Source organism: Gracilibacillus sp. D59 (assembly GCF_052246695.1).
Lineage (GTDB): Bacteria > Bacillota > Bacilli > Bacillales > Amphibacillaceae > Gracilibacillus.
This window is the reverse complement of record NZ_JBQQCK010000006.1, coordinates 1-115,343: the sequence shown is the minus strand read 5'-3', so window position 1 is coordinate 115,343 and position 115,343 is coordinate 1. Positions and strand designations below refer to the sequence as shown.

The 115,343-nt window shown below is 36.1% G+C and carries 115 protein-coding genes, 2 pseudogenes and 1 riboswitch (1 of these 118 running past the window's edge); of the genes and pseudogenes, 87 read left to right on the top strand and 30 right to left on the bottom strand.

What is annotated here, in order from left to right:
* Positions 1-711 carry the 5' portion of a metal ABC transporter ATP-binding protein gene (locus tag ACTWP4_RS12075; protein ID WP_443129022.1) on the bottom strand. 42 nt of this gene lie to the left of the window's left edge, so the window shows 711 of its 753 coding nt (coding positions 1-711); it begins with the start codon at positions 709-711; its stop codon lies off the left edge, out of view.
* Between the two features lie 271 nt (positions 712-982).
* Between ACTWP4_RS12075 and ACTWP4_RS12070 the strand changes: the two genes are divergently transcribed.
* The 17 genes from ACTWP4_RS12070 to ACTWP4_RS11990 all read left to right on the top strand — a co-directional run bounded on the left by ACTWP4_RS12070 (position 983) and on the right by ACTWP4_RS11990 (position 15,364).
* Entirely contained in the window at positions 983-1,339 is a 357-nt protein-coding gene (locus tag ACTWP4_RS12070) for an arsenate reductase family protein (protein WP_443129021.1), read from the top strand.
* Between the two features lie 136 nt (positions 1,340-1,475).
* Entirely contained in the window at positions 1,476-1,859 is a 384-nt protein-coding gene (gene gcvH, locus ACTWP4_RS12065; RefSeq protein ID WP_443129020.1) for a glycine cleavage system protein GcvH, read from the top strand.
* 142 nt (positions 1,860-2,001) lie between these two features.
* Positions 2,002-2,352 (top strand): toprim domain-containing protein, encoded by a 351-nt coding sequence (locus tag ACTWP4_RS12060; RefSeq protein ID WP_443129019.1) that lies wholly within the window; start codon positions 2,002-2,004, stop codon positions 2,350-2,352.
* A 16-nt stretch (positions 2,353-2,368) separates the two neighbouring features.
* The gene (locus ACTWP4_RS12055; protein ID WP_443129018.1) at positions 2,369-2,698 is read left to right on the top strand and encodes a thioredoxin family protein; all 330 of its coding nucleotides are present in this window, start codon (positions 2,369-2,371) and stop codon (positions 2,696-2,698) included.
* Between the two features lie 209 nt (positions 2,699-2,907).
* Positions 2,908-3,048 carry a hypothetical protein gene (locus ACTWP4_RS12050; RefSeq protein ID WP_443129017.1) on the top strand — a complete coding sequence of 47 codons (141 nt, stop codon included), beginning with the start codon at positions 2,908-2,910 and terminating at the stop codon, positions 3,046-3,048.
* A 371-nt stretch (positions 3,049-3,419) separates the two neighbouring features.
* Positions 3,420-4,205, top strand: a complete 786-nt coding sequence (gene sufC / locus ACTWP4_RS12045) for a Fe-S cluster assembly ATPase SufC (protein WP_443129016.1) — start codon at positions 3,420-3,422, stop codon at positions 4,203-4,205.
* A gap of 15 nt (positions 4,206-4,220) precedes the next feature.
* Complete coding sequence (sufD, locus tag ACTWP4_RS12040) at positions 4,221-5,528, top strand: Fe-S cluster assembly protein SufD (RefSeq protein ID WP_443129015.1); 1,308 nt, start codon at positions 4,221-4,223, stop codon at positions 5,526-5,528.
* Positions 5,528-6,748, top strand: coding sequence for a cysteine desulfurase (locus tag ACTWP4_RS12035; protein WP_443129014.1), 1,221 nt, complete (start codon positions 5,528-5,530; stop codon positions 6,746-6,748). Before sufD ends, ACTWP4_RS12035 begins: the two co-directional genes overlap by 1 nt.
* On the top strand, positions 6,738-7,181 hold the full coding sequence (gene sufU / locus ACTWP4_RS12030; protein ID WP_443129013.1) for a Fe-S cluster assembly sulfur transfer protein SufU: 444 nt from the start codon (positions 6,738-6,740) through the stop codon (positions 7,179-7,181). The genes ACTWP4_RS12035 and sufU overlap by 11 nt, the downstream gene beginning before the upstream one ends.
* Before the next feature lie 33 nt (positions 7,182-7,214).
* A complete protein-coding gene (gene sufB / locus ACTWP4_RS12025; RefSeq protein WP_443129012.1) occupies positions 7,215-8,612 on the top strand; it encodes a Fe-S cluster assembly protein SufB in 1,398 nt (465 codons plus the stop codon).
* Between the two features lie 266 nt (positions 8,613-8,878).
* On the top strand, positions 8,879-9,709 hold the full coding sequence (locus ACTWP4_RS12020) for a sulfite exporter TauE/SafE family protein (RefSeq protein WP_443129011.1): 831 nt from the start codon (positions 8,879-8,881) through the stop codon (positions 9,707-9,709).
* A gap of 15 nt (positions 9,710-9,724) precedes the next feature.
* Entirely contained in the window at positions 9,725-11,110 is a 1,386-nt protein-coding gene (locus ACTWP4_RS12015) for a bifunctional metallophosphatase/5'-nucleotidase (RefSeq protein WP_443129010.1), read from the top strand.
* 155 nt (positions 11,111-11,265) lie between these two features.
* The gene (locus ACTWP4_RS12010; protein ID WP_443129009.1) at positions 11,266-11,574 is read left to right on the top strand and encodes a YunC family protein; all 309 of its coding nucleotides are present in this window, start codon (positions 11,266-11,268) and stop codon (positions 11,572-11,574) included.
* 112 nt (positions 11,575-11,686) lie between these two features.
* Positions 11,687-12,778, top strand: coding sequence for an HD-GYP domain-containing protein (locus tag ACTWP4_RS12005; protein WP_443129008.1), 1,092 nt, complete (start codon positions 11,687-11,689; stop codon positions 12,776-12,778).
* Between the two features lie 67 nt (positions 12,779-12,845).
* Positions 12,846-13,637, top strand: a complete 792-nt coding sequence (gene yunB / locus ACTWP4_RS12000) for a sporulation protein YunB (RefSeq protein WP_443129007.1) — start codon at positions 12,846-12,848, stop codon at positions 13,635-13,637.
* Between the two features lie 117 nt (positions 13,638-13,754).
* Positions 13,755-15,236, top strand: a complete 1,482-nt coding sequence (locus ACTWP4_RS11995) for a sodium-dependent transporter (RefSeq protein ID WP_443129006.1) — start codon at positions 13,755-13,757, stop codon at positions 15,234-15,236.
* Between the two features lie 26 nt (positions 15,237-15,262).
* Positions 15,263-15,364 (top strand): methionine/alanine import family NSS transporter small subunit, encoded by a 102-nt coding sequence (locus tag ACTWP4_RS11990; protein ID WP_443129005.1) that lies wholly within the window; start codon positions 15,263-15,265, stop codon positions 15,362-15,364.
* A 25-nt stretch (positions 15,365-15,389) separates the two neighbouring features.
* Here ACTWP4_RS11990 and ACTWP4_RS11985 read toward each other — a convergent pair whose 3' ends face one another.
* Positions 15,390-16,346, bottom strand: coding sequence for a M23 family metallopeptidase (locus tag ACTWP4_RS11985; RefSeq protein ID WP_443129004.1), 957 nt, complete (start codon positions 16,344-16,346; stop codon positions 15,390-15,392).
* A 117-nt stretch (positions 16,347-16,463) separates the two neighbouring features.
* Here ACTWP4_RS11985 and ACTWP4_RS11980 point away from each other — a divergent pair, with 117 nt between their 5' ends.
* The gene (locus ACTWP4_RS11980) at positions 16,464-16,739 is read left to right on the top strand and encodes a YutD family protein (protein WP_443129003.1); all 276 of its coding nucleotides are present in this window, start codon (positions 16,464-16,466) and stop codon (positions 16,737-16,739) included.
* Between the two features lie 14 nt (positions 16,740-16,753).
* On the opposite strand, the gene ACTWP4_RS11975 is transcribed toward ACTWP4_RS11980, so the two are convergent.
* Positions 16,754-17,035: an SAV0927 family protein gene (locus ACTWP4_RS11975; RefSeq protein WP_443129002.1), complete on the bottom strand. Its 282-nt coding sequence runs from the start codon at positions 17,033-17,035 to the stop codon at positions 16,754-16,756.
* Between the two features lie 259 nt (positions 17,036-17,294).
* Here ACTWP4_RS11975 and ACTWP4_RS11970 point away from each other — a divergent pair, with 259 nt between their 5' ends.
* The 9 genes from ACTWP4_RS11970 (at position 17,295) to ACTWP4_RS11930 (ending at position 23,700) form a co-directional block, all read left to right on the top strand.
* The gene (locus ACTWP4_RS11970; protein WP_443129001.1) at positions 17,295-17,735 is read left to right on the top strand and encodes a DUF86 domain-containing protein; all 441 of its coding nucleotides are present in this window, start codon (positions 17,295-17,297) and stop codon (positions 17,733-17,735) included.
* Between the two features lie 300 nt (positions 17,736-18,035).
* Positions 18,036-19,052, top strand: coding sequence for a GTP 3',8-cyclase MoaA (gene moaA / locus ACTWP4_RS11965; RefSeq protein WP_443129000.1), 1,017 nt, complete (start codon positions 18,036-18,038; stop codon positions 19,050-19,052).
* Between the two features lie 17 nt (positions 19,053-19,069).
* Positions 19,070-20,083, top strand: a complete 1,014-nt coding sequence (locus ACTWP4_RS11960; protein ID WP_443128999.1) for a ThiF family adenylyltransferase — start codon at positions 19,070-19,072, stop codon at positions 20,081-20,083.
* Positions 20,084-20,095: 12 nt separating this feature from the next.
* Complete coding sequence (locus tag ACTWP4_RS11955) at positions 20,096-21,337, top strand: molybdopterin molybdotransferase MoeA (protein WP_443128998.1); 1,242 nt, start codon at positions 20,096-20,098, stop codon at positions 21,335-21,337.
* A 2-nt stretch (positions 21,338-21,339) separates the two neighbouring features.
* Positions 21,340-21,816 carry a molybdenum cofactor biosynthesis protein MoaE gene (locus ACTWP4_RS11950; protein ID WP_443128997.1) on the top strand — a complete coding sequence of 159 codons (477 nt, stop codon included), beginning with the start codon at positions 21,340-21,342 and terminating at the stop codon, positions 21,814-21,816.
* A complete protein-coding gene (moaD, locus tag ACTWP4_RS11945) occupies positions 21,809-22,042 on the top strand; it encodes a molybdopterin converting factor subunit 1 (RefSeq protein ID WP_443128996.1) in 234 nt (77 codons plus the stop codon). The genes ACTWP4_RS11950 and moaD overlap by 8 nt, the downstream gene beginning before the upstream one ends.
* A 1-nt stretch (position 22,043) precedes the next feature.
* Positions 22,044-22,520 (top strand): molybdopterin-guanine dinucleotide biosynthesis protein B, encoded by a 477-nt coding sequence (gene mobB / locus ACTWP4_RS11940; RefSeq protein ID WP_443128995.1) that lies wholly within the window; start codon positions 22,044-22,046, stop codon positions 22,518-22,520.
* A 176-nt stretch (positions 22,521-22,696) separates the two neighbouring features.
* Positions 22,697-23,293 (top strand): molybdenum cofactor guanylyltransferase, encoded by a 597-nt coding sequence (locus ACTWP4_RS11935; protein ID WP_443128994.1) that lies wholly within the window; start codon positions 22,697-22,699, stop codon positions 23,291-23,293.
* 5 nt (positions 23,294-23,298) lie between these two features.
* Positions 23,299-23,700: a YbaN family protein gene (locus ACTWP4_RS11930; RefSeq protein ID WP_443128993.1), complete on the top strand. Its 402-nt coding sequence runs from the start codon at positions 23,299-23,301 to the stop codon at positions 23,698-23,700.
* Positions 23,701-23,754: 54 nt separating this feature from the next.
* On the opposite strand, the gene ACTWP4_RS11925 is transcribed toward ACTWP4_RS11930, so the two are convergent.
* Positions 23,755-24,267: a phosphatidylglycerophosphatase A family protein gene (locus ACTWP4_RS11925; protein ID WP_443128992.1), complete on the bottom strand. Its 513-nt coding sequence runs from the start codon at positions 24,265-24,267 to the stop codon at positions 23,755-23,757.
* A gap of 80 nt (positions 24,268-24,347) precedes the next feature.
* Between ACTWP4_RS11925 and ACTWP4_RS11920 the strand changes: the two genes are divergently transcribed.
* From ACTWP4_RS11920 to thrB, 4 genes are all read left to right on the top strand, one after another.
* Positions 24,348-25,319 (top strand): hypothetical protein, encoded by a 972-nt coding sequence (locus ACTWP4_RS11920; protein ID WP_443128991.1) that lies wholly within the window; start codon positions 24,348-24,350, stop codon positions 25,317-25,319.
* A gap of 151 nt (positions 25,320-25,470) precedes the next feature.
* A complete protein-coding gene (locus ACTWP4_RS11915) occupies positions 25,471-26,763 on the top strand; it encodes a homoserine dehydrogenase (protein WP_443128990.1) in 1,293 nt (430 codons plus the stop codon).
* Positions 26,764-26,768: 5 nt separating this feature from the next.
* Entirely contained in the window at positions 26,769-27,830 is a 1,062-nt protein-coding gene (thrC, locus tag ACTWP4_RS11910) for a threonine synthase (RefSeq protein ID WP_443128989.1), read from the top strand.
* Positions 27,827-28,732, top strand: a complete 906-nt coding sequence (gene thrB, locus ACTWP4_RS11905; RefSeq protein WP_443128988.1) for a homoserine kinase — start codon at positions 27,827-27,829, stop codon at positions 28,730-28,732. The genes thrC and thrB overlap by 4 nt, the downstream gene beginning before the upstream one ends.
* 230 nt (positions 28,733-28,962) lie before the next feature.
* Here the strand turns inward: thrB and ACTWP4_RS11900 are convergent.
* Positions 28,963-29,187, bottom strand: a pseudogene (locus ACTWP4_RS11900) (NifU family protein); the annotation flags it as partial.
* Positions 29,188-29,384: 197 nt separating this feature from the next.
* Between ACTWP4_RS11900 and ACTWP4_RS11895 the strand changes: the two are divergent.
* From ACTWP4_RS11895 to ACTWP4_RS11885, 3 genes are all read left to right on the top strand, one after another.
* On the top strand, positions 29,385-29,633 hold the full coding sequence (locus tag ACTWP4_RS11895) for a DUF1450 domain-containing protein (protein WP_443128987.1): 249 nt from the start codon (positions 29,385-29,387) through the stop codon (positions 29,631-29,633).
* Between the two features lie 17 nt (positions 29,634-29,650).
* Entirely contained in the window at positions 29,651-30,505 is an 855-nt protein-coding gene (gene dapF / locus ACTWP4_RS11890) for a diaminopimelate epimerase (protein WP_443128986.1), read from the top strand.
* A gap of 94 nt (positions 30,506-30,599) precedes the next feature.
* Positions 30,600-30,959 (top strand): HesB/IscA family protein, encoded by a 360-nt coding sequence (locus tag ACTWP4_RS11885; protein WP_443128985.1) that lies wholly within the window; start codon positions 30,600-30,602, stop codon positions 30,957-30,959.
* Positions 30,960-31,285: 326 nt separating this feature from the next.
* Here the strand turns inward: ACTWP4_RS11885 and ACTWP4_RS11880 are convergent, their stop codons facing one another.
* Complete coding sequence (locus ACTWP4_RS11880) at positions 31,286-32,005, bottom strand: hypothetical protein (protein WP_443128984.1); 720 nt, start codon at positions 32,003-32,005, stop codon at positions 31,286-31,288.
* Positions 32,006-32,111: 106 nt separating this feature from the next.
* The gene (locus ACTWP4_RS11875) at positions 32,112-33,095 is read right to left on the bottom strand and encodes an NAD(P)/FAD-dependent oxidoreductase (protein ID WP_443128983.1); all 984 of its coding nucleotides are present in this window, start codon (positions 33,093-33,095) and stop codon (positions 32,112-32,114) included.
* Between the two features lie 287 nt (positions 33,096-33,382).
* Here ACTWP4_RS11875 and ACTWP4_RS11870 point away from each other — a divergent pair, with 287 nt between their 5' ends.
* The 3 genes from ACTWP4_RS11870 (at position 33,383) to ACTWP4_RS11860 (ending at position 36,231) form a co-directional block, all read left to right on the top strand.
* Positions 33,383-34,603 carry an NAD(P)/FAD-dependent oxidoreductase gene (locus ACTWP4_RS11870; protein WP_443128982.1) on the top strand — a complete coding sequence of 407 codons (1,221 nt, stop codon included), beginning with the start codon at positions 33,383-33,385 and terminating at the stop codon, positions 34,601-34,603.
* 563 nt (positions 34,604-35,166) lie between these two features.
* A complete protein-coding gene (locus ACTWP4_RS11865) occupies positions 35,167-35,478 on the top strand; it encodes a YuiB family protein (RefSeq protein WP_443128981.1) in 312 nt (103 codons plus the stop codon).
* Positions 35,479-35,544: 66 nt separating this feature from the next.
* The gene (locus ACTWP4_RS11860; protein ID WP_443128980.1) at positions 35,545-36,231 is read left to right on the top strand and encodes a 3D domain-containing protein; all 687 of its coding nucleotides are present in this window, start codon (positions 35,545-35,547) and stop codon (positions 36,229-36,231) included.
* A 164-nt stretch (positions 36,232-36,395) separates the two neighbouring features.
* On the opposite strand, the gene ACTWP4_RS11855 is transcribed toward ACTWP4_RS11860, so the two are convergent.
* Both ACTWP4_RS11855 and deoD read right to left on the bottom strand, forming a co-directional pair.
* Positions 36,396-36,869, bottom strand: coding sequence for a divergent PAP2 family protein (locus ACTWP4_RS11855; protein WP_443128979.1), 474 nt, complete (start codon positions 36,867-36,869; stop codon positions 36,396-36,398).
* A 202-nt stretch (positions 36,870-37,071) separates the two neighbouring features.
* Entirely contained in the window at positions 37,072-37,779 is a 708-nt protein-coding gene (gene deoD, locus ACTWP4_RS11850; RefSeq protein WP_443128978.1) for a purine-nucleoside phosphorylase, read from the bottom strand.
* A 241-nt stretch (positions 37,780-38,020) separates the two neighbouring features.
* On the opposite strand from deoD, the gene ACTWP4_RS11845 reads away from it, so the two are divergent.
* From ACTWP4_RS11845 to ACTWP4_RS11835, 3 genes are all read left to right on the top strand, one after another.
* The gene (locus tag ACTWP4_RS11845) at positions 38,021-38,284 is read left to right on the top strand and encodes a phosphocarrier protein HPr (protein WP_443128977.1); all 264 of its coding nucleotides are present in this window, start codon (positions 38,021-38,023) and stop codon (positions 38,282-38,284) included.
* A gap of 87 nt (positions 38,285-38,371) precedes the next feature.
* A complete protein-coding gene (locus tag ACTWP4_RS11840; RefSeq protein ID WP_443129160.1) occupies positions 38,372-38,542 on the top strand; it encodes a hypothetical protein in 171 nt (56 codons plus the stop codon).
* Positions 38,543-38,601: 59 nt separating this feature from the next.
* On the top strand, positions 38,602-39,186 hold the full coding sequence (locus ACTWP4_RS11835; RefSeq protein ID WP_443128976.1) for a superoxide dismutase family protein: 585 nt from the start codon (positions 38,602-38,604) through the stop codon (positions 39,184-39,186).
* Positions 39,187-39,325: 139 nt separating this feature from the next.
* Here ACTWP4_RS11835 and ACTWP4_RS11830 read toward each other — a convergent pair whose 3' ends face one another.
* Positions 39,326-40,492 (bottom strand): MalY/PatB family protein, encoded by a 1,167-nt coding sequence (locus ACTWP4_RS11830; RefSeq protein ID WP_443128975.1) that lies wholly within the window; start codon positions 40,490-40,492, stop codon positions 39,326-39,328.
* A gap of 112 nt (positions 40,493-40,604) precedes the next feature.
* Positions 40,605-41,402, bottom strand: coding sequence for an alpha/beta fold hydrolase (locus tag ACTWP4_RS11825; protein WP_443128974.1), 798 nt, complete (start codon positions 41,400-41,402; stop codon positions 40,605-40,607).
* A 296-nt stretch (positions 41,403-41,698) separates the two neighbouring features.
* On the opposite strand from ACTWP4_RS11825, the gene yugI reads away from it, so the two are divergent.
* From yugI to ACTWP4_RS11810, 3 genes are all read left to right on the top strand, one after another.
* Entirely contained in the window at positions 41,699-42,049 is a 351-nt protein-coding gene (gene yugI / locus ACTWP4_RS11820) for a S1 domain-containing post-transcriptional regulator GSP13 (RefSeq protein WP_443128973.1), read from the top strand.
* Positions 42,050-42,534: 485 nt separating this feature from the next.
* A complete protein-coding gene (locus ACTWP4_RS11815) occupies positions 42,535-43,881 on the top strand; it encodes a glucose-6-phosphate isomerase (RefSeq protein WP_443128972.1) in 1,347 nt (448 codons plus the stop codon).
* A gap of 158 nt (positions 43,882-44,039) precedes the next feature.
* Complete coding sequence (locus tag ACTWP4_RS11810; protein WP_443128971.1) at positions 44,040-44,453, top strand: YugN family protein; 414 nt, start codon at positions 44,040-44,042, stop codon at positions 44,451-44,453.
* 69 nt (positions 44,454-44,522) lie between these two features.
* Here the strand turns inward: ACTWP4_RS11810 and ACTWP4_RS11805 are convergent, their stop codons facing one another.
* On the bottom strand, positions 44,523-45,536 hold the full coding sequence (locus ACTWP4_RS11805; RefSeq protein ID WP_443128970.1) for a potassium channel family protein: 1,014 nt from the start codon (positions 45,534-45,536) through the stop codon (positions 44,523-44,525).
* 70 nt (positions 45,537-45,606) lie between these two features.
* Here ACTWP4_RS11805 and ACTWP4_RS11800 point away from each other — a divergent pair, with 70 nt between their 5' ends.
* Both ACTWP4_RS11800 and ACTWP4_RS11795 read left to right on the top strand, forming a co-directional pair.
* Positions 45,607-46,665, top strand: a complete 1,059-nt coding sequence (locus tag ACTWP4_RS11800) for a M20/M25/M40 family metallo-hydrolase (protein ID WP_443128969.1) — start codon at positions 45,607-45,609, stop codon at positions 46,663-46,665.
* 65 nt (positions 46,666-46,730) lie between these two features.
* Positions 46,731-47,309 (top strand): ECF transporter S component, encoded by a 579-nt coding sequence (locus ACTWP4_RS11795; RefSeq protein WP_443128968.1) that lies wholly within the window; start codon positions 46,731-46,733, stop codon positions 47,307-47,309.
* A 31-nt stretch (positions 47,310-47,340) separates the two neighbouring features.
* On the opposite strand, the gene ACTWP4_RS11790 is transcribed toward ACTWP4_RS11795, so the two are convergent.
* Positions 47,341-47,715, bottom strand: a complete 375-nt coding sequence (locus ACTWP4_RS11790) for a PaaI family thioesterase (protein WP_443128967.1) — start codon at positions 47,713-47,715, stop codon at positions 47,341-47,343.
* 15 nt (positions 47,716-47,730) lie between these two features.
* A complete protein-coding gene (locus ACTWP4_RS11785; RefSeq protein ID WP_443128966.1) occupies positions 47,731-48,663 on the bottom strand; it encodes a 1,4-dihydroxy-2-naphthoate polyprenyltransferase in 933 nt (310 codons plus the stop codon).
* 358 nt (positions 48,664-49,021) lie between these two features.
* On the opposite strand from ACTWP4_RS11785, the gene ACTWP4_RS11780 reads away from it, so the two are divergent.
* The 5 genes from ACTWP4_RS11780 (at position 49,022) to ACTWP4_RS11760 (ending at position 55,516) form a co-directional block, all read left to right on the top strand.
* The gene (locus ACTWP4_RS11780; RefSeq protein WP_443128965.1) at positions 49,022-50,407 is read left to right on the top strand and encodes an isochorismate synthase; all 1,386 of its coding nucleotides are present in this window, start codon (positions 49,022-49,024) and stop codon (positions 50,405-50,407) included.
* Positions 50,408-50,409: 2 nt separating this feature from the next.
* Positions 50,410-52,152: a 2-succinyl-5-enolpyruvyl-6-hydroxy-3-cyclohexene-1-carboxylic-acid synthase gene (menD, locus tag ACTWP4_RS11775; protein WP_443128964.1), complete on the top strand. Its 1,743-nt coding sequence runs from the start codon at positions 50,410-50,412 to the stop codon at positions 52,150-52,152.
* Positions 52,142-52,918, top strand: coding sequence for a 2-succinyl-6-hydroxy-2,4-cyclohexadiene-1-carboxylate synthase (menH, locus tag ACTWP4_RS11770; RefSeq protein WP_443128963.1), 777 nt, complete (start codon positions 52,142-52,144; stop codon positions 52,916-52,918). Before menD ends, menH begins: the two co-directional genes overlap by 11 nt.
* A 13-nt stretch (positions 52,919-52,931) precedes the next feature.
* Entirely contained in the window at positions 52,932-53,750 is an 819-nt protein-coding gene (gene menB / locus ACTWP4_RS11765) for a 1,4-dihydroxy-2-naphthoyl-CoA synthase (RefSeq protein WP_443128962.1), read from the top strand.
* 323 nt (positions 53,751-54,073) lie between these two features.
* Entirely contained in the window at positions 54,074-55,516 is a 1,443-nt protein-coding gene (locus tag ACTWP4_RS11760) for an o-succinylbenzoate--CoA ligase (RefSeq protein WP_443128961.1), read from the top strand.
* 53 nt (positions 55,517-55,569) lie between these two features.
* On the opposite strand, the gene ACTWP4_RS11755 is transcribed toward ACTWP4_RS11760, so the two are convergent.
* Positions 55,570-56,820 carry a DNA polymerase IV gene (locus tag ACTWP4_RS11755; protein WP_443128960.1) on the bottom strand — a complete coding sequence of 417 codons (1,251 nt, stop codon included), beginning with the start codon at positions 56,818-56,820 and terminating at the stop codon, positions 55,570-55,572.
* A 155-nt stretch (positions 56,821-56,975) separates the two neighbouring features.
* Between ACTWP4_RS11755 and ACTWP4_RS11750 the strand changes: the two genes are divergently transcribed.
* Positions 56,976-57,536 carry a DUF1541 domain-containing protein gene (locus ACTWP4_RS11750; RefSeq protein WP_443128959.1) on the top strand — a complete coding sequence of 187 codons (561 nt, stop codon included), beginning with the start codon at positions 56,976-56,978 and terminating at the stop codon, positions 57,534-57,536.
* A 164-nt stretch (positions 57,537-57,700) separates the two neighbouring features.
* Here ACTWP4_RS11750 and ACTWP4_RS11745 read toward each other — a convergent pair whose 3' ends face one another.
* Positions 57,701-58,153, bottom strand: a complete 453-nt coding sequence (locus tag ACTWP4_RS11745) for a ferritin-like domain-containing protein (RefSeq protein ID WP_443128958.1) — start codon at positions 58,151-58,153, stop codon at positions 57,701-57,703.
* A 371-nt stretch (positions 58,154-58,524) separates the two neighbouring features.
* On the opposite strand from ACTWP4_RS11745, the gene ACTWP4_RS11740 reads away from it, so the two are divergent.
* The 6 genes from ACTWP4_RS11740 to asnB all read left to right on the top strand — a co-directional run bounded on the left by ACTWP4_RS11740 (position 58,525) and on the right by asnB (position 64,677).
* Positions 58,525-59,370 carry an ABC transporter ATP-binding protein gene (locus ACTWP4_RS11740; RefSeq protein ID WP_443128957.1) on the top strand — a complete coding sequence of 282 codons (846 nt, stop codon included), beginning with the start codon at positions 58,525-58,527 and terminating at the stop codon, positions 59,368-59,370.
* 208 nt (positions 59,371-59,578) lie between these two features.
* Positions 59,579-59,899 (top strand): hydrolase, encoded by a 321-nt coding sequence (locus ACTWP4_RS11735; RefSeq protein ID WP_443128956.1) that lies wholly within the window; start codon positions 59,579-59,581, stop codon positions 59,897-59,899.
* 103 nt (positions 59,900-60,002) lie between these two features.
* Positions 60,003-60,560 carry a hypothetical protein gene (locus tag ACTWP4_RS11730; RefSeq protein ID WP_443128955.1) on the top strand — a complete coding sequence of 186 codons (558 nt, stop codon included), beginning with the start codon at positions 60,003-60,005 and terminating at the stop codon, positions 60,558-60,560.
* A gap of 22 nt (positions 60,561-60,582) precedes the next feature.
* On the top strand, positions 60,583-61,065 hold the full coding sequence (ytkD, locus tag ACTWP4_RS11725) for an RNA deprotection pyrophosphohydrolase (RefSeq protein WP_443128954.1): 483 nt from the start codon (positions 60,583-60,585) through the stop codon (positions 61,063-61,065).
* 330 nt (positions 61,066-61,395) lie between these two features.
* Positions 61,396-62,598 (top strand): methionine adenosyltransferase, encoded by a 1,203-nt coding sequence (metK, locus tag ACTWP4_RS11720; RefSeq protein ID WP_443128953.1) that lies wholly within the window; start codon positions 61,396-61,398, stop codon positions 62,596-62,598.
* A gap of 177 nt (positions 62,599-62,775) precedes the next feature.
* Complete coding sequence (gene asnB, locus ACTWP4_RS11715) at positions 62,776-64,677, top strand: asparagine synthase (glutamine-hydrolyzing) (RefSeq protein ID WP_443128952.1); 1,902 nt, start codon at positions 62,776-62,778, stop codon at positions 64,675-64,677.
* Between the two features lie 204 nt (positions 64,678-64,881).
* Here asnB and ACTWP4_RS11710 read toward each other — a convergent pair whose 3' ends face one another.
* Entirely contained in the window at positions 64,882-65,388 is a 507-nt protein-coding gene (locus ACTWP4_RS11710) for a gamma carbonic anhydrase (RefSeq protein WP_443128951.1), read from the bottom strand.
* 82 nt (positions 65,389-65,470) lie between these two features.
* On the opposite strand from ACTWP4_RS11710, the gene ACTWP4_RS11705 reads away from it, so the two are divergent.
* Entirely contained in the window at positions 65,471-66,541 is a 1,071-nt protein-coding gene (locus ACTWP4_RS11705) for a tetraprenyl-beta-curcumene synthase family protein (protein WP_443128950.1), read from the top strand.
* An 809-nt stretch (positions 66,542-67,350) separates the two neighbouring features.
* Here ACTWP4_RS11705 and ACTWP4_RS11700 read toward each other — a convergent pair.
* Positions 67,351-68,721: an aldehyde dehydrogenase gene (locus ACTWP4_RS11700; RefSeq protein ID WP_443128949.1), complete on the bottom strand. Its 1,371-nt coding sequence runs from the start codon at positions 68,719-68,721 to the stop codon at positions 67,351-67,353.
* Positions 68,722-68,906: 185 nt separating this feature from the next.
* On the opposite strand from ACTWP4_RS11700, the gene ACTWP4_RS11695 reads away from it, so the two are divergent.
* Entirely contained in the window at positions 68,907-69,326 is a 420-nt protein-coding gene (locus ACTWP4_RS11695) for a hypothetical protein (RefSeq protein WP_443128948.1), read from the top strand.
* Positions 69,327-69,361: 35 nt separating this feature from the next.
* On the opposite strand, the gene ACTWP4_RS11690 is transcribed toward ACTWP4_RS11695, so the two are convergent.
* On the bottom strand, positions 69,362-70,090 hold the full coding sequence (locus ACTWP4_RS11690) for a class I SAM-dependent methyltransferase (protein ID WP_443128947.1): 729 nt from the start codon (positions 70,088-70,090) through the stop codon (positions 69,362-69,364).
* Between the two features lie 12 nt (positions 70,091-70,102).
* Entirely contained in the window at positions 70,103-70,651 is a 549-nt protein-coding gene (locus ACTWP4_RS11685) for a class I SAM-dependent methyltransferase (protein WP_443128946.1), read from the bottom strand.
* Positions 70,652-70,803: 152 nt separating this feature from the next.
* Here ACTWP4_RS11685 and ACTWP4_RS11680 point away from each other — a divergent pair, with 152 nt between their 5' ends.
* The 7 genes and pseudogenes from ACTWP4_RS11680 (at position 70,804) to ACTWP4_RS11650 (ending at position 76,225) form a co-directional block, all read left to right on the top strand.
* The gene (locus ACTWP4_RS11680) at positions 70,804-71,085 is read left to right on the top strand and encodes a DUF2524 family protein (RefSeq protein ID WP_443128945.1); all 282 of its coding nucleotides are present in this window, start codon (positions 70,804-70,806) and stop codon (positions 71,083-71,085) included.
* Between the two features lie 66 nt (positions 71,086-71,151).
* A pseudogene (locus tag ACTWP4_RS11675) lies at positions 71,152-71,289 on the top strand (ATP-binding cassette domain-containing protein); the annotation flags it as partial.
* Positions 71,290-71,488: 199 nt separating this feature from the next.
* On the top strand, positions 71,489-71,767 hold the full coding sequence (locus tag ACTWP4_RS11670; RefSeq protein WP_443128944.1) for a hypothetical protein: 279 nt from the start codon (positions 71,489-71,491) through the stop codon (positions 71,765-71,767).
* Positions 71,768-71,856: 89 nt separating this feature from the next.
* Positions 71,857-73,002 (top strand): PstS family phosphate ABC transporter substrate-binding protein, encoded by a 1,146-nt coding sequence (locus ACTWP4_RS11665; RefSeq protein WP_443128943.1) that lies wholly within the window; start codon positions 71,857-71,859, stop codon positions 73,000-73,002.
* A gap of 19 nt (positions 73,003-73,021) precedes the next feature.
* A complete protein-coding gene (locus tag ACTWP4_RS11660) occupies positions 73,022-73,708 on the top strand; it encodes a hypothetical protein (protein WP_443128942.1) in 687 nt (228 codons plus the stop codon).
* A gap of 7 nt (positions 73,709-73,715) precedes the next feature.
* Positions 73,716-74,453, top strand: a complete 738-nt coding sequence (locus tag ACTWP4_RS11655) for a hypothetical protein (protein ID WP_443128941.1) — start codon at positions 73,716-73,718, stop codon at positions 74,451-74,453.
* Between the two features lie 59 nt (positions 74,454-74,512).
* Positions 74,513-76,225 (top strand): DNA-binding protein, encoded by a 1,713-nt coding sequence (locus tag ACTWP4_RS11650; protein ID WP_443128940.1) that lies wholly within the window; start codon positions 74,513-74,515, stop codon positions 76,223-76,225.
* A gap of 309 nt (positions 76,226-76,534) precedes the next feature.
* On the opposite strand, the gene ACTWP4_RS11645 is transcribed toward ACTWP4_RS11650, so the two are convergent.
* The gene (locus ACTWP4_RS11645) at positions 76,535-77,770 is read right to left on the bottom strand and encodes an MFS transporter (RefSeq protein WP_443128939.1); all 1,236 of its coding nucleotides are present in this window, start codon (positions 77,768-77,770) and stop codon (positions 76,535-76,537) included.
* Between the two features lie 145 nt (positions 77,771-77,915).
* Here ACTWP4_RS11645 and ACTWP4_RS11640 point away from each other — a divergent pair, with 145 nt between their 5' ends.
* The 5 genes from ACTWP4_RS11640 (at position 77,916) to ACTWP4_RS11620 (ending at position 83,658) form a co-directional block, all read left to right on the top strand.
* A complete protein-coding gene (locus ACTWP4_RS11640; protein WP_443128938.1) occupies positions 77,916-79,844 on the top strand; it encodes a glycoside hydrolase family 127 protein in 1,929 nt (642 codons plus the stop codon).
* 143 nt (positions 79,845-79,987) lie between these two features.
* Positions 79,988-80,638, top strand: coding sequence for a helix-turn-helix transcriptional regulator (locus ACTWP4_RS11635; RefSeq protein ID WP_443128937.1), 651 nt, complete (start codon positions 79,988-79,990; stop codon positions 80,636-80,638).
* A gap of 1 nt (position 80,639) precedes the next feature.
* Positions 80,640-81,449 carry a pyruvate, water dikinase regulatory protein gene (locus ACTWP4_RS11630; protein ID WP_443128936.1) on the top strand — a complete coding sequence of 270 codons (810 nt, stop codon included), beginning with the start codon at positions 80,640-80,642 and terminating at the stop codon, positions 81,447-81,449.
* A 276-nt stretch (positions 81,450-81,725) separates the two neighbouring features.
* Positions 81,726-82,694: a 2-hydroxyacid dehydrogenase gene (locus tag ACTWP4_RS11625; protein ID WP_443128935.1), complete on the top strand. Its 969-nt coding sequence runs from the start codon at positions 81,726-81,728 to the stop codon at positions 82,692-82,694.
* A 16-nt stretch (positions 82,695-82,710) separates the two neighbouring features.
* On the top strand, positions 82,711-83,658 hold the full coding sequence (locus tag ACTWP4_RS11620) for an aldo/keto reductase (RefSeq protein WP_443128934.1): 948 nt from the start codon (positions 82,711-82,713) through the stop codon (positions 83,656-83,658).
* Between the two features lie 203 nt (positions 83,659-83,861).
* Here ACTWP4_RS11620 and ACTWP4_RS11615 read toward each other — a convergent pair whose 3' ends face one another.
* From ACTWP4_RS11615 to ACTWP4_RS11600, 4 genes are read right to left on the bottom strand one after another with little or no spacing between them, the layout of a single operon-like run.
* Positions 83,862-85,268: an ABC transporter substrate-binding protein gene (locus tag ACTWP4_RS11615; protein ID WP_443128933.1), complete on the bottom strand. Its 1,407-nt coding sequence runs from the start codon at positions 85,266-85,268 to the stop codon at positions 83,862-83,864.
* A 16-nt stretch (positions 85,269-85,284) separates the two neighbouring features.
* Positions 85,285-86,097 carry a carbohydrate ABC transporter permease gene (locus ACTWP4_RS11610; protein ID WP_443128932.1) on the bottom strand — a complete coding sequence of 271 codons (813 nt, stop codon included), beginning with the start codon at positions 86,095-86,097 and terminating at the stop codon, positions 85,285-85,287.
* Positions 86,094-87,020 carry a carbohydrate ABC transporter permease gene (locus ACTWP4_RS11605; RefSeq protein WP_443128931.1) on the bottom strand — a complete coding sequence of 309 codons (927 nt, stop codon included), beginning with the start codon at positions 87,018-87,020 and terminating at the stop codon, positions 86,094-86,096. The genes ACTWP4_RS11610 and ACTWP4_RS11605 overlap by 4 nt, the downstream gene beginning before the upstream one ends.
* On the bottom strand, positions 87,017-88,150 hold the full coding sequence (locus tag ACTWP4_RS11600) for an ABC transporter ATP-binding protein (protein ID WP_443128930.1): 1,134 nt from the start codon (positions 88,148-88,150) through the stop codon (positions 87,017-87,019). Before ACTWP4_RS11600 ends, ACTWP4_RS11605 begins: the two co-directional genes overlap by 4 nt.
* Positions 88,151-88,376: 226 nt before the next feature.
* On the opposite strand from ACTWP4_RS11600, the gene ACTWP4_RS11595 reads away from it, so the two are divergent.
* The 4 genes from ACTWP4_RS11595 to ACTWP4_RS11580 all read left to right on the top strand — a co-directional run bounded on the left by ACTWP4_RS11595 (position 88,377) and on the right by ACTWP4_RS11580 (position 92,848).
* Complete coding sequence (locus ACTWP4_RS11595; RefSeq protein ID WP_443128929.1) at positions 88,377-88,604, top strand: hypothetical protein; 228 nt, start codon at positions 88,377-88,379, stop codon at positions 88,602-88,604.
* A gap of 781 nt (positions 88,605-89,385) precedes the next feature.
* Positions 89,386-89,471: riboswitch (cyclic di-GMP riboswitch) on the top strand.
* A gap of 164 nt (positions 89,472-89,635) precedes the next feature.
* A complete protein-coding gene (locus ACTWP4_RS11590) occupies positions 89,636-90,469 on the top strand; it encodes a PP2C family protein-serine/threonine phosphatase (protein ID WP_443128928.1) in 834 nt (277 codons plus the stop codon).
* A gap of 2 nt (positions 90,470-90,471) precedes the next feature.
* On the top strand, positions 90,472-92,517 hold the full coding sequence (locus tag ACTWP4_RS11585) for a flagellar assembly protein A (RefSeq protein WP_443128927.1): 2,046 nt from the start codon (positions 90,472-90,474) through the stop codon (positions 92,515-92,517).
* A gap of 16 nt (positions 92,518-92,533) precedes the next feature.
* Complete coding sequence (locus ACTWP4_RS11580) at positions 92,534-92,848, top strand: STAS domain-containing protein (protein ID WP_443128926.1); 315 nt, start codon at positions 92,534-92,536, stop codon at positions 92,846-92,848.
* Between the two features lie 215 nt (positions 92,849-93,063).
* On the opposite strand, the gene ACTWP4_RS11575 is transcribed toward ACTWP4_RS11580, so the two are convergent.
* The 4 genes from ACTWP4_RS11575 to nirB (ACTWP4_RS11560) all read right to left on the bottom strand — a co-directional run bounded on the left by ACTWP4_RS11575 (position 93,064) and on the right by nirB (ACTWP4_RS11560) (position 101,186).
* A complete protein-coding gene (locus ACTWP4_RS11575; RefSeq protein ID WP_443128925.1) occupies positions 93,064-94,509 on the bottom strand; it encodes a nitrate/nitrite transporter in 1,446 nt (481 codons plus the stop codon).
* 132 nt (positions 94,510-94,641) lie between these two features.
* Positions 94,642-96,084: an MFS transporter gene (locus ACTWP4_RS11570; protein WP_443128924.1), complete on the bottom strand. Its 1,443-nt coding sequence runs from the start codon at positions 96,082-96,084 to the stop codon at positions 94,642-94,644.
* A gap of 612 nt (positions 96,085-96,696) precedes the next feature.
* The gene (gene nasC, locus ACTWP4_RS11565; RefSeq protein ID WP_443128923.1) at positions 96,697-98,832 is read right to left on the bottom strand and encodes an assimilatory nitrate reductase catalytic subunit NasC; all 2,136 of its coding nucleotides are present in this window, start codon (positions 98,830-98,832) and stop codon (positions 96,697-96,699) included.
* A 32-nt stretch (positions 98,833-98,864) separates the two neighbouring features.
* Positions 98,865-101,186 carry a nitrite reductase large subunit NirB gene (gene nirB / locus ACTWP4_RS11560; RefSeq protein WP_443128922.1) on the bottom strand — a complete coding sequence of 774 codons (2,322 nt, stop codon included), beginning with the start codon at positions 101,184-101,186 and terminating at the stop codon, positions 98,865-98,867.
* 235 nt (positions 101,187-101,421) lie between these two features.
* On the opposite strand from nirB (ACTWP4_RS11560), the gene nirB (ACTWP4_RS11555) reads away from it, so the two are divergent.
* From nirB (ACTWP4_RS11555) to ACTWP4_RS11535, 5 genes are all read left to right on the top strand, one after another.
* A complete protein-coding gene (nirB, locus tag ACTWP4_RS11555; protein WP_443128921.1) occupies positions 101,422-103,821 on the top strand; it encodes a nitrite reductase large subunit NirB in 2,400 nt (799 codons plus the stop codon).
* 17 nt (positions 103,822-103,838) lie between these two features.
* Positions 103,839-104,165, top strand: a complete 327-nt coding sequence (nirD, locus tag ACTWP4_RS11550) for a nitrite reductase small subunit NirD (RefSeq protein WP_443128920.1) — start codon at positions 103,839-103,841, stop codon at positions 104,163-104,165.
* Between the two features lie 325 nt (positions 104,166-104,490).
* Positions 104,491-105,273 carry a uroporphyrinogen-III C-methyltransferase gene (gene cobA / locus ACTWP4_RS11545; protein WP_443128919.1) on the top strand — a complete coding sequence of 261 codons (783 nt, stop codon included), beginning with the start codon at positions 104,491-104,493 and terminating at the stop codon, positions 105,271-105,273.
* 13 nt (positions 105,274-105,286) lie between these two features.
* Positions 105,287-106,054, top strand: coding sequence for a sirohydrochlorin chelatase (locus ACTWP4_RS11540; protein WP_443128918.1), 768 nt, complete (start codon positions 105,287-105,289; stop codon positions 106,052-106,054).
* Positions 106,026-107,075: an anthranilate phosphoribosyltransferase gene (locus ACTWP4_RS11535; protein WP_443128917.1), complete on the top strand. Its 1,050-nt coding sequence runs from the start codon at positions 106,026-106,028 to the stop codon at positions 107,073-107,075. Before ACTWP4_RS11540 ends, ACTWP4_RS11535 begins: the two co-directional genes overlap by 29 nt.
* Positions 107,076-107,079: 4 nt before the next feature.
* On the opposite strand, the gene ACTWP4_RS11530 is transcribed toward ACTWP4_RS11535, so the two are convergent.
* Positions 107,080-107,691, bottom strand: a complete 612-nt coding sequence (locus tag ACTWP4_RS11530; RefSeq protein WP_443128916.1) for an NAD(P)-binding protein — start codon at positions 107,689-107,691, stop codon at positions 107,080-107,082.
* Positions 107,692-107,837: 146 nt separating this feature from the next.
* Between ACTWP4_RS11530 and ACTWP4_RS11525 the strand changes: the two genes are divergently transcribed.
* From ACTWP4_RS11525 to ACTWP4_RS11495, 7 genes are all read left to right on the top strand, one after another.
* A complete protein-coding gene (locus ACTWP4_RS11525; protein WP_443128915.1) occupies positions 107,838-108,446 on the top strand; it encodes an alpha/beta hydrolase in 609 nt (202 codons plus the stop codon).
* 660 nt (positions 108,447-109,106) lie between these two features.
* Positions 109,107-109,514: a GntR family transcriptional regulator gene (locus ACTWP4_RS11520; RefSeq protein ID WP_443128914.1), complete on the top strand. Its 408-nt coding sequence runs from the start codon at positions 109,107-109,109 to the stop codon at positions 109,512-109,514.
* On the top strand, positions 109,489-110,388 hold the full coding sequence (locus ACTWP4_RS11515; RefSeq protein WP_443128913.1) for an ABC transporter ATP-binding protein: 900 nt from the start codon (positions 109,489-109,491) through the stop codon (positions 110,386-110,388). The genes ACTWP4_RS11520 and ACTWP4_RS11515 overlap by 26 nt, the downstream gene beginning before the upstream one ends.
* On the top strand, positions 110,363-112,342 hold the full coding sequence (locus tag ACTWP4_RS11510; RefSeq protein ID WP_443128912.1) for a DUF6449 domain-containing protein: 1,980 nt from the start codon (positions 110,363-110,365) through the stop codon (positions 112,340-112,342). The genes ACTWP4_RS11515 and ACTWP4_RS11510 overlap by 26 nt, the downstream gene beginning before the upstream one ends.
* Positions 112,343-112,362: 20 nt before the next feature.
* A complete protein-coding gene (locus tag ACTWP4_RS11505; RefSeq protein WP_443128911.1) occupies positions 112,363-112,899 on the top strand; it encodes an RNA polymerase sigma factor in 537 nt (178 codons plus the stop codon).
* 230 nt (positions 112,900-113,129) lie between these two features.
* Positions 113,130-113,387, top strand: a complete 258-nt coding sequence (locus tag ACTWP4_RS11500; protein WP_443128910.1) for a hypothetical protein — start codon at positions 113,130-113,132, stop codon at positions 113,385-113,387.
* 267 nt (positions 113,388-113,654) lie between these two features.
* The gene (locus ACTWP4_RS11495; RefSeq protein WP_443128909.1) at positions 113,655-114,695 is read left to right on the top strand and encodes a lactonase family protein; all 1,041 of its coding nucleotides are present in this window, start codon (positions 113,655-113,657) and stop codon (positions 114,693-114,695) included.
* Positions 114,696-115,343: the final 648 nt, after the last annotated feature.

Sequence of the window (115,343 nt, the reverse complement as noted above, 5' to 3'; positions counted from 1 at the left end):
ATCCGATAGTTGATCTTTGGAAAGGGTTTGAAATTCATTAGGATTGCCGTGAAAATGTAGTGTTTTGTTTAAACAGGCAACTCTGGAAGCGTGATGTGTCATGGTTCCAATATCATGAGTTACCAACAATAAGGTAATATTTTGTTGATTTAATTCATGTAATAAGTCAAAAAACTTATCAACATTTTCGGCATCAACACCTACAGTAGGTTCATCTAGGATCAATAATTTCGGATCACTGACAAGTGCCCTTGCGATAAAAATCCGCTGCTGTTGTCCTCCAGAAAGGTTTCCGATATTTTCGAAAAGATAATCAGCCATACCTACCTTTTCTACTGCTTCATAAATACGTTTTTTATCCTGACGTGATATCCGTTTAAAATAACCTAGCTTGGAAGTCAGTCCCATTGTTACGACTTCCTCCACAGTAGCAGGGAAGCCGCGATTAAAGGTGTTAGCTTTTTGCGAAACGTAACCTAATTTACTTTTTTCCTTAAATTTACGAATTGGTTTACCGAAAAGGTCGATGGTCCCGGAAGTTGGCTTTTCCATCCTCAATAATAGTTTGATAAGCGTTGTCTTACCACCACCATTCGGTCCGACCAGTCCGATGAAATCACCTTCATCTATTATAAAATTGACATCTGCTAAAGCTTGTCGCTCGTTATAATAAAAGCTGACACTTTTCATTTCTACAATTGGTTTTGACATAATTATCACCTTCGTTTTTCAATCTATAATCATTTTATCGTAATCATTACGGTTTGTAAAATATCGAAATGGAGAAAAGTGAACTCATGTAGGCAAAAAATGCACAGATAACACCCATCGAAATAAATAAAAAGGATATTGGTAAAATGAGTGATTAGGTATTTGTTGTTATAAATTTTTCGATATTGTCATGAAATTCCAACGTGATCATTTGATTTTTATCCAATCTTTTCGTTAAAATAATAGCAACGACGACGAGGAGGAGTTATGGATGACAGTTCAGTTTTATTGGTATCCTAAATGTGGGACATGCCGAAAAGCGAAGAAATGGTTAGATGAACATCAAGTTGATTACGAAGCTATACATATTGTAGACAACCCACCAAGTAATGCAGAATTGAAAAATATAATTGATAAAAGTGGTTTACCATATAAAAAATTCTTTAATACCAGTGGTAAGAAATACCGTGAATTGGGTTTGAAGGATAAATTAACTGATGCTACAGAGGACGAAATGCTTGAGTATTTAGCTTCAGATGGTATGTTATTGAAACGACCGCTGACAGTTGGTGAAGACAAAGTGACCGTGGGTTTTCAAGAGGAAACTTTCGAGCAAAACTGGAATTAATTGAACTATTTATCACGGTGCTAACCGTCTGTAAGACCCCACTTCAAGTAATATAAGGATACGTTTAGGGATAACAGGCGATAACACACTGATCATAGTCTCACTTTATAAAAGTAACTATTTAGGAGGATTTTCCATGAGTTTACCAGAAAATTATTTATATTCAAAAGAGCATGAATGGGTGAATCAAGAAGACGGCAAAGTAAGAATCGGTGTTACAGATCATGCACAATCAGAATTAGGGGATATTGTGTTTATCGAACTGCCAGAAGTGGGAGATGAAGTGAAAACAGATGAACCATTTGGAAGTGCCGAATCAGTAAAAACTGTTTCAGAATTATATGCACCTGTGTCTGGTAAGGTAGTAGAAGTAAACAGCGAATTAGAGGATAATCCAGAATTAGTAAATGATTCTCCATATGAAAAAGCGTGGATGATTGTGGTTGAACCTAGTAATCAAGAAGAACTGGATCAATTATTATCTGCTGAAGATTATGATAAAATGATCAATGAAGCGTAACAAACAGGTAGCATTCGCAAGTAGCGAATGCTATATTTTTTAATCAACTATCAATCGTCTGTCATAACTTGATCAAGTGTATCCATACAATAAAATAATAGCTTTTGGTTTTATTTGAACTTTGATGAAGTAGGTGAGCCAATTGTCAAAACAAGAAATAAAAGTGATCATAGTGGAAGGTAGATCTGATAAAGAAAAAGTAGCAAAATTAGTGGATGAAGAAGTAGAAATTGTATGTACAAATGGAACAATTAATGTTGAACGTTTGGAAAATTTAATTGAAATGTTTAATATGGATTATCGGGATGTTTTTATACTAGTTGACGAAGATAATGCTGGTAAGAAATTAAGAAAACAATTATCCAAAGAGTTACCACATGCGATTCATATTTTCATTGACAAATCGTATCGTGAAGTGGCTGCTACACCCGAATCTGAATTAGCAGTAGCACTTGTTTCATCCCATATTATGATAAACCCAAATTACTTATAAAATAAGGAGACAAGAAATGATTGATATAAAAAAGGAAAGTTGGAATGACCTGTTACATCATGAGGAAGTTCTGATCATCTTCGTACACACACCTTTTTGTGCGACATGTCAATTAGCTGAACGAATGTTAACGATATTGGAAGAATCAGATCATACACAGTCCTTTTACCGGATGAATGCCTCCTTTTTTCCGGAATTCATGAAGCATAATAAAATTCAGAGTGTACCTGCATTAATATTAGTGAAAGAAGGCTTAGTAGTCGATCTGTTGTATGCTTTTGAATCGGTGACTAAATTACACAATGTTTTGGAAAGTTGGAAGCAAAAACAGAGCATTCAGCAATAAAATCAAGCAATTTGTAAGAATTTATACCAAACATTTTTCTCATGGATATATATGATTGCAAGTGGTTGTGTATCTTTACAAATGTTCTTTCATCAAGTTTGGTCACTATGTAAGAAGATGTTACAATAATAATTGTCAAATAAAGAAAGGATTGATTTATTATTAGTGACCAATTAAATCTACAGTACACAACGGAAATGGAAAAAGCGATGCATCAATCGCACGGAGTAGGTTATGCGGAATATAGCCGTAAACTTTCCCAACGATTAGATGTAGAAAAAGAAAGAGAAACTAGCTACCAAAAAAGCCAGGATGTTGTGAAAGAAGTAGAACGTTTAGTTCACAGATAATAATAAACGGTTGAGGAATTGGAATATAAATAAAAATGATATGAAAATAGACATTATAATCAGCAGTTACTTTTCCACAAGTAACTGCTATTTTATTTTTAACAACAACAGTGTAGAATGGAGGATTCAAGAACAGAAACTGCGGTATGGTTAATTAATTGTAAAATCTTAGTTCTGAATATCGCATAAATCGATAAATGCCGATTAATTGTGGTATAATAACAAACGGAATAATTGAAATCAGTCGTTTCCAATAGCGGTAAAATGGTTGATTATAGATTCGAAATAGTATAAGATTATAATGAGAATAAAGTGAGAATGGATTTAATTCCACTTCAAATCACATTTAAAAGCTTTGGAGGTATGTAGATATGGCAAGTTCTACTTTAGAAATTAAGGATCTTCATGTTGAAATAGAAGGTCAGGAAATATTAAAAGGTGTTAATCTAACCATTAAAGGTGGCGAATTTCACGCAGTAATGGGACCAAATGGTACAGGGAAATCAACATTAGCTTCTGCAATCATGGGCCATCCTAAATATGAAGTAACACAAGGTGAAATACTACTTGATGGAGAAGATGTATTGGAAATGGAAGTAGATGAGCGTGCACAAGCTGGTCTATTTTTAGCAATGCAATATCCAAGTGAAATTAGTGGTGTAACAACATCTGATTTCTTACGTTCTTCTATTAACGCACACCGTGAAGAAGGTGACGAAATTTCTTTAATGAAATTCATTAAAGAAATGGACGAAGCAATGGATTATCTTGAAATGGATAAAAACATGGCACAACGTTACCTGAATGAAGGTTTCTCTGGTGGTGAGAAAAAACGTAACGAAATTCTTCAATTAATGATGTTGAAGCCAGCTATCGGTATCCTTGATGAAATTGACTCTGGTCTTGATATTGATGCATTAAAAGTAGTATCAAAAGGTATCAATAAACTACGTGATGAGTCATTCGGTTGCTTGATCATTACGCACTATCAACGTTTGTTAGATTACATCACACCAGACAAAGTACATGTGATGATGAACGGCCGTGTTGTAAAATCTGGTGGACCAGAATTAGCTCAACGCTTAGAAGCGGAAGGTTATGACTGGATCAAGCAAGAACTTGGAATTGAAGATGAAACTGTAGAACAAAAAGCGTAAGGTAGGAGGTATCGTATGACTGTGGAAACTAAACTGCCATATGATCAGGACTATGTCCGATCATTTTCAGAAAATAGAAATGAACCGGAATGGATGAAAGAGTTGCGTTTGCAAGCTCTTGATTTGGCAGAAGGACTTGAAATGCCAAAACCGGATAAAACTAGTATCAAGCGTTGGAAATTTGATGATTATAAGCATGACGTCAATGGTGAGTCAATTAACTCACTAAATGAATTACCTGAAGATATTCAGGTGTTCTTGGATATGGAAAATCATAATGAAAATCTTGTTATCCAACGTAATCAATCTGTTGCGTATAAATCACTTGCTTCTGGCTTAGCAGAAAAAGGTGTGATATTGACAGATATTCAGACGGCATTACATGAACATAGTGATCTTATAAGACGCTATTATATGAAAGATGCTGTACAAATTGATGAACACAAACTAACTGCATTACACACAGCTTTAATGAACGGTGGCGTATTTGTATATGTACCGAAAAACGTACAAGTTGAAGAGCCATTGCAAGCTATTTTCTGGCAAGAAGATCCGGAAGCAGCTTCTTTCAATCATGTGATTGTAGTAGCAGAAGCGAACAGTTCTTTAACGTATGTGGAGAACTATATTTCACAAAATAAAGAAGAACATGCAGTAGCAAATATTGTGACGGAAGTAATTGCGCATGATAATGCCAACATTAACTTTGGATCTGTAGATAACTTTGCAGCAGGTACAACGGTTTATGTAAATCGTCGTGGAGTTGCTTACCGTGATGCAAGTATTGAGTGGAACCTTGGACAGATGAATGATGGTAACACGGTATCTGAGAATGTTACACACCTAATTGGTGATAATTCAAATTCATATGCAAAAACTGTATCTGTGGGCCGTGGTAATCAGTCTCAAAACTATACAGCTAAAATTGTACATTTTGGTAAACAAAGTGAAGGCTTCATTCTTCAACATGGTGTTATGAAAGATAGTGCATCAACGATTTTTAATGGAATTGGAAAAATCGAACATGGTGCATCAAAATCAGATGCTGAGCAAGAGTCTCGAGTTTTAATGTTAAACAAGGATGCTCGAGGTGATGCGAATCCGATCTTGTTAATCGATGAGGACGACGTAACAGCAGGACACGCAGCATCTGTAGGCCGTGTTGATCCGGTTCAATTATACTATTTAATGAGTCGCGGTATTTCTCAAAAAGAAGCTGAGCGTTTAATTATTCATGGTTTCTTAGCACCAGTTGTTAAGGAAATTCCGATTAAAGCAGTACGTGAACAATTGACTGAGGTTATCGAAAGGAAAGTCTACTAATGACTATTAAAGCTATTCGTGAGCAATTTCCTATTTTGAATCAAGAAGTAAACGGTCATCCACTTGTTTACCTTGATTCAGCAGCAACATCACAAAAACCAATTTCTGTTATCGAGTCTATGGAAGCTTATTACAAACAACATAACTCCAATGTACATCGTGGTGTTCATACACTAGGTACTAGAGCAACCGATCAATACGAAGGGGCACGTGATAAGGTAAAAACCTTTATCAATGCAAGTTCAACGGAAGAAGTTATCTTTACCCGCGGAACGACAACCTCACTTAATACGGTTGCTTATGGATATGCTCGTCACGTTTTACAAGAAGGTGATGAGATTGTCCTTACTGAAATGGAGCACCATAGTAATATTATTCCTTGGCAGCAGGCAGCGAAATATACAGGCGCAACACTAAAGTATATTCCAATGGAAGCAGATGGAACGATTACATTGGATGCAGTCCGTTCCACTGTTTCGGATAAAACGAAAATGGTTGCTGTAACACATGTTTCTAATGTATTAGGAACAATTAATCCGATTAAGGAAATTGCCCAGATTGCTCACGAAAATGGAGCAGTTATTGTTGTAGATGGTGCACAAAGTGTTCCTCACATGCAAGTAGATATGCAAGACTTGGATTGTGATTTCTATGCTTTTTCTGGTCATAAAATGTGCGGTCCAACCGGTGTTGGTGTACTTTATGGTAAAAAAGCATTGTTGGAAGAGATGGAACCAGTTGAATTTGGTGGCGAAATGATTGATTTCGTTGGTCTTTACGATTCCACATGGAAAGAACTTCCCTGGAAGTTTGAAGGTGGAACACCGATCATCGCTGGTGCAATTGGTTTAGGAGCAGCGATTGATTTCCTAACTGATTTTGGTATGGATAACATTTTGGAACACGAACAGCAAATTGCGAAATATGCACAGGAAAAACTTACTGAAATCGATGGTCTGACTATTTATGGACCAAAAGAACGCGGTGGTTTGGTAACCTTCAACATTGAGGGTGTACATCCGCATGATTCAGCGACAGTTCTTGATGCGGAAGGTATTGCGGTAAGAGCTGGTCATCACTGTGCACAGCCTTTAATGAAATGGTTAGATGTAACAGCTACAGCTAGGGCAAGCTTTTATCTATATAATGATGAAAGTGATGTTGACCGATTAGTTGAAGGAATACAGCGAGCGAAGGAGTATTTCGGCGATGTCATTTAATAATTTAGATACATTGTACAGACAGGTTATTATGGATCATTATAAAAATCCTCGTAACCGTGGAACTATGGCGGAAGAATCTGTTACAATAGATATGAACAACCCAACATGCGGTGATCGCATTGAATTGCACCTTCAAATTGAAGATGACATAGTTAAAGATGCTAAGTTTGAAGGAGATGGGTGTTCGATCAGTATGTCATCGGCTTCTATGATGACACAAGCAGTAAAAGGGAAAAATGTAAATGATGCATTAAAAATGTCATCCGTTTTTTCTCAAATGATGTTAGGTGAAGACGTAGAAGATGTGGATTTCGATCTTGGGGATATTGAAGCATTACAAGGTGTTTCAAAATTTCCTGCAAGAATCAAATGTGCAACATTGGCGTGGAAGGCAATGGAAAAAGCAGTCGCAGCTGACGAAGAACAATAGGCACAATGAAATCCTAATATAGGAGGTAATAGTATGGCTAAAAAAGCACCTGAAATAGGCGAATATAAATATGGCTTTCATGACAGAGATGTTTCGATTTTTCGTACTGAAAAAGGTCTAACACGTGCAGTAGTAGAAGAAATTTCTCGCATGAAAGAAGAACCACAGTGGATGTTAGATTTCCGCTTAAAAGCATTAGAGCAGTTTTATAAAAAACCAATGCCACAATGGGGTGGCGATCTTTCAGAATTAGACTTTGATGAAATTACGTATTACGTAAAACCGTCTGAGCGTTCTGAACGTTCTTGGGATGAAGTACCTGATGAAATTAAACAAACATTTGATAAATTAGGTATCCCTGAAGCAGAGCAAAAATACCTTGCTGGTGTATCTGCACAATACGAATCAGAAGTTGTATATCACAATTTAAAAGAAGATCTAGAAGACTTAGGTATTGTCTTTAAAGATACTGATACGGCGTTAAAAGAAAATGAAGATCTGTTTAAAGAGTATTTCGGAAAAGTAATTCCATCGTCTGATAATAAATTTGCAGCATTAAACACTGCAGTATGGTCTGGTGGATCATTTATTTACGTACCAAAAGGCGTAAAAACGGAGACACCTCTACAGGCGTATTTCCGAATTAACTCTGAAAACATGGGTCAATTTGAACGTACGTTAATCATTGTTGACGAAGGTGCTTCTGTACACTATGTAGAAGGTTGTACAGCACCAACTTATACAACAAACTCTCTACACAGTGCGGTTGTTGAAATCTTTGTTAAGAAAGACGCATATTGCCGTTACACAACCATTCAAAACTGGGCTAACAACGTATATAACTTGGTTACAAAACGTGCAACATGTGATGCAAATGCAACGATGGAATGGATCGATGGTAACATTGGTTCTAAGTTAACCATGAAATATCCTGCCATTATTCTAAAAGGTGAGGGTGCTCGTGGAAATACTCTTTCCATTGCATTAGCAGGTAAAGGACAGCACCAACACGCAGGTGCTAAAATGCATCACTTAGCGCCTAATACGTCTTCAACGATCGTATCTAAGTCGATCTCTAAACAAGGTGGTAAAGTAACTTATCTTGGTATGGTACACTTTGGACGTAAGGCAGAGGGTGCTCGTTCTAACATTGAATGTGACACATTAATTATGGATAATAAATCAACTTCAGATACGATTCCTTACAATGAAATTTTAAATGATAACATCTCATTAGAGCACGAAGCAAAAGTTTCTAAAGTATCGGAAGAACAATTATTCTATCTAATGAGCCGTGGTCTTTCGGAAGAAGAAGCTACTGAAATGATTGTAATGGGCTTCATCGAGCCATTTACTAAAGAACTACCAATGGAATATGCGGTAGAAATGAACCGTCTTATCAAGTTCGAGATGGAAGGATCTATCGGTTAAGAAAGAAAAAAAACCCTTGTCACAACTTTGATTGTGCAAGGGTTTTTTGCGTGGGAAACTTAATTAATATTGTTTGTCAACCCACAAAGAAGGCAGTATCATGATGGACTGAAGCAATCTAATAAACTTTAGTTCAACAGTTAAACGAATTATCACTGGATATCCCATAAGCAAATTCCTCAATTGGATAATTTACTCCGTTACGTTTATAATTGAGAGGAGTAATTTATTTAAACAACTAAGATATGAGATAGTAGGGATAGCATTTGGTTATTATTATTTGTTTATTAATTGGCTTATTGTCAGCTATGTTAGGGAGTATAGTAGGATTTGGTGGAGGGGTAATCCTTGTGCCAATTCTACTAATTCTTCACTCAACAACCCCTTTGTTTGATTGGGCGGATGCCAGTACGATTGTAGGTATATCTTTGATTATAATGATATTTACTGCTTTGTCATCCACTTACACTTATGCAAAAAGCAAACGAATAGATTATAAAAGCGGGTTATATTTTATTGCAGGCAGTCTGCCGGGTGGTGTATTGGGGGCATGGTTAAATCAGTTTGTTGAAACAGATATGTTTTCGTTGTTTTTAGGATTATTTATGCTATTGATCTTTTCTATGTTCTTAATAAAAAAGACACCTAAACAAGAGATAGAAGACATAAATATAAACACTTCACATAAAGTGGTTCGTGAGGTGAGAATAGGGGATACCACTTACCGCTATACTTTTTCACCGCTTATTGCAATAGCTATTGCTTTTACTGTTGGAATGCTGTCCGGTTTTTTCGGAATAGGTGGAGGCTCTTTGATGGTTCCGACTATGATCATATTGTTCCATTTTCCACCTCATATAGCAACTGCAACTTCGATGTTTATGATTTTAGCACTTAGTATCGTAAGCTCTGGTACCCACATTGCATTGGGGCATATAGAGTGGATGTATGTATGGGCATTTATACCAGGTGCGTGGTTTGGTGGAATATTAGGTGCGAAAATTAATCAGCATCTGTCCGGTAAAGCCGTTGAGTATTTATTAAGAACTGTCGTATTATTGATTGGTGTACGCTTAATTTGGCAAGGTTTGTTTTAGGGAGGGCTTGTCTTCATGATCGAACATATCCATTTTTATTACTGTAATGATTTACATAGTCACTTTGAGCAATGGCCGAATATTGTCCATTATTTTAATGAGAAGAAAAAACAACATAACCAAGCAAATGAACAAAGCTGGATGGTTGATATAGGAGACCATGTAGATCGATTCCATCCAATTGCTGAAGCATACAACGGAAAAGCTAATGTTGAATTATTAAACGATGCAGGCTTTGATTTTGCAACTATCGGTAATAATGAAGGGATTACGCTGGAACATGAACATTTATATCATTTATATGATCAAGCTAATTTTCAAGTTACTTGCGGTAATTTAAAACCAGTAAATAAAGCAAAACCGTTTTGGTTGCAAAATAGTATCTCGATAGAAACGAAGGAGAATTTAAAGATCAAAATATTTGGACTGACAGCTCCTTTTAATGCTTTTTATCATCCTTTAGGCTGGCAAGTAGAATCACCATACGATTATTTAATCCGCGAAATTAATCATTTGAAAAAAGATGCCGATATTCTCATCTTACTTTCTCATTTGGGATTGTCTGAAGACCAATTAATCGCAGAAAAATATCCGGAGATTGACCTTATTATTGGTGGTCATACCCACCATTTATTGAAAAATGGGGAAGAGGTTAATAATACACTATTAACCGCTGCTGGAAAATATGGTAAATATGTGGGAGAAGTACATATTGAATGGGACCATCACTTAGATAAAATAGTGAATAAACACGCCTATACAGTGGAGACTGAACATCTTAGCCAAGATAAAAATACCGTGGATAAACTTAAAAAAATAAGTCAGTCAGCTCAAGCATTATTAAATAAGCCAGTAACTTTCTTAGAAAGCAGTTTAACTGTTGATTGGTTTGAACAGACTCCTATTATTGAATCGCTAACAAATAAATTAAAAGACTGGACAAATGCAGATATTGGGATGCTCAATGCAGGGATATTATTAGAAAACATAGAAGAAGGTTATGTTACCTATGGAGATATACACCGGATTTGTCCGCACCCAATCAATCCATGTACTGTAAAACTTAGAGGCATTGAAATACTAGAAGTTGTACGTGGTGCTTACGATGAGTCTCTTATGCACTTTGAATTAAAGGGCTTTGGCTTTCGTGGCAAAGTATTGGGGAAGTTTATATTTAGTGGTATTGATATTGATACGGAGATAGACGAAGCGGGAATAGAGCATGTTCAACATGTGACCTTTAACGGGCAAGAAATGGAACATGATAAAATCTATACTTTTGCGACTGCTGATATGTTCACGTTTGGAAAAATGTTCCCAGAAATTGCAAGGTCTACAACAAAGGAATTTTATTTACCGGAATTTATGAGAGATTTACTGGCGGATGCTTTAAGGTCGTAAGAGTCCTATAAACACATGTTATACACTCTCTTCATATTTTACAGTATAAGAATTTATAAAATTTTTATGGTGTATGGAATAAGAAAAACGAAGTAAACACCAAAGGCTTAGGTGATAAGTTAAGTTTTTCTAATATGGAGAGGAGTGTGTTTTTTATGATGGAAATGAGACCAGTATTTATAAAGAATCATCCTTTTACAGCTATTACGGTAAAGATACCACATACGAACCTATTAATAATTGCGAATGATGTGGGCTATGTAATGTGTGGAGCTTTAGATGTAGATTTATTAAATGACCGTTTGACAGATCGTCCGATTGTTGCAGGTAGAGCTATCGGTGTCAAAACGATAGAGGAATTACAACAAGCTAGGCTGGATAAAATAACCAACCACTCCAAGAAATATGGTTGGAAAGAAGGAATGCTTATTGAAGAAGCATTAATAAAAATAACGAACGAATAAGGGTCATTTTAACTAGTTCATCTAATTAATGAAGAAAACGAACAAAAAAATAGTAGATTATATCGACATTATCTGATAAAATTTTACCAAAATGGCCAATGGGTGTGTGAAAATGAGATTAGTTCCAACAAAATTTATTCGAGCAGGAATTGAATTAGCAAAACCGATTTATGATGCCCGGGGTCGGGTTTTACTACAAAAAAATATCCGATTAACCGAATCAATGGTTAATCGTTTGAAAAGTTCAGGGATAACCTATGTATTTACTCGTGAAGAGGATACAGATGATATCATTGTTCACCCTCCGATTCCTGATCAACAGAGGATCGAAGCGGTTCAAAAAATCAAAGAGACATTCCGATCTTTTGAATCAGAAGATCTCACAAAAAATAATTATTTGTTAGAAAAAGCTGCTTTGAAATTAGAGCAATTAGTAAAAGAAATCGCAAATGAATTAAGTAAAAATGATGATGTTATTCATTATTTATCTGACTTATTAATTATTGATGACTATGTATTTTCTCATTCATTAAACGTAAGCATGTATACTCTTGCATTAGCACAGGAATTGAAATTGAAGGATAAAGATCTGGAGCAATTAGGGTTAGGAGCAGTATTACATGATATAGGAAAAATAATTATCCCTGATGAAATCTTAAATAAGTCAGGAAAACTTAGTGATATGGAATTTAAGCTTGTTAAAGCACATACAGAATATGGATTTGATTTACTAAGAAAAGCTCATAATATTCCACTACTTGTTGCGCACTGTGCTTATCAGCATCATGAACGCTTAGATGGATCTGGTTACCCAAGAGGTATAAAAGCTGATGACATTCACCCATTTGCGAGAATTATTGGTGTTGCAGATGTTTTTGATGCAGTGACAAGTAATCGAGTATATCGAGATGCAATGTTACCCCATGAAGGGTTAGAAATATTATATACTGGAGCGGGGACTCAATTCGATATGCATCTTGTTGAAACCTTTAAAAAGACCGTTGCACTTTATCCTAACGGGTTAACGGTGTATTTAAGTGATGGCAGTGAAGGCGTAGTTGCCCAACAAAATTATCAAATGTTTGAACGTCCTATTATTCGAGTACTGAAAGAAAATGGTCTTAAAGTTAAGCCGTATGATTTAGATTTGTCAAAGGTATTGGATGTTATGATTGTGAATACAGATCAATTAATTACAAGCTAATAAAAATTTCTATAAATATATCTAAATAAATCTCTCCAATCATATGAATGAAATGGGGGGATTTATTATGCGAAAAAACAAGTGGAATAGACGAAAAATAGGCTCACCTCCAGCTAACCAATTAGTTTTCATATCTTTTTTCTTTTTTGTCCTCGTAATGATTGCCAGTATTTTAATTGTAAACGAAGGCATCAAACCTGTTCTAATGGATTATGCAAAAGTCCGAGTAGAAGCAATTGCCAATCAAGCAATGGGAATTGCTGTTAGCAAAAAGATTTCAGAAGATTTGGAAGCAGGAGATTTAATAGAAGTACAGCTGGATGAAGAAGGAAGAGTAGAAAATTATATTTTTAATGCTATAGTAGAAAACCGTGTGCAAAGAAATGTCCAATACCGTGTAGAAAACTTTCTTAAGTTATTGGAGCAAGGTGAACGGCCGGAAACAGGTGTGCCTCTTGAAGTAGAAATGGAACTTGAACCGTCAGAACAAGAATTACTTAATGATGTAAGAGAAAAAGGTTTATTAGTGGAAGTCCCTATAGGCCAAGCATTAGGGATCCCGATACTTGCTAATCTTGGTCCAAAAGTACCGGTTAATATGGAAGTGATCGGTAGTGTTGGGACAGAAATTACGAGTGACATCGTTGAAACAGGTATTAATGGCGCATATATCCATGTTAATGTGCATATTGAAGTAGAAATGATGGTTGTTATCCCATTTGCGTCAGAGCCGGCTAAAGTGGTTCAAGATATTCCTGTAACAAAAGTATTTCATCCTGGTGATGTTCCTAACTATTATAACGAAGGAGGAGAAGGATCATCTGATCTTTCTATTCCGATAGATCCAGAAATAGAATAATAAAATAATAGAATATTCCTATTTTTTCCTTTGACAGAATATTCGGAAGTTCGATATAATTTCAAAGATTAAAACTATTATTAATATAGAAATTTTTTTAAGAAAGGGGTTAGGTTAATGGAAAATAGATCACAATGGGGCACGCGTATGGGTTTCCTTCTTGCAGCAATCGGGTCTGCAGTAGGTTTAGGTAATATTTGGCGTTTCCCTGCAACAGCTTTTGAAAACGGTGGAGGTGCATTTTTTGTTCCGTACTTATTTGCCTTGTTAACGGCAGGTATTCCATTACTTATTATGGAATATACAATCGGACATAAGTATCGGAGCTCGTCACCAAGAAGTTTTTCGAAAATTAGTAAAGGAATGGAATGGATAGGTTGGTGGCAAATCTTTATTTCGTTTGTCATTTCTACTTACTATCCAGTTATTATTGCTTGGTCTATTATGTATGCATATTATTCTTTTGGAACTCAGTGGGGTGATGACCCAACAACATTCTTTGTTGGAGACTATTTAAACCTAGTTGATGCAGGAACATTCGGTTCGATCGTACCTACTGTTTTGATTCCTTTACTTGTTGTCTGGGTTCTTGTTTTATTATTCTTAGGGCGCGGTGTTAAGAAAGGTATTGAGTTAGCAAATAGAATCTTTATCCCAACATTATTCATCGTATTTATCATTATTGTTATTCGTGCTGTTACGTTACCAGGAGCTATGGAAGGTTTAGATGCATTCTTTAAACCTAATTGGGATCGTATTTTTGATGGTTCGGTTTGGGTTGCAGCATATGGCCAAATCTTCTTTAGTTTGTCGATCGCATTTGCCATCATGATTACTTATTCATCTTATTTACCAAAAAAATCTGATATTACCAATAATGCATTTATCACAGGTTTTGCGAATTCATCTTTTGAATTATTAGCTGGTATTGGTGTATTTGCAGTATTAGGATTTATGGCAGTTCAAACGAATACAGAAGTATCGGAAGTAGTTGATGGTGGTGTTGGACTTGCCTTTATGGTTTTCCCTAAAATTATCAGTCAAATGCCTGCATCCGGATTCTTTGGATTCCTATTCTTTGCATCCTTATTCTTAGCAGGTTTATCATCAATGATTTCAATTTCAGAAACATATATTGCAGGTTTACAAGAGAAATTCTCAATTTCACGTGGAAAAGCGGTATTATTCGGTGGCGGACTTGCACTTATCGTTTCGTTATTCTATGCAACCCAGGGTGGACTTAACCTATTGGATACGGTAGATCACTTTATTAATAACTATGGTGTTGCCTTAGCAGGTCTATTTGAAGTAGTGGCGATAGCATGGTTTGCTCGTTCATTAAAAGATTTACAAAACCACGCAGATTCTGTTTCAGATATTAAACTTGGTATTTGGTGGAGAATTTGTTTAGGTATTATTACACCGGTTGTATTAGGATTTATGATGTTACAAAACTTAAAAACAGAAGTAACACAAGCATATGGAGACTATCCAATTGAATTTTTATTCAATTTTGGTTGGGTAGTAGCAATTGGTGCCATGTTCGCAGGTGCATTATTAACCACTAAAAAATGGCCTAGTAAAGATAAAGAAGCATAAATTGAACGTAAAAGGAGGTTTGCTTCATGTCTGGTAGTGCAATTGTTATGGCAGTAATCGGTATTGTAATTATATGGGGCGGCTTAATCGCAAGTATAGTAAGAGCAAAAAGTGCATCGAACAAATAATATAAAAATCCGTAAAGTGATCACTTTACGGATTTTTTCTTTCCCATCGTTTTAAATGTGGATAGGGGTCAAAGGACCATTCTGTTTTACCATTATCTTTATACATACCATAATGTAAATGTGGCGGGAATTTTCCAGATGTTCCTGGAGGGCCATAACCAGATGAGCCTACAGACCCGATTTGTTGCCCGGCTTCCACGATGTCTCCAATTTCTAACCCATCAGCAAACCCATTTAAATGTGCGTAGTAATGATATCTGTTGTATATATCACGAATACCAATGCGCCAGCCACCAAATCTATTCCATCCTTTAAGTTCTACAACCCCATAAGTAGTAGCCCTTACGGGTGTACCATAATCAGCGAATATGTCGGTACCTTCATGAATTCTTCTTCCACCGAATCCTCTAGCGTCACCCCACGTGTTATGATAGGTATAATTATAGCCTTTTGGTATTGGGAAAGATGTTTCGTCAAGACTGATTTTTTGATAAGTTTTAAACAAACGGGCATAGTTCATAATAGATAAAACAGTTAATTCACGATGATAAAAATTCCAAAGTGCCGTCCGAATATCTTGATCTGAATGTCCATATTGTTGGAGATAATTAGCCATCGAATATAAAACATCATGTTCATTAGTGGGATCAGCTATCCCATCACCATTGCCATCTTTTCCAATACCATTAAAAAATTCGATTAGACTCTCCTCGGTTGGCTCGTTGAAAGGTGAAAGACCGTACCATTTTTGTTCAGGTATCTTTATCATAATTAATGAATTGTCATCTGATTCATCTGAATTAATATTGGATTCATAACGATTGATTGCTGCTAAATAATACCAAGGAATTAAAGTGACAGCTTCCATTTGTTTATATAGACTGATTTTTTCTTGATCGATATCCACATTTTCTTCTGCATGTGCTATAGTAGTAAGAAGAAAAAAACTTGTAAATGTTAATAATAAAAAACGCTGAATCAAAGGAAATAGCCTCCCTAGTTAATTTTCAATGTATAACGTTAGTGTAGGTTATATACTTTGATTTCATGCTAGTAACTTTTGTTAAATTTGACTATTGCAAAAAAGGTGTGAAATATATTGGTTGAAGTACAAGGTCATCATTATGAGATTATTAAGGATTATCGTGACGCTTTTGAAGAAAGAGCGTTCAAGGAAAGATTTACAGATGTTTTAAGTAAATATGATTTTATTGTAGGGGATTGGGGATATGAACAGCTTCGGCTTAAAGGATTTTATGATGATCAAAATCCTAAAGCGTCTTTTGATACAAAAATAAGTACCTGTGAAGATTATTTATACGAATATTGTAATTTTGGATGTAAATTTTTTATTGTTAAACAAATTGAAAACTAACACAACGGAATGTGTTAGTTTTCGTCCAATAAAGGTTTGATGAATGACCTGAAATCCTCTGCTTCCATTTCATTGAATTGAAAAGCATGTTCCACATAATTACTTTCAATAATCGTGTCTGTATTAATACGTGAGTACTTATTCGTATTAAGGTCTACTACAAGAAAGTCTTTGCAGAATGACTTAGCGGAGATAATCGCAAGGTCAAACCGTTCCGTGTCCCCTTTAAAGCTGACAAAGCGTGTAGTGCTTTGTTCCTTTTCATTTTTGATAAATGAACGTTTTCCATCACTCATCTAATCACTCCCTATTCAGATTATAGTCATTTCTTCCTTTTCTGTAAATTATTCAAAGTCACTATCCATTTCGGTGCACCTCAAAGGAACTCAAGATAAAATAACTTCTACACTGCCAAGAGACTATAGTTTGACTAAACTTTTAAAATTTTATTTGTATTTAAGTACAACAAAATTAGTCGGGATTTATCTCTAACGACATCTTTTATAATATGGTATTATATAGTTAGACGTGTTTTGAATTGTAGGGGGATTAGTGGTGTATTTTGTTGATATGAGAAAAATGAATGAAACATTAGAATATTTTGATCAAACCTTAACGTTAGTGAAAGAAAATAAATTTCAATCATCTATCGAACACATGGCGTTAGAACGAATAACACATCTATTAATCGAATGTATCTTAGATGTTGGAAATATGATGATTGATGGTTTTATTATGCGTGACCCAGGAGGTTATTTGGATATTATCCATATTTTGATTGATGAAAATGTATTTCCAAAAAACGAAAATGATGCATATGAAGCAATTATTGGATTGCGAAAAACACTTGTTCAAGATTACAAACAAATTGATCACAAACAATTACTAGCTGTTTTAAATGAAAATATGGACACACTTACAAAATTCAGTACTCATATCCGTACTTATTTGGCATCTGAAATGGGTGTAGCCAATACTTTTACTAATAAGGAGTAATTCAGAAATAGAGGGTTTGCGGTGGCAAAGCAATCCGTAAAGGAAAAAATAATTACATTATTTAAAAGAGAACAAGCACTCACCGTAACCCAATTACTAAGTCATTTTTCTATTTCTGATATTGCACTAGAAGACATCTGAAAACGTTAGAATGAGAAGGTCCTGTAATTTATATAGAGAGAAATAAGCTACCTTTACCTTTTCTTATGTGAGCAGTTGTGATGTTCCTCACAATGATTTTCAATCCCATATGTTTTACGAAAAATAGATAAATTAATTATGAAAAGGGTGCGATTACTTATGCAACAGTCAGTCATAACAGATAAATTTGGTCGAGCGCTACAAGATTTGCGGATCTCTGTGACAGATCGTTGCAATTTTCGTTGTCGCTACTGTATGCCACGAGAGATCTTCGGAAAGGATTTCGCTTTTTTACCAAAAGAACACTTATTAAGCTTTGAGGAAATTGAGCGGCTAACAAAAGTATTTTTAAACTTAGGTGTTCGTAAGATTCGCTTAACTGGTGGAGAACCATTATTAAGACGTGATATTACCACTTTAATTGGACGTTTATCCAAATTGGATGGTCTAGAGGATATTGGCTTGACAACAAATGCTGTCTTGCTTGGAAAGATGGCAGAAGATCTCAAAAAAGCCGGATTGAAACGAGTCAATGTCAGTTTAGATGCGATTGATGATGATACTTTTATGAAGATCAATGACAGCAAAATACGTACTCAGCCTGTGATAAACAGTATTATCATGGCGAAAGAAACAGGCTTAGGTGTAAAAGTAAATATGGTTGTAAAAAAAGGGATGAATGACCATCAAGTGCTTCCGATGGCTAAGTTTTTTAAAGAACTTGGTGTAACGTTACGCTTTATTGAATTCATGGATGTTGGTCAAACAAATGGCTGGGATTTTGAGCATGTAATGACAAAAAAAGAAATGTATGACATGATTTCAGAGCAATTCGAACTAGAACCAGTTGATCCTGCCTATTTTGGTGAGGTGGCAAAACGTTACCGCTATAAGGGAACAAATACAGAATTAGGATTTATTACTTCTGTGTCGGAATCATTTTGTTCTTCCTGTACAAGAGCAAGAATCGCAGCAGACGGACACTTTTTTACTTGTTTATTTGCAGGTGAAGGCTTGAATTTAAAAGATATTTTACGAGATGGAGCAACAGATAATGAAGTAACGGATACGATTGTTTCTCGTTGGAAATATCGTGATGACCGATATTCGGATGAACGTACAGAAGAAACTGCCAGAAACCGTAAAAAGATTGAAATGTCATATATTGGCGGTTAAAGAAAGGGTTGTATCGGATGTCAGAAATGAACAGGTATCATCGGCAAATGCTTTTTCAAGGAATTGGTCAAGAAGGACAAGCACAATTGCTATCGAAACATGTTCTGATCATTGGCTGTGGCGCTCTTGGTTCCTCATCAGCTGAGATGCTATCGCGTGCAGGTATAGGCGATATTACTATCATCGATCGTGATTATGTGGAATGGACCAATCTTCAGCGTCAACATTTGTTTACAGAAGACGATGTCCATGAACAAACCCCAAAGGCTATTGCTGCAGCAAGAAAACTAAAAAAAATCAATAGTGAGATCCAGATTCATCCTGTTGTCATGGATGCTACGGCTGAGAACCTCGCCAGTTATGTTCAGAATGTAGATGTTGTGGTCGATGCAACAGACAATTTTGATACTCGATTTTTAATAAATGACCTTGCACAGAAGTATAAGAAACCATGGATTTTTGGGGCCTGTGTAGGAAGTTCGGGAATGACATTTACAATTGTCCCAGGGCAGACACCTTGCCTTGATTGTTTATTGAAAGTCACTCCTATGTTTGGTGCAACCTGTGATGCAGTCGGAGTGATTGGACCTGCAGTGCAAATGGTAGTGACTCACCAAACTACGGAAGCATTAAAGCTGTTAATGGATGTTGAGCAAAAAATAAATAGTAAATTGGTTATTTTTGATTTATGGAATAATCATTATCAAACAATTGATGTAAGTCGAGCAAAACGAGCAAATTGCGCCAGTTGTGGTGAAGAACCAACCTATCCTAGTTTATCTTATCAAGGCAGAACCAAGACAGAGGTTCTTTGCGGCAGAGATACAGTACAAATTCGAGGTAAACAATATTCTTTGGAAATGCTAGAATCAAAGCTTTCACAATATGGTGTTGTCCAAGTAAATCCTTTTTTAGTTTCTGTTGATATCGATGAAAAACGTCTGGTGTTTTTTCAAGATGGTCGTACGTTTGTACATGGTACCAGTTCAGTGGAAGATGCAAAAAAACTATATTATCAAATTGTTGGTTAGGGGCATGATCTTATGTTAAATGAACGTAAGCCTATTCCGGTTTCAGAAGCAATCGAACGAATTTCTCAGTATTACAAAAAAGGAAAAATTGAAAATATCGAATTAATGAAGGCACATAATCGTGTGTTAGCAGAAGATTTAATTGCGGATCACGATGTGCCATCTTTTGACCGATCCCCATATGATGGATATGCGCTTCGTTCAAAGGATACTGTAAACGTAACGGAAAATAATCCCCGAAAAATCGAGGTTGTCGGCCACATTGGTGCGGGTAGTGTCTATCATAACAAGTTAGAATTAAATCAAGCTGTTCGTATTATGACAGGTGCTCCGATTCCAAATGGAGCCGATGCAGTTATTATGTTAGAAGATACGACACCTTTTGTAGAAGAAGGAAAATCCTTTGTTTCGATAAGTAAACAACTTCAGCATCATCAGAATATTTCGTTTCAGGGAGAAGATGTTAAAAAAGGGACAGCACTAGTGAATAAAGGAACGGTGATAAATCCTGGAATCATTGCTTTGTTAGCAACATTTGGTTATGCTCATGTACCTGTAGCAAAAAAACCGGTGATCGGTGTGATTGCTACGGGAAGTGAATTATTGGAAGTAGATCAACCATTAGAGCCAGGAAAAATCCGTAATAGTAATGCATTTATGATAATCGGCCAAATACAAAGAGCAGGAGCAATACCTAAATATTTCGGTCAATTAACAGATAATCTCGAGGAAAGCCTTGAAAAGATTACAAAAGTAATGAAGGATGTTGACTTTTTAATTACAACTGGTGGTGTATCCGTAGGTGATTTTGATTTACTGCCAGAGATATATCAGGAATTAAGTGCTAATGTTTTATTTAACAAAGTGGCGATGCGTCCTGGAAGTGTCACAACAGTTGCGGCTGTTAACAATACATTACTTTTTGGTTTATCTGGTAATCCTTCGGCATGTTATGTTGGGTTTGAACTTTTTACAAGACCTATTATTGATTCTTTTTTAGGAAAAGAAATAATGGGAATGCAGCAAGAACAAGCAACATTAACTGTTGATTTTTCAAAAGCAAATCCATTTGACCGATTTATTAGAGGGCGTTATGAAATAAAAAATGGTCAGCTATATACAGAGCCAGCAGGTAAGGACAAATCAAATATGGTGCACAGCTTAGCAAATGCTAACTGTTTAATCCAATTACCCGGTGGTACAGAAGGATATCAAAAGGGTGATCAAGTAACGATTCATTTGTTAGGAGAATGAGTATGACAGACAAATTGTTTGAAATTGTAGAGGATCCAATTTCCGTCGAATTACTAATAAAAAAGGTTGAAGATCGTAATGCTGGTGCTATCACAACTTTTATCGGTACTGTTCGTGAAATCACGGGTGATAAAAAGACGATATATTTGGAATATCAGGCATACAAACCGATGGCAGAGAAAATGCTTGCTCAGATTGGTAAAGAAATTAATGAAAAATGGCCAAATACAAAGGTGGCTATTACTCACCGGGTTGGTTCTCTTGAAATATCAGAAATAGCTGTAGTAATCGCCATTTCCTCACCTCACCGTAAACCAGCATATCAGGCAAATGAATATGCAATTGAACGAATTAAACAAATCGTACCAATATGGAAGAAAGAACAATGGCAAGATGGAGCGGCATGGATAGGAGACCAGTTGGAAAATGTTCCATATCCAAAAGGGAAACCATATATAAAGGATGAGGACAATGATTGAAATATTATTATTTGCCCAATTACAAGAAGAAGCTGGAAAAGATAAAATACAGTTAGATATAAAACAAATCACGGTCCAAGAAATAAAGCAGAAACTGCAATCTCAATTTAAATTGAGTCAAATAGAAGAATCTATGGTCGCAGTTAATGAAGCTTATGCGTTAGATGATGACCTGGTTCAAATGGGGGATACAGTGGCAATCATTCCTCCTGTTAGCGGTGGATAATATGTATGTGGTTCAAGTTGTTGGTTATAAAAATAGTGGCAAGACAACATTTATTACGCAATGGATTGAATACTTAACGGGTAAAGGTTATCAGGTTGCTACCATTAAGCATCATGGTCATGGTGGTGAACCAGATCAAATCAAAGAAACAGATAGTTATCAGCATTTTGCCCATGGTGCAAAGTTGGCTACGGTTGAAGGGGATAGCCAGATTTTAATCACTGCCGACAAAAAGAAAATTCCACTAAAATCACTATTGTTATTCTATCAATCGCTGAATATCGATATTGTAATTATCGAAGGATACAAGCAGATTCCTTTGCCTAAAATCGTTTTATTGTATAACGAAGAAGATACACTATTAGAAAAAGTAGAAAATGTGCAATATGTGTACAAGGGAAATGTTGAACAATTCTTTCATGAAGTGGAAGCTAACATACATGAGTTTGAATACGAAAAAATAAAAGCATTCCTTTAACACAAAGAAATACAAACATTCAGTCTATATTACAAACTTCAATGGGGAAGTTTTCACAACCTATTTCATCACGTAAAAATTGAATATCTTTGACTTTAATATGTCCGGTTTCTCTACGTAGTGATGATGCTAAATATTTATTGAGTTTGTGAAAAAGTGAACGAGAGGTGGCAGCAGTGGAGGAAATTTCAGGAATCGTGTTAACTGGAGGGAAGTCATCTAGGTTTAAGAAAGATAAAGCTTTTGCTTCTTATAAGGGAGATTCATTTTATCAAAATGTGCTAAAAGTAATGTTAACTTGTGTAAATAACACTTATATAGTGATACGCGATAATCATTCAATACAACAGGTTTCCGCTAATATTAAGGTTATAACAGATCATGAACCATATAAAGGACAGGGGCCGTTAGCAGGGATTTATTCTGCGATGATTGATGGTACAGCTAATTGGTATCTCGTCTTACCAGTTGATACACCATTAATGGAGCCAGTTATTTTAAAGAAACTAATCACCTATATGGATAATAACGAGAATGATGCGATTGTCCCTCGAATAAATGGTAGAATCCAACCATTAGTTGCCCTTTATAAACGTGATACAATACAATTGATGGAACAACAATTACTAGATAAAAAGCGATCGATGCATCAATTGTTGGAAAAATTAACCGTCACATTTGTAGATTTCCCATGTGAAGATGAGAAATATTTTATCAATATTAATACCCAGGAAGAGTATCAACGGTATGTAAGAGATAAAAATGGAGAGTGAGCAAAATGTCGAACGTCAAAAGGACACTATGGATACTAGGGGGTAGCCTTAGTCTTGTTATTGGCTTAATAGGTATGATCGTACCAATCCTACCAACAACACCATTAATTATATTAGCAGGTTTTTGCTATGGTAAATCATCCGCTCGATTACATAATTGGCTGGTGACGAATAAGTACTTTGGTCATTATATTAAAGATTATACCGATGGAAAAGGCGTACCGATCCGAATAAAGATTCTGGCCGTACTAATTGTTTGGACAAGTGTTTTATTTACTGTAACGGTTATACCGTTATTTCCCATAAGAATTTTTATGCTTGGGATCGCTGTATTTGTGACATTATTTATTTTTACTTCTCCACTGTTAAAAGTAAAAAATAAAATTCCAGAAATAATGAATGAATAAACGTAAAAAAGGTAGACCTCCTTTCGATCAAACGTTGAAAAGAGGTATACCTTTTTAGTCATCATCTATCGATTGATCGTTTGCTGCACTATGTGCTAATCGTGATGATGCAGCTGCTGCGATTGCACCAACGATATCATCTAAAAAAGTGTGGCAACCTTGAGATTTATCATTTAATTTCTCTAGGATACCTGGTTTTTGCTTGTCGATATATCCATAATTCGTAAATCCGATTGAACCATACACATTCACGATCGACAATGCAATGACTTCATCAATGCCATATAGACTTTCATCTGTTTCCAATATTTCCTGAAGAGGGGACTCTAATTTATTTTCCTCAGCTAAAACATCAAGTTGAATACCAGTTATAATCGCATTCTGTACTTCACGCTTCCTTAATACTCGGTCTACATTTTCATAACAATATTCTAAAGTTAATTCATCCTGATATTTATTTTGTAAAAAATAGACTAACTCAGCGATATCGTCTAATTGCACACCTCGATCTGTTAACATTTGTCTTGCCTTTTGTTCTAATTCGGATTGTTTTCTTTCGTTTGTCATTTGATCACATCCTATATTCATCATTTTCATTTCACAGTATACATATAGTTTAATATATAAACACTAAGGGGGAAAATGCATTGCATCCTATATTCTTACATTACCCAATTCAGGTGCCCACTAAACAAGTCTCTGACCAACCATACTTAACATTTGCTGACCAAGCCTATTACTACTTTATCATCCCTACTTCGACAACTGAAAGGTTTGCCCTAGAATTATATACGATTGCCACTCATTATCATCAACAAGGCTGGACGAATGTTACGTGTCCGATACCAAATGTACACAATCAATTCCTTACGTCAATTGGTAAAGAAAAATATTTACTATGTTACGCGATACACTCGCAAGATCAACGAGATGAAGCAGTTAAACTATCTGGCTTTCACCAAATTGGTTCTGGTTATCCATATCAACCAAGCTCGATGAATAGTTATGGAAAATGGAAAGAGTTATGGATTTCCAAGATAGATCAGTATGAGGCTTTATATAAGCAATTATATCAACAACGACCAGCATCTCCCTTTATTCGAGAATTTGTTAATCTGTTTCCCTATATTATGGGGTTGGCAGAAAATGCAATTCAATACATGCATATTGTGGAACAAGAATCACAATTTAATGAAAGTGATCAGCCATCGATTACTTTTGGACGTTATCAACATGATATGAATGAAGTATTTATTTGGAGTAATCGATTTGTATATGATCATCCGGTACGTGATATCGCAGAGAAATTGAGACAATACATGCTAATACCAGATGGGTTATCTTCCCGTGAATGCCAACAATTTTTACAAGGATATGTAGCTAATATGTCGATATCAACATTTGGATGGAAACTATTATATGCACGATTGATTTTTCCTATTCATTTATTGGATTTCATGGAGCAAATTCGGCAAACATCCAATCATTATTCAGACATGGAAGAGCTAGTCGAAAATCAATCTGTGTATGAAGAAAATTTGCGAACATTTTTTTATCAAATAGGTATTGATGAGAGAGAAATTAATAATATACAATTAGATTGGCTATTAGATGTGTAGTAAAAATTATCGATGCATCTCCATTTGATAGATGGGGTGCATTTTTTTAATTTTTAGACGATTGTGTCTTGATAAAGATAGCATTCACATGTATAATGTCCACTATATATAAACAAATGTACACGTAACGTAAACAGAGGGAGGCATCTATATGAATCAAGTTAATGTTGGTTTATGTGGTCTAGGTACAGTTGGAACAGGCGTTGTTAAACTGTTACAAAACCACGCTGATGAAATTAAATATAAAGTGGGTAGTGAAATTCAAATAAAAAAAATTCTGGTTAATGATATTGATAAGAAACGTGATGTCGTCATTCAACCTGAATGGTTAACAGATAACCCAGAAGAATTAGTAGGCAACCCGGAACTCGATATTATTATCGAAGTGATGGGTGGTATCGAGGATACTAACCTTTTATTAGAAAAAGCAATCCGGAATAAAAAACATATTGTCACAGCTAATAAAGATTTAATGGCTGTTCACGGTCAGAAGCTATTACGATTAGCTAAAGAAAATAATTGTGATATTTTATATGATGCCAGTGTTGCTGGTGGTATTCCGATTATTCGTTCTTTAACAGAAGGACTTGCATCTGATCGTATTCAAAAAATTATGGGGATCGTAAACGGTACCACGAACTATATTCTCACTAAAATGACGGATGAGGAACTAGCATTTGAGCCAGTTTTAAAAGAAGCACAGGAGCTTGGATTTGCTGAGGCAGATCCCACGTCTGATGTTGATGGATTGGATGCTGCACGAAAAATGACCTTGCTTGCGAATCTGGCTTTTAAAATGGAAATTGGATTAGATGATGTTGAAGTGTCAGGAATTCGAACAATTTCCCAAGAAGATATTACTTTTGCGACAAGTTTAGGGTATACTATTAAATTAATAGGGATTGCATCGATTCATAATGGAAAAGTAGAAGTGAGCGTTGAGCCTACCCTTTTACCGAAAGATCATCCGTTGGCATTAGTAAAAAATGAATTTAATGCTGTATATGTCTATGGTGAGGCTGTAGGGGAAACGATGTTCTATGGCCCAGGGGCAGGAAGCATGCCAACTGCAACAGCAGTTGTTTCCGATTTAATGGATGTAGTGAAAAATATCCGCCTTGGTATTACAGGGAATGAATATATCGTTCCGCAATATGAAAAACAATTAAAAGAAAATGATGAAAAGTATATGCAATATTTCATTCGGATGGAAGTGGACGATGAAGCTGGCACATTCCAAAACATAACGAACGTGTTTACGAATGAAAAAGTAAGTTTCCAAAAGATCTTGCAATTACCTTCTGACAATGAAAAAATGGCGGAAATTGTAATGGTTACACACAAAATTAGTAAACAGCAATTATTGAACAGTAGAGAAAATCTAAAAGGATTAGACGTTGTTAATGAAATAATCAGTTGTTATCGCGTCGACGGGGAGGACTAATTGATATGGCATGGCAAGGACTGTTGAAAGAATATCAAGAATTATTACCGATTAATGAAAAAACACCAATGCTAACTTTATATGAAGGGAATACTCCTTTGTATAAATTGGAAAAATTATCCGAGAAATATGAGATAAATGCATATGCTAAATTTGATGGTTTAAATCCAACAGGTTCATTCAAAGACCGTGGTATGGTTATGGCTATGGCAAAAGCAGTAGAAGATGGTGCAAAAGCAGTTATCTGTGCTTCAACAGGTAATACATCAGCTTCTGCGGCTGCCTTTGCTGCGAGAGCTGGATTAAAATGTATTGTTGTTATTCCGGATGGCAAAATTGCACAAGGTAAACTAGCACAAGCTGTTATGTATGGCGCAGAAATTTATGCTATTGAGGGTAATTTTGATGACGCATTGCGCTATGTACGTAAATTAGCAGAATCAGGTGAAGTGGCATTAGTGAACTCTGTTAACCCTTACCGTATCGAAGGCCAAAAAACAGCAGCATTCGAAGTTTGTGATGAACTAGGTAAAGCACCTGAGTATTTATTTATTCCGGTAGGTAATGCAGGAAACATCACGGCATACTGGAAAGGATTTAAAGAATATAATGAAACGAAACAAACAGGTTTACCGAAAATGATGGGATTTGAAGCAAGTGGTGCGGCTGCGATTGTACATGATCGTGTCTTCGAAAATCCGGAAACAGTGGGTACTGCTATTCGTATTGGTAATCCGGCTAGCTGGCAAGGTGCGGTGAACGCTCGTGATGAATCTAATGGTGAAATTGATGAAATTACCGATGAAGAAATGATTGAAGCCTACCAATGGATTGCTCAAAATGAAGGAGTATTTGCTGAACCAGCATCATGTGCGTCGGTTGCAGGCTTATTAAAAAAATTAAAAGCAGGAAAAGTGGAAAAAGGATCAACAGTAGTGACAGTTTTGACTGGAAATGGCTTAAAAGATCCAGATACAGCAATCAATTATAGTGAAGTTAAACCTACCGTATTACCAAATGAAGAAGAAGTCATCATGAATGAAATTTTAGGTAGTGTCAAGGCATGAGTTGGTCAATTAAAGTACCATCGAGTACATCCAATTTAGGAGCCGGTTTTGACTCGGTTGGTTTGGCATTGAACTTATATTTAGAATTACAGGTATCGGTAGCAAATCAATGGGAGTTTATAGCTGCTTCAGAATGTCTAGAAGGAATTCCAACTGGTAAAGACAATTTAGTTTATGAGATTGCAGAACAAGTGGCAGCAAAATTTGGGCAAGCAGAACGAATGCCTTCTTGCCACGTATTGATGAAGAGTGAGATCCCGCTTGCGAGAGGGTTAGGGAGTAGTGCAACTGCTATTATTGCGGGAATTGAATTAGCAAATGTTTTATTAGAATTGAATTTATCTAATGATGACAAACTTCAAATTGCGACTGACATTGAAGGACATCCGGATAATGTAGCACCTTCTCTTTTAGGAGGATGTGTGGTTGGTCATTATGATGGCAAAGTTTCATACACGCAGATTCCAGTAAAAGGTGTTACCTTTGTAGCGGTTATTCCAAGTTTTGAATTAAAAACAAAAGATGCTCGTGCTGTATTACCAAAAGAATTTACATTTAAAGAGAGTGTACAAGCGAGCAGTGTAGCAAATGTGAGTGTGGCAGCTATTTGCACAGGTGATTGGGAAACATTAGGTGAAATGATGGAAAAAGATCATTTTCACCAGCCATACCGTAAAGCGCTTATTTCCCATTATGATGAACTTTATAGCTATTTAAATGAAGGTGCTTATGGTGTCTTTTTAAGTGGTGCAGGGCCGACAATGATCGCAGTTGTTGATGATAAAAAAGTATTTTCGATGGTCAAAAAATGGAAAGCAGAATACCCAAACTATCAATGGCTCCCACTGCAAGTAGAAAATTCTGGATCAAAAGTCGAAAAGGTCCGTGAAGAAATAACATAACAATGCTATTAGGTAATTAAAAAGATAAACCCTCATATTAGGGGTTTATCTTTTTTCTGATTTAACAATTTCTGTCATCTGATTTGTATCTAAATCAAGATAAACGACAAATCTTTAAGGATCAAGAAAAGATTTGTCATTTTTATCTAAAGGATAAAAGAAAAGAATATTTTTTATAAAAGAGGGAAACGTTCTTCATCAAAGAATCGTTTCCCTCTGGCAATTTGTTATTAAAATACTTGTTCAATTTCTGTAACGCCAGGTACTTCTGCCATTAATGCACGTTCAATACCTGCTTTTAGAGTGATTGTGGAGCTTGGGCAGTTACCACAAGCGCCCATTAAACGTAAACGAACGATACCATCTTCAACATCTACTAATTCGACATCGCCACCATCACGTAATAAAAATGGGCGTAATTTATTTAATACTTCCTGAACTTGAGCTGATTGTTCTTCCATGAATGGAGACTCTCCTTTCCTCATCACTACTCTATTATAAAGGTTGTTTGCTTAAAAATCTATGTTATTTGTCACACAAATGATAAACATTTTCAACACTATTTTATCTTTAATTCATTTATTTGTAAATGAAAGTGTGTTAAAAATATAATAGGTAGCTAAACCGTAAGTTAAACTGAAGGTGTGATATAATGAGGATAAAAATTAGAGTAGGCTTCTGTGTAAAAAACTTAGCAAAAGGTACAGAGCAAGTCCGTCAAAAATTATTAACAGATCCTGATATGGATGTAGCGGAATATGGATGTACCAGCTATTGTGGTATTTGTCGTAATTATCATGTTGCAATCGTAAATGGCAAGCCGATCAAAGCAGATACACCAGAAGAACTATTTGATAATATTAATGATTATATCGATAATGAATTAATCGATCAGTTATAAAAAGGGGAAATATAGAGATGAAAATACCTTTTACTAAAATGCATGGATTAGGAAATAGTTATATTTTTATAAACGTATTTGAATTTCCAATAGAAGAAAATATTCTGTCTGATTTGGCAAAAGCTGTTGCTGATAAAGATACTGGAATTGGCTCAGATGGTCTGATTTTGATCCATCCTACGGAAAGCGCAGATGTAGGGATGCGTATTTTTAATAAAGATGGCTCAGAAGGAAAAAACTGTGGAAATGGCTTACGATGTGTTGCTAAGTATTCCTATGAACATCAATTAGTAGATTCAAAACAGTTTACTATTGCTACAAAAGCAGGAAATGTCAGCGCAGAAATACATGGAGACCGAGAAGTAGTTGATGAAGTTACAATTGATATGGGCGTGCCGATATTAAAACGATCTGAAATCCCGATGCTAGGCGAGGATCAGGAGCAAGTAGTAGCTGAACCGTTTGAAGTCCAGGAGGAAAAACTCGAAGTTACGACAGTATCAATGGGGAATCCGCATGCTGTTTTCTTCGTTGATGATATTAATGAAGCACCATTAACGACATTGGGACCAGTCATTGAAAAAGATCAACGCTTCCCAGAGAGTGTGAATGTTGAATTTATTGAACAAGTGAATGACCAGGAAATTCATTTTCGAGTGTGGGAGCGGGGATCAGGTGTGACTCAAGCATGTGGTACAGGAGCATGTGCATCTGTTGTGGCATCCATTTTGAATGGCAAATTAGCTAAAGGAAAAGAAATTACCGTTCATTTAGCCGGTGGAGATTTATATATTACTTGGGCAGAGGATGAGCATGTCTGGATGCGTGGTAAGGCAGAAACAACCATTGAAGGAACATTTTTTATGGAGTAATTAACAAGCAGAAATATTGAATTACCATGATTGAGTTTGTATACTTGATCATACAATAAGTATAAAAAATACTTAGAAAAAGGAGTTTTTTTCTATGGTTATTAATATTACCGATAATGCAAAGGATCAAATAGAAGAAATGATGAAAGAAGAGGACGCAGAAAACGTAAGACTTCGTTTTGGTGTCAAAGGTGGCGGATGCAGTGGACTTTCTTATTCACTTGGATTTGATTATGATGTGAATGAAGAATTAGATCATACCGAAGAGTCAAATGGTATTCCGTTAACGATCAAGAAGTTTGATATTGATGTGATTGAAGGAACAACCGTCGATTTCAAACAAAACATGATGGGTGGCGGTTTTACGATCGATAACCCTAACGCCATTGTTTCTTGTGGTTGTGGATCTTCCTTTAAAGCAAAGGAAAGAGAAGGAACGCCGGAAAATTGTTAATATCAGTTGTAATTTGAACAAAAAAAGTTTGGATTGGCATGTAAACAATCTTAAATAAGAAAATAATAGTCGATAACAATGCCTCTCTTAGTAACTGATTATTAAAATTTACTGAGGGAGGTTTTTGTGTGTCAAAATGAACAAATTGGTAAATTTGTTATTCCTGAAACCAAGTTATGATCATGTAATAAATGTTATTTAACTTTGGCAAAAAAAAAGCATTCCTCAAAGAGAACGCTCTTCTAAAAGTTTTGTATTGACGAACAAAGAACTTAACAACAACTAACAGTGGGGAAACGGTAATGAATCCGCTCTTGTAACCCACATTATTTATTGACCTTTTCTTTTTCCTCCTTATTTTTCCCCGGCATCATAAAAGATAAGGGTTTCCAACTGTTTTCTATTTTTTCTACAATATGATAGGTTCGCTCAAATAAAATCGAACGAAGATTATCTAGCTGTCTGAATGTTTTTTCCATCAATGCTTCTTGATTTTCAAAACTGTCTAGAACTTTTTCTTGTTTTTCATCCTGTTTAGAAATTTGCTCTGCCATTTGTTGATGTAACGTATGCATTTCACTCATCTGAGAAGTAAGCTGCTCCGAAAATGATTTATATTCTGAAAGTTGGCTTATGATTTCTTGATTTGACTGACTAACTTGATTTAATTTGTTTTCTATATACTCCTGCTTTACATCTTTTTCATCTTCCATTAAACGTTTAAGTTCCTGATTTTTATTATCTAGCACTTGTAACCACTTCCTTACATCCTGTTCAAAATTCTCATGTTTTACAGTTTCTTTATATAACTGTTCTAATCTACTACTCAGGTCTCTCCATTTTTTCGCTCCTGTAAATTCATTTTGCTGATGCCTTATTTTGATGTTTTTCACTTCTTTAGTTAAGGATTCATTGAAATTTTTCTGTTCTTGAATTAATTCAGCAAAATAATCCGTTTTAAAATAATTTTGATTTGGGATATTTTCAATCTCTCCTTTATGTTGAAATACACCTGGATGTTCGGATTTATTAATAAATATTCCCATAAAATTTCATCACCTTTAGCATTTTTTATCATTGTATGCATCTACCTTAAAAATAGATAATTGACCTAAATAAAAAGCATCGAGCTAATTTGCTCGATGCTTTTTATTAAAACATGCTTGTTGAGTGTTTAGGTTGAATTCTCGCTTTTGGATCCATATATGCTTTAGCATTGTTAACTGCAGTTGGTCCTTCACCAAATCCGGCAGCAATTAAGTTTACTTTACCAGGATACGTACAAATATCACCCGCAGCATAGATGCCTGGGACATTTGTTTCCATTTTTGAGTTAACTACAATACTATTCTTATCAATTTCCAATCCCCAATTTTTTATTGGTCCTAAAGAAGAAATGAACCCATAATTAACTAACACATGATCCACATCTAATACGACTCCTTTGTCACCCTTGACTTCTTTTAATCGAACTTGATCTATTTGATCTTGCCCAATCAGACTTTCTGGTACATACGGTGTTAAAATATTCACATTAGAATTCATTAAATTCTCCACACTTGCCTCATGTGCACGGAACGAATCTCTTCTGTGTACTAATGTCACTTCTTTTGCAATTGGTTCCAGCATTAATGCCCAATCGACGGCTGAGTCGCCTCCACCGAATAATACAACACGTTGGTCTCGGAATTTATCCATATTATCCACGAAATAGTGAAGGTTTTTATCCTCAAAATGTTCTGCATTAGTTATATTTAATTTTCTCGGTTGAAAAGCACCATTTCCACCAGTAATAATCATTACTTTAGAAAAATGTTCTTCTGTCGGTGTTGTAATTCTGAGTGTTTCTTCATCTACTCGTTCTACACGTTCGACGGATTGATTTAAGACAATTTCAGGTTTAAATAAATCCGTTTGTTCTTTTAAGTTATCAACGAGCTCTTGTGCACGAACTTTGGGAAAGCCAGCAACATCATAAATATATTTTTCTGGATACAATGCGCTGAGCTGACCACCAATCTGTGGTAAACTCTCGATTATTTTAACTGAGGATTGTCTTAAGCCACCATAAAAAGCTGTAAACAATCCGACAGGTCCTGCTCCGATTATCGTTATATCATAAACTTCTTTAGACATATTTAGATTCCCCCTAATGCTTACATCAATGCCTTATATTTTAACATAATAGTGTCTATTATGTCATTTTTACAAGGCTGGAATTGAATTTTCGTAAATTCTGCCAAATCTAGAAAAGAGGTTAAAAAAATTACGAAATTTAAAAATCAAGGGTTGAAAAATGTCGTAAAAAGGTCTAACATATACTATGGACTAATTATTTAGACATATGTATTATTATGTGATTGTACGTGAAATACATCACGAATAGTTGCAACAAAAAAAATACTTAAATGGATGTGAGAAAGATGAATAAACCGAAAATTGTCATTTTGGGAGCAGGCTATGGTGGGCTTACGACAGTAGCCAAGCTACAAAAAAAATTAGGTGTCAATGATGCACACATTACTCTTGTAAACAAGAATGATTACCACTATGAATCAACTTGGTTACATGAAGCTGCAGCAGGTACATTACATCATGACCGTAGCCGTGTCAGAATATCTGACCTTATTAACTCAGCGAAGATTAACTTTGTGCAAGATACGGTAACAGCGATTAAACCAGATGAGAAAAAAGTTGAATTGCAAGATGGTAACATATTGGAGTATGACTATCTAGTAGTTGCTTTAGGTTTTGAAGCTGCTACATTTGGTATTCCTGGTTTATTAGAAAACGCACTTACGATTGGAAGCATTAATAAAGCGCGTCAAATTCGTGAACATATTGATTATCAATTTGCGATGTATAATAATGAAGCTGAACCAAAGCAAGAACGATTAAATATTGTTGTCGGCGGTGGTGGCTTCACTGGAATTGAGTTTGTTGGAGAATTAGCAAATCGTATTCCAGAACTTTGCGAAGAATATGACATCGATCGCAGTAAAGTAAGAGTCATCGTAGTAGAAGCGATGAATACAATTATGCCAGGATTTGATCCAGAGTTAATTGAATATGCAATGAACTCACTGGAAGCTCGTGGAGTGGAATTTAAACTTGGTGCATTCTTAAAAGAGGTTCGAGCTGATGGAATCACTATAGAACAAAATGATGAAAGAGAAGATATTCCAACTATGACTACAGTATGGGCTGCTGGTGTACGTGCCAACCATTTAGTAGAGGAATCCACATTAGAAGATAATCGTGGTAAAGTGCAGGTTACACCAGAATTGCGTGCTCCATCACATGAAGATGTGTTCGTTGTTGGTGATTGTGCATTAATCTGGAATAAAGAAATTGATCGTCCATATCCACCAACTGCTCAAATTGCTATGCAAGAAGCAGAAGTATGTGCACACAATTTAGTCGCACTTGTAAAAGGCGGCGAATTAGAGCCTTTCGAATTTATTAACCGAGGAACTGTATGTTCACTTGGGCATAAAGATGCAATGGGATCGATTTTTGGAGGCAAGAAAATCTTTGGATGGACTGCTTCTTTCATGAAGAAAGTCATTGATAATCGTGCGCTATTAAAAATCGGTGGTGTAGGACTATTATTGAAAAAAGGTAAATTTAACTTCTTTTCATAATCACTAGTAAAAAGCAGAGGATAACTCCTCTGCTTTTTAAATGTTTGTCCTTTAAAACAGTGGTTAAAAACTGAGAAATAATGAAAATTTTGTTTAGAGTAGCTTTCTTCCATTCTTTTATTGCTGAGTGCTGGAATACCGATTCGGCAGAATACTGCGCTATTTTTAGTGTTTTGATTATTGATAGAGCAGAACTTATGGAACTAAATTCATTGGCTTTCCTGTCGATTTTTTAGAAAACCCATTCTAAGCTGCGGAAAGATACTCACTTTCCGTGGGCATGGCTTCAGCTAACTTGAGCAGATGTTGACTTATGTCCTTTGGGTAAAAGCGGAGCATTCTGCCGGAGCGAATGGCAGCACTCATCGACATTCAGAATAGAAGAAAGCAAATCTAAAAAGTATAACTTCGCAGTTTATGTATACTGTGGTTATAGCTGTTATAAAGTTTGTGAATGGAATTAATTTTTATTACAAAAAAATGAACTTTATTGCACAAGTCTACATAGCAGTATAAAATAAGAAGAGTTATTGATTTTGATATGATCGAAGAGGAGTATTCGAATGATTCAACTTTTTATCTCTGTTCTTTTATTTTTTGTTTTATTTTTTGGCATTAGCTTTATTCTTAACATGATCTTACGCCAAACATGGTTAATGGCGTTTGTTTTTCCGGTTATTGTTATGTTTATTGTTGATACGTTTCCGTTTTCTACATATTTTACTGATCCAGGATATGCATTTTCGACACTGTGGAATGAATTGATCACCTTAGGTGTGCAAGATGCAATTATTTTATCATCTGGCTTTATCGGTACGATAGTTTCGGGGATTGTCATTAAGTTTCTAAGAAAAAACGGTTATCAAATGTTCTAAAACGAGACAAATGTATATTTCCTGTTGTTAGTGGAAAAGATTACACCTAGAGAGGTGTGATCTTTTATGTTTTTATGGAAAATTTCAAAAACTCTATTGATGATTACTCTACTGTTAGGGGCATTAATGTCTAGTTTCACCATGGTATCTAATGTATCAGCGCAAGAAGTGTTTAATAGCTTAGCAGACGACAGCAATGATTCACTTGATATAAGTTATCAGCAAGACCGAGAAATTCTAGCCAAGAAAAAGAAATTTGTCAAGCACATAAATAAACCTGTCACTTATATTTCAAGTGAAGAAATAACAGCACCATCAACCCTGGAAGAAACTTTAGATTTAAGTCAATATGAGAAACATAAGGTTGTAGCTACAGGTTATACAGCTGGTGTGGAATCGACTGGGAAAACTCCGGATCATCCTGCTTATGGCGTGACGTATTCTGGAGTCAAAGTTACCCGTGATTTATATTCCACAATTGCGGCAGATTTAAGTGTTTATCCTATTGGCACGATTTTATATGTACCTGATTATGGATATGGTATAGTAGCAGATAAGGGTGGTGCCATTAAAGGTAATAAGATTGATTTATACTACCCAACAGTAAAAGATGTGTATGAAAAATGGGGGAAAAAAACAGTAGATGTGTATGTGATTGAATATGGAACTGGACATTTAACCGAAGAAGTATTGGCATCGTTGAATAATACAGAATCATTACAGGTATTCCGACATCGGTATAAAGCAGAATGAAAAAATGGAGGAGTGAGCCAAGTATTAGCTCACTCCTTTTGTTTAGTTTGATAGTATAACTATATAAGTTGTAAGATGACTTATGATTGAACAGGACTAATTGTTTATCCAAAATAGTGTAGAATAAAAATCAGCCGTTTGGCTGTTTTTATTTTAAGCAGGATTTAAAAAAGCGGGTAAATTAAGAAGGCTAAAAGGACTCCTGTTAATCCACCGAAGAACACCTCAATTGGCTGATGTCCGAGGAGTTCTTTTAATTCTTTCTGTTTCTCGTATTCTCCTTTTTTAGACCAGCCTTTTGCTTCGGTAACAAAATGGTGGAAGTCTTTCACTAGCGTGTTTAACAAAATAGCTTGTTCTCCAGCTTGTCTACGAATGCCAGTTGCATCAAACATAATAATAATAGCTAGCACACAAGATACGGCAAATAGTCCTGATGATACACCGTGTTCCATTCCAATTCCTGTGGCAACAGCTGTAACGGCAGCAGAATGACTACTCGGCATCCCACCTGTACTAAATGTTAAGCCAGGTTTAAATTCTTTCGTTGCGATAAAATGTAAGGGAACTTTAATGGTTTGGGCAAAAGTAATCGCAAGCAAAGCTGCCCAAAGTGGGAAATTATCGAAAAGCTCCAATTAGAACATCCTTTCTGTCTCTTAGGTGGATATCTTGGTATCCTTGATGGAATGATAAATGAGTAGTACACGAATTTAGATATGTATGCATTTTCTTTACTATTATAGCATAGCTTTTACGTCTTTAGTATCGATTAATCATCAATTAACATAGTTTTAATAGTAAAAAGATGAGAACAAAGATAGCTCTCATCTTTTATTGCTATTTAATTGCCGCATCTAGTGATACTTCAATCATGTCATTAAAAGTCGTTTGACGTTCTTCTGCAGTAGTTTCTTCACCTGTAATAATATGATCAGAAACTGTTAGAACGGATAATGCATTACGGTTGTATTTAGCTGCCAATGTATATAATGCAGTTGACTCCATTTCAATTGCTAACACATTATATTGATCGAGCAATTCTAACAATTCTTTCATGTTATCACGATAAAAGCTATCGCTAGTGAATACATTCCCAACTCTTAGAGAAAGTCCTTTTTCTACACCTGTGTCATATGCTTTTTTCAGCAAATCAAAATTAGCGGTTGGTGCGTAATCAATACCACCAAATACCATTCTGTTCATTTGCGAGTCTGTAGAAGAGGTGCTCGCAAGTATAACATCTCGTACTTGCACATCTTTCTGGATTGCGCCGCATGTTCCGACACGTATTAAATTTTGTACATCATAACTTTGAATTAACTCGTTTACATAGATGGAAATAGAAGGAACACCCATACCTGTACCTTGAACAGAAATGTCCTTTCCTTTGTATGTTCCTGTAAAACCATACATCCCGCGTACTTCATTATAGCAACTTACATTTTCTAAGAAATTTTCCGCTATATATTTAGCTCGTAATGGATCTCCTGGAAGTAAGACAGTATCTGCAATGTCTCCTTTATTTGCTCCAATATGTACACTCATGTTGTAGGCCTCCTTTTAGGCAAAATGTTTATAATTAGAAAATATCATACTGAAAATCGAAATACAAATAGTATCCTTTTCATATAAATTGTAATCCATTTCAACGATTGCGGAATTTTTTCTTTTTTTAGTTTCTTAATTCGTTGTTATCGTATATAATAGTGTTAGTTAGTCATTTCACAATTTAGGGCAATTAGTTAACTGTTGAATGATGATCGATCGATGAGGAGGAGTTGTTGTTATGAAAGAACAATCTTTTACTATTCAAAGTGACACGGGAATCCATGCAAGACCAGCTACTTTATTAGTAAATAAAGCTGGACAATATGAATCGCATGTGGAATTACATTATAATGGTAAAACAGTAAATTTAAAATCCATCATGGGTGTTATGTCACTAGGAGTTCCTAAAGGAGCGGAAATTCGTATTACTGTTGATGGTAATGATGAGGATCAAGCTCTTGAAGGAATTGCTGAAACAATTGCAGAACATCTAGGAGAATAAAGTGAAAAAAGCTAGTTTTTAATACTAGCTTTTTTTTATGTTATAATAAGAACTTATAAATCATTTTTTATAAAAGGTAAGTGATGCATGATGATGGAATTTCTCTATTTTCCAGAAGATAAATCGTTATATATCCCAGCTGTAATTAGCTTAATGATCTTTGTAATCGGTGCTTTTGTTGCCATGCATTTTATTAAGAAAGCATCCAAAAAAGAAGAAGAGAAATGGAAACAAAAATACGACGATTTGAAAGACTGATTAAGATTACTTCTCCTTGTCCATAATAGTAAATGGATACGTAAAGAGGAGTAGATAATATGAAATGGTATGTATTATTTTGTTTCTGTTTAACAATGCTTATAATCCTTACAAGTTGCCAAGCGGAGGATCGCTCTCCATTAGATGTCCGTTTATATAATGCGGATAAAGATGCTGTAGGAACTGCTACATTCAAGGAACAAGAAGGCAAGGTGACAGTTAAAGTTAAGGTGGAAGGCCTAGAGCAAGGAATGCATGGTGTGCACATTCATGAATATGCTAAATGTGAAGGGCCGGATTTTCAATCTGCCGGCAATCATTTTAATCCTGAAGGAAACGAACATGGTCTCATGCATCCGGATGGTTCTCATCTAGGTGATATGCCTAACTTAGAAATAGAGGCGGATGGCACGGCAGATGTAGAGTTTGAACTTCCGGGTGCGACCTTAATGGATGGGAATAAGTCATTGTTGAGAGAAGATGGTACCTCGATTATAATTCATGAAGGACAGGATGATGGGGTTTCACAACCTGCAGGTAATGCAGGGGATCGAGTCGTTTGTGGGGTCATATCTTTAGATGAAGCAACAGAGGAAGAAAAACCAACTGATCCAACTGAAACTAATAAAGAAAAAGAAGAGTAAGCATTCAATCGCTTACTCTTCTTTGTGAGCTAAAAATGACAGAGATATCTTGCTTCCATGCGCCAAAACAAGACAACTTTAACCCTTTAGATGATGAAAGGTCTTCATCGAGTCACGCGTGTACCACAAACCTTTTTTCTTATTTTTTCAACGCATTTATAATTCGGGTTGTACCTTCTTGGACAATTTCAAAAGGACAAGCAATATTCATCCGCATAAAACCTGTCCCTTCTTCGCCGAATGAGGCACCGTCATTTAACCCAACTTTAGCTTCTTTTTGTAGAAATTCTTTTAATTCTTCTTGTGAAAGGCCAAGTTCACGAAAATCAAGCCATATTAAATATGTACCTTCAGGACGGAATACGTTAACTTCTGGATGATTAGCAAATGCTTTATCCACATAGTTTATATTGGTTTGTAATTGGTCGAGTAATCGATCGAGCCATTCTCGTCCATTATTATAGGCTGTATCTAAAGCAGTTATCCCCATTGTATTCAGAATATGCATTCCTTGTTTATGGAAGGTCTTTTCCAGTTCATCACGTTTCTGCTTATCAGGTACGATTGCATAGGAAACTTGTAATCCTGCCAAGTTAAATGTTTTGGTTGGTGACATACACGTAATAATCTGATCTGTCATATCTTCATCGATCTTAGCGACCGGGATATGTTTGTTTGGTTGATAGACCAGATCAGCATGGATTTCGTCAGAAAGAATTAGGACATTATATTTTTTACATAGTGCTACAATCCTCTCTAATTCTGCCTGTGTCCAGACACGACCAACCGGATTATGCGGATTACAGAGAATAAATGCTTTCACTCCCTGTTGTAATTTAGCTTCAAAATCTTCAAAATTAATCTCATATCGGTTTTCTTGAACAATGAGTTGATTTTTTATTAATTCACGTTCATGTCTATTAACGATGTCATAAAAAGGAGGATATACAGGGGTCTGAATCAGAACTTTATCTCCTTTGTCCGTGAAAGTTTGGATGGCCATATATAATGTTGCGATCACACCGGGACTATATTGTATCGAAGCACTTTTTACTTTCCAATCATGTTTGTATTCTAGCCATTCGGTGATCGTATCTTGAAGTGCATTATCGGTAAAAGTATAGCCAAATACACCGTGTTTAGCACGCTCTATCAACGCATCTTTTACAGCTGGTGGAACTTCAAAATCCATATCAGCTACCCACATTGGTAAAACATCTTCCGATCCGTAAAGTGCTTTTACTAAATCCCATTTGACTGCCCTTGTATTTCGTCTTTCAATTTGTTTATCAAAAGAAAATGTCATATATTTTTGCACTCCCTTCATAACTTTTCTTGTAATTCTATTCCATCATACCGCCCACTTAAAGAAAAGTCTAATACTCGACTTAGTAGGAAAGATGGACATAGCCTCTTTCCTACTGACTAACCATTTTGACGATATGATGAGGGTATTCTTCTGGAAGGAGATGACCAGCTTGATCTAGTGTTGTTAGTGTTGCGTTTGGCAGGTATCTAATGAGTTCGTATCCGATTTCGTAGGGAATAATTTCGTCGTTTTTCCCCCAAATAATTTTGGTTGGGGCTTTAATGGTTGAGAGTGCTTGTTCAGATAAGTCGCCCTGGTGGTCGTTTAAAATTTTTATGATACATGGATATATATTTTTGTCCAGAAAGGGTTGTTTATAGTGCTCCAACATTTCATCTGTGATGAGGTTATCGTGATAAATCGAATGCCTGAGCATTTCATAAACTCCTTTTCGCTTTAACAATCTTCTTGCAATAAAAGGTGATAATGGATTATGACATATTAATTTGGCGAACATAGGTGAATGTTTCATAAAGCTGCATGGTGCTAATAAATATAACTGATTGATACGATCAGGGTATTTGTAAGCAAACCTTAAGGAAATTTGTCCACCCATTGAATGACCGAGAAAAATAGCTTTACTGATAAAAAAGTTATCCATTATAAATTTAATAGCATCTGCCATATGATCATAAGAAAATAAACAAGTATTGGATTTTTCGCTTTCACCAAAGGGTGGAATATCGATGGTAATGATTTGGAAGTCCCTTTGTAATAAGGGAATTAGCTTTCGAAAGCAATATGTAGAGGCTAAAAAACCATGAAGCATGATAAGGGTTGGCTTGAGAGAGTTTTTATAAAAAGTGAAGCTGATGATATGTCCTTTAAATGGAATTGTACTTCTCATATGATGTAACCTCACTTAGCTAGGGTCATTTAGATAAAAACTGTTTACTTTGATAAAAAAATAAGCAAAGCGACGGATCGCTTTGCTATCCAGGGGGAATACGAGAAAGTCTTACATATTTATAAATTGCCCATTTTCATATTTGTTAAACCTTTTTTTTGAAAAAATTTTTATGATGTTTTATTTAGCTTGAAGAGCACAGCTTTCTTTTGCTATTTTTATCCTAAGTATGCTAACATTACTTAATGTTTAAAGAGTAATTAATTGGTAAGAAAATGCTTAGAGGAGTTGGATTTATGTCAGATGAATTTCAAATAGGAGATATTGTAGAAGGAGTAATTACAGGCGTTCAACCTTATGGTGCCTTCGTCTCGATCGGTGAGGAAGTACAGGGTTTAATTCATATATCTGAAGTTAAAAACGGTTTTGTAAGAGATATTTCAGACCATGTAAAAGAAGGAGATAAAGTAACAGTTAAAATAATTGAAGTTGATGAAAGTGAAAACAAATATGCATTATCAATCCGTGCGTTAGAGCCCGAAAATCAAGCTGATCGCAATACTAATCCCATCTCGGAAAAAGAAGGAGAACATGGATTTAACACACTGAAGGACAAGCTGAAAGAATGGATTAAACAATCAGAGTAATAAAGAGGCTGGGACAAAAGAGATTTTATAAAAATAATATCCGAACGATTATGCGAATTTCTACGTTTAAAAATTGATATCGTTCGGATTTTTCAATTACCTAATAGAAAGATAATACCCCGTAATTCTGGTGCCAATTTTGAAACGGTTTTAACTGCTAAACATTCGCTTCGGATACCCGCTGGTCTTTCCGTGGGGTTTTATCTTCAGCTAACTTTTCCAAGCAAAGATCGCTCAACCATTTTACACATGTCAAAATTACCACTTTGACCAATTGTTGCATCAGTTACTACACATAATCCTTCTTATATTCATTGTAATTCTTTACATCATTCGTCTTTGGATTGGAAAAATTGATTTGTCTCAGCCTCTTAATTTTTTATCAATTCAGAAGGTTTTAAAAATTACTTATTGCATTGCTTGATTTAATGTACAGGATTCGGTACATTTAAATAGTGAGAATAATTATTGGAGGTTACAAAAACATGACACATGTACGCTTTGATTACGAGAAAGCATTAGCCTTTTTCGGGGAACATGAATTAGAGTACCTGAAAGAACCGGTAAAATTAGCACATGAAATGGTACATAACAAAACAGGTGCAGGGAATGACTTTTTAGGTTGGGTAGACCTTCCAACTGACTATGACAAAGAAGAGTTTGCCCGTATAAAGAAATCAGCTGAAAAAATTAAATCTGATTCTGATGTGCTTTTAGTTGTTGGTATTGGTGGTTCATACTTAGGAGCACGCGCAGCAATCGAAATGCTTAACCATTCTTTCTATAATGAATTAGCCAAAGAACAACGTAATACACCACAAGTATTCTTTGTTGGAAATAGCATTAGCGCTCCTTATATTAACGATCTATTTGATGTATTAAAAGACAAAGATGTTTCTGTTAATGTTATTTCTAAAAGTGGTACGACGACAGAACCAGCGATTGCTTTCCGCATTTTCCGTAAGTTTCTTGAGGAAAAATATGGTGTGGAAGAAGCGAAGAAACGCATTTATGCTACAACTGATAAAGCAAAAGGTGCACTAAAAACATTAGCGAACGAAGAGGGATACGAAAGCTTCGTGATTCCAGATGATGTAGGTGGGCGTTACTCTGTTCTTACAGCAGTAGGTTTATTACCGATCGCAGTAAGTGGAGTAGATATCGATGAAATGATGCAAGGTGCACAAAAGGCTCAAGTAGAATTAAGTGAAGCGGATCTTGCGAAAAACCCTGCTTACCAATATGCAGCTGTACGTAATGTTCTATACAATAAAGGGAAAACAATTGAAATGCTTATCAACTATGAACCAGCACTTCAATATTTTTCTGAATGGTGGAAGCAGCTTTACGGTGAAAGTGAAGGGAAAGATTTCAAAGGCATTTATCCATCTTCTGCTAACTTTTCGACTGACCTTCACTCATTAGGTCAATATGTACAAGAAGGACGCCGTGATATTTTCGAAACCGTTCTTCACGTAGAAGAACCAAAATCAAACATCACGATTGAAAAAGAAGCACAAGACTTAGATGGATTAAATTATTTAGCTGGTGAAACACTGGATTTTGTTAATGAGAAAGCATTCCAGGGTACATTACTGGCACATACTGATGGGGAAGTACCGAATTTACTTGTCCATCTCCCTAAATTAGATGCATTTACATTTGGATATGTCGTGTACTTTTTCGAAAAAGCTTGTGCGATCAGTGGATACTTATTAGGTGTGAATCCATTTGACCAACCTGGTGTTGAAGCGTACAAGAAAAATATGTTTGCCTTACTTGGTAAACCAGGTTTTGAAGAAGAAAAAGAAAAATTAGAAAAACGTTTATAGAAAATAAAAAGGGCTGTCCTAAAGCAAATACTTTAAGGATAGCCCTTTTTATATAATAGATAGTATTTAATAGCATGTACTAAAGTATATAGGATAGGCGGTTTTTTAACATATTTTCTTCTTGCAAGGGCACCCTATGTGACAAAGGGGTGAATCCGTTGTACGAATTAGATTCGACTATTGAGAATAATGTATATTCCTATCAACAAGTAAAAAATGTACTAGAAAAGGAAGGGTATGCACTGGGCGGAGCGTGGGAATATGATCACGGCTATTTTGATTATAAACTAGCTAATAATGGCGGCTACCATTTTCTTCGCATCCCTTTTCATTCTGTAAGAGGGGAGATAGAACAGGATGCCGCAGTAATTAGAATGGATAAACCATATCTACTGACTCACCGTTATCAGGATGATGTTGACTCTTATGCAGAAAGCAGTGTCATACAAGCTTCCTTTAATCAATTCCAGGCACCATCAGAAAAAGATGCTGATATTCCATCTAATTATATTGAAAAAGGAAAAGTCGTATTGCAAAACTTGGAAGTATTACTTACACATTTAGCAGATTAAAAACAATCTAAGTACTAACTTAACCCATTTCTATACATGAAATGGGTTTTAGCTTTGATAATGTATTTACTACTGTTGTTGGACATGTTCGAATGGCTGTAAATATATCAATGAATCTCCCTCTTTCATATGTAAAGCGAAATCGGGATGTAAGATCATTTTATTTTCCCGAATCAATCCGATTAACCATTTCCTCTCTGCTAAAAATTGCTGAGCACAAAAATAAAAATCTTTCTGAATCAATTCTCTATTAATTAACTCAGAGCAAAATTGTTGTTCTTCTAGTGTCTCTGCTATAATATCAGTAACTTGGGGATCTTTCTGAAACAGTGATTGATAAAATAAGGAACTCATAAAATTATTAGAACGGACTACTACATCGGTACCAGCCCGAATCGCATTCTTTCGTTGCATTTCAGTTAAAATTTCTGCAATGATATGAATGGTAGGATTATTGCCGCGAGCTGCAATAATGTTCAAAATTGTTTGCCGGTCAGCTTCTTCTTCCGTCAAGGTCGGGTCAGAAGTAATAATCACAAATTTTGCTTGTTCAATATTGGCTTTTTGTAATGTTTTATCTGTAGTAGGTTGCCCATTAATAAAATGCATCTGGTGGTCCTTATAGGACAATTTATTTAAAGTATGATCAATCAATACTATATCTGTATCGAGCTTATGATTATCAAACATTTCAATTAATTGTTTTGTACGTTCATTCCAACCAACAATGATAGTATGATTCGTACCTTTATAAGAGATTTTTCCTTCTGATAAATCTTGTTCGTGTTTAATCGTACCTGCTGATAGGGTGGCCATGTAAAATGTAACGAATCCACCACCGGCTAAAATTAACAGGATAGCTAAAATTTTTCCGAGAAAACTAAGTGGAACGTAATCGCCATATCCTACGGTTGAACCAGTGACAAACGCCCACCAAATTCCGTCAAAAGTGGAAGGGAAATGGTTAGGTTCGATTAAATGGATAAGATATCCAAAGCTAAACATTAATATTGTCACACTTAATAACAGCCGTACAATAATTGGAAGGTGGAAGTACAATTGTACCCATTTGTTCCAAAGCATATGATCACCTTTTTTTACTTATAGTGTAAACAACTTATATTACCTTATTCTAATAGGAGGAATGTTTATTATGGAGAAAGAGAGAATCGCATTTTTACAAAAATTGTTACATACACCATCACCATCAAGTATGGAGATGGAAATTCAGAAACAATGGATAAAATATGTAGAGCCATTTGTCGATGAAATACGTACCGATCATGCAGGAAATGTAATTGCCGTAAAAAATGAAAAGGCAGATTTTCATTTGCTTTTGGCCGGGCATAGTGATGAGGTTGCTTTTATTGTTAATCGTATTGATGAAAATGGTTTTGTCTATGTTGCCAAAATGGGAGGTATTAATCCAAAGTCTGCCATTGGCATGAAAGTTGAAATATTGGGTCAGGAAAAACATGTACCAGGGGTTATCGGCGTTAATGCTCAGCATCATGGTGGAATAAAAGGTGACTTTGACGTAGAAGATCTATTTATAGATTGTGGAGCAAAAGATAAATCAGAAATAGAGGCTGATATCCAAGTCGGGGATTTAGTAGTATATCGTCGACAATCTGAAGTCTTAAAAAACCGCTATGTTTCAGGAAGGGGCCTTGATAATCGCACAGGTGCTTTTATCGTTGCAGAAGTTATGAGAAGGCTTGAAGATAAAAATATTAATATAGGAGTTTATGGTGTAAGTACTGTGAATGAGGAAACAAACATGGGTGGTGCCTATTTTGCAGCGGCAGGTCTTAAGCCGGATGCAGCATTAGCATTAGATGTTACATTTGCTACTGACTACCCGTCTGTTGATAAACGAAAACATGGTGATATTCGCTTAGAAGCTGGTCCAGTCCTGGCGAAAGGAGCACCGATTAACCGTAAATTAAATCAATTATTAGAGAAGAATGCCAAAAAATTAGGTATCGATGTACAATATGAATTAACACCAAGACATACAGGGACAGATGCTGATAAAATGCGTTTAACTGGTAAAGGAGTTCCGATTAGTTTAGTCTCACTACCATTACGATATATGCATTCACCTGTTGAAACAGCAAGTATAAAAGATATTGAAGAGGAAATTTCATTATTGGTGGAAATGATCACAAGTATGACTGGAAAGGAAAGTTTAAATCCGCTAGATGATTAAATGTGTTGACATAATATGTTAAAAACCATACGATTAAATTATGAGATCGATGGGGAGGTAACCTTTTGAATTCATCATCTGTGCAAACAAGTAATCTCTATCGTTTAATTGTTATGGCGATTATGGGAACAATATCGGTATTATTAATGTTTTTAAATTTTCCTTTACCATTTCCATTTATTCCAGCTTATTTGAGAATAGATGTAAGTGATATTCCGGCCTTGATTGCTGGAATTCTTTTCTCACCAGTCGCAGGAGTGGTTGTTGTAGCCATTAAAAATGTTTTGTATGTTTTGGTAACAGCCATTTCAGACCCAATTGGTGCGTTAGCCAATTTTTTTGCTGGAATGTTTTACGTGGTCCCGGTAAGCTTCATGTATATGAAATACCGTTCCATGAAAAGTGTGCTCATCGGATTAGGAATTGGTACACTACTCATGACGATTGGTTTGTCCATTCTAAATTATTTCCTATTTATCCCAGCATATAGTTGGTTTATGGGCTGGGAAGAAATGTCCAAAGATGTAAAGCTAAACACGGTACTTATTGGTATCCTGCCATTTAACCTGATAAAAGGAATAATAGTAGGTACCATTTTTGCACTGATTTTCACCAAACTTAAAAATTGGATACAAAAAAAATAAAGAATCGAGCAAAGTGGCTCGATTTTTTTATTTATTGATTAATGATCCCTAATGTACAACGAGAAATCGCAATTAATTCCTCGTCCTCATCCTCTACATTAATAGTCCACACCATCGTCCTTTTTCCAATATGAACAGGAGTCGCCTTAGCAACAATAACTCCATCCTTCTTTGCTCTTAGATGATTACAATTTATTTCAATACCCACAACTGCTTGAGCAAGTGCATCCACATGTTCCATACCACCAATGCTGGCAGCCGTCTCTGCAAGTGCCACTGTTGCTCCACCATGCAGAAATCCCATAGGTTGTTTGACTTTTCCAGTAATCGGCATGGCAATCGAGACGAGATCTTTTGATTTTTCCTTTATTTCCATTTGTAATGCTTCCATTAAGGTGTTGTCCATACAGTTTCCTCCAGTTTACAATGGCAATGGAATAATTATTTGTAATAATAATGATAATCCGATCAGTGCGCCGTAGATCGTATTAGTTTTAGCAGTGGCAACCATAGCAGGAATCATTCCAACATTTGTTGTATTGGCTTGGAAAGTACGCACTGCCAGGCGAGCTTTCGGTATGCTTAACAAACTAATGACACTATAAATTGGTAATAGTCCGGTGATAATAAAAGCAGCTGTTAAAGCATAGCTAAGTAACATTAAGCTGGACAAAAGAAAAATGGCTCGCTCTCTCCCAATTAATATAGCAATCGTTTTTCGGCCGTTTTCTTTGTCTCCATCCAAATCCCGAATATTGTTAGATAAAAGGATACAGCCAATAAAAATTGCAATCGGAATAGAAATGACGATTACCTGCCATGTGATTGTTAATGTTTGAATATAGTAACTAATCCCGATAATAACGGTTCCCATTAAAAATCCAGAAAAAATTTCTCCGAAAGGTGTATAGGCAATCGGGATCGGTCCACCTGTATATAAATAGCCGATTAACATGCTTATGCTACCTATAACAGCGATCCACCAGCTGGATGCCATACAAATATATACACCTAACAAAATTGCGGCTCCGAAAAAGACAAATGCTAACCTTTGTACGACAATAGCTTTGACACCATCTCTGACAATGGTACCACCAATGCCGACAGAGTTTTCGTTGTCCAATCCTCTCGCATAATCGTAATACTCATTAAACATATTGGTTGCTGCTTGGATCAACAATGCTGCAATTAACATAGCAACAAATAATAATGGTCGGAAACTACCATCCAATACCGCTAACATTGTTCCGACAAACACTGGGATAAAGGAAGCAGTCAATGTATGTGGTCTAAGTAACCTCCACCATATATGTAATCCAGGTTTTTCATTTAAATGGTTTGATTTTGTTTCCATTGTAAGAAATCTCCTTGATAAAAATTAAGTAACATTATAAGTTTAGTGAATACTTAAATATGTGTCAAACTATTGTTATAAAGTGAGACTATGATCAGTGGGTCCCTCGCTGATCATTTGCGAAACTTATTAGGGTGTTAGCGTCTGTTTTCTCAAAAATTATCCTTGAGTTAAAATGGGGATATTACAGACGGTTAGCACCGTGATAAACAATATTCATCACCAAAGATAAGTTTTTTGTTATACTATTAAAGGGTAATACTCTAAAGAACATATTATTATCTTTAAAAATAGTGCAAATTATACTATAATGAATAGCGTTTATGAAAAATGCCCTATTATATTGGAGGGTTTATTAATGATTGAAACAAAGGAAATAAAGATAGATGGTGTTTTACAATCAGCACAGAAACAATCTATAGATAAATCGGCACCAACCTTTGTTAGTGTTACGGAACAAATAGAGTGGATCGACCCGATTGATTTCTTTCAGGCTGGTAAAACAATAGAAGAAAACCGTATTTATTGGTCTAGCGCAGATCAGAAAACTCAATTTGTTGGCATTGGAGAAGCCAAGCTTTTTCATGACCATGATGCTTCTTATCAAGATTTAAAAGAAAAATGGAAACAAACGATGAAAAATAGTTGGATTGTCAATCCGTACGATCAATATAAGACAGGCCCGATTGCTTTTGGTGGTTTTCCATTTGATGCAAAAGAGAAAGTTGAGGAATTATGGGAAGGATTTAATGGCAACCAATTCCGTGTTCCAACTTTTCTGTTAACGATAGATAAAAATAAATCATTTTTAACTACGACTGTTTATGTTGAGCAAGGAAGCAAAATCGACCAACTTGCAGCAGATCTTATTACGCGAAAGAATCAGTTATTACATGGACACAAGCCAGCGTGTCAGAAAAACCAAATTGTGTTAAAACATGAAGTAGATCCTGCAGAATGGAAAAAACTTGTTACAAAAGCGACAACAGCTATAAATTTACAACAGGTAGATAAAATTGTCTTAGCAAGAGAATTACAAATTGAATTTGATGAAGTTTGTGATACTGGACAAGTCCTCGACCGTTTACAGAAAACCCAGAAGAACAGTTTTATTTTTGCCTGGGAAAAGGATCATGTTTGCTTTATTGGTGCAACACCTGAACGCCTAGTGAAAGTAGATAATCAACAGTTATTTTCTACCTGTCTAGCCGGGACAGCTCCACGTGGGAAGACAAAGGAAGAAGATAACTATTTTGGCGAGCAGTTACTCCAAGATCAGAAAAACCGGAATGAACACCAATTTGTGGTAGACATGATCAAAGAAGCAGTTCGTTCCTTTGCTAAGTATGTCAAAATACCAGAGGAGCCAGTCTTATATCCTTTAAAAAATCTGCAACATTTATTTACGCCTGTAGAAGCGGAATTAGATGAAGGCTATACATTATTAGATGTTGTCGAAAAGCTCCATCCGACACCCGCATTATGCGGATTTCCACGAGAAAGCTCACTAGCGTTCATTCGAGAATTTGAACAGCTGGAACGTGGGTGGTACGGAGCGCCGATCGGGTGGTTTGATCAGCATTTTGATGGGGAATTTGCAGTAGCTATTCGATCTGCACTTGTATCCGGAGATAAAGCATCCTTATTTGCTGGTTGTGGAGTTGTCCAGGATTCAGATCCTGAAATTGAGTATCAGGAAACAAATATTAAATTCACTCCGATGTTACAAGCTTTGGGAGGATAGTTATGAATCAAGTTGAGTCTTTAACCAAGTATGTTGGTCATTTCGTTGATCAGCTTTATAAAAGTGGTGTGCGTGATATTGTCATTTCTCCGGGTTCGCGTTCGACACCATTGTCTCTCATCTTTGCAGAGTATAATCACTTTAATATATGGGTAGATATAGATGAACGTTCTGCAGGATTTTTTGCAACAGGTATCGCAAAGCAAACAAAAAAAGCAGTCGTACTTGTCTGTTCTTCTGGTACGGCTGCTGCTAATTATTATCCAGCAATTATTGAAGCTTCGTATAGTCGTATTCCTTTAATTGTGTTGACAGCGGATCGACCACATGAGTTACGTGATGTTGGTGCTCCACAAGCCATTGATCAAATCAAGATCTATGGCGACAATGTTAAATGGTTTCATGAAATGGCACTGCCTGAAGCGACACCAAACATGCTGCAATATGCAAGAAATCATGCTGACCGAGCAGTGCATACTTCGTTATATCAAGTGAAAGGACCGGTACATCTCAATTTTCCTTTTCGCGAACCACTTATTCCTGACTTCAGCTTAGTCGGAATTTGGGGAGAGGATGCTGTAGATACAAATCACTTTAAATTTGATGAAACTCGGGTTTCTACGCAGTTATTAACGGATATTCAGCATCAATTACAAGATAAAAAACGAGGAATTATTGTATGTGGACCGCATGACTATCCTGATTTAGCTACTGCGATTGTAGCTTTAGCAAAAAAATGGAAATTACCTGTACTCGCAGATCCGCTATCCTTTTTAAGGTGTCCAAATGGAGAAAATGTTGTAGTAGAAAGCTATGACAGTATCTTAAAGTCGAAAAAAGTAAGAGAACTCATCAATGTGGATTTCATCGTCCGTTTTGGTGCAATGCCTGTTTCGAAGCCTGTACTGCAACTTTTACAGGAAAATAATATCGAGCAATATATTATCGATGAAGATGTTGCATTCCGGAACCCTTCTGTAAAGAGTGCACATTATTTGTACGGGAATCCGGTTGATATAGCAAATCAGTTAGCAACCCTTTCATTATCATTTGATAATGGTTGGTTACATACTTGGCAAAAGTTGAATGAGTCAGCCAAACAAGTATTGATGAAAGAACAGGATGTTTTAACAGAAGGTTTAGCTGTTCGTGGTATTCAAACCGTTATCCCTGATGAAAGTGTATTATTTGTCGGTAATAGTATGCCGATTCGAGATGTCGATACTTTCTGGTTGTCGACAAATAAAACGGTCAGCATTCATGCGAATCGTGGGGCTAATGGCATTGATGGCATCATCTCTACCGCACTTGGCATGGCGACTAGTGGAAAACGTGTGACTTTATTGATCGGTGATGTTTCGTTTTTACATAGTATGAATGGGTTATTATTGACGAAAAATTACTCGCTTAATTTGACAATTGTATTGATTAATAATCAAGGTGGAGGCATCTTTTCCTTTCTACCACAAGCGAAAGAGGGAAGTCCTCATTATGAAATGTTATTTGGTACACCACAGTCGATTGAATTCGATAAGGTAGCAGCGCTTTATGACTTTGATTTTTATACAGTTGAAAAATGGTCAGGCTATTTAAATGCTCTAGAAGTTAGTTACCAACAGGAAGGTGTTTCGTTAATAGAAGTAAAAACCGACCGAAATGAAAATGTAACATGGCACCAAACGAAATGGCAGGAGATTGAAGAGCATATATTGGCTATTTTGGAGGAAAATAGAGATGTATATTGATAACTATTGGGTAGAACGCTTTGGCGATGGACAGCCTGTTGTGCTGTTGCATGGTTTCACTGGCTCTGTGCAAACATGGCAAGCGCTACGTCCTTTTTTGCCTAACCAACAATTGATCGTTATTGATTTGCCGGGGCATGGTTATACGAAGGCTAAAGTGAATTCGATGGATGACTGCTGCAAGGATTTATATGAAATTTTTAATCAATTGACTTTGGAACAGTTCGATCTTGTCGGATATTCAATGGGAGGAAGGACTGCTTTATCCTTTGCTTGCCGTTATCCGGAAATGGTGAGAACATTAACGCTGGAAAGTGCTTCACCTGGCTTAGCAAAGGAGGAGGAGCGACAGGCAAGACAACAGAAAGATCATGAACTTGCTGACTATATTTCTAGTCATTCATTAGAAGCATTTGTTGAAAGATGGGAGAACATACCACTATTCGCTTCCCAAAAACAATTAGCTGTCGAAATACAGGAAAAAATTCGCAATGAGCGATTATCGCAATCGAAAGAAGGATTAGCACATTCGTTATTAACGATGGGAACAGGTATGATGTCGTCATGCTGGAATCTTCTTGATCAGTTAAAAATGCCTGTTTTACTAGTAGTTGGTGAATGGGATGAGAAGTTTGTTCAGATAAACCAGCAGATGGAAAAATTGATTTCAAATTGCCGATTAGAAATAATTAATCAGGCTGGACATGCAATTCATGTGGAACAAACGCAAATTTTTGGTACAATAATAGAGGAATTTATTTCTTAGAGGAGGTCATCAAATGACAGTAGAATGGGAAAATGAACGCACTTATGAAGATATTTTATATGAAACGTATAATGGAATTGCCAAAATAACGATTAATCGCCCAGAGGTACGTAATGCATTCCGTCCTCACACGGTGAATGAATTGATTGATGCTTTTACATATGCACGTGATGATTCTAATATCGGTGTAATCGTGCTTGCAGGTGCAGGAGATAAAGCATTCTGTTCCGGAGGAGATCAGAAAGTTCGTGGCCATGGCGGTTACGTAGGTGAAGATGAAGTTCCTCGTCTGAATGTGTTAGATTTACAACGTTTAATCCGTGTGATTCCAAAACCAGTTGTTGCAATGGTTTCCGGCTATGCAATCGGAGGCGGTCATGTATTACATGTTGTATGTGACTTAACAATTGCAGCAGATAATGCAATTTTTGGACAAACAGGACCGAAAGTTGGAAGCTTTGATGCTGGTTATGGTGCTGGTTTATTAGCGCGTATTGTTGGTCATAAGAAGGCCCGAGAAATTTGGTACCTATGCCGTCAATATAATGCACAAGAAGCATTGGATATGGGGCTGGTTAATACCGTAGTACCTCTTGAAAAATTAGAAGAAGAAACAATTCAATGGTGTGAAGAAATGCTGGAGAAATCGCCAACTGCGCTTCGTTTCTTGAAAGCATCATTCAATGCAGATACAGATGGACTAGCTGGTCTGCAGCAAATGGGTGGAGATGCAACACTGCTTTATTACACAACAGATGAAGCAAAAGAAGGTCGTGATGCGTTTAAAGAAAAACGCAAGCCGGACTTTAAACAATTCCCAAGATTCCCATAAGAATGAAACAAGGCCAATACATTATGTGTTGGTCTGTTCTTTTTCATTCAGTAGTGGAGAACGGACATTGGTTCCGCTATTTGTGCCAAAAGTGATGTTTTTATGATGTTGGCGGACATCTATTCCGCTATTCATCCAAATTAACGCTGTTTTTTAGCAAAAGTAACCCAATAAGGGATTAAATGTCCGCCAACATCGAAAAATGGGTGTTATCCTACCAAATAACGTACTATATGTCCACCCAACCGCACGCAGAATCACTGAAGGGTATCCCACTTCGCAGACGGGGAGATGCACGGTTTTTTAGAAATTGAGAAGAAGGTGTGAGAAGAATGGAACATTGGCTGACGAAACGGGTTTATTTAACACCAGACAACATTGCGATCGAGTTGAGTAATGGTGATACGGTGACGTTTGCTGAATTATATGAGAAAGCATGTGAATTTGCTTCCAAAATATATTCGATTCATCCAAAAGGTCATATCGCTATGTTATCGAACAATTCAATCGATATGGTGGTTACTTTTTGGGCTTGTACATATTTAAATGTCCCAGTGGTTTTTCTTAATACGCGATTAACTGCTAGAGAATGGCAGGTACAATGTGAGGATGCAGATGTCAAAACCGTTATTTATGCTGATCAGTACAAGGAGAGTGTTCAGTCGTTGACTTTGTCGACTTATCCTTTTTCTGATATTCATTCTTTTCAAACTTCGGAGTGCACATTGACTTCCGATATGGACTCTGATTTAGTTTGTTCGATGATGTTTACTTCGGGAACAACAGGTCGGGCAAAACCTGTGATCCATACTTATCACAACCATTGGTCCAGTGCAGTAGCGTCTGCTTTAAACCTAGGATTGATGCCAAGCGACAAATGGCTCGCATGTCTTCCGTTATTCCATATCGGCGGCTTATCGATTTTATTCAAAAGTGTGATATATGGTATGCCGGTTTATTTATTAGAGCGATTTGATGAAGAAAAGATACACAATGCGATAATGGAGCAGAATGTTACCATTATCTCCGTTGTAGCGATAACTTGTTCTCGATTGTTGGAACGGTTAGCTGATGGTTATTATCCGAGTTCGTTTCGTTGTATGTTGCTAGGTGGTGGACCTGCACCCAAACCATTATTAGAGAAGGCGAAAGAAAAACATGTTCCGATTGTACAAACTTATGGCATGACCGAGACATGTTCGCAAATTGTGACACTTAACGAAGCTGATGCTTTCCGAAAATTAGGTTCTGCCGGAAAACCACTTTTCACGGCATCCTTGCAAATTCAAGCTGACAATACGAGAGCTAAGCCCAACCAAGTTGGTGAAATTGTTGTACAGGGGCCAATGATAACACCAGGATATTATCGTCGGGAGCAAGCTAATAAAGAAGCTTTTCAAAATGGATGGTTTCATACCGGTGATTTAGGTTATCTGGATGAAGAAGGCTTCCTGTTTGTGGTTGATCGACGTAGTGACTTAATCATTTCTGGTGGTGAAAATATCTATCCAGCTGAGGTAGAAGAAGTACTCTTATCATTTAAAGGTGTGCAAGAAGCGGGAGTGACGGCGATAGAAGATAGTAAATGGGGACAAGTCCCTGTTGCCTATATAGTAACAGCGAACGAAAAGGTGACAGCTGATCAATTGCTGGTACATTGTCGCGAAAGACTCGCTTCATTTAAAGTCCCGAAGCAGATTTATTTCCGTGATCACCTGCCACGAAACGCGACTAACAAACTGCAAAGGCATCGATTGAGAAGTTAGTTGATCGTAAAATAAAAAGACAGCATTGCTCCAATCAATAGCTGTCTTTTTTATTATGCATAATGTCCCCCGATTTTTTTGCTTCTTTCCCTTGTAATCCCGGCTTCGGTATAGCTTGTTGCACGTAAAATAGCAGTCGATCCATATTTGGCCCGAATTGTATCCATTACATAACCGATATCCTTTTTTTTCGGTTGATCTTCAAATAAATTCAACTGTGTCTCGATATCATCATACAGGTTATTCAATGATACGGTGACACGACGAATTTTACTATGGCGATTATAAAATTGATGAAATAGTTGTAAGCATATATGATAAATATCCATGGTCACATTAGTAGGCAAATGAAGGGAACGTGAGCGATGAAAACCACCACTATTATCGGCATAGCCAATCCCCAAGTGAATCGTTCTACCTGCTCTTTGATGGGTGCGGGCACGCCTGCATACTTCTTCGCATAAATCGAGAATACAAGTTAATGTCTCTTCTGCCGTGTAATCTCGTAATAAGGTAATACCGTGTCCGAAACCTTTTTGTTCTTCCTTGTTACCAAAAGAATCATAAACAGGGCTTAAATCAACGCCCCACGCATGCCAGTATAACTGCTCCCCGATCACACCGAACCGTTTTTTTAATCTGTCCAAGCGGTAGTTAGCCAGTTGTCCCAAATAAACAATTCCCATACGATTTAGGTGTATGGTCAGTCGTCTGCCGATTCCCCATATTTTTTCAATTGGAACCGGCCATAATAAACGCTCAACATCTTGATAACGACATGTAGCAATCCCGGTTTTTTTCGCATATAAATCCATGACTACTTTCGCCAAAAACTTGTTGTCGCCAATTCCAATCGCACAGGTTAATCCCATCGTGTCATATATTTCATCTTTAATCATTTGAGCAACATGGCGTGCATTTCCATATAAATGTTCTAATCCATCGACAGTAATCCACATCTCATCAACGGAATAGGGATGGATCGCTTCTTTGGGAACATAATGATGCAACAATTTGGTGATTTGCATTGACATATTAACGTAATCGCCCATTTTTGCCTCAACGACATAGATAGCGGGATCTTTAGGCAACTCGAAGTACCTACTCACATTTTTGACGCCATGCCGTTGTTTTAAAGCTGGGGAAGCTGCAAGAATAATACTGCCGGATCGATTTTTATCACCAACAACAGCAAGCATGGTTGTCATCGGATCCAACCCGCGTTTGACACATTCAATACTTGCATAAAAGGATCGCATGTCGATACAAAGCACATTATGTTTAGGAAAAGAGCTATAATCCATCGTCCAACACCTCTAACGAACGTTTGTTCTATTTATTAGTATAGTCTATGTATGTAAAAAATAAAAGTGTTAAAATATAGTAATTAAGGTGACACTATTCAAAGGATTCCAGTCAGAACTAACATCTGACAAAGTACAATAACGAGGTGAATGATATGAAAAAAATATTAATCAGTTTATCATTAGGCATTGCTGTCCTTTTATCTGCTTGTGGTGCTCAAGAAGACTCTCCGGTTGAAGAATCCAATCAAAATGGTGACAACGAGATGGACCATGCTAAGATGGGTCACACCAGTTCAAGAGAAGTACCGGAAGGATTAAAAGAAGCTGAAAATCCTGTTTATGAAGTAGGAAGTAACGCCATTATTACTGAGGCTCATATGCAAGGAATGAAAGGTAAAGAAGCCACTATTGTTGGAGCATATAACACATCTACATATAGTGTTTCTTACACACCTACAGATGGTGGTGAAAGAGTAGAAGATCATAAATGGGTTATACATGAAGAAATCGACAAAGCAGGAGATAAACCTTATCAACCTGGAGATGAAGTGACATTAAATGCATCACATATGGAAGGAATGAAAGGTGCTACTGCTGAAATTGATTCAGTAGAGCAAACAACTGTGTATATGGTTGATTTTACTACTGAAAATGGTGAGGAAGTAAAAAATCACAAGTGGGTAGTGGAAAGTGAGTTATCACCAATTGAATAGTAAAAGCGTGAATGATAGACCTTAGTGTTAACATCATGTTGAAGGGGATAGCATCCAATCAATCATATAGAGAATAAAGGACCATTTTTAAAGTGGTCCTTTCTCTTCTTCTGCTTAGGCTACTACAGTTGATATCCCTAGTTTTAGTAAACGCGTAACCACTTTTAAGTTTTATGACGCATAAAATACAAAAACCAAACAGCGTGATTTTGTTCGTCTGCGGCAGCACGTGTGAATGTTTCTTTAATGTTTGCTCCAGTTCTATCGGCCATATCCAAATAAAAATCCACAGCTTCCTGCTCATCATTAAAAGCAAAATCAATTCCATCCCTATAATTGTTTGGGCAATTTTCTGTAATAGTGTAAGTTGGTTTCTGACCTGTTAAATTCACATAAATATTAGTAAAATCTTTTAAGTGTTTCTTTTCGTCATTTTGAATTTCGAGAATCTGGTTGATTTGTTTTGAATTGGGTGCCATTTTTGCAAGCTTGTCATAACATGATATAGCACTATATTCCGCGTTGATTGCTTTTTGAATATCTGAAAGAAAAAGAGACTGATTGGAAGGACGATAGTATCCAGCGTATGGAAAAGCATTGTTATAATATGAATTCATATTGATTCCCCTTAATTATTGGTATTTATTTATGTATATGAATTCCCTATAGGTAGGTGTGCTAGTACTATAATTTCTATTTTATCACAGTGCTAAACGTCTGTAAGCCCCTCACTGACCATAGTCTCACTTTATAGAAACTTCTATGGTTTATATATAATGGAATAATAAGACAATCCGGTATATGAAATTAAACTTAATGTATATATAATATTAGGAAATGAGAGGCCATGAATGAGAGAAAATATTGAAAACGATTCTCAAACTCATTGACTTCCTTAACAAAAGCTAATAAACTAGAGACAGAGTAAAAGTTTGAATCGAAGATATTAAAGAAGGCCCGAACAGTGTGAATAAGGGAGAGGTTCAGCATGGAAACACTAGTAACAAAAGATTTGACGCTTGGATATGGTGATGAAGTTATTATAGATGAATTGGATATTACGATCCCTAAAGGAGAAATAACAGTCTTTATTGGTGGAAATGGTTGTGGCAAATCAACATTGTTACGTTCATTAGCACGATTAATGAAACCAAAACAAGGTGATGTTGTTTTAAATGGGGAAGATATTGCAAAAATTCCAACAAAAGAAGTTGCGAAACAATTAGCTATTTTGCCGCAAAGTCCTATCAGTCCGGAAGGCTTAACGGTAGAAGATCTGGTGAAACAAGGAAGACATCCATATAAAACAATGTTTAAGCGTTGGTCTGAAGAAGACGAAAAGGCTGTCACAGAAGCATTAGATGCGACAAATATGGCAGACTTGAAGGACCGTGCTGTTGATTCCTTATCAGGTGGTCAACGCCAGCGTGCGTGGATTGCGATGACACTTGCTCAAGGTACAGATACCATATTATTAGATGAGCCCACTACTTATTTAGACATGACACACCAAATTGAAATTCTGGATTTGCTTTTTGAATTAAATGAGCGACGTAAAAGTACAATTGTCATGGTGTTACATGATTTGAATTTAGCTTGTCGTTATGCGCACCATATCGTTGCAATTAAAGATAAACAAGTATATGCTCAAGGAAAACCAGAAGAAATTGTTAACTGTAATCTGGTTCATGATGTATTTCAAATGAAAGCTGATGTATTATATGATCCGATGTTCGGTACACCTATGTGTATTCCACACGGTCGAGGACGTTGTCTTATTAAAGAAGCTGTCGCAGAGTCCAAACAACAACAAATGCAATCTATCGGTAATTAAAAAAAGCCCTGTATTCCTAGAATGCAGGGCTTTTTGTATGCAAAAAACAATTATGTTCACCCTATATAAGCAACTTTCACTCCTATGAACTTGGTAAAGTGTTTTTCTTTACCAAGTTAGCTCAAAGCCTGAGCTACACGTGCTTTTGATCTAGATCTGCATGTTTCTAATTAATTTACATACAATACCTGTGAAGAGGTGAAAAAACATGGAAAAGAAAACATACTACGTCAATATTGCTTCACAGGAAATCTCCCAAATCCCATATGGTAACAATGCGGAATACACTATTCAGGCAACAGATGAAGAAGTCTTTCTGCTAAGAGAAAAATTTAATGAGATACACGAAGATGATATAGGAACATTCGTTCGTGCTCATATTCCTTTTGTCCAGTATCATCAAGATCCTGAAAATGATGATTATGATACTGATTTACAGGACGTCATGCAAAAGATCTATCAATTAGCAACACCTGAAACAAAGCAAGCCATGGACGAATCCGGAATCAATCCAAAAAGTGAGAAATAAATGAAACAAATCGGTAGGTCTATACGTCTAATTTTATAAATAAATGTTTACAATAGATAGTAAAAGGAATAGATAAATAAAAGGACGTAAGGAGGGAGAAACCATGAAAAAAATCATCACGATCGTAACATTTGTAGTCCTTTTTGTATTTGCGATTGTCATGATCAATCAACCAACTGTCGAGCAAATGTATGCAAAACAAGATCAGATACATGCACAAAAAAATATCGGACTCAAACAAATTCAAGTTGACAATATCAAGCAAATAACAGAGACAAATGACATTACACACGAAGAAATAGTGAAACTGACAGATAAATTTATGGATCTATTAGTACAGGAAATTGATGATCATTATAAAGTGGTACGATTCAATACAAAAGAGGAACTTACAAATGCTTTTGAGCCTTATATTGTAAAAGAAGCAGTAAAACCTTATATTGATTTCTACTATAAAGAAAAAGAAGACGGTTTGTATATAGTCCCAACAGAAACACCACCATGGTTTGAAAAGGACAAAGATTATGAGAAAGAATCAGAAGGTAACAAAGTAACGATTACACAAACTAATGAAAATGAATTATATGGTACGTATACGATTGAAATTGTATTTAAAAAAATAGATAGTAAATGGAAAATAGCAAACATTAGCCATAAGTAAAAATTAAAGGTAGTATAGAGTTATGAAAACTTTTTATGATTATTATAATAACAAAATACAATTATCATTCGAAAATCAGCCGTTTGATTCAGACCCAAAGCATGTCTGGGTGATTTGCCGTTTCGAAAAGAAGTGGTTGTTAACAAAACATAAAAATCGTGGACTGGAATTTCCAGGCGGTAAAGTAGAACAAAATGAAACGCCGAAACAAGCAGCAATAAGAGAAGTACTAGAGGAGACGGGAGGCGAAGTAGATCAAATCAATTATATTGGACAATATTTCGTATCTGGAAAAAGAGAAAAGCTGGCGAAAAATATCTACTTTGCAATAGTGAAAAAGTTGAATGAGCAAGATTCTTACTACGAAACAGAAGGACCAGTTTTGTTAGAAAATCTTCCTGACAATATTAAATCCAATGAAAGATATAGTTTTATAATGAAAGATAATGTTTTAACACATAGTCTGGACTATATCGAAAAAATAATTGAACCAACGTATAGCTAACGGATGGCTATGCGTTTTTCTTTGAGGAGAGTAATCCAGATCATGCAGTTTAATCGGTTGACTTTATTTCATGAATCCGATACGATATATGCTATAATTATGAAGACAAACTCTAGACTCACACAAATTAAAGTCTAGAGTCATATATTTTATTATAACCAAGTAATTTTATCGGATTAATCAGGTAATTTGCCTCGTGCATTTTTTATGGAAAAGTTGTATAGTTGAAGATGTAGATTTTTTTACTCACATAAATTCTTTAATTAGACTTTTATATAAAAGTGAATGATGAAAGTCTTGGTGGAAACTAAGAGGGAGGAAACAAAGAACATGGCGAAAAATAGACGCTTATTCACATCAGAATCAGTTACAGAAGGTCATCCGGATAAAATTTGTGACCAGATATCTGATGCAATCTTAGATGAAATTTTATCAAAGGATCCAAATGCAAGAGTAGCTTGTGAAACAACGGTAACTACTGGATTAATACTAGTCTCTGGTGAGATTACTACATCCACATATGTAGATATTCCTAAAATCGTACGTAATACGATTAAAGAGATTGGTTATACAAGAGCGAAGTATGGCTTTGATGCAGAAACTTGTGGTGTATTAACAGCTATTGATGAACAATCAGCTGATATTGCAGGTGGTGTTGATCAGGCACTTGAGGCAAGAGAAGGCCAAATGACAGATAATGAAATCGAAGCAATTGGTGCAGGTGACCAAGGGCTTATGTTTGGTTATGCTAATAATGAAACACCAGAATTAATGCCACTTCCAATCAGCTTGGCACACCGACTAGCAAAACAATTATCAGATGTTCGAAAAAATAAAACGTTAGATTATCTACGTCCTGATGGAAAAACACAAGTAACAGTGGAATACGATGAAAATGACAATCCTCAACGTATTGATGCCATTGTTATTTCAACACAACATCATCAAGATATTACCTTAGAGCAAATTCAACATGATGTAAAAGAACATGTTATAAAACCAGTTGTACCTGCTGAATTGTTGGATGAGGACACAAAATACTTCATCAACCCAACTGGACGTTTTGTTATCGGAGGTCCTCAAGGTGATGCAGGTTTAACAGGGCGAAAAATCATCGTTGACACGTATGGTGGTTACGCACGTCACGGTGGGGGTGCTTTTAGTGGTAAGGATGCGACAAAAGTTGACCGGTCTGCTGCATATGCTGCTCGTTATGTAGCGAAAAATATTGTGGCTGCAGGATTAGCAGAAAATTGTGAAGTACAATTAGCATATGCGATCGGTGTAGCGCAGCCTGTATCTATTTCAATCAATACATTTGGTACTGGAAAGTATACAGAAGAAGAATTGGTTGCAGCGGTACGTGAAAACTTCGATCTTCGACCAGCTGGTATAATTAAAATGCTAGACTTAAGAAGACCGATTTACCGTAATACAGCTGCATACGGTCACTTCGGACGTACAGATGGAGATTTCCCTTGGGAAAATACAGATAAAGTAGACGTGTTAAAGTCATTTTTGTCAATGGTCTAAAACATAATATAATGAACTAAAGTGCAAAGCGCTCGTTCAGCTATCTCCGTTAAAAAAATGCCAGGTATATAATGTACTTGGCTCTTTTTTTTTGATAAAATAGAAAAATATGTGAAACACTAGAAATAATTAATCGTCATATAAGTGAATGAATTTTTTAGGAAAGAAGGAAATAGGATGTGCGGTTTTATTGGACTATTAAAGGCAGAAACAAAATGGTTAGATTCTACAGAACGACAAGAATTTGAAAACCGTAATAACATCATCCACCATAGAGGACCCGATGATGAAGGATATTATGAAGATGAGCATATTATTTTAGGATTTAGAAGATTAAGTATTATTGATGTTGAAAGTGGACATCAGCCATTCACTTATCATGATGAACGATATTGGATGGTATTCAATGGCGAAATATATAATTATCTAGAATTGAAAGAATCCCTACAAAAGCAAGGAATGACCTTTTCAACAGATTCCGATACGGAGGTCATTATTGCCATGTTTGCTAAAAAAGGAGTGGACACGTTTCATGAACTCCGAGGAATGTTTTCGTTATTAATTTGGGATAAAGAAGAGCAATGTTTATATGGAGCAAGAGATATGTTCGGCATCAAACCATTTTTTTACAAAGATTCAGAAGAGGGAATGTTTTTTGCTTCAGAAAAGAAAAGCTTACTTGCTGAATCAGAGCAAATGGATCATGATGCAATGCAACATTACTTCACCTATCAATATGTACCTGAGCCGATGTCAATGAACAAAAATATTAATAAGTTAGAGCCAGGCAGTTATTTTATTAAAGAAAAAAATATGCCATTAGCCATCTATCATTATTTTCAACCGGATTTTAATGTAAAGCACTATGAAAATGCGGAGTGGATAGGGCGTATTCAATCCTCATTAGATCAATCTGTTGCTATGCATATGCGTAGTGATGTTCCAGTAGGTTCTTTCTTGTCCGGTGGTATAGACTCTTCATTAATCGTCGCATTAGCCAAAAGATATCATCCGAATATCAAGACATTTTCTGTTGGGTTTGAACAAGATGGTTATTCTGAAATCGATGTTGCTAAAGAAACTGCCGATCGTTTAGGCGTTGCAAACTATTCGTATATTATTTCACCCATGGAATATGTAGCGAAATTGCCAAAAATTATTTGGCATTTGGATGATCCTTTGGCAGATCCTGCATGTGTACCTTTGTATTTCGTAGCAAGAGAAGCAAAAAAACATGTGACAGTAGTGTTATCAGGAGAAGGAGCGGACGAATTGTTTGGTGGTTACAATATATATCGCGAACCTGACGCATTACGCGTTTTTGAATCCATTCCTACACCAGCTAAAGATTTATTAGCACGCGTAGCCGAAGTATTACCTGAAGGTGTTAAAGGAAAAAGCTTCTTAACAAGGGGTACAACCCCATTAAGGAAACGGTATATTGGTAATGCAAAGATGTTTGAAGAAGCGGAAAAGAAAAAGCTGTTTAAAAGTTATGCTGAAGAATACAATTACCAAAAGGTGACAGCACCATTTTATGATCAAATAGAACATGAACATCCAGTGCATCAAATGCAATATATTGATATGCAAACATGGTTGCGTGGAGATATACTGCTTAAAGCAGATAAAATGACGATGGCACATTCATTGGAATTGCGTGTTCCGTTTTTAGATAAAGAAGTATTTAAGGTAGCTAGGGAGATACCTGTATCAAAGAAAATAGCAAATGGAACAACCAAACATATTTTACGAGAAGCTGCTAGCGGAATTGTACCTGATCATGTATTGAATCGGAAGAAACTAGGTTTTCCTGTTCCAATTCGTCACTGGTTAAAAAATGAATTATATGAATGGGCGAAGAATCTTATCCAAGAGAGTGCGACAGATCATTTGTTAGAAAAGAATGTTATTACTGACCTTCTCGATGAACATTGCATCGGAAAAAGGGATAATAGCAGAAAGCTTTGGACCGTTTTTATGTTTATGTTATGGCACCAGATTTATATCGAGAACAAATATGATATTTCAGAGTTACAGGAAGAAGATAAGACAGAAAGCAAGCTTGTTCATATCTAATGAGCAAGCTTGCTCTTTTTTTTACTAAAAGACAAGAAAGTATAAAATTTGCGCGGATGTCTAGCTCCGAGCGCCCAAAAACTAGGCGACTTCACGAATCACCCTACGATAAGTCATCATCGGTTCGCAAGCTCACCGTGATTCCTTTATCTCAGTTGATTAGCTCCAGTCGCTACGTTTCTAGGCGGGCGCTCTGCGCTTTTCTTAGCCATGTTTATAGATTTGGCCTTTATCAACATAATCTTGTTGAATCCGTTCCATTTCCTCGATATCTCCTTTTGTTAATTCACGGACTACTTTAGCGGGACTTCCAAAAGCAAGAGTACGAGGTGGGATTTTTTTGCCAGGAGGTACTAAACTACCTGCACCAACAAATGCTCCTTCACCAATCTCTGCTCCATCTAAAATAATCGACCCCATACCAACTAAGGCATTTTTGCGAATGATAGAGGAGTGTAAGGTAACCTGATGCCCCACTGTGACATAGTCCTCAACGATCAAAGGTAAGTCAGGACTTTGGTGTAGTAATGATAAATCTTGTATGTTGGAATAAGCTCCGATTTTAACCGGTGCTACATCACCTCGAATCACCGTTTTAAACCAAATGCTAGAGTATGCTCCAATTTCAACGTCTCCGGTAATGACGCAATCTGGTGCGATGAAAGCTGTTTGATCAATCGAAGGAGTTTTTCCTTTATAATCATATATCATCTATGTTAACCTCCTATTATCTAGTTAAATATATGATATCATATTAGTACGGAAGCAATAAAAGTAAAGTGAGGGAAAAAAGTTGTCAGTAAACGTCCCAACCAAAGCACCAAGCTTGATGAAAAATGTCTATCAAAAAATTTTTCCACAAGTAAAAAGTGAATTGAATTACTGGAATAAACGCGCAAATGAAATACCGAATGAAGAGCTTCGTACCCAAGCCTTAGCAAGTATAAGAGATAAAAAGTTCCACTGTCAGGGTGGGAGTGTGTACAGTTTATTAGCTGGCGATCAATGGCGAGAAGCTATTCGATTTATTGTTGCCTATCAAACGATAAGTGATTATTTAGATAATTTATGTGACCGGAGCACTTCACTGGATCCAACCGATTTTCGCAGACTGCATCAATCAATGGAAGATGCATTATCACCAGAAAATGAAATCAAGAACTATTATCAATATCGCGAGGAACAAGCAGATGGTGATTATTTAGTTGGGTTAGTTAAGACATGTCAACAAGAACTACGTAAGATTAGCAATTATTCAATCTTTCAATCACATATGGTTCAATTAGAATCCCTTTACAGCGATTTGCAAGTACATAAACATGTTGTTCATGATCAACGTATTCCACGGTTAGAACAATGGTTCCAGCAGCATCAGCAAAGATGGCCGATGCTAAGCTGGTATGAATTTTCTGCTTGTACAGGTTCTACTCTAGGGATTTTCTGTATGGTATCGTATGGGCTAAACAATCAGATGACAGAAGAATTGGCAAAAAAAATATTTGATAGTTATTTTCCCTTCTTACAGGGCTTGCATATTATGCTTGATTATTTTATTGATCAGCAGGAAGATGAGGAAGAAGGCGACTTAAACTTCTGTAATTATTATCAAACTCCACAAGAATTGGAACAACGCCTTGTCTATTTTGTAGAACAGACTAACCAGCATGTTCAAGCATTACCAGACCGTCGTTTTCACGAAATGATTCAACATGGATTAATCGGTCTTTATTTAGCTGACCCAAAAGTGAAACAAATGAAGCAGTTTGAAACAATTGTGAAACGATTGATAAGAGTGAGCGGACGCAAGTCGCAATTTTTCCATTGGAATATTAAAGTGTACAATCGATTGGCAGGTAGGTATTAACAAGAGAAATTTTTGAGGCTGAGACAAATCAATTTTGTCCACTCCAAGGACGAATAATGTAAAGAATTAAAATGAATATAAGAAGGATTCTATGTAGTAACTGATAGGTGTAACTATTGGTCAAAGTGGTAATTTTGACATGTATAAAATGTTTGACAACCGCTACGGCTTGCCCACTTCGCTTTCCGAGGGGCGTGTCTTCAGCTAACTTTTGTAAAGAACTTCACTTTACAAAAGTGGATCTTCAGATCACGCTGATCCCCCAGGAGTCGAAGTGGGCGCCTGCGCTAAAAAAGGTTCTACAATGGGGATAAGTAGTAGAATTTCAATTCTTATTTCTTGACACGATTCTACCGTCTGTAAGACCTCAACTTAACGCTTTAAGTAAATCGAAGACGCTAACACCCTGATAAGTTTCGCTAATGGTCAGTAGGGGGTAAAACCCCCACTGATCATAGTCTCACTTTATATATACTAGTCTTTTCGAAAGTTCAAAAAGCTAACTGTCATAAATGTTGTACAACTTTTTTTAGCGGAGGAGCCCGCTTTCACTCCTGTAGGAATGTTTTCTCTGAAGATCCACTTTTCCGAGCGATCTTTGCTTGGAAAAGTTAGCTGAAGATAAAACCCCACGAAAAGGGAAGCGGGTATCCGAAGCGAATGATTAGCAGTTAAAACCGTTTCAAAGGGTATTACCTTCCTATCACACAATTGAAAAAAAACGAACGATAACAATTTCTAATCGTAGAAATTCGCATAATCGTTCGGTTTATATTTTTTATCAAATCACTTTTGTCCCAGCCTCTCTGTTATTTCATAAAACGTTTGAGTAATTTTAATCCGTTTTTCATATTTGGGTAGCGAAAAGGTATATCAAAGGTTGTTGTTTGTTTCAAGACACTCTTTTGATGGGAAAAGGTAAGAAAACTCTCTTTCCCATGATATGCCCCTATGCCGCTGTTACCAACCCCACCAAACGGCAGGTAGGGAGATGCTAAGTGGTATATTATGTCATTAATACAGCCGCCGCCAAAGGATACTTTGTCAATAATGTCCTCTGCTAAGGCATCATTGTCAGAGAAAAAGTAAAATGCAAGCGGATCTGGATGGAGGTGAATGCCATGAATGACATCATCTAAGTCTTGGTAATCCATAATCGGTAATATGGGACCAAAAATTTCATCCTGCATTACGTTATCGTCCCAAGTAATATCTGTTAATAAAGTTGGTTCGATCTTTAATTTTTTGCGGTAACTTTTTCCGCCGAGAATGGTATTACCATTTGTTAAAAATCCTTGAAGACGATCAAAATGTTTTTCGTGTACAATACGAACAAAATTTTGATTTTCTAGAGGATGTTCCCCATACATTGTGGTAATTGCCTGCTTGAGCTCTGTTAAAAAGGATCGTTTAATATCTTCGTGTACATACAGATAATCTGGAGCGACACATGTTTGACCGGCATTCGTGAATTTTCCCCAGGCAATCCGTTTTGCTGCTACTTCAAGGTTGGCATCTTTATGAATGATAGCCGGACTTTTCCCACCCAATTCTAATGTGACAGGGGTTAAGTTTTTCGAAGCGGCTTCCATCACAACACGTCCTACAGGGACACTGCCAGTAAAAAAGATATAATCGAAATTTTCTTTGAGTAATGCCTGGCTTGTTTCTGCAGCACCTTCAACAACTGTTATAAATGATTCAGGAAAGTTCTCAGAGATCAATTCTTTGATAACGGAAGATGTTTCAGCTGTATACTCGGATGGCTTAATTATCGCACAATTACCTGCGGCGATAGCCCCAATTAGTGGTGCTAGTGCAAGTTGGAAAGGATAGTTCCATGGTGCAATAATTAAAGTAATGCCATATGGTTGTTGATAAATATAGCTTTTAGAACCGGTGTGGGTAATAGGTGTTTTTACCTTTTTACGTTTAATCCATTTGGGCAGCTCTTTGATCGTATGATCGATTTCACTATATAGAATCCCAATTTCCGTCATATAGGTCTCCAGATCTGATTTATTAAGATCTTTCTTGATAGCAGTAAGAATTTTGGCTTCATATTCTTTAATGCCTGCTTTTAATGTATTCAGAGCATCGATGCGAAAATGTAAATCTTTTGTTTGATTAGTTTCAAAAAAATGCCTTTGTTTGGCAAGGAGTGATTGATATTCTACCATGTGTCTCATTCCTATCTGTGCTTTTTTTAAAGCATAGCATTTGTCTTGAGTAAAAAACAATTGTTCTGTGTGTAACTTTTTCGTGAAAAATACGACTGATCAGATGAGTGATTGGAAAGATAAAAAAATTTATTTCCACTAATGGAAGTCTCACTTTATCAAGCGCTCGTGGAGGGTTTAATGAGATGAAAAAATATCTGTACGTATTTATCGTTGTTCTAATAATTATTACAGGATTTCTTTTAGGGAAGCAGTATCAAGAAAATCAAGCTTTTATGGACCAACTTTTATTACATCAAGTTATTGATATAGAAGATGTTAAAGCGATGTATGTAGGGCGAAGTGATGAACCATTAACGGAAATCGATACAAAAGAAGACATCATTAATGCTTTTAACAATTATCCAGCAAATCAAATAACAGAAAAAAATATCGACCATGTGGAGGCAAAACTAGTCATTGAACTTCAAGGGGATATAGTAATTAAGATTCTTTATAGTGATGACAGTCTTTTTGTGAAACGAAATGATGTTGCTGCAGGTGAAATTTGTTATGAACTAATAAAAGGTAATGAGCAGATTGAAGCTTTCTTCTCTAGTCAATAAAATAGTCCCTGTATTGACAGGAACAACTGAAAGATTCATTTACTTTTTTCTGCGGAAAGAATTAAAAACATTGGTCTTCGCAGTTCGTCTTGCATTTCGGGTAACATGTCATCAGAAGGAGTGGACTCTTTAACTGCTTCTAGAATAAAACCCGCAGTAAGTAAGTCATTGATATAAGTGGATAATGTCCGATGATATTTTATGACGTTCTCAGTTAGAAATGATGTTTCACGCACATCTTCTTTGTGGTAATGATCAACAGGCCAATGTAACCGATTTCCAACGTTATCATAATACCAGTCCTGTTCTTCCCGAGAGGTGAATATCGGGTGCTCAACAGAGAAAATAAAGGAGCCACCAGGTTTAAGATAACGAAATACTTTGTTGCAAATTGCTTGATAATCTTTTACATAATGGAATGCTAATGAACTGAAAACTACATCAAATGCAGCATCTGGAAAATCGATATCTTCTATTGGTTTGTTGATGTAAGATATGGAGGGATCATTTGTCATGATACGTGCTTCTTGTAACATTTTTTCAGAAATATCTACACCGACAACGGAATTGGCTTCTTGCGCACGGGCGTATCGGCAATGCCATCCAAAACCACACCCCAAGTCCAATACATCTTTATGACGTAAATTCGGGATCAACGGTTTAAAGATATGCCATTCTCCTGCTGCTTCGAGACCTTTAGTCGATCTTGGCATTTTTTTATAAGCGGTAAAGAAATTTGCATTATCATATTTATTTTGCTTCATCGTTTACAACTCCTATTTTAATTTCTCGATTGCGATGATAAAAGGCGGCTTATTTATCTGGTTAATAAATTGATATTGCAACACTTGATATTCCTTCTGATCCAGTTCTTCGCAAAAGCTCAATACGCGATTTTTTTCTGAGGTACCACCTTTATGACCATGATAAATCACAATTACGATTCGACCATATTTTTTCAGAATAGGTAACATCGAGCTAATCGCTTGGATCGTTGTATCTGGTGTAGTAATAATTGAACGATCCGCTTTTGGTAAATACCCTAAATTAAAAATTGCTCCCGCTATCGTCTTCTCTTTCACATATTCAGATACATGCTCATGACCGTCATGAATCAGTTCTACATTTTCTATCCGTTTTTCAGCTAATAATGCCTCTGTCTTTTCAATTGCTGGCAATTGAATATCAAATGCATATACTTTTCCTGCAAGCTTACTTAGCATTAAAGTGTCATTACCATTTCCGCACGTTGCGTCAATTGCGATATCACCTTGATGCACAACTTCTTCTAATAATTGATGGGAAAAAGGGATAATTGCTTTCATGTTGGTTACTCCTCTGAATATGTTTGTAGGCAAGATAACATGAGATATCCTCACTTATCTCAGGTTATATCCATCTCTGTATTTTAGCAAATATTTTTTGAAAAGTGTATGATATTTATCGCTTGTCATACACTAAATTTGAGGTGATCACGATGGCAACAAGAGATTCTGTTGAAAATTTACTTATTGAAGGACAGCATATTATCCAACAAGCAGAAGAGCAATTAGATATGTCTAATCGAAATCAGTTTTTGTTAAATGAAGACTATACAAATGCGCATTTAGAATTAGAAAAATTATCGCAAAGTATTGACAGGGTGATGGCTAGTGCCAATGCCCAACAACGTGAGCAGCTTCACAGGTTTCAATTAGTGGTTAATGAAAAGTTAAATGATATGATATTGGATCAAGTTGATGTAACAAGGTATGAATAAATATATTTGAGAAAATGAATAATTTTAGAAGAGGTACAATCATTTGTTGATTAGTACCTCTTTTTCATTTTAATATTGCAACTTTTTATTGATACAGGAAAAATTATCGGAATAATTGGTGAAAATGGCAGTGGTAAAACAACTCTAATAAAAGTTTTGGCTGGTTTATTACGTCCAAATCAAGGAACTATTAACCTTGAATTGGACCGAAGAAATCAAATTTCATATAGTCCTGACTAAGCGTATTTTTTGATTATTTTTCTATCGGCAATTAATCGATTTTTATCACTCGCAATTTGCGGACTTTAACCGAGAGCGAGCAGAATCATTAGCAGATTTTTTTGAATTAGAACGAAAAGAAAAAATCAAATATCTATCGAAAGGGCAATTAGGCCGAGTGAAAATGATGGTGACGATAGCAAGAGAAGTTCCTTTCTTAGTTGTAGATGAACCATTAGCAGGTCTTGATCCGCTAGTAAAGGAAAAAATAATCAAAGGAATAATTCAATTTATTGATTTAGAATCACAGTCTTTAATCATTACTACTCATGAATTGTTGGAAGTAGAGCCAATTTTAGATGAAGTAATCGTAATGAAAAACGGCACGATTATCGAACAAAAAAATGTGGAATTAATCAGAGAAAAATCCACCATTCAAGAATGGCTGGAGAAAATATATTGATTAAATTTCGATCCCTCTGATTCGGATTTGTATGGTATAATCTGGATGGTTCCTATTAATTTAGATTTAGGTTTTTTGGAGGGAGACATATGAGGGTTTTTGCAAGTTTGATAGTAGTGTTTGGAATTGGTTTTGCTGGTTTGTTTTTATGGATTGTTTCGCTGACGACTAAGAGTCAGCAATTTTATGGTACATATATCCCGATTGTCATGATAGGATTAATGATTATTTCGGTATTATTAATTTACGAGAAATGGAAAGTGCGTGCAGTGAAAATAGTAAGTGTTACATTTCTTGTAATAGCTGGTGTAACTGTCGGAAGTTATGAGGGCTATCAATATTATCTTAAAAGTCTTGAAATTGTCAGTACTCAGGATGTGGATTTAAAAGTATATCAACCTTTTGCAGATGATACAAAAGCTGCCGACTTAAATAAAGAGTCTACGTTACAAATAGAGGAGAATCTGCCTCGATTGGATGGTGCTACAGCACTATACCCTGTGTATGCCAGTTTTGCTCAAGCAGTCTATCCGGAAAAAGATTATAGCTTAGAAAATAGTGAAGTAATGTCTAATCAAACATCAGGTGCTTTTAACAATTTGATTTATGGCGAAGTCGATATTGCATTTATCGCAGAGCCATCTGAACAGCAATATGAAAAAGCAGAAAAACAAGATGTTGAATTATCACTTACCCCTATAGGAAGAGAAGCATTTGTCTTTTTTGTCAATGAGAGTAATCCGATCGAATCGTTAACAGTCGAAGAAATTCAAGCCATATTCGCAGGGGAGATTACCAATTGGAAAGATGTAGGCGGTAATGACGAGCAAATTCGAGCTTTTCAGCGTCCAGAGGGTAGTGGCAGTCAGTCAGCTTTAATTCGCTTTATGGATGGGAAGTCACTTATGGAACCTCCTGCTGACGAAATTATTTCTGGGATGGGTGGAATCATTCGTGAAACGTCTAATTATCAAAACCATCGTAATGCAATAGGTTATTCATTCCGTTTTTTTTCACAAGAAATGGTAGAGAACGGTGAAATCAAACATATTGCGATTAACGGTGTTGCCCCAACGAAAGAAAATATTCAAAATAATTCCTATCCGGTGGTTGCAGAATTCTATGCGATTACTGCTGGGAGTGATAACCCCAATGTTTCACCATTATTGGAATGGATTCAGTCAGAACAAGGTCAATATCTTATAGATCAAACTGGTTATGTAGCGTTACCGTAATGAAGTAGGAGGATTATTTGTGATTAATATTGATATAGTGGAGTTGCTGGCAAGTATTCCAATATGGCTAGTAATTGTTTTAGGGGCTATTTATTTTTATCGCAAAAAAGATGAAAAGATGGCCATTTGGAAAGTTGCTATCCTTATTTTTGTTGGAATGTTTACTTTTGATATTCATTGGAACATGGAGAATGAATGGAAAATTCCTATCTTACCTTTAGGTGTTTGGATTATTTATTTTTTCATGCGCAAGGATGCAGAACGTTGGCAACGAGCACGCACATATGCTTGGTGGGGGTTTTTATCCAGTTATTTATTAATTTTTTCAGGACTAATAGCGATCTTGTTACAATCAATCATTTATCCTGAAGATGAAGTAGAGACTTTTCTGGCCAATGTAGAGAATGTAGAGGTCATTACGATTCATCCATCAGGAGAAAATATTTCGTTAGATCCAGAAACATTTTCTGAAGCATTGAAAACAGCAACAAGAGAAGATCTGGATCTTGGGCAATGGCGAGATGAAGATATTCAAGTGGAACAAGAACACGCAGAAGAATTTCCTTACATGTTAGAGGGGATTAAATCCAAGTGGGGAAGTGGTTACATTACAACAATATTTTTAGATCGAGATGGTCATGGTTTGATCGTTTCTACTCCAGAGCAGCAATACTATTTTGAAACAGAACGGCGATTGTGGGAGTGACAAGTTGATGAAACGTAAAAAAAGTATAATCTTATTAAGCGCCGTTATTTTACTTGGAGTAATCTTTTGGATTAGTTATCATTATTATTTTTCAGAACCTGACCCATTCTTATCAAAGGGAGTCATCAAAAAACAAATTGATGAGTATCACCAGCAAGAAGTTAAGGAAATACAAGATATAATTTTTTTAGGTGAAAAACATGTTGTGGTACTATTTATTTCAATTCAATATGATTATGCACAAGCCTTTTGGGAATGGCGGAATAATCAATGGTTAAGCATAGGTCATAATTCGATGGGATCGTATACGGTGTGGAAGCTTGATAAAAGTGATTCGGAATCTTTTTATTTGATATGGAATGTCAGACCAGCCCCTAATCTAAGCTATATAGAAATTGTAGGACAACGGGAGCGACAGTATGGCATAACGCAAGGGAATGATTATTATCATCCAGAAATGCAATTAATGAAAAGAATAGACATAACAACTGAACAATCTGGAGTGGAAAAGATTTCGAATGCTTGGGGAAAAGTCATCCCTAATTTTCAACTACCTACCAACCAGACGAATGATTTCTTTGTCGTTTCTCCATCTGCAAATAAACTAACTTTTGGATGGGTGCCATATGGAACTAATCATGATATTCTATCTGTAGATGACTATATTTCAGGAAATAATGGTTCAGGATCTGGTGGAGGTAATAAAGCCTTTATCTTTCGATTAACGGCGGATGAATTGAATTAATTGAAACCTTTCCTCTTGGCAATCGTATAGAATAGTAGCAAACATGAGGAGGAGTAAGAATGATAGGAGTCTTAATTGCAACTGTAATTGCAATGATTTTATATTTAGTAGGAGTAATTATTACTGTAAGTATTTCATCGTTAAATGCTTCACGAGTTTTGAAGCATGGTTTAATTTTGTTTGGTATTGGATATTTGGTAACAGGTATTATTTTCTATCTTATGATGCCTGCGATTACTGTACCGAACATGTTAATTGCTAACATAATCGTAGCAGTAGTGTTAATACCATTATTCCTATATGTGATTCAACCTGGTGAAAAGGCAGAAACAAAAGTATTGAAGCCATTACTCTTAATTTTCAGTATTGGTTTAATCGGAATGATTGTTGTCATTATATTAGGGTTTACGACACTTGATGAAGCAAATCAACGTATTTCCGTTCAGCAAGAAGATGAAGCAAAACCATTAACGAAAGATGAAACACCAATAACGGTAGCACCGGAATTCGCCAGAAATAAGATTCAGAAAGCGATGAGTGCAGTACCGAATCCACAGTTCTATGATTTAGGAAAATTACAAGTGCAAAAAGTGGATGAAGAAATTGTATATGTTGCACCTGTGGAGTTTGCAGGTTTCTGGAAGTATCTGAGAGGGAAAGAAACAGAAGGATATTTTACCATTTCAGCAACAAATATAAATGCACAGCCAAAGTTTCATGAAAGTGCCATGCAATATACTAACTCCAGTTATTTTAACAAATATGTTCAACGTGTTATCTATAATAAATATCCGCACTATATTCAAAGTGGTGAAGCACAGATTGAAGTAGATGATGATGGTAAACCTTGGTATGTACAAACGATTTATCGACCGATGCATGTAACGAATAAACCGAACTTAGAAGATGTAAAAGTGGTGGTTATCGATCCTGTTTCTGGTGATATGCAGATGTTTGATACAAAGGAAGCACCAGCATTTATTGAAGGATCAATCAGTTCCGAAATGGCAACATTAGAAAATAATTATTTTGGAAAATATGTTCATGGATGGTTAAATAGTGTATTTGGAAAAAGAGATGTGAAAATTCCTAATGAATCCGGTTCGGAATCCGGAGTAACGCCGATTTTTGATGAGAATGGCGATATGTTCTACTTTACAGATATGACTTCACCGAAAGAAAATATTGATTCTGCTCTAGGTTATACATTAGTAGATGCCCGTAGTGGGGAATTAATCTATTTTGGTGGAAAAAAGAACACCGCTATTATGGATAGTGAGGGTGCTAAGCAAATTGTCAATAAACAATTCCCTGAGAAGAAATGGGAAGGGTATATGCCTGTTCTATATAATATTGATGGAAATCCAACATGGGTAGTTAATGTCCTGGATCCAAACGGCTTGCATAAACAATTTGCCTATATTAAGGCAAATGATTCTGACTTTGCTGTATTTGGTGATACTGCTAACCAAACATTGGATGCTTATCGAATGGCACTATTGCAAGCACCTGGCAATGTGGGAGCGACAGAGGATAAAGTCACTGAGCCGATTTCAGGTGAAGTGGATCGTGTATTAGTTACATCAACAGAACAAGGTCAAGTAGTGCAATTCTTATTAACAAATGACTCGACTATTTATATAGTAAACGCCAGTAAATCACCGTTAGCCATTTTCTTAGAAAAAGGAGATAGAATAAACGCGGAAGTTCAACTATTAGATAATGGAACAGCAACCGTAGAAGAAATGACAATCGAGGGGTTAACACAGTAATATAAGATTGCCTATAGTAATATGAAAAGATCAATTCATTTAATTAAAGATGAATTGATCTTTTTTAACAAAGAATATCCCAAATCATTTTATACATAAACTGCGAAATAACTCTTATACGGATTTGTTTTCTTCCATTCTTTCATAGGGAGTGCTGGAGCGTATGCAAGCACTCAACTTACATCAGGATGGAATGAAGTAATTTAAAGTGTTCACAAGTCCACAGTTATTATCAACGCTTAATTGAGTTTATGAATATTTATCACGGTGCTAACCGTCTGTAAGACCCCACTGATCATAAGTCTCACTTTATAGAATGTTTCCTTCTTTTTTAAATCTTCTATATATCTCCCATGTTGCCAGTCCGCATAGTATGGCAGTCATTGCAATGAAGAAATAACCTGCCTGCATTCCAATTCTGTTACTCTCTTCAAAAGTAGCGCCAAATGATAGATTGGTAACCCATTCGATAATATAACCTATCATCAAATTGGTTACTACACCACCGATGCCAATAAGGACTACCGTAAACGTAATAGCCGTATCTGTTCCTTTTGTATACTTTCTGGCCAGTAACGCCATCATCGTTGGATAAATCGGTCCAATTCCAAAACCTGCAATCGCAAATAAAATAGCAAGACTATCTCCTGTAAAAATAGGAATTAAACTTAAAATACCTGCAAAGAATGAAAAAACAATTATCGATATCGCATAGCCAAATTTATCGGTTACAGGACCAAGTAATAGCCTAGCTAACATAAAGGAAAAAAAGAATATGGATAACATTCCCGAAGCTTCGGAAATGGTCCATTCACTCACTTTGACTAAATAGTTTACAAGCCAAGCAGCAATTCCTAATTCAGCTGTTACTCCCATTGTTAACGCAAATACAATTAGCCAAGCAATAGGGTCTTTGCTTAATTTTTTTATAGATGTTCGATCGTCTTCTTCATTTCCTTCCTCTTGAGGAAAACGGCTTAACACAACTGGAATAATTGGTAATACCGACAACGAAAGCATGATTAAATACATACCTCGCCACCCTAAATCCGTTGCGTTGATTTCCCAACCCATCATTTGCGCAGCAACTATTGGTGCGACCGTTGATCCAAGCCCGTAAAAGAAATGAGATAAATTAAGCATTGTTCCTGTATGTTTCGTAAATAATCGGGCAGCAATTATCGCAAGACTTATTTCAAGCATGCCATTTCCGATATATAGTAAGAAATAAGCACCAACAAGGGAGGTGAAATTAGTAGAAAAATAGATAAAGATGCCGGAAATCGCCATTAATACAAAGGTTAGTATACTCGTGGTTTTCGCTCCAATTTTAGAAATTAGCCATGACGTATACGTACAAGCGAGTAGAAAACCAAAAGCATTGATCGCTAATAAAACACCTAATGTTCCATCACTTAATGATAATTCCTGTTGCATATCAGGAAGTGCAGGACCTTTTATATTTTCTGACACACCAAAAATCAAGAAACCGCCGAAAATAACAAATAACAATAGATAAAAATTTGTTTTTTTATTTAACCGCATATGTATATGTCCCCTCAAGTAAGCGTTAAACCTAATCATACAATAAAAAAGTAGATTTGTAATCTATTGTGAATCGTAATATTAGCTTCTTGTACTTACATCTTTTATACTTATAAGAAAGCGATTACAATAGAGGTGGATGAAAATGAAGGTAAATGCTAAGACAATTCCATTAAAGCAAGTACATATAACTGACGATTTTTGGAAAAGTAAAATTGATTTAGCAAAAGATGTCATTATTCCCTACCAATGGGATGCCTTAAATGATAATATTCCAGGTGCGGCACCAAGCCATGCTATTGAAAACTTCCGGATTGCAGCAGGACTTTCAGATGGTGAATTTAAAGGGATGGTTTTTCAGGATAGTGATGTTGCAAAGTGGTTAGAAGCAGCTAGTTACAGTTTAATCTATAACTATGATCCTGAATTGGAGAAAACGATAGATGAAATAATTGATTTAATAGGTAAAGCCCAACTAGAAAATGGTTATCTTAATACTTACTTCACTGTTAAAGAGCCTGAAAAACGGTGGAAAGATATATGTCATGGTCACGAATTATATTGTGCAGGACATATGGTCGAAGCGGCGGTTGCTTTTTATGAAGCGACAGGGAAAGAGTCCTTATTAACGATTGTTTCAAAATATATGGATTATATTATAACAGTCATAGGTTCTGAAGAAGGAAAGTTGAAAACATATCCTGGTCATCCGGAGTTAGAGTTGGCTTTGGTTAAATTGTACGAGGTGACAGGTGAAGATAAATATTTTGATTTAATGGTTTATTTTATAGAAGAAAGAGGTAAGCAACCTAGTGTTTTTCTGAAAGAATCTTCACTAGGTTTAACTCATAACGACAAATGGTTCCAGCTAGATTACCACCAGGCACATGCTCCATTGGATGAACAGGATACAGCAGAAGGACATGCTGTTCGAGCGGTTTATTTATATGCCGGTATGGCAGATCTTGTTAAGTATACGAACTCGGAAAAGTGGAAAGAACGATTAGAAGTCTTATGGAAAAATGTTGTAGAAAAAAGGATGTATATTACAGGAGGTATTGGGTCACAAGGGCATGGGGAACGTTTTACTTTAGACTATGATTTGCCAAACAATGTGGCATACGCTGAAACATGTGCGTCGATCGGTTTAGTGTTTTGGGCGCAACGAATGTTACAAATTGAAGCAAAACAAACCTATGGAGATGTGATGGAAAAAGCATTGTATAATGGCGTTCTTAGCGGAATGTCACTAGATGGGAAAAAATATTTCTATGTTAATCCATTAGAGGTGAATCCTGAAATAACCGAATACCGTCATGATCATCAACATGTTGAATCCGAAAGGGTGGGGTGGTTTGGTTGTGCTTGCTGTCCACCTAATATTGCGAGATTATTAACGTCACTTGGTAACTATATTTATACGCAAACAGATAACACCATATATACACACCTCTATGTCGGGAATCAAACAAACTTTAAGATAAATAATCAAGAAGTTATACTTACACAAAAGACAGACTATCCATGGTCAGGAGAAGTGAGCATTGCGCTTCAGTTAGAGAAAAGTAATACATTTACTTTAGCATTTCGACAACCGGCATGGTCTAAAAAAATTCGTGTTATGATTAATGGTGTAAAGGTAGAGGTGGACAAAGTTAAAGATGGTTATGTCTATCTATCACAACAATGGCATCCTCAAGATGAAGTGACGATAGAATTTGATATGAGTATTCATATCGTTCGTTCTAATCCGAAAGTAAGAGAAAATGCTGGAAAAGTAGCAATTCAAAGAGGCCCTATTATCTATTGTTTAGAAGAAGTGGATAATGGCAACGATCTGCATGCGATTAAAATCAACCCACACGAACAGATGGTCGTAACAAATAGTTCGTCTACATTAGAGAGTATATCAATAATTAAAGGATCCGGAGTAAAAGAATTAGTATCAGCGTCGGGATTATATATGTTTGATCAAGTGCCTGATGAAGAGATGATAGAATGGCAAGCAATTCCGTACAGCTATTGGGGGAATCGTGGGAAAGGAGAAATGCTGGTCTGGCTACGAGAAAATTAATAAATCATTACTTGGAAAAGAAGAAGATTTACATATAATTAATGATTTATTAATATGCCTTTTTCCATTTCCCTTTTGAAAATATGTTATGATAATCCTATAATCATTGCGTTTGTTTTGGTATGAAAACCAGGAGGAAGAGTATGATCGACTTTACAAATAGACAAAAAGAAATTATGAATATTTTAGCAAAGCATGAACCTATTACTGCAGAACAAATAGCGGAAATGCTTGGTGTAAGTAAGGGAACACTTCGTTCTGATTTAGCTGTGTTAGTAATGACAGGCCATATTGAAGCCAAACCAAAAGTAGGATATTTTTTATCCAAAGGTGTCAATCAGACCAATCAACAAGATATTTGGAAACAAACGCTTGTCAAAGATATTCAAGGTGTTGCTGTTACTGTACAAGGCAATACAACCGTAAACGATGCTGTTATATCACTATTTATAGAGGATGTTGGATCACTGATAGTTGTTGATGATAATAATCAACTAGAGGGGATAGTATCACGCAAAGATCTTTTAAAGGTAACTTTAGGGAATCCTCAAGCAGCATCGATGCCAGTACAATTAGTAATGACAAGGCAACCAAAAGTGTACTCGATAGAAGCAGATAAAAGTGTTTACGAAGCAGCGAAAATGATGGTGTATTACGAAGTAGATAGTTTACCTGTGGTGAAAGCCATCGAAGATAGCCAAGCTTTTAAAGTGATTGGTCGGATCACCAAAACAAATATTGTAAAGGCATTAATTGATATGGGATCTGAAGCACAGCATAAAGGGGAGTCTTAAGATGGTAGATAATCAGTCGTTTATTTATGTATGTTCCGATGCAGTTGGGGAGACAGCTGAGGCAGTTGTTAGGGCAACGATTAGACAATTTACGAGTAGTAATGTACAAGTAAAACGATATAGCCATATCCAATCAGAAGAGGAAATTGAAGCGATTGTCCAAGAAGTAAGAGCAAATCATAGTTTTATTGCATATACACTCGTTCAACCCGAGTTGAGGGCAAAAATGCAACAGAGCGCAATTCGTTATGATATACGTGCGGTTGATGTAATGGGTCCTATGATGCAAGCGTATATTGACACATTCAATGGTAATCCAAAACCAGAGCCTGGTCAGCGTCAAGTGTTAGATGAAGAGTATTTTAAACGAATAGAAGCAGTAGAATTTGCAGTCAAATATGATGATGGAAAAGATGTAAAAGGATTATTACTAGCAGATGTAGTATTAATTGGGGTTTCTAGAACGTCCAAAACACCATTAAGTATTTTTTTGGCACATAAAGGGATCAAGACCGCCAACCTACCTATTTTGCCAGATATGGAAGCACCGGAAGAGTTGTTTCAACCAGCTGACCGCATGATTATTGGATTGACGATTGATCCGGGTCATTTATTAAAAATCAGAACGGAAAGATTAAAAACGTTAGGATTACCAGCACAGTCAAAATATGCTTCAATGGATCAAATTAAGCGGGAATTAAAAACAGCAAACGCTTTAATGAAAAAGCTGGATTGTCCAATCATTAATGTTTCTGATAAATCAATTGAAGAAACTGCAGGCGTCATTATGAAACTACGTGCGGAACGTTAGAGAAAATACTTCTCGCAATACCGAACGATCTTCTTTATAGAGGATCTTCTTTATTGAGAGGAAAAAATTGTGTGCAAAAAAACTTTTGCAGCCGGAGTGGTGATCAAACGGTCGATATATTTCATAATGACAACTAATAGCAATATCCACAGACCTACTTAGCATATTGTTATAAGACTGGGCGGGTTTTGCCCAGCTTTTCCTATGCTCATTTTTCGATTATTCAAACAGTTCGTGATAATATAATAATAGATCAGTAATTCTAAGGAGGCCACTATGCGAAAAAAAGTATTAGTCACCGAACCAATTCCTGAAACAGTAAAAAACTATCTGCAAGAACACGTAGAATTAACAACTTGGGATAGTCCAGAACAAATGCCAAGAGAACAACTTTTAAACACAATAGGAAGTTTCCATGGTCTTATTACTGTAAAAGACAGCATTGATGATGAATTACTTCAGCGTGCAGATCAACTGGAAGTAGTAAGTAATATTTCAGTTGGTTATGATAATTTTGATGTCAATGCATTAAAGCGTTCACAGGTGATTGCGACACATACACCATATGTATTAGATGAGACCGTAGCAGATCTTATTTTTGGTTTAATACTTAGCAGTGCAAGAAGAATAATTGAGTTAGATCAATATGTTAAACAAGGTAAATGGGTAAAAGCTGTCGATGCCCCGTTATTTGGTCATAATGTACATCATAAAAAACTTGGAATAATCGGAATGGGAAGAATCGGTGAAAAAGTAGCTAGAAGAGCGAAGTTAGGTTTTGAAATGGATGTTACATATTATAATCGTTCACGAAAGGAAAAGATAGAAGCAGAATTAGGGCTACTATACCAAGATATCGATGTTTTATTACAAGAATCTGATTTTATTTTACTGATGACCCCATTAACAAAAGAAACATTGCACTTAATTGATGCGACAGCTTTTGAAAAAATGAAAGACTCTTGCTTTTTTATTAATGCATCCAGAGGTAAGGTAGTGGATGAAGCAGCAATGATTAAGGCGTTACAGGAGAAAAAAATAGCCGGTGCAGGGCTAGACGTATTTGAACAGGAGCCTGTAGATCCAAATAATCCACTATTGAAAATGGACAATGTTGTTACCTTACCACATATAGGGTCTGCAACAGCTGAGACTCGAGAAGAAATGAAATTTTTTGCGGCAAAAAATATGTTGCAAGGGTTAAATGAGGAACAACCTGAAGCCGTAATCAAAGAATTACTGTAATAATGGAGGGATTAATGTGGCGGGAAATGTTCAACTAGGAAAAACAGATTTATATGTTAATCCAATAGGTTTAGGGGCGAATGCAGTTGGTGGACACAATTTGTATCCTGATTTAAATGAAGATACAGGTAAAGAGTTAATCCGTACAGCAATTAATGAAGGGATTAACTTTCTAGATACGGCTTATATTTATGGCCCAGGGAGATCAGAAGAGTTGATTGGCCAGGTCTTAAGTGAAACTGGTAAAAGGAATGAAATGATAGTTGCAACAAAAGGCTGTCATCGTCCAGATGGGAATGAAATGGTTACCGACAATTCTCCAGCCTTTCTCAAACAAACGGTTGAAGAAAGTCTGAATCGATTGCAAACGGAATATATCGATTTATTTTATATTCATTTTCCTGATAAAGAGACGCCTAAAGATGAAGCGGTCGGAGCGTTGTATGAGTTAAGAGAACAGGGGAAAATAAGATCGATTGGTGTATCGAATTTTTCACTCGAACAATTAAAAGAAGCAAATAAAGATGGATATGTGGATGTTTTTCAAGGCGAGTATAATTTAATTAATCGTCAGGCAGAAAAAGAATTGTTTCCATACTTAAAGGAACAGAGAATTTCATTTGTCCCATATTTTCCACTTGCTGCAGGATTGTTAGCAGGTAAATATCGAAAAGGCGACCAGTTTAAGGATCTGCGTAAGAATATGGATCACTTTAAAGGTGAACAATTTGATCGAGAGCTGAATCGTGTGGAAAAAGTAAATCAAATGGCTGCTGATAAAGGGGTTGAAACAGCTCATTTAGTGCTAGCCTGGTATTTAAAAAATCCATTAATTGATGCGATTATTCCAGGTGCCAAGCGACCAAGTCAAGTTGTAGATAATTTGAAAACATTAGATGTTACGTTAACAGATGAAGAATACAACAAAATAGATCAAATTTATCACGGTGCTAACCGTCTGTAAGACCGCCACTTCAAGTAACACAAAGATATGTTTAGGGATAACAGACGCTAACACCCTAATAAGTTTCGCTAATGATCAGTGGGGGTCAAAACCCCACTGATCATAGCCTCACTTTATCGTTAAGTAAATGAAATTCTTATTATAAAACCCGTTTCAACAATGAAACGGGTTTTTGAAATTTATTAGAAGATCGTCTTATTAGCTTATTGATTTGCCCGGTTGGCTTGTTCTATTACCCGGTTCGTTTCCTCTGCTGCTTGATCTAATGCTTCTTGAGGATCTGTACCTTGTAATACATTTTCCATAGCTGTTACGACTTGTTGTCTAGCTTCAGGGAAAACGGAAATTAAAGCACCTTGTGTTGCATAAGATGGTTTAGTTTCTTGTAATTGATCAACCGTAACTTTTAATTGAGGGTACTCTTCCCATTTTTCTTGTACAATTTCTTCTTCATAGGCAGCAGGATTAATAGCGAAGTACCCAGTGTCAATGTGCCATTTCGCTTGGCTTTCTGGCGTTTGTAAGAATTTCATGAACTCCCATGCCGCTTGTTGTTTTTCTTGATCAATGCCATTAGACATCCAAAGAGACGCACCACCAATAATAACACCATTACGCTCAGCTTCTTCTGAATAAGGAATATAAGAAACACCGACTTCAAATGGTGCATTTTCAACAGTATTAGCCACTCCTGCAGAAGAGTCTAAATACATTGCAGTGTTTTGAGTTTGAAATGCAGCACGAATATCATCCCAATTAGACCCAAAGTTACCATATGTACCAGCTTTATTCATCTCATCGATTAGCTGGAATACACGTAATCCTTCTTCACCGTTGAAAACAGCTTCAGTTGCTGCATCTGTGCGACCATTATCATTGTTTACAAATAATCCACCTTGTGTAGCAATTAATTCCTCAATAAACCAACCGTAATTCAGAATGGAGAAACCATATCTTTCGGTATTATCACCGTTTTTAACGGTTAATTTTTCTGCTGCTGCTTTAATTTCTTCAAACGTTTGAGGTGGATTTTCTGGATCTAAACCAGCTTCTTCAAATGCATCTTTGTTGTATAACATAACTGGTGTAGACGAGTTAAACGGCATGGAATATAATTGCCCATCGACCGTGTAATAATTTAAAATATTTTCTTCTAATTGGCTGATGTCATATCCTTCTTCATCAATAAAAGACTGTACGGGTTCAATAAAACCACTATCAATCATGTATTTAGTCCCAACCTCAAATGTCTGAATAATTGCGGGCGCATCCTCTGTTCCGCCAACACTTCTGAATTTTGTTAATGCTTCTTCATAAGAACCTTGAAATTCTGGGATAATCTTATATTTGTCTTGAGATTGATTAAAGTTATCGACAATTGCTTCAATCGATTCTTGACCTCCTCCAGACATAGCATGCCAAAAAACAGCTTCAACCTTGTCGCCTGTTGCTTCTTCTTCACTTGTGTTTTCACTCTCGCTGCTTTCATCTGTTTGTTTCTCTTCTCCTGTAGTGTCCTCGTTAGGTTCTTCACTCTCTGCATTATTAGAGCATGCAGTGATGAATACTAGTAAATTAACAGTCAGTAACAACAATAACAGCTTCTTCATTGAAAATTCCCCCTTATTATTTAAGTGCACCTTGGGCAAGGCCTTTTTGCAATTGCTTTTGCCCTAAAAACAACAAGATTAAAGTCGGAATGATGACGATAATTACTCCTGCCATAACCACCCCCCAATCTGTTGCCATTTCCTGTGTTTGTAATTGCTTTAAACCGATTTGGACGGTTCTTACGTCATCATTGTTAGTCACAAGCAGTGGCCATAGATACATATTCCAAGTAGTCAGGAAACCGTAAGCTCCTAATGTAACAAAAGAAGTTCGGCAGTATGGAATGACAACTTTCCAGAAGAATTTAAAAGATCGTAAGCCAGCAATATCACTAGCTTCCTTTAATTCTTTTGGTATTGTAAGAAAGTGTTGTCGTAATAGAAAAGTACCGAATACGATGGCGAAAAATGGTATCGTTAAACTTTGATAATTATTAATCCAGTCTAGTTGTTGAATCGTGAGGAAGTTCGGAATTATGGTTGCTTCCCATGGAATCATCATCGTAGAAATAAAGATGAAAAAGACAATATTTCTTCCTTTAAAAGGAATGAAAACAAAAGCATAAGCAGCTAGGGCGCTGACAAGTAATTGTCCTAACATCACGACAGTAGATACAAAAAAGCTATTCCATAAATATTGTGCTAAAGGTAAACGCTCAAATGCTTTTTGATAATTATCGAAATGAAAGGATTCCGGAATGAATTTCCCTGATAAGAGTTCTGCGCCACTCATAAAACTGATGAAGAAAGCATATACCACTGGGAAAAAGATAATTATTGCTGTTATAAGCAGCAACATATATGTAATGAGAGATCGAAGTATTTTCATTGATAGTGCACCTTCCTTTCCCCAAACTTAAATTGTAAAATGGTTACAATCAAAATACATACAAACAGGAAGATTGATTGTGCACTAGCTGTACCAAACTGGTAATTAACAAAGGCTTCTCGATAGATAGAATAAACGATCAAATTAGTAGATTCGGACGGACCTCCTTGCGTTAAAATATCAACTTGTCCAAATGTTTGAAAGGCATTAATTAAAGAGACTGTAATAACAAAAAATAAAGTAGGAGATAACATTGGTATCGTTATCCTTCTTAGTTGATAAAAATAACTTGCACCTGAAATTCTGGCACTTTCATAAAGGTGATCATCAATATTTTGCAAACCACCTAACAAAATAAGGAAAGAGAATCCAATATTCATCCAAATCGTAGTAATTGAAACAGAAACTAACGCCCAGTCTGGATGTAGTAACCAATCAATTGAAGTACCTCCAATTGACGTTATAATTTGGTTTAAAATCCCCATACTTGGATGGAAAATAAATAACCAAACTACGGCAGAGGCTGCAACAGAAATACCCATTGTCGATGAATAAATGGTTCGAAAAAAGCCGACACCTTTTACTTTTTCATTTGCCAGTAAAGCCAGAAAAAGAGAAATGATAACACCTGTTGGTACTGTGTAAAGCACAAATAAAATAGTTGCTTTAATACTTTTATGAAAACTTTCTGCCTGCAGGATATATTGATAATTCTCCAATCCAACAAAAACATTGGCTATCCCTTGTTGATCAGTTAAAAAGAAGCTTAAATATAACGTTTTTCCAAGTGGATAAAATAAAAACACACTAAAAAGAATAATAGATGGCAATAAATATAAAATTGCTGATCTCCAATGAACGAATCTCCACTTTGTATCTATTTTATTAAACGATTTTTCTTGTATTTCCGCTGTACTTTTCATACAATTCCCTCTTGAACATGTTGATGTTGAATATTTTTTGGACCTTGAAGTAATTTTTCCGTGGATCCATCATAGATACAAAGCGAATCTGGATCTAGTGTCAATGTTAATGTCTGACCAACTCTAATATCCCATTGTCCATACCATTTGGCGTACCAAATCGAATCTTCATTCCATTTAAATTTCAGCAATGTTTCTGTACCTAAAATTTCTACATGATCGATGGTTACTTGAAAGAATAAATCCCTACTGGCAGTTTCTTCATAATTTCTTATGTTCTCAGGGCGTATCCCTACTATTACATGATCACTACTCAAGTCTGACATAGTTAAGCGATCAACAGATAATGAAATTTTCTCACTAATTTTTATATGTGAGGTGTTTTTATCCACCAGCCCAGTCGTTAAATTCATCGGTGGTGAACCAATAAATTTTGCGACAAAAGGATTTGCTGGTGTATTGTAAACATCGATTGGTTTTCCTACCTGTTGAATTACTCCTTCATTTAATACCATGATGCGGTCTCCCATTGTCATTGCTTCGACTTGATCATGGGTAACATAAATTAAAGTGAGTCCAAGTTTTCTCTGTAATTCACGAATTTCGGAACGCATATGAGCTCTTAATTTTGCATCTAAATTGGATAAAGGTTCATCCATCAAACAAATGGGGGGGTTGGTAATAATAGCTCTTGCTAAGGCAACTCGCTGCCTTTGACCGCCTGATAAATGACGTGGCTTTCTTTTTAAATAATCTGTTAAGCCTAGCATTGCAGCAATTTCATAACACTTTTCCTTCTTTTCTTTTTTTTGCATTTTTTTTACGTCTAAACCAAATGTTATATTATCTTCTACTGTCATATGTGGATAGAGGGCATAGTTTTGAAAAACCATTGATAGTTCACGTTTACTAGGCGGGAGGTGGTCTGCTCTATTGCCATCAATCAATATCGACCCAGAGGTTATTTCCTCTAATCCAGCAATCATTCGTAACAGTGTACTTTTCCCGCATCCTGAAGGTCCAACAAGTACAAAAAATTCGCCTGGTTCAATTGTTACACTAACATCTTTGACAACAAGTTGTTCTTTGTCATAGCTTTTATCGACTTGTTTTAGTTCGACAGAATACATAATAAATTCTCCTTTAATAGATTAGCTTGTATGTCATTGCCGATTATAAAGAAGTTTTATAAAGAGGGTATTAACATAGTGTAAAAAAATATATACAAAAATTAACAATTTTTATCATGAATTAATAAAAATCGAGAAAAAACACTTTCATAATCGGCAAAATATTGTATGATAGTATTTGTGAAGAAAATATGAAATACGTTTATTGTTGTAATGAGGTGTAAATGTGGACATAATTAAAGAATCAATGAGTTTGCCTGTCGATAATTTTTTAGGCATGCTAATATATGCTGTAATATTTATGTTGGTGGCGGGCCTTGTATTTAGTTTGGCATTGAAATTTATTCCTAACCGTTTCCCGTATGCTGTAAAAAGTTTAATCGTTTTTATAGCTATTATTATTAGTTTAATTGTATGGTGGCAAATGATTGTGGAACCTGGTTTGAATCTATAAGAAAAGTAGATTGCCCGTATAGCGACTGATAGACTATGCCCTTGAAACACTGATGAATCGTTGTTGTCTTTCTTCTAGGGGCACGATGAACAAAAAGTATTGATATTGATCACAAGACGATCGAAGCTAGTCGATGAAAAGGCTACTAGACCTATAGCTTTCACTATCGGTGAGTCTCTCAAGTTGCTGAAGTTAACATTTGCTTCCGTATATACTTGCTTCTCGAATTGATAAAAAAGCCAGTTTATCATAATGGCTGGCTTCCTATCTACACCGTAGAATAATTTCTTTTAAACCTCCGCTAAATTCTTTTCATTAATTCGGCTTTATACTTCCCAAAAAACTTTTATTGTTGAAATGATGTAGAATCATTAGCTTAATGTTTAATAACGAACAATCAGGTGAAAAGTAATGAAAATGAACTAGTAATATTGTGGTAATATATTGATAGACTGAAAAGCGTACTCAATTAAGGAAAATTGTTAAATATAAAGTGAGACTATGATCAGTAGGTATTTTGACCTCCACTGATCATTAGCGAAACTTATCAGGGTGTTAGCGTCTGTTATCCCTAAACTTATTCTTGTGTTACTTGAAGCTTGAAGTGGCTGGTCTTACAGACTGTTAGCACCGTGATAAATTTTAGAGAGAAGTGATATAAAAGTATTAGGGGGTTGATCTAAAATACTGGTAAACGGTCATCATTAATACATTGTCAATTATTGACGCCAAGACAATTTTCTTTTAGAATATAGGTATGGAATCATGACTTTTTTACTACTAACGATAATGGCAAACTTATTGAAAAATAAGGACGCAAAGCCCAAGGATCTAAGGTCATACGACTACGATAGCCGGGTTGCCGAAGGGTAGGAATACAAAATGATATAGTCCTTTTAATGTATGTCATTTTAAATCCACCTTTTCAGGTGGATTTTTTTATATCTTCAGCCAATATCCTAATTCGATAGAGTAATATCAATACTCTAAGAGTTTTTAAATATTAAAAGCAATATGAGGAGGTGAACAACTTGTTCGGCAAACATTTGCAAACAAATTACCAATATAATGAGCAAATGGATAATACTCTAGCGAGAGAAATAAAACAGGCGCGTAATATTCAGATGAAATTACTTAACGGTAAAAAACCTGAAATAGACGCAGGTGAAATAACCGGTATTTCGATACCAGCTCGATTAATTGGTGGTGATTATTTTGATTTTCATACTTTGCCAAATGGCAAGATACGAATTGTGATTGGAGATGTAATGGGTAAAGGAATTCCAGCAGCAATGTTAATGATCCTTACACGAGGCGTTTTTCGAAGTTGTGCCGAACATCAATGTTCTCCTAGTAAAACATTGAAAGTAATGAATGATGCAATGTATAACGATCTTCGTACATTAGGTTCATTTGTTACACTTCTATGTGCCGATTGGGACCCTAAGGAAAAGACGTTAACATATGCGAGTGCAGGACATAATCTTCCTATTGTAATAGATCGGAATCTTAACGAAAAAAAATTGCCGGCAATTCGGGGCGTTATGTTAGGTGGCCTACCCGAAACAAGTTATCAAGAAGATATGATTACACTGTATGAAGAAGATATTGTCTTTTTTTATACTGATGGAATTATTGAAGCTCAAAATGAACACGGAGAATTATTTAAAATTGACCGGTTGATTTCAAGTTTACAACAATATCAGCATTATAAAGCAGAAGAAATTGAAGAGGCGATACAAGAGGAAGTTAAGACGTATACAAATGGTGTTGTGCAAAAAGATGACATTACAATGGTCGTATTGAAAATAAAAGTTGATAACGATCAACTCACTATTAAAAATATTTCTGGTGAGGAGGGATAGCAATGAACCAATTAGTTTCTAAGGGAAAATCAGTAGAAGAAGCCATATCTCGTGGATTAAAGTTAATGGAATTAAATAAAAAGGATGTCAATATTGAAATAATTCAATTTGATACAGAGGGCTTTATGGGAATAGGTCGCAAACAAGCTATTGTTAAACTATCCAAATCATCGAATGAAAAGTTATCCACTGAACCTCTATCAATGGATGAAATGATTGATAATGCTATATTACGAGAAGATGATGATCTGATAGCTAAGGAACCTAATGAAGTACATAGTTGGGAAAATAAAAAAGAAGGTACTGCATGGATTATCGATAATGAACTTCATATTAAGAGTACAGACCAAAAGTATGCCACCGCTTCCATTTCTGAAGATGTATCCTTATATAAAAATGGGCAATTAATCAATAAAAAAACGATCCTTTTAAGTGAAGAAAATTCTTACCATATTGAGTTTGAACCAGTAAAGGAAAAATCAATGTCTTGGAAGATATCTATTTTAAAGAATGGTTTGGAAGCAATTATAGAGGTGTTTCCAGGTGAAAAAATTAGTCAAAGGTTAAAAGATTTTCCGCCAAGTGATCATATTAATATTGAATTAGAACATCATAGGGAAATTATTAATACACTCACCAGAGATGATATTATTAATGAACTTGAAAGGCAAAATATCACTTTTGGTTTAAATGATAAAGCGATTGAGCATGCAATTAAAACTCAAGAGCAAGGTAAATTTGTCGTTGCATTAGGAAAAGAGCCTAAACATGGGTTAGATGGTGAGTTGGAATTAAAAGTTGATATTAATGCAGAAAATGGGCTAGTGGAAGATGAACAAGGAAATGTGAATTTTAAAGAAGCGAATATTATTCCTAATGTCGAAGTTGGAACGATCATGGCAATTTTACACCCGCCTATTCCTGGAATTTCAGGTCGCACGGTAGAAGATACAGAAATCCCAGCAAACAAACCAAAAGAATTAAGAGTTGTACCTGGAAAAGGTGTAGATTTAATCGATGATAAAATCATTGCTTCGGAATCGGGAAGACCGGCAATTGAAAAAAGAGGCATGACAGTCAAAGCGATGATTATGTCCAAATTAGTTCACGACGGAAATGTGAACATTGCATCAGGTAATATCCGTTTTAGTGGAGATGTTGAGATTTTAGGAGAAATAGAGGAACAAATGATTGTAGAAGCAGGCGGAGATATTTATGTCCACCAATCTGTTAGTGAATCGACTCTGACAGCTTCAAAATCTATTATTGCAAAAGGAAACGTCATTAATTCTAACCTTACGGCAGGAAAACATCATCTTTTAGTTATTGAATTAGGCCATTTACTTGCAATATTGGAAAAACAATTAGGAAAAATGATTGTCATTATCCAGCAATTGACCAGTTCAAAAGCGTATAAATCACAAGAAATTAAGATAAAAGGGTTACAACCGTTAATTATCTTATTATTGGAAAAGAAATTTAAGGATTATAAAACTACAGCAAGGAAATATGTAGATATCGTTGAAAAAGCTGAACAATATATTGAAGAGCCAGAATGGAAGAAAATAGGTTATGATTTAAAGACTAAATTTCTTTCGTTATCAAATGAAACAATAACTATTTCTCAATTAAATATATTACAAAATTTAATGCATGAACTAGCAAAGTCAACAGAATCTGAAGTAGAACCAAACTCTTATATAACGTTATCAGATACTATCAATAGTAAAATTTACTCAAGTGGTAATATAAATATTATCGGTAAAGGATGTATTAATTCCAAGATACATGCAGGTGGAGCTCTTAAAGTAAATGGTATTTTAAGAGGTGGAGAAGTATTTGGCAGATTTGGGGTAATAGTAGGTGAAGCAGGTGCAATTAGCGGAACCAAAACCATTATTTCTACTTCAGCTGATCAAACGATAACCGTGATGAAGGCTTATGAAGGAACGATTTTACGAATTGGAGAAACTGTAAGACAGCTATTTAAGGAAGAGCGATTTATTAAAGCAAAATTAGATGATCAAGGACAAATTATATTCGTATAATGAAGGAGGCGTGTGCATGTTAGAATATCATTTGGAAAAAACAGAAGATAATTGTAATGTATTATTACATGGAGATTTAGATATTGAATCGACTGAGTTAGTAAATGATGAATTGATACCTCAGTTACAAAGTGAATCAATTATATGCCTAAACTTTAAAGATGTTCACTTTGTTGACTCTTCTGGTATGGGGTTATTAATTCAATTGGTGAACCAGTTAAAAGAGGAAGAACAAGTTGTTAAGATAGTAAAGGTTAAAGATGACATTTTAGAAGTGTTTGAATTACTACAAATACCTGAAATAATTGGCGAAAATGTAATCGTAAAATAATTTATTATCACGGTAACAATCTCCCTTAAGAATCCCACTTCAATACATAGTAAGGGGTAATGGGCACCAGTACCCCGATAAGTCTTGCTAATCATCAATGGGAGATGAAAAAAATATCTATGATGAGTAGACAATAAAGTTTCACCCCTGTTTCTATAAGATAAGAAACGGGGGTGAAACTTTGATTATATATTTCAGCGATAACTTTGTGGAACCTAAAATGAAACAGCATTTTTAGCTTTTGGTTCTTTTGCTTTTGCAACCGCTGTTTCTTTAGCTGGTTCTTCCAAGAAGAACATACATAAGAAACATACAACAGCTGTAAGACCGATTAATACAAAAAATATGGTAGGGCTAACCATTGTAAAGATAGTAAGGAAAATAACAGCACCGATATTGCCATATGCTCCAACCATACCAGAAATTTGACCAGTTACCGGTTTTTTTATCATCGGAACCATGGCATATACTGCACCTTCGCCTGCCTGAACAAAGAAAGAACAACACATGGTGACGATTACGGCGAACCAAATTGGCCAGCTGGAACCAATTAACGCCATACCGATATATCCGATTGCTAATCCAGCAATAAAAATCATAAGTGTTTTTTTACGACCAAATTTATCGCTAAACCATCCACCACTAGGTCGAGACATTAAATTCATAAATGCGAAACTACTGGCAATAAGTCCAGCTTGTGCTACACCAAGTGAGAAAGTTTCTTCAAAGAATTGAGGCAGCATCGATACAACAGCTAGCTCGGATCCGAAAGTGCAAAAGTAAGCAAAATTCAGAATAGCTACTTGTTTAAATGAATATTTTTCTTTTTCAGGCACGCCTTTTTGAAGATGTTCTTTATTTACATTCCAAATTTTTCTCAGGTTATATATAAATAAGCTGATTAGCGTAACTAAAATAACTACGAAAATATAAGAACTGATAAAGTTTAAGTTCCATAAACGGTAGCTCTGAAAGATAAGTATTCCAAAGACAGGTATACTCATTAACATTAGTCCTATTAGATCGCGATAACTAGTTACTTCTAATGCACCACTTTTCTTTGGCTTTTTATAAGTGACTCCGTCCGGTGTATCATTAACAAGTCGTAGGAACAGAATACCATAGATTAAACTGATGATTCCGGTTAAACCAACAGCATAACGCCAACCATCTTCTCCTCCAAAAAGAATGGCTAATAAAGGAAGTGTCATGGCAGCTGCCGCTGAACCAAAATTACCCCAACCACCATAAATACCTTCTGCAAAACCGACATTTTTTTCTGTGAACCATTCAGATACTAACCGAATACCGATAACAAAGCCAGCGCCTATAAGAGCTAAAAAGATACGGGATATCATTAATTGAGTAAAAGAATTTGATAAAGCAAACGTAAAACAAGGAATACTTAATATAATTAATAAGCTCGAATATACTCTTCTCGGTCCAAATCTATCTACAAGCATTCCAATTAAAACCCGGGCAGGAATGGTTAGCGTCACGTTTGCAACTGCCAGTAAAGCTACCTCGTCATTTGATAAACCAAATTGGCTTTTTAATGTTGTCATAAAAGGTGCCATATTAAACCATACAACAAACGTGATAAAAAAAGCTAACGTCGTAAATCCTAATGTTTTGATATTTCCTTGATAACCTGATTTCATTCCATTAACCTCCTGTAGTCTTGTTATGGTTTCATTATAGAAGGTTAATGTTAATAAACAATTATATGGTAAAATTACCTAACAAAGAAAATAACGACAGCCGTATTAATTTGTCAGATAATCTACTGTTAATTAAATCGCTTTTTCTTTCAATTTAGTTCCTTTCGATGTTTGTTTTGAATGGTCGACATTTAATTGAGAGGTAGCTACTGAACAAATTAACAATAGGACAGATATAGCAATAAAAAAGGAGGTAGGAAAAAATAAATTTAACACCGCTAAAAAGCAAAGGGAACCGATATTACCGTAAGCACCAACCATACCAGCTATTTGTCCTGTTCGATTCTTTTTGATTAGTGATACCATTGAGAAAATGGCGCCGGAAGCTGCTTGACTTATTAATGAACAGCATATCGTCAGGAATAACGCCAAATAAATGGGCCAGCTACTATTAACAAAAGCCATCATAATGTATAAAAGAGACAGGCTACTCAAGAGCATCATTGTTATTTTCTTTCGGCCAAAACGGTCACTGAGCCACCCCCCAGCAGGGCGCGCAATTAGATTGGTAAAAGCAAAGCTGCTGGCGATAGCAGCGGCAAAAACTGCATTAATAGTAAATGTATTTTGGAAGAACAATGGCAACATCGAAATAATCGCAAGTTCAGAACCAAAAGTTGCGAAATAACCAAAGCTTAAAATCGCCACATTTTTCATCGAAAACTTTTCTTTTTCAGGTATTTCTTGCTGTAAATATCTTTGATTAGACTTCCATCTTTTTATCATATTAAAAGTATAGAACAAAACAATAGCGCTATAGAGAAAAATAGCTACAAAATTAGTCAATACACCTGTTTCTTGTAATGTCCATACTAATATCGCCATTCCTCCGTAAATAGGAATGGTAAGTAGCAGAAGTATACGGAAATCATAATGACTAGTTGCTTTTATAGGATTGGCAGTTTTAGTATATTGAAATTTTTTCCATGATGGTGTGTTTTTTGCCTTTAAAAAGTAAACCACCCCATATAATAAGGCTAAAATACCAGTTAAACACATGGCATAACGCCAGCCATTTTCGCCTCCAAATAAGACTGCCAATGTTGGCAATGTCAAGGCAGCAAAAGCTGATCCAAAATTTCCCCAGCCAGCATAGATTCCTTGTGCAAGTCCTGCTTGTTTTGTCGGGAACCATTCTGTTACCATTCTAATTCCAATTACAAAACTGGCACCAATAGTACCCAGTATTAACCTAGAGATCAGAAGCTGCATATAAGTAGTTCCAAGTGCAAAAACAAAACAAGGAATACTCATTGTAATTAACAAAATGGAAAATACATTTCTAGGACCAAAGCGGTCAACTAAACGGCCAACAACAATTCGTCCAGGAATGCTTAAGGCCAGGTTGACAATCATTAAGGCACCAACTTCATCACTAGTTAGTAATAACTGTTCCTGAATAGTTGATTGAAAGGGTGCCATATTGAACCAGACCATGACACTAATAAAAAATCCAAGTGTTGCGAGTGTTAACATTTGCTTTTGTCCATTATAGTCATGTTTACTTGTAGTCATTGTTTAACTCCTTGTAAATGAATTCTTTAGTTAAGTACCTTTTCACACATCTAACGTTGCGTTGTTATCAAAATCTGCACAATAATTTTTTCATGGATTTGCTTTCTTCCATTCTGAATTTTTATGAGTGCTACGATACGCTATGGCAAGATACTTCGCTTTCCACGGGACGGCCTCAGCATCCTCAGAAAACAAAGGGCGTTTTCTTGCGGGGTCTTCGGACACGTGCTGCGTCGTGAGGAGTTTGCGTATCTTGCCTCCGCTCTGTGTAGTGTCTGATTTTTGAAAGAGATAATAAACGGGAATGTTTCCGAGTATTTCCTCTTTAAAAGTTAGAATAACGTTATTAGCGTAGGCAGAATACGGAGACTCCTGTGGGACAGCGAGAGCTGAAGATCCACTTTGTGAAGTGCCTTTCTTCACAAAGTTAGCGAAAAGCCTGAGCCCACGGAAAGCGGAGTATTTTGCCGGAGCGGTATTCCAGTACTCCCTATGGAAAGAATGGAGGAAAGCCTCACTCCACAAACTTTCATTACTTCGCAGTTTGTATCAATTGTTAAATAGGTCATTATTTGTACATGCGTGTCTTTTCGAATACTTTTCGTCGTTTGATTAGTTAACAGGGCTAAGTCTAACGACGCTCATTTTAAAGCCGGGCATTCGACAATAAGGATCTAATTGATCTGATACAAGCCGATTGACATTCTGCTTTTCTGTCCAATGAAAAGGTACAAAAACAGTGTCTTTTCGAATCGAGGTTGACAATCTGCATCTAACGATAATCCATCCTTTTTCAGAAGTGACCCGAACGAGTGAGTCAGCTTCTATCCCATATGTTTCAGCTGTTTGAGGATGAATCTCTAAAAATGCTTCAAAGTCTCTGGCTGCTAATGAAGGGCTTTTTCTTGTTTGTTCACCGGTTAAATAGTGACTCATTACCCGCCCGGTTGTTAAATATAATGGATATTCTTGGGTAATAGTAGGTTTATTATCAATACTTTGATAGGAGATGACAGCCATTTTTGCTTTCCCATTCGGATGAGCAAAAGATTCTTCAAACAATCTTTCAGTTCCTGGGTGATCCTCTGACGTACATGGCCATAGAATTCCTTGTTCTTGACGTAACCGCTCATACGTAATGCCAGAGTAATCAGCCTTGCCACCTTTACTGGCTATGCGAAGCTCTTCAAAAATCTCTTCTGCATTATCAAAGTTGAAATATTCTCCTTTACCTAATCTTTGTGCGATATCACAGAGGATCTCCCAGTCATGTTTTGTTTCTCCTTGAATTGGATAACTAGCTTCCCTTAGCATCACTCGTCCCTCGACATTCGTCAGTGTCCCTTCATCTTCTAAATAAGAAGTAGCAGGTAAAACTAAGTCTGCCAGTTTCGCAGTTTCGGATAAAAACAGATCAGAAACAACGAGAAATTTTAACTTTTTTAAAGCTTTTTTGATTAGGTTGGCATTCGGATTGGAAACGATCGGATTCGAACACATCACAAACATACTGGTGATATCGCCGGTTATTATCTTTTCAAACATTTCATATGCAGAAACGCCTTTCCTTGGCAGGTTTTGCTCTTCAATTCCCCATACCTTTGCAATGTAGTGGCGATCCTCAGGATTTTCGATTAAACGATAACCAGGGAGCTGATCAGCTTTTTGACCATGTTCTCTGGCTCCTTGACCATTTCCTTGACCGGTGATCGCTCCGTATCCTGAATTTCGTTTGCCAATCTTACCCGTAGCTAGTAACAGGTTTAAGAAGCTGCGGACGCTTTCAGTTCCGTTGATTTGTTGTTCAATTCCGCGTGCGGTAAAGATCATTCCTGATGATTCCCGGCCAAATACAAGTGCCATTTGATATAAATCATCCAAAGAAATACCTGTTGTTTTGACAACATCATCTAAATTTATTGTTTGAATATATTGTTTTACTTCCTCAAAATCTTCTGTTCGTTGTTTGATAAAATCATGGTCTATCAAGTCTAGGTCAATTAATATTTTTAAAACACCATTAGCAATGGCGACGTCTGTACCAGGTATATTTTTAATATGGAGATCGGCTAATTTCGTTGTACTGGTCTCCCTTGGATCGATCGCAATAATATAGGCACCATTTTCCTTTGCCTTTTCGAAATAAGGCATGATAGTTGGCTGACAGTCTGCAATGTTTGTACCTGCTAAAATGATACATCTAGTATCTGGTATTTCATGAAGAGTGTTGGTAAATCCTCTGTCCATTCCAAATGTCAGGTTTGCTCCTGTTGCAGCAGAGGCCATACATAGTCTGCCATTATAATCAATGTGTTTAGTTTCCAAAGCAACACGTGCAAATTTTCCAAGCAAGTAGGCTTCTTCATTTGTAACAGATGCACTTCCGTAAACAGATAAAGCATCTTTTCCATCTGCTTTTTGAATCTGCTCAAATTGTTCCTGAATCAATTGATAGGCTTCATCCCATGTGATAGGTTCAAATTCTCCATTGATTCGTCTTAGTGGTTGTTTTAAGCGGTCATGATGAAGCGCATGTTGATGAGCATTCATTCCCTTCACACATAATCTGCCTTGTGAGGTAGGATTGTCTTTACCAACCGTTTTTTGTTTTTTTCTTGATATGATTCGTTGCTCAATCAATTGCATTTTGCATTGCATACTACAGTATGGACACTGGGTATCGTATATTTGCTCAGATTGTACTTTTTGTTGTTTATCTCGGAAATATTTGAGCATTAATTCAGTCATAATATCTTCTTCCTTTCTCAAAATAAGGCTAATTACAATTGGGGATGGCGAATCAGCTGTTTACGATTTGTTTGATCCTTTTTTAAATCACCCAACAGCATTTGATGAATTTCATGATTAAACAGTACCTCCCGAATATGGACGATCCCAACCCGTTCAATCCATTGCGAGATTCTTTCATTATAATTAGCTGATCGTCGATAATATTGAACAAATGAAAGTAATACATTTACGATTTCCTGTGAGCTGATTGTTGTATATAAAATTCCTTGATCGGTTATTAACTCCCAGCCATTACCGGTTTGTAACAGAGCAAGGTCAAAATAATGCTCGGATAGCATCTTTTTACAGCAAAATGCTTTAATATTAAGAGATGTTGGCAGATTTAAAAATTCTGTTTGTTGTTCTATTTTGTGTACTATTTTTGAAAGATCTCTTTTATCTCTTTTACAGATACACTCTGGTAATTGGACACTTCGCAGTGATGAAGGATGATAGCTGTTTAATGTCATATTTAAGGCATTACATATTGAAATTAAATCACTTTCTCGAATATCACTTATCTTAAGACGTTGGTCAGAAGAGATCGATATGTTATCAATATCAAAATCTATCAGCACATCACTAATACGTTTGAGTTGTTCTGTACTTATTTTTCCGCTGTATAATTGGGGAACAATGGTGTAGGTACCATTTTCCTCAAGTGAAGCATTTGTTTTTTGGTCTAAATATAGAAATGCTTCATGCACATAATGTTCCGGATATATCATTTCTAAATAATAAGCAAGAGCAGGTCGACATTTTGAGCAGCCTGATGAATTATTCCATTCCAGCTTTTCAATAATCATATCGATGGATATTAATTCATACTGTTGAATAGATCGAACAACTTCATCTTCCGTCAAGGAAGTACAGGAGCAAAAACGATTATCTTTTACTGTTTCATGAAAAAAATCACTTTGAATATAGTCGAGTAATTCTTGTACGACAGGCTTACATCCACCACACGAACTGGATGCTTTTGTGTGTTGTTTCACATCATGAACCGAGTTTAGATTCTTATTTAGGACATTCTCAATAATGCAAGATTTTGAAACACTGTTACAGGTACATATATGTTCGTTTTTAGGGAGAGTAGCTGCATAAGATTCCTCAATTTTGACCGGTTGTAACAGTTCCGCTTTTTGGTGATCAGGTATAAATTTTTGCTTTTTAATTATGTCTAATAAACTACCCCCAAGAGAGGTATCACCATATAAAACAGCACCAACTGCCTTGTCTTCTTCAAATAAGACTTTTTTGTACGTTTCGCCAATTTCATCATAGGAGTAAATCGCTTTAGTTTGATCTGTTTCCTCTATTTTGCCGACAGAGAAAAGGTCGATTCCAGAAATTTTGAGTTGAGTATAAACAGTGGAGCCGGTGTAACTAGCATTTTGCATTGCTAGATTTCGTCCGAGCACTTCTGCTTGTTCATATAATGGTTTTACAAGTCCATATACCAATCCGTTATGTTCTGTACACTCTCCAACGGCATATATATTGGGATTGCTAGTTTCCATATGATCATTTACGACAATGCCACGGTTAACATCAATTCCCGACTCCTGCGCTAGTGCTACATTCGGTTTAATACCAACTGCCATTACCACAAGGTCTGCTTCAATCGATGTACCATCTTTAAAACGCAAGCCTTCAACCGTTTTATCACCATAGATTTCAGAAGTTTCTTTCTCCAGATAGAAATGCATACCTTGGCGTTCCAGTTCTTTCCTTAATAAAATTCCCGCTTTTGCATCTAATTGATTGTTCAAAAGGCGATCTGCTAGGTGTACGACATCTACCTTCATACCTAGATTCAGTAAACCTCTTGCTGCCTCCAGACCTAGTAGACCTCCGCCTATAACTGCAGCTTTTTTATAATGTTTTGCTGCTTCGATCATATTTTTACAATCGTCAATTGTTCGAAACGTCATAACTCCTACTTTATCCATACCCGGAAGAGGTAAAATAAACGGATTCGAACCTGTAGCAATAATAAGTTTGTCGTAGTCCATTTTTCTTTCCTTATCTGTTGCAATCAACTGCTTTTGATAATCTATTTCTATAACCGTTTCATTTGGATATAGTGTAATATCATTATCCTCATACCATTTCCAATCATTAATCGTAATGTCATCAAACGTTACATCACCTTGTAAAACAGATGACAGCATGATCCGACTGTAGTTGGTATACGGTTCAGATCCGAAAATTGTAATATCGTATAATTGACTATTTTCTTGTAATAAATACTCAATTGTTTTTAGTCCAGCCATACCGTTTCCTATCATAACGAGGTGCTGTTTTTCCATATAAATAGTTCCTCCCAACTTTGAAACTAGATAAATCTAGCATCACAGGCAGAATATCATGCAGTGTATTTGATTTCCTTTTTTCTGTTAGAAAATGTTACGTTCTTTTTTTTAGAATTATTTTAATTTTTTGAAAAATGATGTTAGATTAGCTGACAACAAAATAGAAAGTTCTTTTTCCGGGGTGTACGATGAATTCAAGATCAATTTCCAAATTCAAATTGGGGGATTCAAAATGGAGAAGAAAAAACTTGTATTAATTGGAAATGGCATGGCAGGTATTCGAACCATTGAAGAGATTTTAAAACTTTTACCTGACCAGTTCGATATTACCGTTTTTGGTAAAGAACCATATCCAAACTATAATCGTATTCAATTATCTAAAGTATTACAAGGGGATACCGAGATAAAAGATATTACGCTGAATGAATGGCAGTGGTATGAGGATAATGGTATCCTACTATATCCTGGCGAAACCGTTTCGAAAATTGATAAAGATAAGCAAATGGTATATACCGATAAAGGAAAAGAAACACCATATGATTATTTAATTATTGCTACTGGTTCCAATCCATTTATGTTGCCACTTCCAGGTGCAGATAAAGAAGGGGTAACAGCGTTCCGTGATATAGAAGATTGCGAGAAAATGATAGACGCATCGAAAAACTATAAACGAGCTGCAGTTATTGGTGGTGGTTTACTAGGTTTAGAGGCAGCACGCGGTTTATTGAATCTAGGTATGGAAGTAGATGTTATTCACTTGGCTGATTATTTGATGGAACGTCAATTAGATCGTGCTGCTGGTGAGCTATTACAAAAAGAATTAGAAGCACAAGGCATGAATTTTTACTTAGAGAAACAAACAGCTGAAATTACCGGTAAAAAACGTGTAACTGGTTTGAAATTTAAAGATGGTGGTGCAATTCCAGCTGATTTAGTAGTAATGGCGGTAGGAATCAAACCGAATGTTGCACTGGCTCAAGAGTCTGGGATCGAGGTCAACCGAGGTATTGTGGTAAATGATCATATGGAAACAAGTGTAACAAACATTTACTCAGTTGGGGAATGTGCAGAGCACAGCGGGATGGTTTATGGTCTTGTAGCTCCATTATATGAACAGGGCCAAGCTTTAGCTAAACATATTTGCGGTATGAATCATCAGGGCTATAAAGGTTCTGTTTTATCTACACAGCTAAAAGTTTCAGGTGTTGATGTGTTCTCGTCAGGCTTGATTAACGAAACCGCAGAAACAAAAGCGATAAAAGTTTTTGATGAATGGCAAAACACATATAAAAAGATAGTAGTTCAAGATGACAAAATAAAAGGTGCTGTATTGTTCGGTGATACAAAAGAAGGTACAAAATTAAAAAGTTTAATAACAAAAGGTGCCGATGTAGCAGAGTACCTGGAAAGTCAACAAAGTGCTGATGATGGTGAGAGCATCGTCGCATCCATGAGTGATGATGAAATTATTTGTGGATGTAATGGTGTATCCAAAGGGGCGATTGTCAATGCTATCAAAGCAGATGGCCTTTCATCAGTTGAAGAAGTGAAGGGAGCTACAAATGCATCACGTTCATGTGGTACATGTAAAAACCTAGTTTCTGAATTATTAACGGAAACGCTAGGTGATGAATATGAAGCAGATACGAAAGAATCGATTTGTGCTTGTACAGATCTAACACGAGACGAAGTAGTAGCAGAAATAAAAGAAAAAGGTTTAACACATACAAAAGAAGTAATGAACGTATTAGAGTGGAAAACAGAAGAAGGTTGTTCGAAGTGTAAACCAGCTCTTAACTACTATTTAGGGATGGTTTATCCGAAAGAACACGAGGATGAAAGAGAATCACGCTTTGTTAATGAACGATTGCATGCCAACATTCAAAAAGATGGTACTTATTCAGTTGTACCAAGAATGTATGGTGGGGTAACTAACGCAGAAGATTTACGTACGATTGCAGATGTAGCAGAAAAATACGAAGTAGGAATGATCAAATTAACTGGTGGTCAACGTATTGACTTACTAGGTGTGAAAAAAGAAGACTTACCGAATGTTTGGAAAGACTTAGGTATGCCTTCTGGTTATGCATATGGTAAATCAGTACGTACCGTTAAAACTTGTGTTGGTGCAGAGTTTTGTCGATTTGGAACGCAGGATTCTACAGGGATGGGAATTCAATTAGAGAAAAAATTTGAAGGCTTAAACACACCACACAAAGTAAAAATGGGTGTATCCGCTTGTCCTCGTAACTGTGCGGAAGGCGGAATTAAGGATGTAGGTGTTGTCGGTTTAGATGGTGTATGGGAAGTATATGTTGGTGGTAATGGTGGTACGGAACTTCGTAAAGCTGAGTTACTGGTAAAAGTTAAATCGCAGGAAGAAGTACTGGAATATACTGCAGCCTTTCTACAATATTATCGTGAGAATGCTAGTTACCTAGAAAGAACATCACATTATGTGGAACGTGTAGGTATTGAGCATATTCAAGAAATCGTAAATGATGACCAATTACGTAAAGAATTAAATGAACGAATGGATGAGGCACTAGGTATTTATAAAGAGCCTTGGAATGAAGTACTGGAAAGTGAAACAACACTTAAAGACCTATATGAAAAAGTAGCGACGAAATAATGGATGGGGGAAGCAGAATGGAACAAACTGTACGAAAAGTATTGATCGGAAATTATGAAGATTTACCAGTAAGTTTGGGTAAAGCAGTAGTTGTGGAGGATAAAGAACTTGCTGTATTTCGTTTATCTAATGGGAATGTCAAAGCGGTTGAAAATAAATGCCCCCATCGTGGTGGCGTGCTTTCTGAGGGAATGGTAAGTGGAGAACATGTTTTTTGCCCGTTACATGATTGGAAAATCAATGTAACAGACGGATTAGTGCAAGCACCTGACGAGGGGTGTGTGCAAACTTATAAAACTAGCATCGAAGATAATCAAGTATATGTAGAAGTTCCAGAAAAATAATTCGGAAAAGCCATGTATTTGTACATGGTTTTTCTAATAAATAAATGTATGCAACACCGTCGATAAGTGCGGACGTTTGTTCCGTTATATGTGACAAAAGTGGCGTTTTTAGGGTGTCTGCAGACATCTATTCCGTTATTCATCGAAAATAGTGATAATATAAACCAAATTGAATCGAATAAGGGATTAGATGTCAGCCAACACCAAAAAACGGGTGTTGTTTGGTCGAATAACGAACTAATTGTCCGTTTAACAAACGTTAGCGTGAGCACCAAGACAAATTGTCACTAGATAGCAAGCAATCATGAAAATGGAGGTAATAAATATGGGGAAGGTTTATTTGATTGGGGCAGGTCCTGGTGATCCGGACTTGATTACGGTTAAAGCTTTAAAAGCAATTCAGCAAGCAGACGTTATTTTGTATGACCGCCTAGTTAATCAAGAACTATTAAGTGAAGCCAAGCCAGAAGCGGACCTTATATACTGCGGTAAATTACCAAAATTACATTTAATGAAGCAAGAAACAATTAATCATTTGCTCGTCAAATATGGCAAAAAGAAGAAATTTGTAGTACGCTTAAAGGGAGGAGATCCCTTTGTATTTGGTCGTGGTGCAGAAGAAGCAGAATCATTGGCGAAAAATGGAGTAGCCTATGAAGTTGTGCCAGGCATTACTTCAGGCATTGCGGCTCCAGCATATGCTGATATTCCGATTACACACCGAGAATTAGGTCGTTCTTTTGCTGTCGTTACCGGTCACTGTAAAAACGGTGAACCATCTGACATACAATGGGATTATCTTGCTAAATCTGTAGACACATTAGCTGTTTATATGGGGATGAGTAACCTTCCTTTTATTACCGAACAATTAATTAATTGTGGAAAGTCAGCTCAAACTCCAGTAGCAATTATTCAAGAAGGAACGACAACTAATCAAAGAGTTGTTACAGGAACATTACAAAATATTGTCCATCTTGTAGAACAACACAAGGTGAAAAATCCGGCAATGATTGTCATTGGGGAAGTAGTAAAAGTGGGCGCGAAACTACAATATTTAAAAGATAGATTTCAAGATCAAGAGACTATTTCTGCTTTAGAAGCATTTTAGGAGTGTGAAAATAATGGAAGCTGTCATTTATATTTGCCATGGAAGTAGGCTAGAGGAAGCAAAACATGAATCTTTCACATTAATCGATAAAGTCAAAAAGAATATTTCCGTCGCGATACAAGAGACTTGTTTTTTAGAATTACAACAACCTGATTTAGCCGAAACAGTTCGTAAGGTAGTCAATCAAGGAGCAACAAAGGTTTTTATTATGCCGATTCTTTTATTGACAGCTGGCCATGCCAAAAAAGACATTCCTGACATGATTGAGAAAGAGAGGAATAAATATCCAGCTGTTGAATTTGTTTATGGCCGGGCAATAGAAGTAGATCAAAAAATGGTAGACATTCTAGCAGATCGAATTAAAGCCTGTACCGATAACCTGGAAGAAATGGATGTATTACTTGTCGGTCGAGGAAGCAGTGATGTATCGGCAGTAAAGGATACCGAACGAATTGTCAGTATGCTAAGGGCACATTTCCCTCAAAACCAGATAGATAAATGCTTTTTAGCTGCGAGTCAACCAAAGTTTGAGCCCTTCTTATTGGAAAAGGTGGAGCAAAGTAAATCAGTTCTTGTCCTGCCATACCTTCTTTTTACTGGTTTATTAGATAAAGGAATTAAAGAGTACATCGAGTCATTAGACTTAAAGGAAGGGCAAAGGGTATTGCTAGCTGATTATTTAGGACATCATCCCAATGTTGTCGAAGTATTAGTCGAAAGAGTGGCAGAAGCGAGAGAAGGAGCGAATGGATATGCAACAATGGCTAAAAGAAGTAGCTAGGGGCAAAAAAGGATCGAAGGATCTTGATTATCAACAAACATTGCAAGTTGCAGAAAGTATTGTATCTGGTGAAGCAACCACTGCCCAAATTGCAGCATATTTAGTTGCAGAACGAATAAAAACCGAAACACATGAAGAGTTATTGGCATTTATTCATACATTACAACAACATACAAAAAGGTTAAATTTACCGACTGAAGTCCGAGAAAAAACGATTGATTTTGCTGGGCCTTATAATGGGCGACATTCCTTCGCAGCAACTATTCCTGTTTCATTATTATTAGCGGAGTATGGTGTACCAGTATTTCTTTCAGCAAGTGATACCTTGCCGCCCAAATATGGAACATCTTTAAAATCAATTTTTTCAGAATTGGGAATTGCAGTAGATAGCGATCATGATAAAGCGGCAAAAATGATGATGAATAGCAATATGGCCTTTGCAGATACAGAACAATACAGTTCGGCACTTGCGAAGTTAAGGTCGATTCGTAAAGAGATTGGTGTCCGTACACTATTTAACACAGTAGAAAAACTTATCAATATTTCAAAAGCCAAGAATGTAATGTTAGGGGCTTTCCACCGAACAGCAATTAATAAATTAGAAGGTGTTTTTAAACAACTGGATTATAATCACGTTTATATTGTCCAAGGTTTAGAAGGTTCGGAAGATGTACCTGTTCATCGAAATAGCTTTGTTTTTGATTGGACTCCAGATGGTTTAGATTCATTTATTGTGAGACCGCAGGATTATGGAGTAGAATATAAAGAATTTGATAAGAATGTTAAATTGGCAGCTAATGAACAGGCGGCAATTATTCATTCTATTTTTTCAGGGGAAGGTAAACAAGAACACCAGTATTATTATCATCAAATATTATTAAATGCGGGCTTACGCTATTACTTATTTAAGGTCACTGATTCTATTGAGGAAGGGATTAAGGTAGCTACAGAACAAATAAAAACAGGTCGGGCATTACGAAAGTTACAGGAAATTCAAAAAGACAAATGTGAGGTTCAATAATCCATCACATTTGTCTTTTGAATTTCTCGATCCATGCTTGTTGTTCTTTTTGCGAGTATACCGGTTTTTCTACTATTTCTTGTAATAACTGTTTTTTAGTAGGTTGAGAGATGCTTAGTTTTTTTATCAGTTGCCTTGCTTCAAATAAAAAATCGATATATTGTTCATATTGATCGGGGATATCTGCTTCAATTGAATTTTTAATTTTTTTTGCCAGGATTGGACTTGCACCACCAGTAGAAATAGCAATTTGTAATTTTCCCTTTTGAATAGTAACCGGGAAATGGATATTGCCACATTCGGCCTGATGAGTTGCATTAATCCACGCTGATGATGGTGCATGCTCTATAACATATTTATTTGTTACCGGATCATTGGTCGCGACTACAATAAGATCTGCCTTTTTAAAATGATCAAGATGACATTTTGTTTGAACCCAACTGATGTTATGTAGATCAACAAGTTGGCGTAATGATTCGGTTAATGATGGGCTAACGATGATAATGTTTTCCCGAAATGGCAGCAGCCGAAGTAAACGACGTTCTGCCACCTTTCCACCGCCGATAATAACAATTTGTTTTTTTTGCAAATTTATAAAAAAAGGTAAATAGTACATATAGATTTTCACTCCTGTTATAATTGTAGTATTCAAATCCTGTCAAGGCAAGCTAATTGACAGATGATCACACGATTTCTTAAACTAAAGTTAGCTTGAATATATAAATATGTTTCGAATTTGAGATATTTGGGAAGGGTGTTAACATGGAACACATTTTTAAAGAGGGTAAAAATTTACACGGTCCGACATTATTACTGCTTCACGGTACAGGTGGAACGGAGAAAGATTTGTTACCTTTAGCAGAAATTATTGATCCGGATGCCAACATTTTAAGTGTGCGTGGAAATGTTTCGGAAAATGGTATGCCGCGATTTTTTAAACGATTAGCAGAAGGTGTATTTGACGAAGAGGATCTGGTGTTACGTACGAAAGAGCTGCATGAATTTTTAGATGAAGCAGCGGAAGAATATGGATTCGATCGTAATTATGTGGTTGGGATTGGGTACTCTAATGGTGCTAATATAGCAGGTAGTTTATTATTCCATTATCAAGATGCCTTGAGCGCTGCTGTGCTACACCATCCAATGGTGCCTAGGCGAGGAATTGAGCTTCCTGATCTTGCAGCTGTAAAAGTGTTGATAACGGCTGGACGGAATGACCCATTATGTACGGAACAAGAATCCATTGATTTAAAGGAGATTCTCAAAGAAAACGGTGCAGATGTGGAGATTCACTGGGAAAACAATGGGCACCAATTAACACAGGCAGAAGCCGAAGCAGCCAAAGATTGGTATCATAATAAAATTATTTAATAGTGAAGCTATGTATCAATTTTACAAGATGCATAGCTTTTTTTGTACACTTCTTTAGTTAGCATGGTTAGTTACCGCTGTTCCAGTAGCATTATAAAAGACAACAAAGTGAAGAAATCATAAAAGTGTTTTCGAGAAGTACTCTCAAGGACAAAAAAGCGGTAAAACTGGAAAAAGTGTCTTCGAGAAGCACTCTCAAGGACAAAAAAGTGGCAAAACCAAAAAAATGTCTTCGAGCACCACCACTACAAATCAAAACCCCTTCTATGTGGAATCGAGGAATTGACTCCGATTCTTTCCACGACCTTTCGCACGTTATCGATTTGTAGAAAGACTTGATAATCTTTCTTTTTCCACATTAGCAAAGCATAAAGTGTTTCAGGGAATCATTCGACAAAGCGAGAATGCTGAAAGGCTAGGTATAAGAAAAGAAAAAGACTCCGCGAAAGGATGATCGAATGCGTTTATTTTTCTTATCATGGAGTTATATGTTATGCGAACAGATATGTTTGAACTCATAAAACGTAAGCTAGGACAAAAATTTCTTCTTGCATTTTCCAAAGTAAGGTATATAATATAACTGTACTAAATATATTAATACAGTTAATACAATTAATACAATTAATACAGTCCATACAGTGGAAAGAAAGGGAGGGTGTTATGTTTGAGTTGGATTTACGTAGTCGAAAGCCGATATATGAGCAGTTAGTAGATCGACTGAAGCAGTTAATTATTAATAATGTATTGGAAGAAGACGAAAAATTGCCCTCTGTACGTGTACTTGCTCAGCAACTGTCGATTAATCCTAACACGATTCAGAAAGCATATCGTGAATTAGAGGCACAAGGCTATATATATTCAGTGAAAGGGAAGGGAAGCTTCGTGAATCATATTACGATGACTCATAATTCGGCTGAAATAATGAAGGTGAAAGAGCAATTGAGAAAGCACATATCTGAGGCGCTATTTTTAGGTGTATCAGTTGAAGAGCTAGAGAAATTGATTCTAGAAATGAGTCAATCGGTAACAAGGGGGGATGAAGATGATTCAAGTACAGAACGTAGTTAAGAAATTAGAGAAAGACTTAGTACTAGATAATATAAGCTTAAAAATAAATAAAGGTTCCATCTACGGTCTATTAGGGTCAAATGGTGCTGGAAAAACAACATTATTAAAAACTATTGCAGGAATCATGAAACAAAATGAAGGAGCAGTTGAACTGGAAAGAAAACCGGTGTTTGAAAATGTTGAACTAAAAGAACGATTAGTATTCATTCCAGATGCATTATTCTTTTTCTCACACTATACCGTAAAACAAATGGCTAATTTTTTTATGGATATTTATCCAAATTGGAATCAAAAACGATTTGAGCAGATGCAACAATTACTGGACTTAGATGCCGATCGCAAAATCCATCGCTTTTCAAAAGGAATGCAGCGACAAGTGGCTTTTTGGCTTGCTTTATGTGCGATGCCTGATTATCTTATCCTTGATGAACCGTTCGATGGATTAGATCCTGTAATTCGCAGAAAAATAAAATCATGGATTATTCAAGATGTCGCTGATCGTGACATGACAGTAATTGTCTCCTCTCACAATTTAAAAGAAGTAGAAGATATTTGTGATGCAATAGGAATTCTACATCGAGGGAAGTTGTTATTAGAAAAAGACTTGGATGAGTTAAAATCGGATATCCACAAAGTACAGTTTGCTTTTAAAGAAGAATTTGATCAAGCTCTGTTGGGTGAATTAGACATCCTTCATCAAGAGAAGCGAGGCAGTGTTTATATCTGTATAATCCGCGGGGATTCTCAGCGAGTCGAACAAATAATTGAGCAATGTAATCCAGTTGTGTTTGATATTTTACCATTAACGTTAGAGGAAATTTTTATCTACGAAATGGAGGGTGTAGGTTATGCCATCGAAAACATCTTACTTTAAAAAAGAAATATGGAAGCAGGCTTTCCGTTCTTCCGGTTGGATAGGAATTGGTTATTTTCTCGCTCTTCTTTTCGTATTACCTTTACAAGTTATTATGGTAAAAACAAATCCTGAACAATTTAATTATTATCAAGATCGTGCCGATAATCTTTTTTATCTAAATGGTGAAGTGCAAAGCATACTCATTCTTACTGTTCCAGTTTTAGCAGCAATTTTTGCCTGCCGTTATATGCAAGTAAAAGATTCAGCAGATTTCATTCATAGCTTGCCATTAAAACGTGCACAGCTTTTTTACCATCAATTTTTTATTGGTTACATGATGGTACTTATTCCTGTACTTGTGACAGGCTTTATCCTCTTTATTATGTATGGATTAATAGATGTTGATTTTATTTATCAACACGAGGATATAGGAAATTGGCTTTATGACACCTTAACATTGGTAACTTTTATGTATTCTATATCTTATCTGATTGGTAATTTGTCAGGCATATCAGTTGTTCAGGGTGCGTTAAGCTATATTGTAATCTTCTTTCCTTCTGGTATATCTTTACTAATGATAGAGAATTTGAGAATGTTATTGGAAGGGTTTAGTGCTAACTATTCCGCGGTCCTGTCCTATTTTACAAATATCTCACCTATTTATTGGATATTTGAAATTTCCTATCAATCCAATTTTGAAATAGTCACTTGGTATTATTGGGTACTTTCCGTTGTATTTGTTGCACTCTCCTTGATTCTTTATCGAATTCGTCATATTGAATCTGCTAATCAGGCGATTGCTTTTTCAATTATGAAGCCAATCTTTAAGTTTGGTGTAACCATTTGTTTTATGTTACTAGGAGGCGTTTATTTCGGATCTATTCAAGGCCAATATGTAGGCTGGATTATGTTCGGTTATATTTGTGGTGCGATTCTTGGTTATCTGTTAGCAGAAATGGTTATTCAAAAAACATGGCGTGTATTTCACCAGTGGAAAGGTTTTGTCATTTATTTTGGTATTTCCATGCTGATTGTTTTATCCCTAATATTTGACTGGTATGGATTTGAAACAATTATTCCTGATGAAGACGAAGTAGAAGGGATATTTTTCAATGGTGGTGGTTTAGTACACACATATGATGCAGAAGGTAATCAAGTTAAGCCAAATATCACTGATCCGGATTTAATACAACATGTAATTGATCTTCATGAATATATCGTATCTTATGATCAGATTGGTCAGCGTAGTGACATGATGCATACAGAAATATATACGAATATTGACATTATTTATCATTTAGAAAATAGTTCGAAGGTGACCCGTGAATACTCCATACCTGTGATTAAAGAGTCCGAGCAATATTTACAGCCTATTTTGGAATCTGATGATTATAAAAAATCCAGTATGCCATGGCTGTATCAAGAAAATGATGATGTTGACAGAATATCCGTTAATGGTTTTAATGGCTCACAAGAAGTAACAGATCAGGAGACAATCAATAAAATAGTAGCTGCTTTCAAGAAGGACTATCTAGAAATGACCTATGATGAAATGAGTCAAGGTTATTTTAAAAACAGAGACTCGAAGACTATAGAGTTTGAATTGGAAACGAGAGAAACGAAATTTTTACCTTTATTAGATAGTTATTCAAGAGTTTTAGAGGTATTGAAGGATGAGGATTTAGATAGAGGTATAATCATTACTCCCGAAGATGTTTCCATGATTGCCATTACTAATTCGCAAGTTAACAAAGAAATGTTTTATGAGCTACCTCAAATGGAAGAAATTGATAGCAACAATTGGATGCTTGTGGAAAAAAGTGAGCAAATCGAAGAATTAATGAAGCTTAATGAGGATGCTAATGGTACGTGGGAAGTTGGTATATATGGTCCGATGAACGATAGACTAATTCGTAGATTTCAAGTTAGTGAAGACCAGTTACCAAGTTATGTGAAGGATTATTTTGAATAAGAGAGGGAGGGGTGTAATCAATGTTCACGAATGACTTTTATCAATCATTAGTTGACCAATATCAGTCGATGATGTACTATACAGCATTAAAAATTGTGAAAGATCAGCAATTAGCGGAGGATGTTGTTCAAGAGTCGTGGATTAAGATAATGAAACAACAGGTAGACATGGAAACAATTGATAAATTGGGGGCATGGTTACGTACTGTCTCCTCAAGAACCGCTATCGATCTTTTGCGAAAAGAAAAAAGGCGTCATGTCTGTTTATTTGATAATCCATATATGATGGAGGAACTGGCTATCTGTTCAACAAATGAAGTCGATGAACAGTTAAACTGGAACTCTACAATGGATGAATTAGAGCAATGTATAAATAAAAGTAAGAAACTCAAAAGTGTATTTCAGTTAAAATTTAAATTAGAGTTAGATGATGATCAAATAGCTAAAACGCTAAATATTAGTCATTCCGCTGTTAAAACACGAATTTTCAGAGCGAGACAATTATTAAAAAAGCATTATCAAGTAAAAGACGATTATTTATTAAAACCAGGAGCTTAATTGTTTCTGGTTTTTTTCTTTGTAAGACAAGAAAGAAAAATAAATATAAGGTGAAATATGCGACATAACTGATGTGATTATTTTGAAATGTATAGTGAGCAATCGCTTATTCCTTAATTTCAGTCGATTCGGTCCGTGCGCTACGTTTCTTAGCGAGTTCTCTGCACTTTTGTTCTATACTAAATAGGTTTATAATGGAATTAAGTACTGTTAATTAAAGGATGAATGATATGAGTTACATTATATATGTTGTCTTACCTTGGATATTTTTATGCTTATTTGTGATTGGTGCTATGTATAGTTTATGGAAAAAACTTTCCTATTGGTGGGGATTTTTAAGTTGTGCGATTGGTGTTGTCATTTACTTAATAGGGAACGAAGTAGTAGGCGGTTATAATGGTATGAGTCTTAGTTTAATCGGTGCTTTACCTTTTACAATTGGTCTGTTTATCTTATTTTTTCTTTTTGTCGGAAGTAAATTCCAATAAAACCTACAATAATTCCGATTAGAAATGAACAAAACGCAAAGAATATATGTGTACCCATTTGAATGGAGGGATACACATGAGAAGAGGAACAAGAATGTTACCGATGCTGGCATCTATTGGTATTGGAGCATATGCATATTATCAAATGCGCAGAAATAAAACGATATGATTACTGGAAAACTTGGCTGTCCGCCAAGTTTTCTTTCGTGTCTATTGTTTGCTATAATAAATGAGTGAAAATTTTGCAAAAAGAAAGGATTTTCAATAATGGGGAAACAATACATAGGTTATATTGGATCTTATACGAAAAAGGAAAGTCAAGGTGTTTATCGTTTTACCTTGGATACAGAAGAGAAAAAAATAATGAACGTTGAAGTTGCTGCTAACCTTGATAATCCTACTTATTTAACTGTAAGCCATAACAATCAATATCTATACGCTGTTTCAAAAGAGGGAGATCAAGGCGGGGTATCTGCTTTTAGCGTGGAGAAAAATGGTGACTTAGAAAAAATAAACAGCCAAGCAACTGAAGGCTCTGCACCTTGTCATGTGAGTGTAAACAGCGAAAACAATTTAGTTGTAGCTGCAAATTATCATACTAAGCAAGTGGAGGCATTTTTAGCAAACGAAGATGGATCGTTACAAATACCGAAAGCAGTAGAACATGAAGGCAATGGTCCACATGAGCGTCAAGAAAAGCCTCACCTTCATTTTGCAGGATTTACTCCAGACGAACAATATGTAGTCGTAGTTGATTTAGGTAGTGATACAATTACAACATACCGTCCTAAAGAAGATGTTTTACAAAAGGTTCGCGTATTAACATTAAAACCAGGAAGTGGTCCTCGTCATATTGCATTCCACCCAGACGGTCAATATGCTTATGTGATGACAGAGCTTAGCAATGAAGTAGTTGTTCTGAAATATCATGAAGAAGAGGGAACTTTTGAAGAAGTTCAGTATATTTCCACCCTTCCAGAAGATTTTACTGAAAATAGTCAAGGTAGTGCAATTCATCTTTCTTCAGATGGAAAGTTTGTTTATGCTGGAAACAGAGGTCATAACTCGATTGCGATCTATCGTGTTAAAGAGGATCATTCTGTAGAGTTTATTGATTGGACGCATACAGAAGGTGATTGGCCACGTGACTTTGTACTAGATCCAACCGAACAATTTATTGTTGCAAGCAATCAAGAAACAGGCACATTGGTGTTATTCGAAAGAGATCAAGAAACAGGAACACTAACCCTTTTGCAAAAAGACATCAAAGCTCCAGAAGCCGTTTGCGTGAAATTCTTGAATTATTAAATATAAAGAAAAGCGTAGAGCGATCGCCTAGTTTCTGGGTGCTCTACGCTTTTCTTATAAGGTAGGTAAGTAAATAACCATTGGTATCACAGCATTTTTGAATCCTACGTTTAAAATGTGTAATAAATATAGATATTGTTTACTAGTCATGTTGTTTATGATGTAAGTTATCATGTGCAAGAAAATCGCTTCGGCTGCCTACTTCCCTTTCCACTGGGTTTTCTCTGAAGCTAACTTTTCCAAGCAAAGATCGCTAGAAAAAGGATCTTCGGAGAAAACCATCCCGTAGGAGTGGAAGCGGGCGGCCTTCGCTGTATAGTTTGCTCTACAATGGTAATGACCGTTACCTTTTTGAACGTTCTAAAAGAATGGTACCATATATAGCAAGAAATAAGAGTCGAACTGCTACCACTCGCATCCAATGTACGCATTTTATGTAGCGCAGGCGTCCACTTCGACTCCTGGGGGATCAGCGCGATCTGAAGATCCACTTTGCAAAGTTAGCTGAAGACGCGCCCCCTGGAAAGACCAGCTATGGAAAGTCAACCATAAAGAGTTATTTTTTAAAAATTATTTTTCATTTAAAAAAAGGCATGCGAAAATACACCTCCAGTGAGAGGTGTTTCGAAGGAAAGTATGTTCGATTCC

Bases quoted from the DNA above. Each gene is read 5' to 3' on its own strand.
- ACTWP4_RS11540 (WP_443128918.1), top strand. From the start codon at position 105,287: ATGGAAGCTGTCATTTATATTTGCCATGGAAGTAGGCTAGAGGAAGCA.
- ACTWP4_RS11520 (WP_443128914.1), top strand. From the start codon at position 109,107: ATGTTTGAGTTGGATTTACGTAGTCGAAAGCCGATATATGAGCAGTTA.
- thrB (WP_443128988.1), top strand. From the start codon at position 27,827: ATGAGTTGGTCAATTAAAGTACCATCGAGTACATCCAATTTAGGAGCC.
- ACTWP4_RS11955 (WP_443128998.1), top strand. From the start codon at position 20,096: ATGTTAAATGAACGTAAGCCTATTCCGGTTTCAGAAGCAATCGAACGA.
- mobB (WP_443128995.1), top strand. From the start codon at position 22,044: ATGTATGTGGTTCAAGTTGTTGGTTATAAAAATAGTGGCAAGACAACA.
- ACTWP4_RS11690 (WP_443128947.1), bottom strand. From the start codon at position 70,090: ATGAAGCAAAATAAATATGATAATGCAAATTTCTTTACCGCTTATAAA.
- ACTWP4_RS11580 (WP_443128926.1), top strand. From the start codon at position 92,534: ATGTTAGAATATCATTTGGAAAAAACAGAAGATAATTGTAATGTATTA.
- ACTWP4_RS11845 (WP_443128977.1), top strand. From the start codon at position 38,021: ATGAAAGAACAATCTTTTACTATTCAAAGTGACACGGGAATCCATGCA.
- ACTWP4_RS12005 (WP_443129008.1), top strand. From the start codon at position 11,687: ATGAGATTAGTTCCAACAAAATTTATTCGAGCAGGAATTGAATTAGCA.
- ACTWP4_RS11740 (WP_443128957.1), top strand. From the start codon at position 58,525: ATGGAAACACTAGTAACAAAAGATTTGACGCTTGGATATGGTGATGAA.
- ACTWP4_RS11790 (WP_443128967.1), bottom strand. From the start codon at position 47,715: ATGGACAACACCTTAATGGAAGCATTACAAATGGAAATAAAGGAAAAA.
- ACTWP4_RS11825 (WP_443128974.1), bottom strand. From the start codon at position 41,402: ATGAGAAGTACAATTCCATTTAAAGGACATATCATCAGCTTCACTTTT.
- sufC (WP_443129016.1), top strand. From the start codon at position 3,420: ATGGCAAGTTCTACTTTAGAAATTAAGGATCTTCATGTTGAAATAGAA.
- ACTWP4_RS12015 (WP_443129010.1), top strand. From the start codon at position 9,725: ATGATCGAACATATCCATTTTTATTACTGTAATGATTTACATAGTCAC.
- ACTWP4_RS11870 (WP_443128982.1), top strand. From the start codon at position 33,383: ATGAATAAACCGAAAATTGTCATTTTGGGAGCAGGCTATGGTGGGCTT.
- gcvH (WP_443129020.1), top strand. From the start codon at position 1,476: ATGAGTTTACCAGAAAATTATTTATATTCAAAAGAGCATGAATGGGTG.
- ACTWP4_RS11585 (WP_443128927.1), top strand. From the start codon at position 90,472: ATGAACCAATTAGTTTCTAAGGGAAAATCAGTAGAAGAAGCCATATCT.
- ACTWP4_RS11915 (WP_443128990.1), top strand. From the start codon at position 25,471: ATGAATCAAGTTAATGTTGGTTTATGTGGTCTAGGTACAGTTGGAACA.
- ACTWP4_RS11950 (WP_443128997.1), top strand. From the start codon at position 21,340: ATGACAGACAAATTGTTTGAAATTGTAGAGGATCCAATTTCCGTCGAA.
- sufD (WP_443129015.1), top strand. From the start codon at position 4,221: ATGACTGTGGAAACTAAACTGCCATATGATCAGGACTATGTCCGATCA.
- sufB (WP_443129012.1), top strand. From the start codon at position 7,215: ATGGCTAAAAAAGCACCTGAAATAGGCGAATATAAATATGGCTTTCAT.
- ACTWP4_RS11625 (WP_443128935.1), top strand. From the start codon at position 81,726: ATGCGAAAAAAAGTATTAGTCACCGAACCAATTCCTGAAACAGTAAAA.
- moaA (WP_443129000.1), top strand. From the start codon at position 18,036: ATGCAACAGTCAGTCATAACAGATAAATTTGGTCGAGCGCTACAAGAT.
- ACTWP4_RS11610 (WP_443128932.1), bottom strand. From the start codon at position 86,097: ATGAAAATACTTCGATCTCTCATTACATATATGTTGCTGCTTATAACA.
- ACTWP4_RS11615 (WP_443128933.1), bottom strand. From the start codon at position 85,268: ATGAAGAAGCTGTTATTGTTGTTACTGACTGTTAATTTACTAGTATTC.
- nirD (WP_443128920.1), top strand. From the start codon at position 103,839: ATGGAACAAACTGTACGAAAAGTATTGATCGGAAATTATGAAGATTTA.
- ACTWP4_RS11865 (WP_443128981.1), top strand. From the start codon at position 35,167: ATGATTCAACTTTTTATCTCTGTTCTTTTATTTTTTGTTTTATTTTTT.
- ACTWP4_RS11600 (WP_443128930.1), bottom strand. From the start codon at position 88,150: ATGTATTCTGTCGAACTAAAACAAGTCGATAAAAGCTATGACAAAGAA.
- ACTWP4_RS11525 (WP_443128915.1), top strand. From the start codon at position 107,838: ATGGAACACATTTTTAAAGAGGGTAAAAATTTACACGGTCCGACATTA.
- dapF (WP_443128986.1), top strand. From the start codon at position 29,651: ATGAAAATACCTTTTACTAAAATGCATGGATTAGGAAATAGTTATATT.
- ACTWP4_RS11575 (WP_443128925.1), bottom strand. From the start codon at position 94,509: ATGAAATCAGGTTATCAAGGAAATATCAAAACATTAGGATTTACGACG.
- ACTWP4_RS11735 (WP_443128956.1), top strand. From the start codon at position 59,579: ATGGAAAAGAAAACATACTACGTCAATATTGCTTCACAGGAAATCTCC.
- ACTWP4_RS11685 (WP_443128946.1), bottom strand. From the start codon at position 70,651: ATGAAAGCAATTATCCCTTTTTCCCATCAATTATTAGAAGAAGTTGTG.
- ACTWP4_RS12070 (WP_443129021.1), top strand. From the start codon at position 983: ATGACAGTTCAGTTTTATTGGTATCCTAAATGTGGGACATGCCGAAAA.
- ACTWP4_RS11995 (WP_443129006.1), top strand. From the start codon at position 13,755: ATGGAAAATAGATCACAATGGGGCACGCGTATGGGTTTCCTTCTTGCA.
- menD (WP_443128964.1), top strand. From the start codon at position 50,410: ATGAATCAAGTTGAGTCTTTAACCAAGTATGTTGGTCATTTCGTTGAT.
- ACTWP4_RS12035 (WP_443129014.1), top strand. From the start codon at position 5,528: ATGACTATTAAAGCTATTCGTGAGCAATTTCCTATTTTGAATCAAGAA.
- ytkD (WP_443128954.1), top strand. From the start codon at position 60,583: ATGAAAACTTTTTATGATTATTATAATAACAAAATACAATTATCATTC.
- sufU (WP_443129013.1), top strand. From the start codon at position 6,738: ATGTCATTTAATAATTTAGATACATTGTACAGACAGGTTATTATGGAT.
- ACTWP4_RS11800 (WP_443128969.1), top strand. From the start codon at position 45,607: ATGGAGAAAGAGAGAATCGCATTTTTACAAAAATTGTTACATACACCA.
- ACTWP4_RS11630 (WP_443128936.1), top strand. From the start codon at position 80,640: ATGGTAGATAATCAGTCGTTTATTTATGTATGTTCCGATGCAGTTGGG.
- nasC (WP_443128923.1), bottom strand. From the start codon at position 98,832: ATGACTGAATTAATGCTCAAATATTTCCGAGATAAACAACAAAAAGTA.
- ACTWP4_RS11745 (WP_443128958.1), bottom strand. From the start codon at position 58,153: ATGAATTCATATTATAACAATGCTTTTCCATACGCTGGATACTATCGT.
- ACTWP4_RS11835 (WP_443128976.1), top strand. From the start codon at position 38,602: ATGAAATGGTATGTATTATTTTGTTTCTGTTTAACAATGCTTATAATC.
- ACTWP4_RS11670 (WP_443128944.1), top strand. From the start codon at position 71,489: ATGATGGTGACGATAGCAAGAGAAGTTCCTTTCTTAGTTGTAGATGAA.
- ACTWP4_RS11645 (WP_443128939.1), bottom strand. From the start codon at position 77,770: ATGCGGTTAAATAAAAAAACAAATTTTTATCTATTGTTATTTGTTATT.
- ACTWP4_RS11535 (WP_443128917.1), top strand. From the start codon at position 106,026: ATGCAACAATGGCTAAAAGAAGTAGCTAGGGGCAAAAAAGGATCGAAG.
- ACTWP4_RS11605 (WP_443128931.1), bottom strand. From the start codon at position 87,020: ATGAAAAGTACAGCGGAAATACAAGAAAAATCGTTTAATAAAATAGAT.
- yunB (WP_443129007.1), top strand. From the start codon at position 12,846: ATGCGAAAAAACAAGTGGAATAGACGAAAAATAGGCTCACCTCCAGCT.
- ACTWP4_RS11515 (WP_443128913.1), top strand. From the start codon at position 109,489: ATGATTCAAGTACAGAACGTAGTTAAGAAATTAGAGAAAGACTTAGTA.
- ACTWP4_RS11975 (WP_443129002.1), bottom strand. From the start codon at position 17,035: ATGAGTGATGGAAAACGTTCATTTATCAAAAATGAAAAGGAACAAAGC.
- asnB (WP_443128952.1), top strand. From the start codon at position 62,776: ATGTGCGGTTTTATTGGACTATTAAAGGCAGAAACAAAATGGTTAGAT.
- nirB (WP_443128921.1), top strand. From the start codon at position 101,422: ATGGAGAAGAAAAAACTTGTATTAATTGGAAATGGCATGGCAGGTATT.
- moaD (WP_443128996.1), top strand. From the start codon at position 21,809: ATGATTGAAATATTATTATTTGCCCAATTACAAGAAGAAGCTGGAAAA.
- ACTWP4_RS11755 (WP_443128960.1), bottom strand. From the start codon at position 56,820: ATGGATTATAGCTCTTTTCCTAAACATAATGTGCTTTGTATCGACATG.
- ACTWP4_RS11880 (WP_443128984.1), bottom strand. From the start codon at position 32,005: ATGGGAATATTTATTAATAAATCCGAACATCCAGGTGTATTTCAACAT.
- yugI (WP_443128973.1), top strand. From the start codon at position 41,699: ATGTCAGATGAATTTCAAATAGGAGATATTGTAGAAGGAGTAATTACA.
- ACTWP4_RS11505 (WP_443128911.1), top strand. From the start codon at position 112,363: ATGTTCACGAATGACTTTTATCAATCATTAGTTGACCAATATCAGTCG.
- ACTWP4_RS11990 (WP_443129005.1), top strand. From the start codon at position 15,263: ATGTCTGGTAGTGCAATTGTTATGGCAGTAATCGGTATTGTAATTATA.
- thrC (WP_443128989.1), top strand. From the start codon at position 26,769: ATGGCATGGCAAGGACTGTTGAAAGAATATCAAGAATTATTACCGATT.
- ACTWP4_RS12050 (WP_443129017.1), top strand. From the start codon at position 2,908: ATGCATCAATCGCACGGAGTAGGTTATGCGGAATATAGCCGTAAACTT.
- ACTWP4_RS11805 (WP_443128970.1), bottom strand. From the start codon at position 45,536: ATGCTTTGGAACAAATGGGTACAATTGTACTTCCACCTTCCAATTATT.
- ACTWP4_RS11960 (WP_443128999.1), top strand. From the start codon at position 19,070: ATGTCAGAAATGAACAGGTATCATCGGCAAATGCTTTTTCAAGGAATT.
- ACTWP4_RS11875 (WP_443128983.1), bottom strand. From the start codon at position 33,095: ATGTCTAAAGAAGTTTATGATATAACGATAATCGGAGCAGGACCTGTC.
- ACTWP4_RS11815 (WP_443128972.1), top strand. From the start codon at position 42,535: ATGACACATGTACGCTTTGATTACGAGAAAGCATTAGCCTTTTTCGGG.
- menB (WP_443128962.1), top strand. From the start codon at position 52,932: ATGACAGTAGAATGGGAAAATGAACGCACTTATGAAGATATTTTATAT.
- ACTWP4_RS11925 (WP_443128992.1), bottom strand. From the start codon at position 24,267: ATGACAAACGAAAGAAAACAATCCGAATTAGAACAAAAGGCAAGACAA.
- ACTWP4_RS11860 (WP_443128980.1), top strand. From the start codon at position 35,545: ATGTTTTTATGGAAAATTTCAAAAACTCTATTGATGATTACTCTACTG.
- ACTWP4_RS11680 (WP_443128945.1), top strand. From the start codon at position 70,804: ATGGCAACAAGAGATTCTGTTGAAAATTTACTTATTGAAGGACAGCAT.
- nirB (WP_443128922.1), bottom strand. From the start codon at position 101,186: ATGGAAAAACAGCACCTCGTTATGATAGGAAACGGTATGGCTGGACTA.
- deoD (WP_443128978.1), bottom strand. From the start codon at position 37,779: ATGAGTGTACATATTGGAGCAAATAAAGGAGACATTGCAGATACTGTC.
- ACTWP4_RS11830 (WP_443128975.1), bottom strand. From the start codon at position 40,492: ATGACATTTTCTTTTGATAAACAAATTGAAAGACGAAATACAAGGGCA.
- ACTWP4_RS11780 (WP_443128965.1), top strand. From the start codon at position 49,022: ATGATTGAAACAAAGGAAATAAAGATAGATGGTGTTTTACAATCAGCA.
- ACTWP4_RS11570 (WP_443128924.1), bottom strand. From the start codon at position 96,084: ATGACTACAAGTAAACATGACTATAATGGACAAAAGCAAATGTTAACA.
- cobA (WP_443128919.1), top strand. From the start codon at position 104,491: ATGGGGAAGGTTTATTTGATTGGGGCAGGTCCTGGTGATCCGGACTTG.
- ACTWP4_RS11665 (WP_443128943.1), top strand. From the start codon at position 71,857: ATGAGGGTTTTTGCAAGTTTGATAGTAGTGTTTGGAATTGGTTTTGCT.
- ACTWP4_RS12010 (WP_443129009.1), top strand. From the start codon at position 11,266: ATGATGGAAATGAGACCAGTATTTATAAAGAATCATCCTTTTACAGCT.
- ACTWP4_RS11495 (WP_443128909.1), top strand. From the start codon at position 113,655: ATGGGGAAACAATACATAGGTTATATTGGATCTTATACGAAAAAGGAA.
- ACTWP4_RS11500 (WP_443128910.1), top strand. From the start codon at position 113,130: ATGAGTTACATTATATATGTTGTCTTACCTTGGATATTTTTATGCTTA.
- ACTWP4_RS11885 (WP_443128985.1), top strand. From the start codon at position 30,600: ATGGTTATTAATATTACCGATAATGCAAAGGATCAAATAGAAGAAATG.
- ACTWP4_RS11510 (WP_443128912.1), top strand. From the start codon at position 110,363: ATGCCATCGAAAACATCTTACTTTAAAAAAGAAATATGGAAGCAGGCT.
- ACTWP4_RS11655 (WP_443128941.1), top strand. From the start codon at position 73,716: ATGAAACGTAAAAAAAGTATAATCTTATTAAGCGCCGTTATTTTACTT.
- ACTWP4_RS11710 (WP_443128951.1), bottom strand. From the start codon at position 65,388: ATGATATATGATTATAAAGGAAAAACTCCTTCGATTGATCAAACAGCT.
- ACTWP4_RS11730 (WP_443128955.1), top strand. From the start codon at position 60,003: ATGAAAAAAATCATCACGATCGTAACATTTGTAGTCCTTTTTGTATTT.
- ACTWP4_RS11530 (WP_443128916.1), bottom strand. From the start codon at position 107,691: ATGTACTATTTACCTTTTTTTATAAATTTGCAAAAAAAACAAATTGTT.
- metK (WP_443128953.1), top strand. From the start codon at position 61,396: ATGGCGAAAAATAGACGCTTATTCACATCAGAATCAGTTACAGAAGGT.
- ACTWP4_RS11750 (WP_443128959.1), top strand. From the start codon at position 56,976: ATGAAAAAAATATTAATCAGTTTATCATTAGGCATTGCTGTCCTTTTA.
- ACTWP4_RS11640 (WP_443128938.1), top strand. From the start codon at position 77,916: ATGAAGGTAAATGCTAAGACAATTCCATTAAAGCAAGTACATATAACT.
- ACTWP4_RS11650 (WP_443128940.1), top strand. From the start codon at position 74,513: ATGATAGGAGTCTTAATTGCAACTGTAATTGCAATGATTTTATATTTA.
- ACTWP4_RS11695 (WP_443128948.1), top strand. From the start codon at position 68,907: ATGAAAAAATATCTGTACGTATTTATCGTTGTTCTAATAATTATTACA.
- ACTWP4_RS11840 (WP_443129160.1), top strand. From the start codon at position 38,372: ATGATGATGGAATTTCTCTATTTTCCAGAAGATAAATCGTTATATATC.
- ACTWP4_RS11635 (WP_443128937.1), top strand. From the start codon at position 79,988: ATGATCGACTTTACAAATAGACAAAAAGAAATTATGAATATTTTAGCA.
- ACTWP4_RS11785 (WP_443128966.1), bottom strand. From the start codon at position 48,663: ATGGAAACAAAATCAAACCATTTAAATGAAAAACCTGGATTACATATA.
- ACTWP4_RS11700 (WP_443128949.1), bottom strand. From the start codon at position 68,721: ATGGTAGAATATCAATCACTCCTTGCCAAACAAAGGCATTTTTTTGAA.
- ACTWP4_RS11930 (WP_443128993.1), top strand. From the start codon at position 23,299: ATGTCGAACGTCAAAAGGACACTATGGATACTAGGGGGTAGCCTTAGT.
- ACTWP4_RS11895 (WP_443128987.1), top strand. From the start codon at position 29,385: ATGAGGATAAAAATTAGAGTAGGCTTCTGTGTAAAAAACTTAGCAAAA.
- ACTWP4_RS12055 (WP_443129018.1), top strand. From the start codon at position 2,369: ATGATTGATATAAAAAAGGAAAGTTGGAATGACCTGTTACATCATGAG.
- menH (WP_443128963.1), top strand. From the start codon at position 52,142: ATGTATATTGATAACTATTGGGTAGAACGCTTTGGCGATGGACAGCCT.